The sequence below is a fragment of the Ruegeria haliotis genome (genome assembly GCF_013377785.1).
Classification (GTDB): domain Bacteria; phylum Pseudomonadota; class Alphaproteobacteria; order Rhodobacterales; family Rhodobacteraceae; genus Ruegeria; species Ruegeria haliotis.
Map to the genome: position 1 here is coordinate 621,603 of NZ_JABXWT010000002.1, position 86,419 is coordinate 708,021.

General features: G+C 58.3%; 82 protein-coding genes, 1 tRNA gene, 2 pseudogenes and 1 riboswitch (1 of these 86 running past the window's edge). Of the genes and pseudogenes, 54 read left to right on the top strand and 31 right to left on the bottom strand.

Annotated features, from left to right (window positions below; genetic code table 11):
* The 4 genes from parE to HW561_RS08145 form a co-directional block, all read left to right on the top strand.
* A protein-coding gene (gene parE, locus HW561_RS08130; protein WP_176863473.1) for a DNA topoisomerase IV subunit B crosses the window boundary here: on the top strand, positions 1 to 700 show its final stretch. The gene continues 1,259 nt to the left of window position 1, outside the view; only the last 700 of its 1,959 coding nucleotides appear in the window; its start codon lies beyond the left edge, outside the window; the stop codon is at positions 698 to 700.
* Positions 697 to 1,467: a hypothetical protein gene (locus HW561_RS08135; RefSeq protein ID WP_176863474.1), complete on the top strand. Its 771-nt coding sequence runs from the start codon at positions 697 to 699 to the stop codon at positions 1,465 to 1,467. The genes parE and HW561_RS08135 overlap by 4 nt, the downstream gene beginning before the upstream one ends.
* A 337-nt stretch (positions 1,468 to 1,804) precedes the next feature.
* Entirely contained in the window at positions 1,805 to 2,137 is a 333-nt protein-coding gene (locus HW561_RS08140; protein ID WP_176863476.1) for a hypothetical protein, read from the top strand.
* 214 nt (positions 2,138 to 2,351) lie between these two features.
* Positions 2,352 to 2,633: a hypothetical protein gene (locus HW561_RS08145; protein ID WP_176863478.1), complete on the top strand. Its 282-nt coding sequence runs from the start codon at positions 2,352 to 2,354 to the stop codon at positions 2,631 to 2,633.
* 34 nt (positions 2,634 to 2,667) lie between these two features.
* On the opposite strand, the gene HW561_RS08150 is transcribed toward HW561_RS08145, so the two are convergent.
* The gene (locus tag HW561_RS08150; protein WP_176863480.1) at positions 2,668 to 3,507 is read right to left on the bottom strand and encodes an EamA family transporter; all 840 of its coding nucleotides are present in this window, start codon (positions 3,505 to 3,507) and stop codon (positions 2,668 to 2,670) included.
* A 263-nt stretch (positions 3,508 to 3,770) separates the two neighbouring features.
* Between HW561_RS08150 and HW561_RS24265 the strand changes: the two are divergent.
* A pseudogene (locus tag HW561_RS24265) lies at positions 3,771 to 4,526 on the top strand (hypothetical protein); the annotation flags it as partial.
* A gap of 7 nt (positions 4,527 to 4,533) precedes the next feature.
* On the opposite strand, the gene HW561_RS08160 reads toward HW561_RS24265, so the two are convergent.
* Complete coding sequence (locus HW561_RS08160) at positions 4,534 to 5,208, bottom strand: TIGR04283 family arsenosugar biosynthesis glycosyltransferase (RefSeq protein WP_176863482.1); 675 nt, start codon at positions 5,206 to 5,208, stop codon at positions 4,534 to 4,536.
* A gap of 73 nt (positions 5,209 to 5,281) precedes the next feature.
* On the opposite strand from HW561_RS08160, the gene ygfZ reads away from it, so the two are divergent.
* Positions 5,282 to 6,019 (top strand): CAF17-like 4Fe-4S cluster assembly/insertion protein YgfZ, encoded by a 738-nt coding sequence (gene ygfZ, locus HW561_RS08165; RefSeq protein WP_176863484.1) that lies wholly within the window; start codon positions 5,282 to 5,284, stop codon positions 6,017 to 6,019.
* A 112-nt stretch (positions 6,020 to 6,131) separates the two neighbouring features.
* Positions 6,132 to 7,073 (top strand): ABC transporter transmembrane domain-containing protein, encoded by a 942-nt coding sequence (locus HW561_RS08170; RefSeq protein ID WP_176863486.1) that lies wholly within the window; start codon positions 6,132 to 6,134, stop codon positions 7,071 to 7,073.
* 70 nt (positions 7,074 to 7,143) lie between these two features.
* On the opposite strand, the gene efp is transcribed toward HW561_RS08170, so the two are convergent.
* The gene (efp, locus tag HW561_RS08175; protein ID WP_176863488.1) at positions 7,144 to 7,707 is read right to left on the bottom strand and encodes an elongation factor P; all 564 of its coding nucleotides are present in this window, start codon (positions 7,705 to 7,707) and stop codon (positions 7,144 to 7,146) included.
* A gap of 219 nt (positions 7,708 to 7,926) precedes the next feature.
* Between efp and HW561_RS08180 the strand changes: the two genes are divergently transcribed.
* A complete protein-coding gene (locus tag HW561_RS08180) occupies positions 7,927 to 8,247 on the top strand; it encodes a DUF6280 family protein (protein WP_008757056.1) in 321 nt (106 codons plus the stop codon).
* 72 nt (positions 8,248 to 8,319) lie between these two features.
* Here the strand turns inward: HW561_RS08180 and HW561_RS08185 are convergent, their stop codons facing one another.
* Positions 8,320 to 8,889, bottom strand: coding sequence for a cobalamin biosynthesis protein CobQ (locus HW561_RS08185; protein ID WP_176863490.1), 570 nt, complete (start codon positions 8,887 to 8,889; stop codon positions 8,320 to 8,322).
* 62 nt (positions 8,890 to 8,951) lie between these two features.
* Between HW561_RS08185 and HW561_RS08190 the strand changes: the two genes are divergently transcribed.
* The gene (locus HW561_RS08190; protein WP_176863492.1) at positions 8,952 to 10,409 is read left to right on the top strand and encodes a cobyric acid synthase; all 1,458 of its coding nucleotides are present in this window, start codon (positions 8,952 to 8,954) and stop codon (positions 10,407 to 10,409) included.
* A gap of 2 nt (positions 10,410 to 10,411) precedes the next feature.
* Here the strand turns inward: HW561_RS08190 and HW561_RS08195 are convergent, their stop codons facing one another.
* The 3 genes from HW561_RS08195 to HW561_RS08205 form a co-directional block, all read right to left on the bottom strand.
* Entirely contained in the window at positions 10,412 to 11,230 is an 819-nt protein-coding gene (locus HW561_RS08195; RefSeq protein WP_176863494.1) for a hypothetical protein, read from the bottom strand.
* Positions 11,231 to 11,304: 74 nt separating this feature from the next.
* On the bottom strand, positions 11,305 to 12,723 hold the full coding sequence (locus HW561_RS08200) for a TolC family outer membrane protein (protein WP_176863496.1): 1,419 nt from the start codon (positions 12,721 to 12,723) through the stop codon (positions 11,305 to 11,307).
* Between the two features lie 95 nt (positions 12,724 to 12,818).
* Positions 12,819 to 13,472: a protein-L-isoaspartate O-methyltransferase family protein gene (locus HW561_RS08205; protein WP_176863498.1), complete on the bottom strand. Its 654-nt coding sequence runs from the start codon at positions 13,470 to 13,472 to the stop codon at positions 12,819 to 12,821.
* Between the two features lie 227 nt (positions 13,473 to 13,699).
* Between HW561_RS08205 and HW561_RS08210 the strand changes: the two genes are divergently transcribed.
* Positions 13,700 to 13,773 (top strand) — tRNA-Cys (locus HW561_RS08210).
* Between the two features lie 249 nt (positions 13,774 to 14,022).
* Here the strand turns inward: HW561_RS08210 and HW561_RS08215 are convergent.
* From HW561_RS08215 to HW561_RS08230, 4 genes and pseudogenes are all read right to left on the bottom strand, one after another.
* A complete protein-coding gene (locus HW561_RS08215; RefSeq protein ID WP_328803265.1) occupies positions 14,023 to 15,573 on the bottom strand; it encodes a sensor histidine kinase in 1,551 nt (516 codons plus the stop codon).
* Positions 15,558 to 16,250, bottom strand: a complete 693-nt coding sequence (locus tag HW561_RS08220; RefSeq protein ID WP_176863500.1) for a response regulator transcription factor — start codon at positions 16,248 to 16,250, stop codon at positions 15,558 to 15,560. Before HW561_RS08220 ends, HW561_RS08215 begins: the two co-directional genes overlap by 16 nt.
* A gap of 7 nt (positions 16,251 to 16,257) precedes the next feature.
* The gene (locus HW561_RS08225) at positions 16,258 to 17,799 is read right to left on the bottom strand and encodes a DUF4153 domain-containing protein (protein WP_176863502.1); all 1,542 of its coding nucleotides are present in this window, start codon (positions 17,797 to 17,799) and stop codon (positions 16,258 to 16,260) included.
* 134 nt (positions 17,800 to 17,933) lie between these two features.
* Positions 17,934 to 18,835, bottom strand: a pseudogene (locus HW561_RS08230) (NAD(P)-dependent oxidoreductase).
* A 200-nt stretch (positions 18,836 to 19,035) separates the two neighbouring features.
* Positions 19,036 to 19,242: riboswitch (cobalamin riboswitch) on the top strand.
* Positions 19,243 to 19,326: 84 nt separating this feature from the next.
* On the opposite strand from HW561_RS08230, the gene HW561_RS08235 reads away from it, so the two are divergent.
* From HW561_RS08235 to cobJ, 7 genes are read left to right on the top strand one after another with little or no spacing between them, the layout of a single operon-like run.
* Complete coding sequence (locus HW561_RS08235; RefSeq protein ID WP_176863504.1) at positions 19,327 to 19,710, top strand: DUF1636 family protein; 384 nt, start codon at positions 19,327 to 19,329, stop codon at positions 19,708 to 19,710.
* Between the two features lies 1 nt (position 19,711).
* Entirely contained in the window at positions 19,712 to 20,767 is a 1,056-nt protein-coding gene (cobW, locus tag HW561_RS08240; RefSeq protein WP_176863506.1) for a cobalamin biosynthesis protein CobW, read from the top strand.
* A gap of 11 nt (positions 20,768 to 20,778) precedes the next feature.
* On the top strand, positions 20,779 to 24,072 hold the full coding sequence (cobN, locus tag HW561_RS08245) for a cobaltochelatase subunit CobN (RefSeq protein ID WP_176863508.1): 3,294 nt from the start codon (positions 20,779 to 20,781) through the stop codon (positions 24,070 to 24,072).
* Complete coding sequence (locus tag HW561_RS08250) at positions 24,069 to 25,196, top strand: cobalamin biosynthesis protein CobG (RefSeq protein ID WP_176863510.1); 1,128 nt, start codon at positions 24,069 to 24,071, stop codon at positions 25,194 to 25,196. The genes cobN and HW561_RS08250 overlap by 4 nt, the downstream gene beginning before the upstream one ends.
* Positions 25,196 to 25,825, top strand: a complete 630-nt coding sequence (locus HW561_RS08255; protein ID WP_176863512.1) for a precorrin-8X methylmutase — start codon at positions 25,196 to 25,198, stop codon at positions 25,823 to 25,825. The genes HW561_RS08250 and HW561_RS08255 overlap by 1 nt, the downstream gene beginning before the upstream one ends.
* Positions 25,822 to 26,550, top strand: a complete 729-nt coding sequence (locus HW561_RS08260; RefSeq protein WP_176863514.1) for a precorrin-2 C(20)-methyltransferase — start codon at positions 25,822 to 25,824, stop codon at positions 26,548 to 26,550. The genes HW561_RS08255 and HW561_RS08260 overlap by 4 nt, the downstream gene beginning before the upstream one ends.
* The gene (gene cobJ, locus HW561_RS08265) at positions 26,547 to 27,311 is read left to right on the top strand and encodes a precorrin-3B C(17)-methyltransferase (protein WP_176863516.1); all 765 of its coding nucleotides are present in this window, start codon (positions 26,547 to 26,549) and stop codon (positions 27,309 to 27,311) included. The genes HW561_RS08260 and cobJ overlap by 4 nt, the downstream gene beginning before the upstream one ends.
* Here the strand turns inward: cobJ and HW561_RS08270 are convergent.
* Positions 27,302 to 28,033, bottom strand: a complete 732-nt coding sequence (locus HW561_RS08270; RefSeq protein WP_176863518.1) for a cobalt-precorrin-6A reductase — start codon at positions 28,031 to 28,033, stop codon at positions 27,302 to 27,304. The two genes, cobJ and HW561_RS08270, sit on opposite strands and share 10 nt — an antisense overlap.
* Between HW561_RS08270 and cbiE the strand changes: the two genes are divergently transcribed.
* The 13 genes from cbiE (at position 28,032) to mdoH (ending at position 42,810) form a co-directional block, all read left to right on the top strand.
* Entirely contained in the window at positions 28,032 to 29,231 is a 1,200-nt protein-coding gene (gene cbiE, locus HW561_RS08275; RefSeq protein WP_176863520.1) for a precorrin-6y C5,15-methyltransferase (decarboxylating) subunit CbiE, read from the top strand. The genes HW561_RS08270 and cbiE overlap by 2 nt on opposite strands.
* Complete coding sequence (locus HW561_RS08280) at positions 29,228 to 29,596, top strand: cobalamin biosynthesis protein (RefSeq protein ID WP_176863698.1); 369 nt, start codon at positions 29,228 to 29,230, stop codon at positions 29,594 to 29,596. The genes cbiE and HW561_RS08280 overlap by 4 nt, the downstream gene beginning before the upstream one ends.
* Positions 29,593 to 30,387 carry a precorrin-4 C(11)-methyltransferase gene (cobM, locus tag HW561_RS08285; protein WP_176863522.1) on the top strand — a complete coding sequence of 265 codons (795 nt, stop codon included), beginning with the start codon at positions 29,593 to 29,595 and terminating at the stop codon, positions 30,385 to 30,387. Before HW561_RS08280 ends, cobM begins: the two co-directional genes overlap by 4 nt.
* On the top strand, positions 30,374 to 31,696 hold the full coding sequence (locus HW561_RS08290) for a cobyrinate a,c-diamide synthase (RefSeq protein ID WP_176863524.1): 1,323 nt from the start codon (positions 30,374 to 30,376) through the stop codon (positions 31,694 to 31,696). The genes cobM and HW561_RS08290 overlap by 14 nt, the downstream gene beginning before the upstream one ends.
* Positions 31,693 to 32,421 carry a uroporphyrinogen-III C-methyltransferase gene (gene cobA, locus HW561_RS08295; RefSeq protein ID WP_176863526.1) on the top strand — a complete coding sequence of 243 codons (729 nt, stop codon included), beginning with the start codon at positions 31,693 to 31,695 and terminating at the stop codon, positions 32,419 to 32,421. Before HW561_RS08290 ends, cobA begins: the two co-directional genes overlap by 4 nt.
* On the top strand, positions 32,414 to 33,157 hold the full coding sequence (gene cobF, locus HW561_RS08300; RefSeq protein WP_176863528.1) for a precorrin-6A synthase (deacetylating): 744 nt from the start codon (positions 32,414 to 32,416) through the stop codon (positions 33,155 to 33,157). Before cobA ends, cobF begins: the two co-directional genes overlap by 8 nt.
* Positions 33,158 to 33,317: 160 nt before the next feature.
* Complete coding sequence (locus HW561_RS08305; protein ID WP_176863530.1) at positions 33,318 to 33,776, top strand: DUF302 domain-containing protein; 459 nt, start codon at positions 33,318 to 33,320, stop codon at positions 33,774 to 33,776.
* Positions 33,777 to 33,855: 79 nt separating this feature from the next.
* Entirely contained in the window at positions 33,856 to 35,475 is a 1,620-nt protein-coding gene (locus HW561_RS08310; protein ID WP_176863532.1) for a thiamine pyrophosphate-binding protein, read from the top strand.
* The gene (locus tag HW561_RS08315) at positions 35,462 to 36,646 is read left to right on the top strand and encodes a CaiB/BaiF CoA transferase family protein (protein WP_176863534.1); all 1,185 of its coding nucleotides are present in this window, start codon (positions 35,462 to 35,464) and stop codon (positions 36,644 to 36,646) included. The genes HW561_RS08310 and HW561_RS08315 overlap by 14 nt, the downstream gene beginning before the upstream one ends.
* Positions 36,647 to 36,825: 179 nt before the next feature.
* Positions 36,826 to 38,196, top strand: coding sequence for a tetratricopeptide repeat protein (locus tag HW561_RS08320; protein WP_176863536.1), 1,371 nt, complete (start codon positions 36,826 to 36,828; stop codon positions 38,194 to 38,196).
* Between the two features lie 29 nt (positions 38,197 to 38,225).
* A complete protein-coding gene (locus tag HW561_RS08325) occupies positions 38,226 to 39,446 on the top strand; it encodes an OpgC family protein (RefSeq protein ID WP_176863538.1) in 1,221 nt (406 codons plus the stop codon).
* Complete coding sequence (locus tag HW561_RS08330) at positions 39,443 to 40,942, top strand: glucan biosynthesis protein (RefSeq protein WP_176863540.1); 1,500 nt, start codon at positions 39,443 to 39,445, stop codon at positions 40,940 to 40,942. The genes HW561_RS08325 and HW561_RS08330 overlap by 4 nt, the downstream gene beginning before the upstream one ends.
* Entirely contained in the window at positions 40,939 to 42,810 is a 1,872-nt protein-coding gene (gene mdoH, locus HW561_RS08335; RefSeq protein WP_176863542.1) for a glucans biosynthesis glucosyltransferase MdoH, read from the top strand. Before HW561_RS08330 ends, mdoH begins: the two co-directional genes overlap by 4 nt.
* Here mdoH and HW561_RS08340 read toward each other — a convergent pair whose 3' ends face one another.
* Positions 42,811 to 43,626, bottom strand: coding sequence for an alpha/beta hydrolase family esterase (locus HW561_RS08340; protein ID WP_176863544.1), 816 nt, complete (start codon positions 43,624 to 43,626; stop codon positions 42,811 to 42,813). It lies immediately after the preceding gene.
* Positions 43,626 to 44,096: a rhodanese-like domain-containing protein gene (locus HW561_RS08345; protein ID WP_176863546.1), complete on the bottom strand. Its 471-nt coding sequence runs from the start codon at positions 44,094 to 44,096 to the stop codon at positions 43,626 to 43,628. Before HW561_RS08345 ends, HW561_RS08340 begins: the two co-directional genes overlap by 1 nt.
* Positions 44,097 to 44,317: 221 nt before the next feature.
* Here HW561_RS08345 and HW561_RS08350 point away from each other — a divergent pair, with 221 nt between their 5' ends.
* From HW561_RS08350 to selD, 7 genes are read left to right on the top strand one after another with little or no spacing between them, the layout of a single operon-like run.
* Positions 44,318 to 47,188, top strand: a complete 2,871-nt coding sequence (locus HW561_RS08350; protein WP_176863548.1) for a monovalent cation/H+ antiporter subunit A — start codon at positions 44,318 to 44,320, stop codon at positions 47,186 to 47,188.
* Positions 47,188 to 47,547 (top strand): Na+/H+ antiporter subunit C, encoded by a 360-nt coding sequence (locus HW561_RS08355; protein WP_176863550.1) that lies wholly within the window; start codon positions 47,188 to 47,190, stop codon positions 47,545 to 47,547. Before HW561_RS08350 ends, HW561_RS08355 begins: the two co-directional genes overlap by 1 nt.
* Entirely contained in the window at positions 47,544 to 49,079 is a 1,536-nt protein-coding gene (locus HW561_RS08360) for a monovalent cation/H+ antiporter subunit D (RefSeq protein ID WP_176863552.1), read from the top strand. The genes HW561_RS08355 and HW561_RS08360 overlap by 4 nt, the downstream gene beginning before the upstream one ends.
* Positions 49,079 to 49,576 (top strand): Na+/H+ antiporter subunit E, encoded by a 498-nt coding sequence (locus tag HW561_RS08365; protein WP_176863554.1) that lies wholly within the window; start codon positions 49,079 to 49,081, stop codon positions 49,574 to 49,576. Before HW561_RS08360 ends, HW561_RS08365 begins: the two co-directional genes overlap by 1 nt.
* The gene (locus HW561_RS08370; protein WP_176863556.1) at positions 49,573 to 49,842 is read left to right on the top strand and encodes a K+/H+ antiporter subunit F; all 270 of its coding nucleotides are present in this window, start codon (positions 49,573 to 49,575) and stop codon (positions 49,840 to 49,842) included. Before HW561_RS08365 ends, HW561_RS08370 begins: the two co-directional genes overlap by 4 nt.
* A gap of 7 nt (positions 49,843 to 49,849) precedes the next feature.
* On the top strand, positions 49,850 to 50,236 hold the full coding sequence (locus HW561_RS08375) for a Na+/H+ antiporter subunit G (RefSeq protein WP_176863558.1): 387 nt from the start codon (positions 49,850 to 49,852) through the stop codon (positions 50,234 to 50,236).
* Positions 50,237 to 50,241: 5 nt separating this feature from the next.
* Positions 50,242 to 52,401, top strand: coding sequence for a selenide, water dikinase SelD (gene selD, locus HW561_RS08380; RefSeq protein ID WP_176863560.1), 2,160 nt, complete (start codon positions 50,242 to 50,244; stop codon positions 52,399 to 52,401).
* On the opposite strand, the gene mnmH is transcribed toward selD, so the two are convergent.
* The 3 genes from mnmH to HW561_RS08395 form a co-directional block, all read right to left on the bottom strand.
* On the bottom strand, positions 52,392 to 53,444 hold the full coding sequence (mnmH, locus tag HW561_RS08385; RefSeq protein WP_176863562.1) for a tRNA 2-selenouridine(34) synthase MnmH: 1,053 nt from the start codon (positions 53,442 to 53,444) through the stop codon (positions 52,392 to 52,394). The genes selD and mnmH overlap by 10 nt on opposite strands.
* A 47-nt stretch (positions 53,445 to 53,491) precedes the next feature.
* On the bottom strand, positions 53,492 to 54,157 hold the full coding sequence (locus HW561_RS08390; protein WP_176863564.1) for an SOS response-associated peptidase: 666 nt from the start codon (positions 54,155 to 54,157) through the stop codon (positions 53,492 to 53,494).
* A gap of 111 nt (positions 54,158 to 54,268) precedes the next feature.
* Positions 54,269 to 55,846 (bottom strand): bifunctional metallophosphatase/5'-nucleotidase, encoded by a 1,578-nt coding sequence (locus tag HW561_RS08395; protein ID WP_176863566.1) that lies wholly within the window; start codon positions 55,844 to 55,846, stop codon positions 54,269 to 54,271.
* Between the two features lie 108 nt (positions 55,847 to 55,954).
* Between HW561_RS08395 and HW561_RS08400 the strand changes: the two genes are divergently transcribed.
* The 4 genes from HW561_RS08400 to arsC are packed head-to-tail and all read left to right on the top strand — an operon-like array spanning position 55,955 to position 58,114.
* Entirely contained in the window at positions 55,955 to 56,293 is a 339-nt protein-coding gene (locus tag HW561_RS08400; RefSeq protein WP_176863568.1) for a DUF952 domain-containing protein, read from the top strand.
* Positions 56,290 to 56,721 carry a DUF1330 domain-containing protein gene (locus HW561_RS08405; protein WP_176863570.1) on the top strand — a complete coding sequence of 144 codons (432 nt, stop codon included), beginning with the start codon at positions 56,290 to 56,292 and terminating at the stop codon, positions 56,719 to 56,721. Before HW561_RS08400 ends, HW561_RS08405 begins: the two co-directional genes overlap by 4 nt.
* Positions 56,718 to 57,776 (top strand): quinone-dependent dihydroorotate dehydrogenase, encoded by a 1,059-nt coding sequence (locus HW561_RS08410; RefSeq protein WP_176863573.1) that lies wholly within the window; start codon positions 56,718 to 56,720, stop codon positions 57,774 to 57,776. Before HW561_RS08405 ends, HW561_RS08410 begins: the two co-directional genes overlap by 4 nt.
* Positions 57,773 to 58,114, top strand: coding sequence for an arsenate reductase (glutaredoxin) (gene arsC / locus HW561_RS08415; RefSeq protein WP_176863575.1), 342 nt, complete (start codon positions 57,773 to 57,775; stop codon positions 58,112 to 58,114). Before HW561_RS08410 ends, arsC begins: the two co-directional genes overlap by 4 nt.
* Here arsC and HW561_RS08420 read toward each other — a convergent pair.
* The 3 genes from HW561_RS08420 to HW561_RS08430 are packed head-to-tail and all read right to left on the bottom strand — an operon-like array spanning position 58,111 to position 60,369.
* On the bottom strand, positions 58,111 to 59,427 hold the full coding sequence (locus tag HW561_RS08420) for an MATE family efflux transporter (RefSeq protein WP_176863577.1): 1,317 nt from the start codon (positions 59,425 to 59,427) through the stop codon (positions 58,111 to 58,113). The two genes, arsC and HW561_RS08420, sit on opposite strands and share 4 nt — an antisense overlap.
* A 2-nt stretch (positions 59,428 to 59,429) precedes the next feature.
* Positions 59,430 to 59,948: a PaaI family thioesterase gene (locus tag HW561_RS08425; protein ID WP_176863579.1), complete on the bottom strand. Its 519-nt coding sequence runs from the start codon at positions 59,946 to 59,948 to the stop codon at positions 59,430 to 59,432.
* Position 59,949: 1 nt separating this feature from the next.
* Positions 59,950 to 60,369 carry a PaaI family thioesterase gene (locus HW561_RS08430; RefSeq protein WP_176863581.1) on the bottom strand — a complete coding sequence of 140 codons (420 nt, stop codon included), beginning with the start codon at positions 60,367 to 60,369 and terminating at the stop codon, positions 59,950 to 59,952.
* A 115-nt stretch (positions 60,370 to 60,484) separates the two neighbouring features.
* On the opposite strand from HW561_RS08430, the gene HW561_RS08435 reads away from it, so the two are divergent.
* The 8 genes from HW561_RS08435 to HW561_RS08470 all read left to right on the top strand — a co-directional run bounded on the left by HW561_RS08435 (position 60,485) and on the right by HW561_RS08470 (position 68,437).
* Positions 60,485 to 60,853, top strand: a complete 369-nt coding sequence (locus HW561_RS08435; RefSeq protein ID WP_176863583.1) for a MerR family transcriptional regulator — start codon at positions 60,485 to 60,487, stop codon at positions 60,851 to 60,853.
* Between the two features lie 260 nt (positions 60,854 to 61,113).
* The gene (locus tag HW561_RS08440) at positions 61,114 to 61,515 is read left to right on the top strand and encodes a MerR family transcriptional regulator (RefSeq protein ID WP_176863585.1); all 402 of its coding nucleotides are present in this window, start codon (positions 61,114 to 61,116) and stop codon (positions 61,513 to 61,515) included.
* A gap of 48 nt (positions 61,516 to 61,563) precedes the next feature.
* Positions 61,564 to 63,345: an acyl-CoA dehydrogenase C-terminal domain-containing protein gene (locus HW561_RS08445; RefSeq protein ID WP_176863587.1), complete on the top strand. Its 1,782-nt coding sequence runs from the start codon at positions 61,564 to 61,566 to the stop codon at positions 63,343 to 63,345.
* A 55-nt stretch (positions 63,346 to 63,400) separates the two neighbouring features.
* Positions 63,401 to 63,613 carry a hypothetical protein gene (locus HW561_RS08450; RefSeq protein ID WP_005981899.1) on the top strand — a complete coding sequence of 71 codons (213 nt, stop codon included), beginning with the start codon at positions 63,401 to 63,403 and terminating at the stop codon, positions 63,611 to 63,613.
* 280 nt (positions 63,614 to 63,893) lie between these two features.
* The gene (locus tag HW561_RS08455) at positions 63,894 to 64,532 is read left to right on the top strand and encodes a glutathione S-transferase family protein (protein WP_176863589.1); all 639 of its coding nucleotides are present in this window, start codon (positions 63,894 to 63,896) and stop codon (positions 64,530 to 64,532) included.
* 11 nt (positions 64,533 to 64,543) lie between these two features.
* Positions 64,544 to 65,755, top strand: a complete 1,212-nt coding sequence (locus HW561_RS08460; RefSeq protein ID WP_176863591.1) for an acetyl-CoA C-acetyltransferase — start codon at positions 64,544 to 64,546, stop codon at positions 65,753 to 65,755.
* Positions 65,755 to 66,243, top strand: coding sequence for a cupin domain-containing protein (locus tag HW561_RS08465; protein ID WP_176863593.1), 489 nt, complete (start codon positions 65,755 to 65,757; stop codon positions 66,241 to 66,243). The genes HW561_RS08460 and HW561_RS08465 overlap by 1 nt, the downstream gene beginning before the upstream one ends.
* Positions 66,236 to 68,437, top strand: coding sequence for a 3-hydroxyacyl-CoA dehydrogenase NAD-binding domain-containing protein (locus HW561_RS08470; RefSeq protein WP_176863595.1), 2,202 nt, complete (start codon positions 66,236 to 66,238; stop codon positions 68,435 to 68,437). The genes HW561_RS08465 and HW561_RS08470 overlap by 8 nt, the downstream gene beginning before the upstream one ends.
* Positions 68,438 to 68,492: 55 nt before the next feature.
* Here the strand turns inward: HW561_RS08470 and HW561_RS08475 are convergent, their stop codons facing one another.
* From HW561_RS08475 to HW561_RS08485, 3 genes are all read right to left on the bottom strand, one after another.
* Positions 68,493 to 69,266 (bottom strand): Hint domain-containing protein, encoded by a 774-nt coding sequence (locus tag HW561_RS08475; protein ID WP_328803266.1) that lies wholly within the window; start codon positions 69,264 to 69,266, stop codon positions 68,493 to 68,495.
* 173 nt (positions 69,267 to 69,439) lie between these two features.
* Positions 69,440 to 70,102, bottom strand: coding sequence for a sulfotransferase family 2 domain-containing protein (locus HW561_RS08480; RefSeq protein WP_176863597.1), 663 nt, complete (start codon positions 70,100 to 70,102; stop codon positions 69,440 to 69,442).
* Positions 70,099 to 71,034 (bottom strand): DMT family transporter, encoded by a 936-nt coding sequence (locus tag HW561_RS08485; protein WP_176863599.1) that lies wholly within the window; start codon positions 71,032 to 71,034, stop codon positions 70,099 to 70,101. Before HW561_RS08485 ends, HW561_RS08480 begins: the two co-directional genes overlap by 4 nt.
* Before the next feature lie 154 nt (positions 71,035 to 71,188).
* Here HW561_RS08485 and HW561_RS08490 point away from each other — a divergent pair, with 154 nt between their 5' ends.
* Positions 71,189 to 72,202, top strand: coding sequence for a hypothetical protein (locus tag HW561_RS08490; protein WP_176863601.1), 1,014 nt, complete (start codon positions 71,189 to 71,191; stop codon positions 72,200 to 72,202).
* A gap of 6 nt (positions 72,203 to 72,208) precedes the next feature.
* On the opposite strand, the gene upp is transcribed toward HW561_RS08490, so the two are convergent.
* The 7 genes from upp to HW561_RS08525 all read right to left on the bottom strand — a co-directional run bounded on the left by upp (position 72,209) and on the right by HW561_RS08525 (position 78,592).
* Positions 72,209 to 72,841, bottom strand: coding sequence for a uracil phosphoribosyltransferase (gene upp, locus HW561_RS08495; RefSeq protein WP_176863603.1), 633 nt, complete (start codon positions 72,839 to 72,841; stop codon positions 72,209 to 72,211).
* A complete protein-coding gene (locus HW561_RS08500; RefSeq protein ID WP_176863605.1) occupies positions 72,838 to 73,824 on the bottom strand; it encodes an adenosine deaminase in 987 nt (328 codons plus the stop codon). Before HW561_RS08500 ends, upp begins: the two co-directional genes overlap by 4 nt.
* Positions 73,821 to 75,032: a phosphopentomutase gene (locus HW561_RS08505; RefSeq protein ID WP_176863607.1), complete on the bottom strand. Its 1,212-nt coding sequence runs from the start codon at positions 75,030 to 75,032 to the stop codon at positions 73,821 to 73,823. The genes HW561_RS08500 and HW561_RS08505 overlap by 4 nt, the downstream gene beginning before the upstream one ends.
* Positions 75,029 to 76,336: a thymidine phosphorylase gene (locus HW561_RS08510; protein WP_176863702.1), complete on the bottom strand. Its 1,308-nt coding sequence runs from the start codon at positions 76,334 to 76,336 to the stop codon at positions 75,029 to 75,031. The genes HW561_RS08505 and HW561_RS08510 overlap by 4 nt, the downstream gene beginning before the upstream one ends.
* A 4-nt stretch (positions 76,337 to 76,340) precedes the next feature.
* Positions 76,341 to 76,733, bottom strand: a complete 393-nt coding sequence (locus HW561_RS08515) for a cytidine deaminase (RefSeq protein WP_176863609.1) — start codon at positions 76,731 to 76,733, stop codon at positions 76,341 to 76,343.
* Positions 76,734 to 76,824: 91 nt separating this feature from the next.
* The gene (locus HW561_RS08520; RefSeq protein WP_176863611.1) at positions 76,825 to 77,928 is read right to left on the bottom strand and encodes a cupin domain-containing protein; all 1,104 of its coding nucleotides are present in this window, start codon (positions 77,926 to 77,928) and stop codon (positions 76,825 to 76,827) included.
* Positions 77,891 to 78,592: a hypothetical protein gene (locus HW561_RS08525; RefSeq protein WP_176863614.1), complete on the bottom strand. Its 702-nt coding sequence runs from the start codon at positions 78,590 to 78,592 to the stop codon at positions 77,891 to 77,893. Before HW561_RS08525 ends, HW561_RS08520 begins: the two co-directional genes overlap by 38 nt.
* A gap of 184 nt (positions 78,593 to 78,776) precedes the next feature.
* Between HW561_RS08525 and HW561_RS08530 the strand changes: the two genes are divergently transcribed.
* From HW561_RS08530 to HW561_RS08545, 4 genes are all read left to right on the top strand, one after another.
* Positions 78,777 to 81,050, top strand: coding sequence for an NADP-dependent malic enzyme (locus HW561_RS08530; protein ID WP_176863616.1), 2,274 nt, complete (start codon positions 78,777 to 78,779; stop codon positions 81,048 to 81,050).
* A gap of 43 nt (positions 81,051 to 81,093) precedes the next feature.
* Positions 81,094 to 81,483, top strand: coding sequence for a GFA family protein (locus HW561_RS08535; RefSeq protein WP_176863617.1), 390 nt, complete (start codon positions 81,094 to 81,096; stop codon positions 81,481 to 81,483).
* A gap of 232 nt (positions 81,484 to 81,715) precedes the next feature.
* Positions 81,716 to 83,605, top strand: a complete 1,890-nt coding sequence (gene prpE / locus HW561_RS08540) for a propionate-CoA ligase PrpE (RefSeq protein ID WP_176863619.1) — start codon at positions 81,716 to 81,718, stop codon at positions 83,603 to 83,605.
* A gap of 89 nt (positions 83,606 to 83,694) precedes the next feature.
* A complete protein-coding gene (locus HW561_RS08545) occupies positions 83,695 to 85,134 on the top strand; it encodes an amidase family protein (protein WP_176863621.1) in 1,440 nt (479 codons plus the stop codon).
* A 254-nt stretch (positions 85,135 to 85,388) separates the two neighbouring features.
* On the opposite strand, the gene HW561_RS08550 is transcribed toward HW561_RS08545, so the two are convergent.
* Positions 85,389 to 86,150, bottom strand: a complete 762-nt coding sequence (locus tag HW561_RS08550) for an NAD kinase (protein ID WP_235962834.1) — start codon at positions 86,148 to 86,150, stop codon at positions 85,389 to 85,391.
* Positions 86,151 to 86,419: the final 269 nt, after the last annotated feature.

Below are 86,419 nucleotides of genomic sequence, written 5' to 3' on the forward strand. Positions count from 1 at the left end.
CAAGCTGGTGGACTGCTCTAGTTCAACACGGGACGGTACGGAATTATTCATCGTCGAAGGCGATTCTGCGGGCGGATCGGCAAAAATGGGTCGAAACCGCAAAACACAGGCGCTGCTGCCCCTGCGCGGCAAGATCCTGAACGTGCTGGGCGCGGCCAGTTCCAAACTGGGCACCAACGCCGAGATCAGCGATCTGACGCAGGCCCTGGGGGTTGGGCTCGGCACCCGCTTCAACGTCGATGACCTGCGCTATGACAAGATCATCATCATGACCGACGCGGATGTGGACGGCGCGCATATCGCGGCGCTGCTGATGACGTTCTTCTTCACCCAGATGCGCCCGATGATTGACGCGGGCCACCTGTACCTCGCCTGCCCGCCTTTGTATCGCCTGACCCAAGGCGCGAAACGCGTCTATTGTCTGGACGAGGCCGAGCGCGACGAATGGTTGGAGAAAGGTCTGGGCGGCAAGGGTAAGATCGACGTGTCCCGCTTCAAGGGGCTGGGTGAGATGGACGCCAAGGATCTGAAAGAGACCACGATGGACCCGGCGTCCCGGAAACTGATCCGGGTCACCATCGACGAGGACGAACCCGGCGAGACCGGCGATCTGGTCGAGCGTTTGATGGGCAAAAAGCCCGAACTGCGGTTCCAGTACATTCAGGAGAACGCGCGGTTTGTGGAGGAGTTGGATGTTTGAGCTCCCTAAAAACGATCCTTGGATCGAGGATCGCAACCAGTGCTGACATCAACGGTCTCTTTGTTCCAGCAAACAGCCTGAGCGAACACCTGAAATCGTACTCAGAACCGGCTGTATTTGCGGCGGACGACTGCGGCCGCTACAATATGGGCCTCGGTGGAAGCACAGCTAAAGTCAAGATTGGTGAGAGATACTTCGCCCTACTCTCTATGCACCAAATCAAGAAAGGCCTTTTTGACTTTGAGCAAATAAGTCTCTTCAACTACGAGACTAATAAAATGGCGACGGCGCAAAAAGCCATTTTTCCAATCCAATCGAATGAAATCGCAGACAGTATTGACTGTGTGCTTTGCGAGTTCACTGAGCCGGTATTGAGCGGGAACCTCTCCCGCAACGGCTGGTATGATGTGGAAACCGATCTGACGTTTGACGCAACTAGATCGGCGATTTTGGTATTCGCAATAGGCTATCCTAGTAATCGCAACGAGATTGATTACTATAGTTTCCAGTTTTCGATCAGCCCAAATGCGGTCATTGGCACCGAAACGGTACCATGTGTCAGTGATAGGCTAAGCTTCAAGCCCATAAATTCACTAGAGTATGATCCGAAGGGAATGAGTGGGAGTCCAGTCTTTGGGGTGCATTTGTCTGACGCATATCTAAAGGTATTCATGGCAGGCATCGTTACTGAGGCGTCAAAGGATCAGTTTCACTTTCTGCCCTTGGTCCGCTTGCGTCGTTTTTTTAATCACGCTCTAAAAGAATAAAACTCTCGCTCTCCTCGCCTTCTCTGTGACGCCTCAAAAAAAGCAAACGTAGGATTGGTGATTGCACCCATCTCACATCCCCAACAAGCCCACGCGCCGTGAAGGGTGGATCCCGCGCGCGCATGATGGATGGCATCATGCGCTGAAGGGTACCGTACGGAGCAGTCCGTATCCCGCGCCAACACCCCTGCCTCCTAACTCTGAAATATCCTCTGGCGTGATCGTGAAAGCGGCAACATCAGGTCAGCCTTGAAATCGGCATTTCTGCGGCCTAACAGCAGGCACAGATATCCGGCAGGCATTGTTGCCGGATCAACGGCTTACAAGGACTGTAAATATGAGTTTCAAATTTACCCGCAAACCTCTGATCGTGGCTGCTTTGGCCCTGACGACCGCGCTGGCCGCCTGTGCTGCGCCGCACCCGGCGTATGAGGACGCGGGCTATCTCAACGTTCTGGATCAGGGCAACCGAGAGATCGCGGCAAACCCGAACTATGTGCGGTTGCCGATTGATACCGACGCCCAGACCGACCAGTTCATCGACCTGAGCTATAGCTTGTACAACGGCGAGATCACCAAACAGCAGTTTACCTCTCAGTTGCAGGCCGCGTATCCGGATCCCAAATACAAAGGCAGCATTCGCTGGAACGCGGATAATTTCGCCCAGTAAATATCGGGCGGGTGTCCATACCCATCCAGCAAAAAGGGGCACATTCCCATGTGCCCAAAGCTGCGCCTTTGCCCGTCTTTCACAACATCCCCATTGCTTAACCCGCTGATCTCCATCACACTTACCCTATTCGTCAACCAAGAACGACATTTGAGGCCCTGAGCGTCCAAGACCCAATTTGAACGACAACAGATATTTCGAACGGGAGGACGACATGAAAACACTAACCCTCGGGCTGGCCTTTGCCCTGCTGGCCTCACAAGGCGCGGCGCAGCAGACGCTCAGCCTTGCATCCCCGATCCCAGACGGCGCCGAGATGCGGCTTTGTTATTACCAAGGCATGGCCTATTCCATGGATTCCTTCATCGTGGTGACCGGGGACAACACCGTGACACCGACGATCAGCACGCGTGAGGAACGGCTGATGCGCTGCGTCCAAAGCGAAGCTGGCCCCATGCACTGGAAGCCTCAAAGCACGTTTCAGGTCAGCAAATAGGATGGGTTTCTAACCCATCCCCCCCTGCCCGACGTCACACGGCCATCCCGATCAGCGCAACGCCAACCGCCATCAAAGCCGCCGCGCCTAGGCGTCGAATCCAGTTGCCCTCGTGCAGGAATATGAAGCCGATCAGCGCCGCAAAGATAACGGAGGTTTCCCGCAGCGCCGAAACCGCCCCGAGCGGTGCGAAGTTCTTGGCATAGAGCACCAGTCCATAGGCCGTCATCGACACCAGCCCTCCCAAAATGCCGATCATCCACACTTTGGCGGGCAACTCGGTCAGAACGGCGCGCTTACGAATGCCAATGAAACCGGCGATGAACAGGTGCAAAAACGCCCCCCACGCCCAGTAGCTGAGCGTATTGCCCGACAGCCGCACACCGATCCCGTCCACCACCGAGTAAATCGATATGCAGAACCCGGTGCCCAGAGCGAACCCCAACGCACTGCGCCCGACGCCGGAGCGAAGCGCTCTCCAACTGCTAAGCTGAATGCCCAGCGCGATCAGTGCGATCCCGCCCCAAGCCTGCCACGGCAGAACTTCACCCACCAGCAGCATCGCCCAGAGCGACACCAAGGCAGGAACAATGCCGCGAGCGATAGGGTAAACCACGCTCAGGTCGCCGTGCTGATACGCCTTGCCCAGCATGAAATAATAGCCGAAATGCACGACGGTCGAGAGCAGAATGTATTGAAAGCTTTCAGCGGTGGGCAGTGGCAGCAGCAGCACCATGACCGACGCAGGAATGACGTGGCCCAGCGCCACCAAGCCCAGCATGGTTGTCCGATCCGCCGCCGTTTTGACAATTGCGTTCCACACTGCATGCAACAGCGCTGCCGTCAGAATAATGCCGATGACAAATAGGGTCACGCTTGAACCTTTCGCGCAAAAAACAGGCCCGAGAAGGGCCGAGTGCTCCATTTACATACTGTGAGGGTGATCACAACGCGGATTCTGCACCCATAATCAAACTGATGCCTGCAACACGGCCTGGCAAAGGCCCCGTGAGCCCCAACAATTGCCCTGATCATCAATGCCCCCGCCCGCGCAACCCAAATGTGGCATCCTGAAAGACGGTACAACTGCGCGTGATCGCTGTTGCGTGGCGGATCGGACATCTTAAACTCAGGCTCATGAGCTTTGTGACTGAAAACCAACTGCCTTTGCTGATCCTGTTCTTTGTGATCGGCGCTATCGGTACAGGTTTCCTGTTCCGCAAACCGGCCGGGCACCGGGCGTGGAAACTGGCCGATCTGGTCTGGGTCGTCCTAGGTGGCATCGGTGCCTTGGTGGCGGTGCTGGCAGGGCTTTACACCTCTGACAGTTCGCGGTTGGACCGGCAGATCGACGTGGCCTATGCGGCGACATTGGCCTTTGACCGGGACGCCGCGCGGTTCCGGCTGCGATTCTGCGATCCGGCGTATGACCCGGACACAGCCGTTCTGTGCGACAAAGTCGAGTTCCTGTCAGCCTCAACCGCCAGCAACGCCGATCTGCCTTTGTTCATTGCGGTCACGAATGAGGTGGCTCCGTTGCAGGGGCTGCATTTCCTGTTCGGGCGACAAGACAAGGATAACATGGATGAGATGCGGGGCATGGCAGCCAAAGCCGATGCCTTCAATATCGATCAGTTTCTGGTCTTTACTTCATTGGATGAGGCGACGCAGGTCGCTATCGACAACATGCGCCGCAAGGTTCCCGCAATTGCCGGGGATTACCTGATCCTGGCCCAGAGTTACGATGATCTGATCGACCAGGTCTCCAAGCTGAAGGACGAGTGGGAATACCTGCAGGACAACTCTCACATTCTGGTACTGCAGATCGTTGCCCTGTGTCTGGTGAGTTTTGCTGCGCCCTTCCGGCTCGGGAAGTCCATCGTCGAGCTGCGCTATAGCCTTATCGCCGGTAAACCTGTGCCAGCTTCGCAGGATCTGCCCCAAGAAAATACCGAAGCAGAGTCCACAGGTTCCGCCCACCCCGCCGAATCCACCCCGACCGTTCATAGCGTTCCGCACTCGTGAACGCGCGCACGTCCAGCAGCGTCACACGGGGAAGCACCCGCACCAGGGCGACGTCCTCCATCAGCGGTTGATCCTTGTATCCGCCGACAGTCGAATAGGTCTGACGCATAACCAGCAATCCCTGATCGCCGTAGGGCAGCCCAAACAACCGGCTGCGCAGATTGGCCCAGCCCGCAACCCAACGTGGCGCAAACCCCGTGGCACGAAACGCCAGACGAAACACGGCTGGCTTGCCGGTTCGAAGATGGTCAGCCACGGTTTCACTCCACCCCGGGTCGAGCACAGTGTCGGCGTGCAACACCAAAAGCCAATCTCCATTGGCCTGTGCGCACCCCCGACGCAATTGTCCCCCACGAGAGGGGATGCCCTGAACCACCTCAGCCCCAGCTTCCTCGGCAATCTCAAGCGTCTTGTCGGTCGATCCGCCATCACTGATCACCAGTTCACGGATCAGCCCGGCGTGTACCCCCTCCATCAGCGCTTGCAGACACGCAGGCAGAGATTCTGCCGCGTTCAGAGTCGGTATCACGATGCTGATGGGCGCGGGCACGTCTGATAACCTCTGGTGTTGGATGCGAGAGTTCCTATATCACGGAGCCCAAGGAAATGACGAGGACCAAGCCATGCCCACCCGCCGCATTCTGCGCCTGACCGGCTCGGACACCGATAGTTTCTTGCAGGATCTGATCACCAACGACATTCGCGGGTTAGATGACGGGTTGGTTTATGCTGCGCTGTTGACGCCGCAAGGTAAGTATCTGGCGGATTTCTTTCTGAAACGAGAGGCGGGCGCGGTGTTGCTGGATGTCGCTGAAGATCTGTCAGAGGGGCTGATCAAACGGCTGAACATGTACAAGCTGCGCGCGGATGTTGGGATCGAAATCGCCGATCTTAACCTGCAGCGCGGCACGGGGGCAGCCCCAGAGGGCGCCCTGCCCGACCCACGCCATCCTGATATGGGTTGGCGCCACTACACTCTGGCGCCCGAAAGTGATGACGGTTCGGATTGGGATGCGATCCGGGTGCGCCATTGCATTCCCGAGACCGGCATCGAACTGACTCCGGACAGTTATATTCTGGAATCCGGGTTCGAAATCCTGAACGGCGTGGATTTCAAAAAGGGCTGCTATGTCGGACAGGAAGTAACAGCCCGCATGAAGCACAAAACGGACTTGCGCAAAGGCCTGCGGCGGGTTCTGATTGATGGCAGTGCGCCCGTGGGTACAACGGTCTTATCCAATGGCAAACCTGCCGGGACGCTGTTCACGCAATCGGGCGGTCAAGCAATTGCATATCTGCGATTTGATCGCGCCGGGGGCGAAATGCAGGCTGAAGATGCCAAGGTCCGTTTGGCCGACTAGACCGCTCCTGTTGCCAATCAGGCACGGGTAATCCATCGGCTGGTATCCGAAAGTTTGAACCTGACCACCACCGCTGTCACACTGCGGGTGGTGAAATCACCCGGATACCTGCATGTTACGACTATATTCCGCTATCTGGCGCGCCAGTGCCGGGCGACAAATCATTCTCATACTGTTTTCGCTTGCGGTCGCAGGACTTGCCGCCGTCCCGCTTGAGTTTCAGCGTGACATCATCAATCATCTGACCTCGGATGATGTCGGAACGGAACGTCTGATCTTGCTGGGCGCCGGCATGTTGGCGGTGATCCTTCTGAGTTTGGCGCTGAAATGGGTTCTGGGATATCGCTCGGGAACATTGGGCGAAGATATGATCCGGCTGATCCGCCAGCGATTGCTGTTGCGGTCCGCCGACATCAAAGAGACCGGAGAGGTCATCCGCAAAGGCACCATGACAACCGCCATTTCCGCCGAGGCGGAAGAGCTGGGTAAATTCGCGGGTGGCGCTTTTTCCGACCCGGTGGTGCAGATCGGTACTCTGATCAGCGTGATCGGTTATATCTCGACCACGCAACCGGGGCTTGGGCTGATCGCATTTTCAATGATCGTGCCTCAGATCGTCATTGTTCTGGTTTCGCAACGCAAAGTGAACGTTTTTGTCGCCGAACGTGTTCGCATTCTGCGCAGCGCCACCGATGGCCTGACCATTGAAGACATCGAAGCTGCCACACGAGATATCGAAGCGCAGTTCGATGAGATCTACGAGACCCGACGCCGGATGTTCATCTGGAAACTCTCTGCCAAGTTTTTGCTGAGCGTTATCAACGGCGCAGGAACAGTGGGCATCCTGATGCTGGGCGGCTGGTTGGTACTGAATGGCAAGACCGATGTGGGTACAGTCGTTGCCGCCACAAGCGGGCTGGCCCGGATTCAAGGGCCCACGGCGTTCCTGATTGCCTTTTACCGTCAGGTCAGCGCCAACCGGATCAAATTTGAACTGATGTTAGAGCTGTTTGGCCCAGACCCGTCCCGCTATCGCCGCACCTCCCGCAGATAACGAAAAAGACCGCGCAGCACGGGCTGTCACGGTCCAATTCCAGTACGCCGTTCGCACAGTGACGGAGGTGTCACGCGCGCTCGGAGTAATCCATGGTCTCAGTGTTCACGATGATCATCTCATCCTGCCCAACGAACGGCGGCACCATAACCTTGATGCCGTTGTCCAGAACGGCTGGCTTGAACGAGTTGGCCGCAGTCTGACCTTTGACCACCGGCTCGGTTTCGACGATCTTGCAGGTCACTTTCTGCGGCAGCGATGCGTTTAGCGCCTCGCTCTCATGGAATTCGACAACAATGGTCATACCATCCTGCAGGAACGGACGCCGTTCGCCCAGCAACTCCGCAGGCAGTTCAATCTGCTCATAGGTCTCGGTGTCCATGAACACCAACATTCCATCAGATTCGTACAGAAACTGTTGGTCTTTCTGCTCCAGTCGTACACGCTCGACCTTGTCGGCAGACCGGAAACGCTCATTCAGTTTTGAGCCGTTGCGCAGGTTGCGCAGCTCGACCTGGGCAAAGGCCCCGCCCTTGCCTGGCTTCACATGATCAATTTTGACCGCCGCCCACAGCCCGCCGTTATGCTCAAGCACATTGCCGGGGCGAATTTCGTTCCCATTTATCTTGGGCATGACTTAAATCCTTCACAAACGGTTGATGCGTCAGTTGCGGCCCCTATATCTGGCGGGAGCAATCCTGGCAAGACAACGACACCTTGTGCTGCAGCTGCAGCAAGCCATGCACATGACGCAACGCAACTATGCATATTAGGTGTATCCGAATCGCACTTAATCGGTCATAAGGACCGTCACGCCGAAAATTGCAAGAGCAAGAAAAACAAGGAAGACGAGATGAGAGATTTCGTTGACGGCACTGCCTTTAACAACGAACAAGGCAATCGTGCTCGGAAACTTTTCGCAGCCGTCGTACTGGCTGCACTGGATGACGCCATCGCCGACGATAAGAAGTATGGCAATGGCCCGGAACAAATCGCCCGTTGGGCGCGCTCGCGCGATGGTCGCGAAGTGCTGTCCTGCGCGGGTATTGACCCGAACGAACGGGTTGTTGGCGGACTGATGGAGTTCGTTGGACGCGGTGTGCGGACCTCGGTCGCCCTGTCGCGTGAAGAAAGCGAGCGTCGTAATGCCGCTCAGCAAGCTGAAGCCGCCTGATCTACGGCGACTTCTGATGGAAAAAGCGCGCTCCTGTATCCGGAGCGCGTTTTTCTTTTGCGCATCGCCGCGTCAAAAGAACAGCAGCCATTGACGGGCGACCCAAACCTCGGCTGCCAGCATCACCGCAAAAAACAGTTTGGCCCAAACTGACATGCCGCGATGCCACAGAACAGCGTAGGCCGCCAGACAGGCGACACCGGGAACAGGGGCAACCCAGAGTGCATGGTGCGCGCTGTCCCAATAGCTGATCTGGCTGTGGAAGACCCACGAACTAAAGGGCCAGAATTGGGGGCGACCGTCGCCAGCATGCAGCAGGAAATCCATCGTAAGATGCAATACCCCAGCCGCTGCTCCGATCGCCAAAACGCGCCATTTCAGTAAAAGCGCAACCAGCAGTGCCAGCCCCCAAAGAACAAAAGAATTGTCGATGGCAAACACCGTTTGCCATGCGGGCGAATAGTATAGCTGCCCGAAGACAACCTGCTCGGGGATACCCAAGATAAACAACGAAACGCCGGCCATGGCGTATAGCGACAGGTCTGGCAGCAACGATCCCAGCAGTGCCGCCCATAGGGTGCGTCCTGTGGCTGGGCGGGCAAAGACCGCGGCGCCGATCAAAAGATGCGCGGGCGTGTTCATCCGGGGCTTTCCCTTTGGCTTCAAATCAGGTCATCTGCGCGTCAACGTATAGGAGACAAGCCATGGTTCGCGCCATCATGATTCAGGGCACCGGCAGCAATGTCGGAAAATCGGTTCTGGTGGCCGGGTTGGCACGCGCCTACACTCGACGCGGGTTGAAGGTTGCCCCTTTCAAGCCTCAGAACATGTCGAACAACGCCGCAGTTACTGAAAACGGTGGTGAAATCGGGCGGGCGCAGGCGTTGCAGGCGCGGGCAGCCCAGCGCGAGCCCCACACTGACATGAACCCAATCCTGCTCAAGCCTGAAACCGATACGGGGGCTCAGATCATCGTACAGGGCCAGCGCGCGGGCACAATGCAGGCTGGTGACTATCGCAAGGATAAATCCAAACTTCTGGGCGCTGCTATGGAAAGCTTTGATCGCCTGTGCAGCGATGCAGATCTGGTTTTGATCGAAGGCGCAGGCAGCCCTGCCGAGACAAACCTGCGCAAGGGCGACATCGCCAACATGGGCTTCGCCTGTGCAGCCGGGGTACCGGTTGTGCTGGTGGGTGATATTCACCGGGGCGGCGTGATCGCGCAAATCGTTGGTACGCAGGCGGTGTTGGACGCAGGTGATCTGGCGATGATCCGCGGATTTGCCGTCAACCGTTTCAAGGGCGATGTATCCCTGTTTGACGACGGCCGCGATGACATCGCCACCCGCACCGGATGGCCCTGTTTGGGCGTGGTGCCATGGTTTCACAACGCGTGGAAACTGCCTGCCGAGGATATGATGGACATCCGGTCCCATACCGGGGGGGCGTGCAAGGTCGTGGTTCCTCAGCTGGAGAGGATGGCCAATTTCGACGATTTGGATCCGTTGTCGGCGGAACCCGGTGTCAGTGTCGAAATCATCCCCGCAGGTCGCCCCCTGCCCGGTGACGCTGATCTTGTTTTATTGCCCGGCAGCAAATCCACCATAGGCGACCTGAACTACTTCAGGGCGCAGGGATGGGACATCGATCTGTACGCACATGTGCGCCGGGGCGGTCACGTTCTGGGCCTGTGCGGCGGCTTCCAAATGCTGGGCAAGACGATCTCGGATCCTGATGGGGTCGATGGGCGTCCGGGTACGGTCGAAGGACTGGGCCTTCTGGATGTTGACACCGTTATGGCAGGTCAGAAACAGGTGACATTGACGAAAGCGCACGCACTACCAAACGGAGAACTGGTCAGCGGCTACGAAATCCATATGGGCCAGACCGAAGGGCCGGATTGCAGCCGCGCCTGGTTAGAGATCGAAGGTCGCCCCGAAGGAGCCGCCAGCCCAAATGGACGTATTCTCGGTAGTTACCTGCACGGCATCTTCTCCTCGGATGACTTCCGGGCCAGCTATCTTGCAAAACTGGGTGTTACATCCGATACGGCATATGAAGATGGGGTGGAACAGACATTAGACGATCTGGCCGATCATCTCGAACAACACATGAATCTGGACCTGCTGCTGACGTTGGCACTGCCCCCTCAGCGTGGCTGAACCTATTCCAACTTTTCTGCGGCCAATGCGCGGTAGATTTCACGACGCACCATCTTTCGAACGTTTCGTGTGATCCGTTCGCCCAGGACGCCTTGTAGCTCTTGTCGGACCACATCCGCGATCATGGCACGCAGCGCCTCTTCCTCCATCGTGACGGATTGCGGCCCCTCCGGTTCAATGGTTTCCGGTTCCACTACCGGCGATGCGAGGACCTCGGGACTTCGAACAAAGGTGGCCGTAGATTGCGGTGCCTCGTCATTTTCGCCCTGAGGCTCGGACTCTTCCACTTCGACCTGATCCACAAGATTAGTCTCAGCAAATCCCTTCACCGCATTCCAGGGCAATGCCTGTGTCGGCGTTCCGGAATAGGCATCGTCGCTGTCGCCATCCGGTTCCCATTGATCTTCAGTCCGTGCAATTGCAGCTTCCAGCGCTTCAATCTTGGCACTCAAGCTGCCAGCCAGATCACCGGGGGCATTCGACTCATCAGTCGATGTCGCAGCAGTCCCGGCAACCGAGTTCTGCCCCACCTCGTCCTTGTTTGCCGCATTTCCCGCACGTACGATATCACAGGTGCGCAACAGCATTGGTTTGGCCGAATCTTCGGCGCTGTATTCCGGCTCCAGTTTCAGAGGCTTGGAATCAATCTTAGCCTTAGCGGGTTTGCTGATACGCAAGGCATCCGTCAAAACCAGCCGCCCTGGTTTGCGCGCTGTAGTCTTTTGATCCGAAACCGGAACTTTACGACCTTCTTCGCTTACCAGACGTTTTACCGAGGATAGAACATCCTCGATACCGGCTTTTACGACACTGTCTGTCATTGTTTTCTACCGCTCTTTCCTCAGAATTGAGTGTAGCCAAACAATCCGGACCTCACAACAGGTAGTATTGGTCGTCAGTCACGCCGCAATGCTTTGAGAACGCGATCCAGATCCTTGCTCTGTTTGCTGATCTGTGCCGGCGCTTTTTTCACCAGATTATAATACAGCGTCGGGTCATAAATCTGCACCGCAAGCCCAAGACGTTCTGCCGTCAGTAGCCCCTGCGCCTGCAACACCTGATAGGCCGCCAGCGACCGCTCTGTCCGGGACAGAACCTCGCTCAACTGCGCATCCAGCAGATCCTGCTGGGCGTTCAAGACATCCAGCGTGGTTCGCGCACCCAGTGTAGCCTCTTCGCGAATTCCGTCAAAGGCCACTTGCGAGGCGCGGACCCGCTCGGTCGACGCGGTCAGGCTGGCCGTTGCAGTTTCAAAACGAACATATGCATCCGTTACGCCCTGCGTAATATCCTTTTGCACATTCAACAGATTCGCGCGGGAAGAATCCCGGGTGGCCATTGCGCGACGCACAGTGGCAGCCAATCGGCCACCAGCATAAATCGGCTGATTGAAATTCAATGATAAACCGGCATCGTTTTGATAGTCATCGTCGTCAAAGTTTTCTCTGACGCCCGCGTTTGCGCCTAGGCTGACATTCGGGCCCAGACCGGCCCGCTGTTGCCGAACGATAAGATCAAAGGCCCGCACCTGATGCTGTGCAGACAGGATAGCCGGGTGGTTTCGCTGGGCCAGACCGATCGCATCGGACTGCGACCGCGGCAGGTTTGGTAGGCTGGGCTGACCAGCCGTACGACCCGGCAACTTTCCGACGGCGTTCAAATACTCGGCCTGAGCAGTACTCAGGTCGCCTCGGGCGTCGGCCAAATCCGCACGCGAACTGGCCAATTGAGCTTCGGAAAGGGCAACGTCAGTTCGCGTAACCTCGCCCACTTCGAACCGATCGTTCGATGCGCGCAGTTCCTCGCTCGACAAATCAACGTTGTTCTGTCGGATTTGCACTGTCTCTTCTTGCAGCAACACGCCCAGATAGGCCGTCGTTGCACGAAAGAGGACTTGCTGTTCGATGTCGATCAGCGATTGCCGCGTCGCCAGAACTGTTTCTTGAGCGGATTGCTTGCCCAGAACCGACGCACCACCATCATACAAAAGCTGAGTCAGCGTCAGTCCAGAAAAAAAACGGGCCGGATTCGTGGTCGTGACAACCGATCCCGACCGGGTTTTCGTGTACTCTTGGTTGATGTTCACCGACCAGTTGATGATCGGCCGCAGCGCCGCGAGGGCAATCGCAACATCTTCATCGGCTGCACGCAAAAGGGCCCGGTTCTGTTCCAACAGGCCACTCGTGTTGTATGCACCGATGAAGGCATCGGTCAGATTATCAGCCCACACCGCACGCCCAGGCATAACGCTGAGGGCAATTCCAGCCGTCACTGCAAACGCCTTGACCACCTTATCTGCTGCCATACCACGCATAACCAAATCCTCTCAAATCAAAATTACGCAACCCTGCAGGCAGTTTGCGTCTTTGTTTTCAACTAATCAAGGCGACAGAATAATCTATCGCCTGACTATAGCGAAAATGCACACTCAATGGAAAAACTCTCTAAAACCGGAGCACTGGCATTGAAAGCGTCACGCCAGTTGACTCGTCCAGCGGATTTGCGCCCGATCCGGACGGTTCCCAACTCGCCCTCGACGAACAGGCAGGCGATCCGGCCGTGATCCTTGAGCTGGTCCAGCAGACCGTCAGGTACCTGCTCGACCCCGCCCTGAATCATGATCACATCATAAGGACCATGCTCAACCGCACCTTGATCCAGCGGACCGACATGCACGATCGCATTGTCTGCTTCTGCTTCGGTAAGCAGGATTTGCGCCTCGGATGCGAGCGTTTCGTTCTCTTCCACGCCGACCACCAACTGCGCCATTCGCGCGGCAACTGCCGTCGAATAGCCCAACGCCGGAGCGATATCGAGAACCATCTCATCATTCGAGATATTCAGCGCATCCAGCATCTTGGCCAGCGTCCGCGGCTCCAGGATGCAGCGGTCGTTTCCGAGTTCGATCACCCCTTCGACATAAGCAGCCTCTCGCTGTGCGTCAGGGACAAAACTCTCGCGCGGGACTGTCAGCATGGCATCAATAATTGGGAATTTCGTGACATCGGAGGGCCGAATTTGCGTATCGACCATTGTGCGGCGCCGGGCTGCGAAATCTGTCATTGGATCTCTCGTCTTATTCCCTTGGATGTCTGGCTTGTGCCATATCCCGCATCGACCGGCAACGGCCCAGATGCCGCAACCTACGCCTGTCGGCAAGTTTGTGGTCACCAGACATCTGACAATTCGCAATCAGGCTGCCAAAATTCCATTCAATCCACTGGACGCCCCTGACGAAAGCTGCTAAAACGCCGGTCACACCACGGCAAGTATTTGATTTTACTTGAAAAGGCGAGTTGGCGGAGTGGTGACGCAGCGGATTGCAAATCCGTGTACACCGGTTCGATTCCGGTACTCGCCTCCACTGCTTTTCAATCAGTTAGAATCGCTGGAATTTTTCGGTCGATAGTTTCCGTTGGCCTGATGGCAAAATATTCGTTTCACTTCGATTCTAGCATCCGTAAAAATGTTGCTTACTGCGTCAGGTAGACAGATCGCGCCTGCCAGAACATCCCTTGGTGAACGTAGAGCGGTCTGATCAACAATTCCCAGCCACCAATCGCAGCTTCGACACGCGTTGCACACCTCAATCCACAGATCATTTGCAAGCTTTTCATTCACTCAAGGCTCTAGCGTTGAAACGGATAGTAAATTGAGCACCAGACGTGAGCGAATGAAGGGTGAGTTGGCCTCCAGACGCTTCGACAACCGACTTTACAATGTTCAGGCCCATACCCGTCCCTCCCTGATCACGGCGCGTGGTGAAAAAGGGCATTAGAACCTTATCGCGATTCCCCGCACTTATGCCCCGACCGTCATCCTGAATAACCAGCTGTTGGCCCATGGCATCTTTCGATGCGGTCAGCGAAACGTCGCCAGCCCCGTTTTGCTGCGCATTTTCCAGCATATGCGTCAAGATGATCTTCAGGGCATGAGGGTGCAGCGGCAGAGCAACATTCTCATTGCAAGTCGACACCGTCAGAGCTGGAAACCTCGACCGTATTTCGCGTCCGACCTGTCTCAGTGTGGTCGACCCTTCTTCGGCGTTTTGCTCGGCAAGACTGAATGCGCGCATGCTGGCCAGAAGGTCCTCCATCCGTGCTGTATCGCGTTCGATATTGTCAAGAAAACGATCTCGTTGCGCTGTCGTCATATCTTCGTCGCGCAGCAACTCGGCAGCCCCTTTGACAGCCGTCAGAGGCGATTTCAGCTCATGCGTCACATGCGCTGTGTAGGTTTTCAGCGCGTCCTGTTGATCATGCAGGCGCTCTGTCAGGATTTGAAAACTGTTGCTGAGATTCTCAATTTCCTTTGTCCCGAATTGGCCGGGCGCCTCCCAGCGGGCCCCGACCGATCCGGCAGTTTGGGTTCGCTGGATCAAAGACTGGATCGGACGGGTCACAAAACGCCAGAAGACAAAACCAATCAGAGCGGTTGAGACGATGACAAACAATGCCGCCTTGGCGAGATTGAAACGCTCTCCGTAGAGAAATCGAAAAATGTGATTTGGTGTGCGGCTGAGGTATACCGCACCGACCACGTCACCATCCACAACGACCGGCATCGCGACAAAAACCCGGACTCTCGTTCCCTGACTAACAGAATAGACTGCCGGTTCCGGAGTGTTCCGGACGCGCACGCGCGTGACCGAGACCGTTTCTCCGCCCAGCGCACGGGCGACCTCGTCAACATGGTTCAGAGATAAGCCAAGTTCGGCACTCCCGCCAATGACATTGCCGTGCGGGTCAAGCAGTCGATATCCGGCCAATGTGTTCCTTTGCGACGCGTTTACGATGCGCGAAAGCTCGGGCCCGATTACGCGATAGACGGGCGAAGGCAATGTGGCCATCGGAGTTGCATCAGGACGCGGAGGAAAAATGGTTTCTGACCCCAGAGACAATGACGGGAAGACGGGTGTGAAACCTTGCGGATCGGTCAAACCAACGGCATCAAGGCCGGTTTCTGAGGCATAAGCCTCTGCGTACACCGCAGCCAGTACCGAGGCTTGGGTCAGCAAGCTTTCTTCCGTCTGCTGCACCAGTTGATTGGCGTAGAATCTGAATAGAAACAGCCCGGCAATTGGCAGGCACAAAACCAACCCCAGAACCAGTAACAGCACAGTCCCCAGCCGGGGACGCCATTTGCGGACTACACCGACCGGCACGCACCCATCCTCAGCCCGACACCATGAACCGTTACGATACTGTCGTGGCACCCTGCCTGGGTCAGTTTATTTCTGATATTTCGGATATGGCTGTCAATTGTGCGATCCGAGACGTGAATGTTTGCGCCGTACACAGCATCAATCAGACGCTGGCGCGAAATCACATTCTCTGGACGTTCCATCAGCGTTTCCAGCAACGAAAACTCGGATGCAGTCAGGGCAATGGTTTCCCCCGCCAGCACGCACGCATGCCGGTTCAGATCAATCTCGAGATCCCCGCGGCAAAAGCGTCGATCTGACCGTATGGCAACCGGTTGCGTTCTCTTCAAGATAGCCTTGATGCGCGCGACCAACTCTCGGGGCGAAAACGGTTTGGTCACATAGTCGTCACCGCCGATCTCAAGTCCGACGATCCGATCAATCTCGTCATCCCGCGCGGTCAGAAACAAGATTGGCAGGTCCGAGGTCTTGCGGATTTCCCGACACACTTCCAGCCCATCCATTTCCGGCAGACCGATATCCAGAACCACCAGATCAGGTTTGTCCACGCGCACCGCGGACACTGCAGCCAATCCATCCTCGACAAATGTCGTGGTGAAACCGGATTTCTCGGCCGCAAACCCGATCACTTCGCGGATATGAGGGTCGTCGTCTACGATGAGAATATGACCGGCCATAAACGTCTTACTCCTGTGCTCCCCCATCAAGATAGACCTGAAGCCGCCATCTGCGAAAGCCCCATTCGCGCCAGTTTTCAAGGGGTTGGAAAACGGGTTTTACGGGCATGTACCAGCCGTCACCAAGACACATCGGGTGCCCCGTTTTCGCCTCGTAGGCGTCAATAACGGGCAATGCTTGTTCGCCGAGGCCACAGATATACCCGGTATCCAGATTGCTGAGATCGTAAGATTTTCTGAAATTGAAATCTGCAACTACAAAGGCAAAGTTGACAAAGCAGCACAGAAAAAGCGTAACCGCCAAGGCCGCAAGGTTTGATCGAACCAACCAGGCGATGCTCTTGGTCCGGATAATCTGAACGATGATCAGGATCAGCCCGACAAACACCAGCCCCATCCAGATAAAGGCCGCGACGCGCAGATAAGTCAGTGTATAGGCCTCGACATAAAGGCTCAGCCGGATCACGGCCGTAATCACCAGAAACATGTTCTGCGCCAGCCACACAAGCATGAGGTTTCGCAAAAACCGGCTTTGATCGATCATTCTGTGGGTTGCGATAGCAAACAGGCCCGCCAAAAGTGCTGTTGCAACCAATGGATAGGCCCCACGATGGGCATAGCGCGCGTAGGTCATCCCTTCGGGCAGTGACATCCCACCGGTCAGCACTCCGATATCCAAAACCGTTTGTACGAAGAACAAAAGATTGAACAAAAGTAGCGAGTTCCGCAGTGATTCGGAGGTTACCAAGGCTGCCAACCATGGCACATGCCCAGACCGAAAACTGGGGGCCTTGGCCAGAGGGCCCAGAACGCCGCCGCTCAAGTTCAGATATGGCCAAATCAAGCAGGCCATACCGAACCAAAAGACAACACGCTGCAGATGCTCGGCTGTAAGAAAATCCAGTTCGGAGAACTGTGCCAGAAACCGCTCCAATATCGGGTTGGCTGCGGCCAGAAGGAACAGGAAGACAAGCCCGACAGTCAGGGGCAGGATCATGGACCTGGCGTGTTGTTTCAGGTCGGGGCTGGCCTGAAAGGTTCGTGTTTCCTTCACGACCGTGACGGGCAGCAAGACGACCCCGACCGAAGACAGGTGGATCAGGGCCCAAATGGCTTGCCACCATTCAACCATACGATCGTACCCCACCCATACAACGAGCATGGTGATCCCGCCGACAGTAAACAAAAGAGACAACGCCTGAACCTGCTCGACAATCGGCAGGTTGCAGATGACCTGAACGCCCAGCGCTATCCCCCATTCACGGCGCGTTGCGCCCTTGGGCTTCACGGCCAGCACGCAGGCCGACAGCGTCAGGACAAACAAGGCAATGGAAATCCCCGGGCCGTGATCCCAAAACAACCAATCCGCCAGCCAGACCAAAAGCAACAACACCGGAAGGACAGCTCTGTGACGAATGTCCGGCCTTGACGGATTCGAAGGCCCTGAGGCTTCAAAACTATGGCCTGCCTGCGCATCACTGCACGCCAACCACCATCCGTCGTGCCGAATGCTATCCGGCACGCCATTGATTACAAGTTGTCCGCTCATCTGTCCCTCCAAGCACTTTGGTGCCGTTGAAGGGACTATGCGCGGGCCATGTGCATTTGGCGGCGATAAGCCGTGCAAGCCTCAGGATTCTATTGTGCAGGTTTTGTGCAAAAGGTTTTCCAGAGAAACGTGTATCACCCAGTGTTGCGCCCTTGTGGGACCACATCATAGCCGGGCTCTTCAGGCTCGTCATCCAGCATTTCATCCGGAAAACCCGGCGCGCGAATGTCCAGCCCGGTGGCGTCTTTCAACCGTCTGATGATGTTTGGCGACAATTCACGATCCCCATACCGGGCGATGGCATCGTCGAAGATCTTGATCATCACCGGTTTCATTTCCAACGGCACGCCAGCGCGGTCTGCGACCTTTTGAAATAAGCCGATGTCCTTTTTCACGAGATCCATGGTGAACGAGATATCGCGTGAACCGTTCAGGATCACCTGGCTTTCGGTTTCATGCACAAAAGACGTACCCGATGAAATTTTGATCGCCTCATGAGTCGTGTTCAGGTCCATTCCGGCGGCCTTTGCTATAACCAACGCTTCGGCACATGTGATCAGGTTGGCGGTGGCCAGATAGTTGGTCATCACTTTCAGCACCGAGGCCGAACCCAGTTCGCCAGTATGCAGAACCCGGCGCCCCATCGTGGTCAAAAACGGCAGGTGCGCTCGAACGTCTCGCGATCACAGCCCGCAAAGATCGAGATATTGCCTGTCGCGGCACGGTGACACCCGCCAGAGACCGGGCAATCCACGGCGGCCCCGCCACGTTCAAGGACCAGTTCACCAAGGCGTTTGGCCTCAGCTTCGTCCGTAGTGGACATCTCCATCCAGATTTTCCCCGGCCCGACCTCGGGCAACATCTCTTGCATGACCGCGTCCGACGCTGCGGGTGACGGCAGACAGGTGATGACCGCATCGCAATCCTGCATCAACTGCGCCGGTCCTTCGACCGCCTTTGCCCCTTTGTCCACGCACGCGTCAACGAGTTCCGGGCTCAGGTCATGAACCGTCAGATCAATCCCGTTACGCAGCAATGAACCCGAGAGCTTTCCGCCGACATTCCCAAGACCGACAAAGCCAACTTACATGACGCATTTCCCTCTGCACGCATTTCCCCACTATGCCAACATGGCTGAACATCACGCGTTATGCCGCCCAGCGACGCTGGCAGGTCGCTTTTCACCTCATAGACCATCCAGTACGCGCGACTCGCTTGACAAGCCGCCTGCCCGTGCCGCATGTCCCTTTCGTTGGTGTCTGCGACAGCAGATGAAAAGGGAATGCGTCAACGAGTTGTTCGCCAAACGCAGCCGCCCCCGCGACCGTGACCGGAGAGGGTGCCCAATGCCACTGGCCGAAAGGCCGGGAAGGCGGGACATCCGGCAGAGCTACAGCTCTGACATCCGCAAGCCGGGAGACCTGCCAACACCCGAAGACCAGACCGGACGGGGTGTTCCGGTGTCGGGACCATGGCGAACAGCGTGGCCCGCATGAAACCCCGTCCCCCAATGAACCGATAAGGGGGATGAGAGACGTGACCGAGACCAAACCAGTCGAATTACTGGTCTGCACAACTTGCCGCCGTGGCTTGCCTGTCGAAGACGACGCCCAGCGCCCAGGCGCGTTGCTGCATAAGGCGCTGACCGAGGCCGACCTGCCCCAAGGTGTCGACCTGAAACCCGTCGAATGCTTGTCGAACTGCGATCAGGGATGCTCGATCGTATTGCGCGGCGGGCCGACCCGCTGGACCTTTGTCTATGAGAACCTGAACGAAGCCGACGATGTTGAAATCATCGTGGATGGCGCCACCAAATACCTCGCCGCCGAAGACGGCCTGGTGAAATGGCGCGACCGCCCCGAACATTTCCGCAAAAACTGTGCGGCCCGCATTCCCCCGATTGGAGCCTGATATGCCGAACCTCGAAAAACTTCCCGTCACTGTGATCACCGGCTTTCTGGGCTCGGGTAAAACCACGCTGGTGCGCCACCTGATGCAGAACCCGCAGGGCAAGCGGTTGGCCGTTGTTGTCAACGAATTTGGCGATGTGGGGGTCGATGGCGATATCCTGAAATCCTGCGCTATCCCGGATTGCCCGGCAGAGAACATCATGGAGTTGGCCAATGGTTGTATTTGCTGCACCGTGGCCGATGATTTCATCCCGACCATCGAGGCCCTGATGGCGCTGGAACCGCGCCCCGATCACATCCTGATCGAAACCTCGGGTCTGGCCCTGCCCAAGCCGCTGCTCAAGGCGTTCGACTGGCCCGATATCCGGTCCAAGATCACCGTCGATGGCGTGATTGCCCTTGCCGATGCCGAGGCCGTCGCAGCGGGTCGGTTTGCCCCGAATGTCGCGGCGGTCGATGCCCAGCGCTTGGCGGACGACTCGATTGACCATGAAACGCCTTTGTCCGAAGTGTTCGAGGATCAGATCTCATGCGCCGACATTATTCTTCTGACCAAGCCGGATCTTGCGGGCGCAGAAGGCGTGGCCAAAGCCAAAGAAATCATCGCAGCCGAGGCCCCTCGCCCGCTGCCTGTGGTCGAGGTTGCCGAAGGAGCCGTGGACGTTCGCGTCATACTCGGGCTTGAGGCTGCGGCCGAGGACGATATGGATGCCCGACCCTCGCACCACGACGGGCATGACGATCATGAGCATGACGATTTCGAAAGCATCATTGTCGAGCTGCCGGAACAGAGTGATCCCGCTGCTTTGGTCGCCAATATTGAACGTCTGGCGAATGAACTGAACATCCTGCGCGTCAAAGGTTATGCTGCCGTATCCGGTAAACCCATGCGCCTATTGGTGCAGGCCGTTGGCGCCCGCGTACGCCACCAGTACGACCGCCCTTGGAAAGCGGATGAAGATCGCCGCTCACGTCTGGTAGTCATTGCCGAACATGATGACATCAACGAGGCCGCGATCCGCGACATCCTTGTCGGTGTTGCCCAAGCGGCCGAGTAAGGACCACTTAGATGCACGTCGTCTTTCGCGAAAGCCACGGGTTGGAAGAAACCGATACCCCGACCGATCTGGGCCAGAGCCCGGCGGATCTGGTGGTGTTGTCTTTTTCTGACAGCGATCTCGGTGCTTTCGCGGCAGGCTGGCATCGCGGCGGCGGGCCCGAGGGGCGGATGCCGACCCTGCGGCTGGCCAATCTGACGGCACTGAAACATCCGCTGTCTGTCGACACCTATGTCGAGCAAACGCTTGAGGGCGCGCAAGGTATTCTGATCCGACTGATCGGTGGGGTGCCCTATTGGTCCTACGGCTTGCAGCAGGTTCTGGCGTTGGCGCAAGCAAAAGGCATTGCGCTGGCCGTGCTGCCTGCCGATGGGCGCGAAGATACGCGGCTGGACGAGTATTCCACCCTGCCGGTCTCGACCCTGCGGCGGCTGGCGCATCTGTGTGACACCGGCGGCGAAGTTGCCGCGCAGGCCGCATTGGCGCAGATGGCGCTGGCTGCGGGGCTTTATGCCGGGCCAGTGATGGGGGCCAAAACACTGCCTGAATGCGGTGCATGGTGTCCGGATCGTGGTGTGAATCCGGCTGAGACCGCATTCGACGGCGACGCCCACCGTATCCTCGTGACTTTCTATCGGGCCTATCTGACCTCGGCAGATACAGCTGCCGTCACAGCGCTGATCCACAGTTTGCGCGCACGCGGGTTCAACGCCGTCGGATTATTTGCGCCGTCCCTCAAGGCACCTGCCTCTGCCGAATGGCTGCGCGAACATGTTGTTTCCCTACGCCCATCTGCAATCATCAACGCGACATCCTTCTCTGGCAAAGGGGCATCTGGAACGTCGCCGCTGGACGCCGCCGGGGTACCTGTGTTTCAGGTCGCGCTGGCGACGTCACGCCGCAAGGCATGGGTCGAAGCAGAACGAGGCCTGTCCCCCGCCGACCTCGCGATGCACGTGGTCCTGCCCGAAGTGGACGGGCGCATTTCGGCAGGAATCGCCTCGTTCAAGGAGCCGGGCAGACGCGACCCGCATCTGGAATATTCGCGTTTTGCCCATCGCGCTGAACCAGAGCGGATCGAGGCCATTGTAGACCGCGTATCCGGTTGGCTGAACCTCGGCAACAAGCCCAAGTTCAACCAAGTGCCCGCGCTGGTTTTGTCGACCTATCCCGGCAAAGATTGGCAAATGGCCCACGCAGTCGGGCTGGATGCACTGGCCTCAGCCGAGGCGATGCTGGCCGACCTGCAAAGCGAAGGTTACGACACAGCCCCTGCCGAGCCGCTTGCAGACACATTGCTGGACGCACGAATTTCATGGCCTCTGGAAGATTATCTGGCAGAACTTGCTGACCTTCCAGAGCAGTTGCGAGACGACCTCGAAACCGTCTGGGGCAGGCCAGAGAATGACACCGCTTGCGCCGAATACGCGTTCCATTTCACCGCTGTCAGACGCGGCAAGGCCATAATCGCTCTGCAGCCCGAACGCGGCACGCCCGAGCGTCGCGATGATGAATATCATGACCTGTCCCGCACCCCCCGGCACGGATACGTCGCCTTTTATCTGTGGCTACGGAAGGCACTTGGGGCTGACGCTCTGATCCACATCGGCGCGCATGGCACGTTGGAATGGCTGCCGGGAAAATCAGTTGCGCTATCCGCTGAATGCTGGCCCGAGGCACTGATCCGAGATCTGCCCGTTATCTATCCGTTCATCGTCAATGACCCCGGCGAGGCCGCGCAGGCCAAGCGTCGGATCGGGGCTGTCACGTTGGGCCACATCCCGCCTCCTATGAAGCAAAGCAGCACGCCGGACCGGATGGTCCGACTGGAATCGCTGTTGGATGAATTCTCGAACGCCGACGGGCTCGACCCCCGACGCCGCGATCGGTTGCAGGCAGACATCCGGGACGAGGCTCAGGCCATCGGGCTGGAGAACGATCTGGGCTTGGGTCAGGCCACCAGCACCGCCGAGGCAATCACCCGTATCGATCGCTTTGTCTGTGATATCAAGGAAAGCCAGTTCGGCGACGGATTGCACATCTTTGGCCGCGCGCCCGAAGTTGCAGGTAACTTCGACGCCGCGCCGTCGGCGCATGCCGAGCGGCAAGCGTTACTTGACGCTCTGGCAGGGAAACGGATCGAAGCTGGCCCCTCAGGTTCACCCTATCGCGGTCGGTCGGATGTGCTGCCAACCGGGCGCAACCTTTATACAACCGATCCTCGTTCTGTTCCGACCCGCGCAGCCTACACGCAGGGGGTAAAACTGGCCGAGGAACTGGTCCGGCGCCACCTTCAGGAGGAAGGCGATTACCCAAAGGGGTTGATTGTCGATCTTTGGGGGTCCGCCACAATGCGTACCGCAGGCGAAGAATTCGCAATGGCGCTGTACCTGCTTGGGGTAAAACCTGTCTGGGATGCCGGGTCCGAACGGGTTTCGGGCATCGAGGTTCTGCCGATCACCGATCTGGACCGTCCGCGCCTGGATGTAACCCTGCGCGTGTCGGGTCTGTTCCGGGACGTGTTCCCTACCCTGTCAGCCTTGTACGGTCAGGCGGTCCGAGCCTTGTCGGACCGCGACGAGGCCCCGGATTGGAACCCTTACGCGGGCAAAACTCCTGCCGTTCGGGTCTATGGACCTGCGCCCGGCAGCTATGGCCTGAACATGACCCAGTTGTCCGAGACCTACACGGATGAGGCCCGCGAGCAGGCCGGGCAGGCTTGGCTGGATGCCAGTTCATACGCGCTGGAAGGTGAACATATCGCTCAGGACGTCGAAGGCATCATCCAGCGCGTTTCCGACGCCGACAGCTTTGTTCACCTGCAGGACCTAACCGAAACCGACCTGCTTCTGGCCAATGACTACGCAACACATGAGGCCGGATTCGCGGCAGCCAAGAAAGTCACCGGCGGCACCGCACAGCTGTATCATCTGGACAACACAAATCCGGACACGCCCCGCGCCCGCACCCTGCCGGAGGAAATCAGCCGCGTGGTCCATGCCCGCGCCGCTAATCCTCAGTGGATTGCGGGGATGAGGCGACACGGTTTCCGTGGGGCAGCCGAGATTGCGGCGACACTGGATCACATGGCCTCGTTCGCGCATCTTTCGGGTACAGTCGCACCGCATCTGTTCGACCTCTACCACGATGCAACATTGGGAGACGCAGAGGTGGATGCCTTCCTGCAGGAAGCAAATCCACAGGCCTATCAAGCCATGCAAGACAAGTTCCGGGCTCTGCTGGATGCCGGGCTGTGGACCACGCGCCGAAACTCGATCCGGGCCGATCTGGAGGGTTTGGGATGAGTGACCCCGTCGTTCAGGGCTGGTGCCCCGGTGCGCATCGTCCGATGATGTCGGGTGACGGGTTGGTGGTGCGGGTGCGACCACGGCTGGCGCGCCTGACAGCGGAACAAACTCTGGGGCTTTGTGATCTGGCGGACCGGTTCGGCAATGGCACCATCGACCTGACCAACCGCGCAAACCTGCAATTGCGTGGTGTGGATGAACAGGATCACCAGCCTTTGCTGAAAGAGCTGGCCGCACTGAACCTGCTGGACGCCGAACCCGGGATCGAAGTGCGGCGAAACATTCTGGTCTCACCCATGTATGAGACCGGCGATCTGACAGCGCGGCTGGCTCAGGAATTGACCGACCGGCTGGAAGAATTGCCCGCGTTGCCAGCCAAGTTTGGATTTGCCATCGATACCGGAGTTGATCGTCTACTGTCCGGTGACTCGGCCGATATCCGGTTCGAATGTAATGCGGAAGGGCTGATCCTCCGGGCGGACGGTGCGGAAACCGGGTGTACTGTGACCGAAGGGCAAGCCATTGATCAGTTGATCGCGATGGCGAACTGGTTCTCAAGCAATTTCACCTCGGACACCCGTCGCATGGCACGATTGATCGCGGCCATTGGTCTACCGTCAGAGTGGCAAGGCGAGCAGCCCGGCGCAATTGGTACGCCGCTGCGACCCGGACCTTGCAATACCGGGCCTCTTTATGGCGCACCCTTTGGTCAATTACCCGCAAAAGACCTGTACGATCTTGTTGATTCCTCAGGCGCAATCGCGCTGCGCGTCACTCCGTGGCGGCTGATCCTGCTGGAAGGCGGGGCGGCGATACCTACTGCAACCTTTGTCTCAAATGGCACCGACCCGCTGATGACAACCGACGCCTGCCCAGGCGCCCCCTTCTGCCCGCAGGCGCATGTTGAAACCCGCGAAATTGCGCGGGCCTTAGCCCCACACGTCTGTGGCAGCCTGCATGTTTCAGGCTGCGCCAAAGGATGTGCCCGTATGGGGTCTGCTGATGTCACTTTGGTGGGCAACGCCGGACGATTTGATCTTGTCAAACAAGGCTGCGCAGGGGATGAGCCCTGCCAGCACGGGCTGACCCCCGAAACACTTATGACCATGGACCTGACCTGATGCCCTATGAATACGAAACCAATGGCGCGGCGATCTACAAACAGTCTTTCGCCACGATCCGGTCCGAGGCCGACCTTGCCCGTTTTGAGCCCGACGAAGAACAGGTCGCCGTCCGCATGATCCATGCCGCAGGGATGGTGGGCCTTGAAGAGTTCGTACATTTCTCGCCGGGTTTCGTTCCGGCTGCCCGCACCGCACTGGAAAACGGCGCACCTATCCTGTGCGACGCACGCATGGTCAGCGAAGGTGTGACACGGTTCCGCCTGCCCGTTGACAATGAGGTCGTCTGCACCTTGCACGACGAACGCGTTCGCCCACTAGCTGCCGAGATGAGCAACACCCGCTCCGCTGCCGCGTTAGAACTGTGGCGACCCAAGTTGGAAGGCGCTGTCGTCGCTATCGGAAATGCGCCTACAGCCCTGTTCCATCTGTTGAACATGCTGGAAGACCCCGACTGCCCGCGCCCTGCTGCAATCATTGGTTGCCCTGTTGGTTTCGTCGGCGCGGTCGAATCCAAAGACGCCCTGTGGGAGGCGCAACCGGTTCCCTCGTGCATCGTCAAAGGCCGTCTGGGCGGCAGTGCCATCACCGTGGCCGCAATCAACGCCATCGCGAGCCGGGCAGAATGAGCGTGGGCAAGATATACGGCGTCGGCCTTGGCCCCGGCGATCCCGACCTGATGAGCGTTCGAGCCGACCGCCTGCTGCGTAACGCGCGCCACGTGGCCTTCTTTCGTAAGCCCGGCCGCAGCGGTCAGGCACGCAAGATCGTCAATGGAATGATCCCCGGAGATGCCATCGAATTTCCGATGGAATACCCCGTTACTACCGAAATCCCCGTGACGGATCCGCGCTATAACGAATTGCTTGCCGCCTTCTACAAGGACTGCGCCACCCATCTGAAAACACTGACAGAACAGGGTGAAGACGTCGTCGTATTGTGTGAGGGCGATCCATTTTTCTATGGATCATTCATGCACCTTTATAGTCGCTTGCGAGACGAAGCTAACGTGGAAGTCGTTCCTGCCATCACCGGCATGTCAGGCGCATGGACGGCAACGGGTGATCCGATCACCTGGGGTGACGATGTGCTGACTATTCTCATGGGCACTCTGCCGGAGGACGATCTGGCTCACCGCATGGCGCAGACGGACGCTTTGGTTGTGATGAAGATCGGTCGCAACATCGACAAGGTGAAACGAGCGCTGAAAACTGCGGAACTCTATGATCGCGCATGGATCGTGGAATACGCACAGATGCCCGACCAGACCGTTACGAAACTGTCGGAAGCCTGCGATAAGGTCACACCCTATTTCTCGATCATCATCGTGCATGGTCAGGGACGGCGGCCATGAGTGGCTGGGTCAAGATCGCCGGCCTTGGTCCCGGCAATGAAGATCTGGTGACACCCGAAGTCACGGCGGCGCTGGCAGAGGCCACGGACGTTGTGGGATATATCCCTTATGTTGCGCGCGTGGCGGAACGCGAGGGGCTGACCCTGCATGCCAGCGATAACCGGGTTGAGATCGACCGGTCTCAACATGCCTTGCAGATGGCGGCTGAAGGCAAGCGGGTCGTTGTCGTGTCCTCTGGTGATCCCGGGGTCTTTGCCATGGCTGCCGCGGTCTTTGAAGCCTTGGAAAACGGTCCTTCGAACTGGCGATCGATTCCTATCGACGTCTTGCCCGGAATAACGGCGATGCTGGCAGCTTCTGCGCGCGCCGGGGCGCCCTTGGGTCATGATTTCTGCGCCATAAACCTCAGCGATAACCTCAAGCCATGGTCGCTGGTCGAGAAACGCCTGCGTCTGGCTGCGCAGGCCGATTTCGCCATGGCGTTCTACAATCCCCGCTCGAAATCTCGGCCAGAAGGATTTGTAAAAACACTGGAAATCCTGCGCGAGGAATGTGAACCGGAACGCCTGATCCTGTTCGCACGCGCCGTGTCACGCCCGGACGAGGCTATCCGCATCGCAACACTGGCCGAGGCGACGCCAGATATGGCAGACATGCAAACCGTGGTAATCGTTGGGTCTTCGCTTACCCGGGTGATCGAGCGGGAAGGCGCACCAATTGTCTATACTCCGAGGTTCACCCCAGCCAAGGATCACGAATGAGCCAGCCAGTCCAGCACCTGTGCCACGCTCGACAGCTCGGTCCTCTGCGGCAGGGCCGGACGGTCGATCATCAGCACCGGCACGCCCTGCGCCCGCGCAGCGTCCAGCTTGGCGCGCGCGCCGGCGCCGCCTGCGTTTTTGGACACCACCAATTCAATGTGATGGCGTTGTATCAGCGCCAGATCGTCCTCGACTGTGAACGGTCCACGCGACACGACCACATCGCAATTCGGCAAGGGCAATCCTGCGGGCTCATCAACCAGTCGCAACAGGTAATGATGTTGTGGTTGGGCGGCGAACTCCTCAAGATGCATTCGTCCCACAGCCAAAAAGACGCGCTGTGCAGATCGATCCAACGTTGCAACAGCCGCCGGGATATCAGAGACCCGATACCAACGATCCCCGTCTTGCGGGGTCCAGGCGGGCCGGGTCAACGCCACAAGCGGTGTACTTGTCTCGTGACACGCCGCTACAGCATTCCCGCTCATCCGCGCCGCAAAGGGATGCGTCGCATCAATGACATGGCTGATCCCGTGATCCCGAATATAGCACACCAGCCCGTCAACACCACCAAACCCACCAACGCGCACCGGCAGGGGTTGCGAACGCGGCGTTTCCACACGTCCTGCATAGGAATACGTCGCCGGGATACCACGGTCAGCAATGGCACGGGCCAGAGCATTGGCCTCGGTCGTGCCACCAAGGATCAGGAGATTGGTCATGCATGAGGCTCCGTGGCTGACCGTTTTGGGATTGGGCGAAGATGGACTGGATGGCCTGTCACCCGCAAGCCGTCAAGTGCTGGAGCGGGCCGAGGTTATCATGGGCCCGCCGCGCCACCTGTCACTGATCCCGGACACTGGCGCCGAGCGGATCGCATGGCCGGTTCCGTTTGCCGAAGGCCTGCCGATCCTGACCGGTTTGCGCGGACGGCGCACGGCGGTCCTGGCCTCGGGTGATCCGTTCTGGTTTGGCGCGGGTTCGGTGATCGCACGCAATTTCGACGCCGGAGAATGGACCGCCCTGCCCGGCCAATCGACCTTTTCGTTGGCCGCCGCACAGTTGGGTTGGCCACTTGAAACTACACAGACCTTTGGGCTGCACGCAGCCCCCCTGACCCGTCTGAGGCCCCACCTGTCGCCGGGGTTGCGGGCAATCCTGCTGTTGCGCGACGGGCCAGCGGTAACCGAGCTTGCGACATATCTGTCCGAGACCGGCTTTGCCGATACCATGCTGCATGTCATGGAGGCGCTTGGCGGCCCGCGCGAACGCGCGCGCAGTGTCTCCCTGACCGAGGCCTTACTGGGTTCGTTTGAACATCCCGTTTGTGTTGGGCTGGAAGTCGCAGGTGAAGGGCGCGCCGTTCCCAAGGCATCCGGCAAACCGGACGACATTTTCGAGACCGACGGTCAGATCACCAAACGCCCGATCCGCGCCCTGACTTTGTCGGCGCTGGCGCCGCGTCGGGATGAGCATCTGTGGGATATCGGCGGCGGAACCGGGTCTATCAGCATTGAATGGCTGATGTGTGATCCGACCCTGACAGCCACCTCGATTGAGCCGCGCGAAGATCGGGTCGACCGAATTCGACGCAACGCGGACACGCTGGGGCAGGATCGGCTGGAGGTTGTGCATGGAACTGCGCCAGATGCGTTGGCGGGATTGACCCCGCCAGATGTGGTGTTCATCGGTGGCGGTCTCAGCGCTGCATTGCTGGATTGGCTGCACGTCCACTTGCCCACCGGCACGCGGCTTGTCGCCAATGCGGTGACGTTGGAAAGCGAAGCTTTGCTGGCGCAATGGCACGAGAAGCTGGGCGGAGACCTGCTACGCATCGAACTGGCGCACGCTGGCGCTCTGGGGCCTCGACGCGGCTGGAAATCTGCCTATCCGGTGGTGCAGTGGAGCGTGACCTTATGATCGTCGCAGGCCTCGGTTTTTCGTCTACTGCCACGGCGGACAGCCTGCGCTCGGCGTTCAATGTCGCATCCGTGGGGCATCGCGTGGACGCATTGGCGACGGTCGCTGAAAAAATGGGTAACGCCGCCCTGACAGATTTCGCCGAGGCGATTGCGCTGCCCGTGCATTTCATCGCGCCTGACGACCTGATCGGACAGCGCACACTTACATGCTCGCCCCGCAGTCGCGCCACCCATGGCACCGGCAGCGTGGCAGAGGCATCCGCCCTTGCCGCCGCCGGATTCGGCGCGCGGCTGCTTTCACCCAGACACATCTCGGACGACCGGCTTGCAACCTGCGCCGTCGCCATCGGAGGACAAACATGACCGTACATTTCATCGGTGCCGGACCGGGCGCCGCCGACCTGTTGACCTTGCGTGGACGCGATATCATCGCGTCCTGCCCGGTCTGCCTGTACGCGGGGTCGCTGGTACCAGACGAGATTTTGGGCCATTGCCCGGAGGGCGCGCGAATTGTGAACACCGCATCGATGGATCTGGATCAGATCATGGCCGAGATCAAAACCGCCCATGAGGCCGGTCATGACATAGCCCGGCTGCATTCGGGCGACCTGTCCGTCTGGTCCGCTATGGGTGAACAAATTCGACGGTTGAAGGACATGGGCATTCCAGTCAGCGTGACCCCCGGTGTGCCGTCCTTTGCGGCGGCGGCTGCTGCGTTGGGTACCGAATTGACCCTGCCCGGACTGGCGCAATCAGTGGTTCTGACACGGACACCGGGGCGCGCGTCATCCATGCCCGAAGGCGAGACGCTGGCGAACTTTGCCCGTACCGGGGCGACGCTGGCTATTCATCTGTCGATCGGCAATCTGGACAAGGTGATCGCCGATCTGACCCCGGCCTATGGTGCGGACTGTCCGGTGGCCGTCGTGTACCGGGTCAGTTGGCCGGATGAGCGCATCATCCGCGCAACACTCGAGACGTTGAAGGGCGCTCTGGACGCAAGTATTTCGCGCACCGCCCTAATCATGGTCGGCCCCGCGCTGGCAGGCGAAGGGTTCGACGAAAGCTGCCTTTATTCCAAAACCTATGACCGCAGGTATCGCCCGCAAAGCGCCGACAGCCCTTGGTCAAGCTGGAGCCATGGCGATGATTAATCCCCCCGGCCTTTTAATTTCTGCCCCCTCTTCGGGCACCGGCAAAACCACCGTGATGCTGGGCCTTTTGCGGGCTCTGGCCGAAGATGGAATGACAGTTCAGCCGTTCAAAAGCGGACCGGATTATATCGACCCGGCCTTTCATCGGGCAGCAGCGGGCCGGGCCTCGTTCAATCTGGACAGTTGGGCGATGGGTGAGCCGTTGTTGAACGCAATCTCTGCTCAGGCCGAGGGCGCGGATATCGTCGTTGCCGAGGGCTCGATGGGCTTGTTCGACGGCGTCGCCAAGCCCGGAGAGTTGGGCCATGGGTCCAGCGCCGAAACTGCCCTACGCATGGGCTGGCCGGTGGTTTTGGTGTTGGATGTCGGCGGACAAGCGCAGTCGGCAGCAGCCACAGCGCTGGGGTTTCGGATGTACAACCCCGATTTACCTTTTGCAGGCGTGATCTTGAATCGGTGCGCCAGTCCGAGGCACGAACGCCTGACCCGACTGGGAATGGAACGCGCGGGCCTGCCGGTTCTGGGCGTATTGCCACGTCGTGGGGATCTGACCCTGCCGGAACGGCATCTGGGCCTGATCCAAGCCGTCGAGCATCCGGATCTGGAAACCGCCATTGCCGGGTATGCGACGTTTCTGCGCGAGCATGTGGATCTTGAGGCGATCAAGCGGGCGGCTTCCTCGAGCCCCAAGGGGCCGTCGTCAGCCGCGCTGCCGCGACCTCCGGCGCAGCGGATCGCGCTGGCACAGGATGCGGCGTTTTCCTTTACTTATCCGCATCTTCTTGAAGGGTGGCGGGCTGCCGGGGCTGAGGTTCTGCCATTTTCTCCGCTGGCCAATGAAGCCCCCGCGAAGGAAGCTGACCTTGTTTGGCTACCCGGCGGATATCCGGAACTTCACGCAGGTTCGCTGGCCGCCGCAGAGACATTTCTGACCGGGCTGCGGAACCATGCTGAAGCCAAGCCGGTCCACGGCGAATGCGGTGGCTACATGACATTGGGCGAAGGCCTGATCGACAAGGATGGAATCCAGCACCGGATGGCCGGCCTTCTGGGTCTTGTGACCTCATATGAAAAACGCAAATTCAATCTGGGCTATCGCAAGGCAGAATTGCTGGCGCCGATGCCGGGGCTCGCCACAGGTTCGGCCCTGCGGGGGCATGAGTTCCATTATTCGTCAATCGTCGAGCAACCTGACACCCCGTTGGCTCGGGTGTTTGACGCCGAAGGGACAGAAGGACCCCAGACTGGTTCCGTACGCGGCAACGTGACCGGTACGTTCTTTCACCTGATCGCGGAAGCATCGGCATGAGCGGCTTTGTTTCGTTCATCGGCTCAGGCCCCGGTGATCCAGAGCTGTTGACCCTAAAGGCTGTGGATCGGATGCAAAAGGCCGATGCGGTTCTGTTCGACGACCTGAGCAGCGGGCCAATCCTGACCCATGCACGCGAAGGGGCCGATTTGGTCGGGGTCGGCAAACGCGCTGGACGCCCCTCACCCAAGCAGGACCACGTAAGCCGGCTGCTGGTGGATTACGCCGAGACCGGTGCACATGTCGTGCGCCTGAAATCCGGTGATGGCGGGATGTTCGGTCGGTTGGAAGAAGAACTGGTCGCTTTGAAAGCCGCCGGGATCGAGTACGAGATCATTCCGGGCATCCCTTCGGCCATCGCCGCCGCCGCCGCGGCCGGTATTCCATTGACCCGACGGCTTACGGCGCGGCGGGTTCAGTTCGTGACCGGCCATGATGTCAGCGGCAAACTGCCTGAAGACCTGAACCTGACCGCGTTGGCCGACGCGGGGGCGACCACGGTTGTTTTCATGGGCAAGCGGACGTTCCCGTTACTGGTGGATGCGCTGCATGAACATGGGCTGCCTTTGGATACACCCGCGCTTATGGCGGAATCGGTCTCGACGCCGGATCAGGCTTTGCACCGGTCGACGATCGGCGATCTTTCGACCAAGCTGCAATCCGAAATCGGAACGGCTCCGGCACTGATCCTGTACGGTCCGCTGGCGGAGTTCGACAATGTATGAGCTGACCCTGATTGGCATTGGCACCGGCAACCCCGATCACGTGACCTATCAGGGCGCGCAGGCCATACGCGCGGCGGACCTGATCCTGATCCCCCGCAAGGGCGAGAACAAGGCTGATCTGGCGGGCGTTCGCGAAGACATCATCTCGCACGTGACTGAGACGCCACCAAAGATCGCCTATTTCGACATCCCAAAACGTCGTGCGGATGACGGTTATCTGCGGGGCGTAGATGAGTGGCACGATGCTATCGCCTTATGTTGGCAGGAAGCGATCGCCGACTATCCTGACGCCCAACGGGTCGCCTTGCTGATCTGGGGCGATCCGTCGCTTTACGACAGCTCGCTGCGAATTGCTGCGCGGTTGGACCCGCAGCCGCGTAAAAAGGTGATTCCCGGCATCACCGCCCTGCAAGCGCTGACTGCGTCACACGCAATACCGATCAACGACATTGGCGCGCCCTATATCGTCACAACCGGCCGCCGCTTGCGCGACGAAGGCTGGCCCGATGTCGCATCAACCGTCGCCGTGATGCTGGACGGCGAATGCTCATTCCAAAGCCTACCGATGGCGGATTACGAGATCTGGTGGGGGGCTTATGTAGGGATGAAAGAAGAAATCCTGATCCGTGGACCTCTGGCCGACGTCGCGCAGGATATCATTCAGACCCGCGCCCTTGCTCGTTCTGATCACGGCTGGATCATGGACATCTATTTGCTGAAAAAGCGCGGGAACTGATCCAACACATCGCCCGGCAAAGGAGGTTTCTTTTCACCGTTTCCAAGGTGTTCACAGCCGCGACGCGAGCCAGATTCAATCGAACCCGGACGAGAATTTGAGTGCGCCCATACGTGATTTCTGGCATCAAACCCACAACCGAACTTGCGGAGGCACCCCGATGAAAGCTCTCTGGGCAATTGCATGTCTGCTGGTCACCCCTGCATGGGCCGACGAGCCCCTGTCGGGATGGGCTGTCTTTCAGACTGACAAAAGCTATGAAGAACTGGTGACGGACACCAAAGCTGCGGTCAAGGATAACGGGTTGATCGTTGTCACTCAGGCCGGGCCAACCAAGGCCGCCGCCGCGCGGGGGATCACCATTCCGGGCAATCTTGTGATCGGTGCCTTCAACAACGACTATGCCGTGCGGGTTCTTGAAACCTCGACTGCTGCCATGATTGAGGCACCTATCCGGTTCTATGTGACGGAAAACAACGACGGCACGGCGACACTGTCTTACAAAACGCCCAGCTTTGTATTCGCACCCTATGTTTATGAAGGGGGCAAAACGCTGACGGATATCGCCTCGGAACTGGACACAAAGTTTCAGGATGTGGCGGAAACCGCAGTCAAATAGTCACACTGACGTGATCCGTCTTGCGTCCGGGGGCTTCCTCCGCAATCTGCTTCGCAATGACCAATTCGGAGCATAACTGATGCAGGACCTCTCGCCCCGCGCCGCGGATCTTTTAGCTGAACGCCTTTATGAGGCAGGATGCCGCCACGCTTTTGGCATGCCAGGTGGCGAGGTTCTAACGCTGGTCGATGCGCTGGAAAAAGCCGGGATCACCTTTCATCTGGCCAAGCACGAAAATGCCGCCGGTTTCATGGCCGAGGCCGTGCATCATCGCGATGGTGCGCCTGCGATCCTGTTAGCTACACTTGGCCCCGGCGCGATGAACGGAATCAATGTGGTGGCCAACGCGCTGCAGGATCGGGTGCCGATGATCGTGCTGACCGGTTGTGTCGATACGGATGAGGCTCTGACCTACACCCATCAGGTCATGGACCACAGCCAAGTCTATCGTTCAATCACCAAGGGCACGTTCCTGATGACTGCCGAGGGTGCCGATATTATCGCGGACAAGGCCGTGTCGCTGGCCCTGCAGCCACGCCCCGGGCCGGTGCATATCGACGTGCCGATCTCGGTCGCCGATACCCGCGTTACGAATCCAAAACGGCGCAGACTGGCAAAACCCGCCGCCGTCGCCCCCAAAGGCAATTGTCTGGAGAAAGCGCGCCGCTGGGTGGCCGAGGCCGAGCGTCCGCTGGCAATCATCGGACTGGATGTTCTCAATGATGACTCGCGCTGCATCGTGCGGGCTTTTCTGGAACATTTCAGCATTCCCTTCGTGACCACCTACAAGGCAAAGGGAGTCGTGCCCGAGGATCACCCTTTATGCCTGGGCGGAGCCGGGCTGTCGCCACTGGCCGATAAACATCTGGTGCCCTTGGTGGAACAGGCCGATCTGATCCTGTGTCTGGGCTATGACCCAATCGAAATGCGCCCCGGCTGGCGCGAGATATGGGACCCGGAAGAAAAGCGCGCCATCGATATCTCGGCCGTGGTCAATGATCACTACATGCATCAGGCCGGGCTGAACCTGGTGGCCGATACCGGCACCACGCTGGAGGCCATGGCCAAAGGCAACCCCGCACGCGAGACATGGCCCGGTGATGAGCCTGCGCAGGTCAAGGCCGCGCTGGCGCGCGCCTTCCCGATGGATGATGACTGGGGACCGGCAGCGGTGATCGCCGAAACCCGCGCCGCCCTGCCGCCAGAAACGCTGGCCACCGCCGACAGCGGCGCCCATCGCATCCTGCTCAGCCAGATGTGGGAGTGTTCCGAGGCGCGTGGGCTGATCCAATCTTCGGCGCTGTGCACGATGGGCTGCGCGGTACCAATGGCCATTGGTCTGAAACTGGCCGAACCGGACCGCCCGGTGATCAGCTTTTCCGGCGATGCCGGGTTCCTGATGGTCGCCGGAGAGTTGTCGACCGCCGCCGAGATGGGTGGCAATCCGATCTTTCTGGTTTTTGTCGATGCCAGCCTTGCGCTGATCGAACTGAAACAGCGTCAGCGTCAGATGGGCAACCGGGGCGTGGATTTCGACCGCCACGACTATGCCGCCATAGGGCGTGCCTTTGGTGGCAATGGCCACACGGTACGCAATCGGGCGGAATTGCGCGCGGCGCTGGAACAGGCTGTACATTCCGAACAATTTACTGTTATTGCGGCCGAAATTGACCGCGGAGACTATGATGGCCGACTCTAATGGATCGCTAAAGGGTGTCAAGGTCCTGGACCTTTCTCGCATTCTGGCCGGGCCGACCTGCACCCAATTGCTGGGCGATCTGGGCGCCAGCGTCATCAAGATCGAAAATCCGGGCACAGGCGGTGATGACACGCGCCAATGGGGCCCTCCTTATGTTGCGGACGCCGAAGGCAACACAACGGACCTGAGTGCTTATTTCATGTCCGCCAACCGCAATAAGAAGTCCGTAGCCATTGATATCACCACGTCCGAGGGGCAATCTGAAATCAAAAGGCTGGCCGCGCACGCGGATATCCTGATCGAGAATTTCAAACCCGGCGGCCTGGCCAAATACGGCCTGGACTACAAAAGCCTGGCGCAGGAGCTTCCGGGCCTCGTGTATTGCTCCATCTCGGGTTACGGGCAGACCGGGCCGAATTCCAGCAAACCCGGCTATGACCTGATGGCGCAGGGGTATGGCGGGATCATGTCGCTGACCGGCGATCCGGACGGTGCGCCGATGAAAGTGGGCGTCGGCATCGCGGATGTAATGTGCGGCATGTACGCGGCGGTCGGCATTCTGGCCGCCCTGCGCCACCGGGATCTGACTGGCGAAGGTCAGCAGATCGACCTGGCCTTGGTCGATGCACAGATTGCGTGGCTGATCAATGAAGGCGTGAATTACCTGACCTCGGGCAATGTCCCCCAAAGGCGTGGCAACGGGCATCCCAACATCGTACCTTACGACGTCTATGAAACCGCCGATGGCCACGTCATTCTGGCGGTTGGAAACGACAGTCAGTTCAAACGCTTCTGCGATTTCATCGGACAGTCCGAACTTGCGGACGATCCGCGATTTGCGACCAACCCCGCGCGTCTGGAACACAGGGACGCACTAAACGCGGTTCTTCGCCCAGCATTGAAGAAACATGAGACGACCACAGTGATTGCCGAGCTTGAGACGCGGAAAGTTCCCGTCGGTCCGGTCCAGTCGCTCGATCAGGTGTTTGCAACAGATCAGGTTGCGGCTCGGCAGATGCAAATCTCGATGCAGGCCCAGCCTGGCGAGGTGCAATTGATCGGGAATCCTCTGAACCTGTCGCGCACACCCGTCACGTATCGAAACGCGCCACCGGTCTTTGGGGCCGACACCGAGGCCGTTCTGAACGTTGAAAATCCATTCGAGGATTGAAACACTTGCCCATTTCGGCGGCAACTTGCTGAAACATGCCCTTGAATCGGCGGTTTTTTTCGTTTTTTACGCACACAGGTTTTCACCAATTCGAGAGCAGGGTCGATACTGTTACGACCCGCCAGCACACTCTGCTAAATCGAACAGTGTGAAATATCGCAATCAGATTGGACCCGAGCATGAAGCAAGATATTTTTGGACAAATGAACACCCTGACCCAGCCGGCAAGTGTCGACGCCTGGAACGGTGTTCTGCTTGGGTTCATGGCACATTCGGCAGTCACTCCGCAACATCTGGGTAAAGTGCTCGAACTGGAACCCGACTTCGCCTTGGCTCATGCAGTCAAAGGTATGTTCATGGTTCTGCTGGGTCGGCGCGAAATGCTGCCGGTCGCGACCGAGGCGTTGGCGACTGCGAATGCCGCGATGAAGAAGCAACCTGTCTCGGCTCGGGAACGGCTGTATGTTGATGCGCTGGGATTGTGGTTGGCTGGTTACCCAACGAAAGCGACGCAGAAATTCGAAGAGGTTCTGCGCGATCACCCCCAAGACTCGCTGGCAATGAAGCTCAGCCACGCGACCCGTTTCGTGCTGGGCGATGCAGAAGGTATGCGACGGTCGATCGAACGTGTGATGCCTGCCTACGCTCCGGATCACCCCGGTCGTGGTTACCTGCTGGGCTGCCACTCATTTGCGCTGGAAGAGACTGGTGCGTATGAAAAGGCCGAAATCGCAGGACGTCAGGCGCTGTGGATGGTGTCTGATGATGCGTGGGGTCTGCATGCGGTTGCCCACGTGCACGAAATGACCGGAAACGCACAGCTGGGTCTGGACTGGCTGGCCGGGCGCGAGGACGCTTGGGCGCATTGCAACAACTTCCGCTATCACGTCTGGTGGCACAAGGCGCTGATGCATCTGGATTTGGGTCACGTCGATCATGTCATGGAACTTTATGACCAAAACATCCGACAGGACAAAACTGACGATTATCGGGATATCTCGAATGCCACTTCTTTGCTGTCGCGACTGGAGCTTGAGGGCGTCAATGTCGGCAATCGCTGGGAAGAACTGGCCGATCTCAGCGCTACGCGCACCGAGGATGGTTGCCTGATCTTTGCCGATCTGCACTATCTGTTGGCGCTGACCGGCGACAACCGCCCGGATGCCACCGCAAGAATGCTGAGCCGCATCCACAAGGACGCCAAGCAAGCCAACGATGACACTACGCAGCGCATGGCTGATCCAGGTCTTGCCGCAGCATTGGGGCTTGAGGCGTTCGGCGACGGGCAATACGGCACCGCCTTTGATCATCTTTCCACCGCGCGCGGTTCGATGCAGCTGGCTGGCGGCAGCCATGCCCAGCGCGATGTGTTCGAACGCATCACCATCGATTCCGGCTTGCGCGCCGGGCGTTTGGACGCAGTCGAGCGCATTCTGGACGACCGTCGCGCCAAACGCGCCGGAGGCGAAGATAACTACGCCCTTGCGCGCCGCACCCTGATCGCAGCGGCCCGCGACAGCGGCGACGCACAAAGCGTCCCCGCCGAATAACAAAAAAGACCAAGAAGGACAGAGAACGTATGGCGACTATATCGCCCGCTTCTGATTTTGCTCCGGTTGCGGCTTCGGCCGCAGCCCCTGCTGTTCGCACGCGTGATCCGCGTCTGGATTTTTATCGCGGTATCGCGATGTTCATCATCCTGATCGCTCATATTCCCAACGACCCATGGGCCAAGTGGATTCCGGCCCGGTTCGGATTTTCGGATGCCACTGAAATCTTTGTGTTTTGCTCGGGCATGGCCTCGGCCATCGCCTTTGGCGGGGCCTTCATGCGCAAAGGGTGGTTACTGGGCACGGCACGTGTCTCGTTTCGCATCTGGCAGGTTTACTGGGCCCATATCTGTCTGTTCTTCTTTGTTGCGATGACAATGGCAGCGCTGGACAACTCGGGCCTGTTCCAGAAAAGCTATGTCTCGTCCCTCAATCTACAGCATTTCTTCAATGATCCGCTGCCGCAGATGGTGGGCATCTTCACCCTGACCTATGTGCCGAACTACTTTGACATCCTGCCGATGTATCTGGTGGTTCTGGCGATGATGCCGCTGTTCATGGCCTTGTTTCGCATCGGATTCTGGGCCGCCGCCACGGCATCGGTGGCCATCTGGGTGGTTGCACAGACCGGCGTACTGGCTCTTCCCGCCGAGCCGTGGTCGGAGCGTCAATGGTTCTTCAACCCATTTGGCTGGCAATTGTTGTTTTTCACCGGGTTCGCGTTCATGCGGGGCTGGATTCCTGCCCCGCCCGTGTCAAAAACTCTGATGTGGGCCGCAGCGCTGTTTTTGATCCTGTCTGCTCCGTTTGGGTCCTGGAAGGTCTTTTTGTGGGTGCAATCCGGCTGGCCCGATCTGGCCGACGAAATCCGCAAAGTCTGGCCCCTGACCAAAGAATTCCGCGACAAAACCGATTTTGGCTTGTTCCGATACATGCATTTCCTGTCGCTGGCCTATCTGGGCTGGGTTGTTGCGGGCGAGCATGGCCACCGTCTGATCGCCTCTGGCGACAGTCTTGGCGCACGTGTTTGGCAGGTCGCGCTGACACTGATCAGCAAGGTTGGGCAGCAATCGCTTGCCGTGTTCGTCTTCTCGATGGCGGCTGCTCGGCTGATTGGCGTCGTTCTGGACCAGACTGGGCGGGATGTTGCCAGTGTGCTTGTCGCCAATCTGATTGGCTTTGCCATGATCATCGCAGTGGCCTATCTGGCCGCGTGGTTTAAGTCACATCCTTGGAAATCAAAGAAATGAATTTTACACGCCGCGCATTTCTGGCCTCGACTTCGGCGCTGTTCTTCGCGCCAGCGACCTTCGCCTCTGGGGGCGAGGTGCCGTTTGACCGAAACAATGTTATCGCACTGGCCCGCGATCTGGCCAGCCGCCCCTTTGCAGAACGTGCGATGGTGCCGCAAGAATGGCAGGACCTGACGTATCAGCAATACCGTTCGATCCGGTTCCGATTAGATCACGCCTTGTGGTATGAAACTGAAACTCCGTTCAACGTCGATTTCTTTACACCGGGTTTGTATTTCCCGCGCACCGTTCAGGTGTCGACCGTCGAGAACGGGATGACCACGCCGGTCGCCTTCGATCTTGCGATGTTCGACAAATCCGAAGACGTTCCGCAACTGCCGGTGGATGAAACCCTCGGCTTTTCAGGTCTGCGCCTGCGGACGGAAATGCACCGCCCGGGCAAGACTGATGAGTTCTGCGTCTGGCAAGGTGCCAGTTACTTCCGCGCCATTGGTCTGCACGAAGTCTACGGCCTGTCCGCCCGCGGCCTGGCACTGAAAACCGGCGATCCGGATGGTGAGGAGTTTCCTGAATTCATCCGCTTCTGGTTGGAGCGCCCAGCGCCCGGACAACGCGACATGGTTGTTCATGCGCTGATGGACAGCCCCAGCGTAACCGGGGCTTACCGTTTCAACGTGACCGCTGGCGCCGATTGCATAATGGATGTCGAAGCCACCCTGTTTCCACGCACGGAACTGGATCATGTCGGCATCGCACCGGGCACCTCGATGTTCCTGTTCGATCAGACCAATCACAGCCGGTTTGACGATTTCCGCCCTGCCGTACATGACAGCGATGGGTTGATGATCCGCAATGGCGCGGGTGAGGTCATTTGGCGCCCGCTCGCCAACCCGACCCGCCTGCAATTTTCTTCCTTTGTGGACACCAATCCACAGGGATTCGGGTTGATGCAGCGCAAGCGCGAGTTTTCGGATTATGCCGATCTTGAGGCCCTGTATCACAAACGTCCCAGCCTGTGGGTCGAGCCCAAAAGCGACTGGGGTAAAGGCACAGTGACACTGGTCGAAATCCCGGCGGATCAGGAAGTCTATGACAATATCGTCGCTTACTGGCGCCCGGCCGAATCCTATGTGCCCGGTCAACAAGTTGACATGTCTTACCGCCTGATCTGGGGCGAAGAACCGCAGCGCACGTCGATGCCGCGCGTGATCAACACTGCCATGGGTGAAAATACCTTTGGCGATGGGCGTCTCGCTGTCATCGATTTCGAGGCCAGCGAGCTGTACGAGGATCTCGAGGCAATCACGATCTTCGTGGATTCCCCCCACGCCGAAACATCCGACGGCGTGTTGCAGCACAACCCCGACACTGGCGGGTTGCGGTTGGCGTTTTCGTTCGAACCCGGTGAGAGAAACCATGTCGAACTGCGCGCTCAGTTATTGGTAGGGCAACAACCGGCCTCCGAGGTCTGGCTGTACAGATGGACCACATGAGCCGCGATCTGCATATCATGCCGCCAGAGACGCCTCTGGCCATGCCCGCGCAGGATTTCGGCGCCGGGTTCCGCGACGCCGAGGTCCCCTCGTCCGTGCAAGGGCCTTCCGCTGGATTCTGGCGCGCTTTGGCCTTTTCACCAGCCATGGCTGCAACGCTTGGCATGTTGTGGGTTATGACGGATTGGTTCGGGGCTGAAGGGATCAACCTGATCGAAGCCATTCTGCTGGCGCTGATTTCCTTCAATTTTTTCTGGATCTCGTTCACGGTCTGCACTGTGCTGTTGGGTATGTTTTCGCTGTCCCGTCAGGAACATCCGGTTCGTCAGGGCCGCCCGCAACCTTTGCGCGTTGCACTGCTGATGCCGGTGTATAACGAGGTTCCGTGGTTTGTGTTGGGTAATGCTAGAACCATGCTAGAGGACCTGCGCGCGCGCGGCGGGCAACATCACTATGCCATGTTCATCCTGTCGGACACGCGCGACCCAGACATTGCGGCACAAGAACAAGCCAGTATCGAAGCGCTGCGGACGACGCTGGCACCGGGGCTGGAGCTTTACTATCGTCGGCGCGAACAGAATACGGACCGCAAGGTCGGCAACATTGCCGATTGGGTCAGCCGCTGGGGCGCGGACTGGGATGCGATGTTGGTGCTGGACGCCGACAGTCTGATGACCGGCCGCGCCATCACCCGCCTGACCGGCTCACTGGCCCGTGATCCGGGTGCTGGCCTGATCCAGAGCTATCCACAACTGATCGGTGCGCAGTCGGTCTTTGCCCGAATGCAGCAATTCGCAAACGGCGTCTATGGCATCGCCTTTGCCGAAGGTCTGGCGCGCTGGTGCGGTCAAGAAGGGAATTACTGGGGCCATAACGCCATTATCCGCACCAAAGCCTTTGCCGCGTGTGCGGGCTTGCCCAAGCTGCGTTCGTTCAACGGCCAGGAAAAGCTGATCATGAGCCACGACTTTGTCGAGGCCGGTTTGCTGCGCCGCGCAGGTTGGGGCGTTCGGTTCCTGCCGCGCATCCGCGGCTCGTACGAAGAAACACCACCCACCCTGATTGACCACGCCATGCGCGACCGTCGTTGGTGCCAAGGTAACTTGCAACACCTGAAACTGCTGGGATCACGCGGCTTCCGCTCGGTTTCGCGGTTTCACATGTTCCATGGGGCGGTCGGGTATCTGATGTCTCCTTTGTGGTTTGCCCTGTTGGTCATGTGGGCACTGATAGGTCAGGGCGAGGACGCCTCGGTCTTGCATTACTTCAGCCCCGACAATCCGCTGTTCCCGCAATGGCCCGAAATGAGCGAAACCCGACACGTTCTGATCATTCTGGTCATGTACGCGATGCTGCTGGCCCCTAAGGTACTGGGCGTTGCGGCCCTACCCCTCAGCGGAGTGCGGTATTCGGACTTTGGCGGTGGGCGTCGGTTCTTCACGTCGTTTCTGGCCGAAGTGGTTCTGTCGATCCTGTATGCACCGATCCTGATGGTGCAGCAGATGATTGCCGTTTTCCGCACGGCGCTGGGTATCCAAAAGGGTTGGTCACCTCAGGCACGTGATGGTGGCAGCTATGGCCTGCGCACTCTGATCCTGTGTCATGCGCTTGAAACAGTCAGCGGTATTGCATTGAGCATCGGGATTCTGGCTGGTCTGGTATCATTCTGGCTGGCCCCGATTGCGATCAGCCTGGCCTTGGCCATTCCGCTGTCTGCCCTCAGCGGCGTATCCGCAGGGGCCGCACGACGCATGGTTGGGATGAAAGAAGATTTTGTCGAGCCAGCCATCACACGCTCGGCACGGCGTCACCGGAACGAGTTGAAGCGCCTGATCGAAGGCAAGGCCACGATGACCCCGGCGGAATGATCAGCCGCCAGGCAGACCTTCATACCAATCCAGCATCATGTCAGCCCAGCCGTTGGGCACAGTGTGACCACCGGGGAACAGCGCGAATTCCAGCGCGCTGCCATCGGCGCAACGGTTCCATTTACGGCGCATGAACTGGTCCGTGGTTGAAAAACCGCTGGGCTTGGTGTCAGCGCATTCGTTGGCCTCTCGCCAAATCTCGAGACCAGCAAAGATGTCACCCTGATGAAACCGCCCGCCGCCCAGAAGGCGCCCTTCCAGCGGTACGACATTATCTGTCCAACCATGCGTGTGAAACAGCCGGACTGGCCCCTCGCAGGATTCGGGATGCGGACGCCAAAACCCGCCCGAAACCGGTACATAGGCCGAGAACGTGTCCGGTGCATCGCAAGCCAGATAGTTCACCATGAACCCGCCTGCAGAAAACCCGCCCAGAACCACCCGGTCACTGTCGACACCAAACCGGTCAGCAGCGTCTTCGACCACTTCAGTCAGAAACGCGGTCTCGTCCCGCCCGTCCCAACCGGGGTAGAAGTTCCAGCTTTTGCGCCCGTTGCGTACCGCGCCGTCAGGTGCCATCACGGCATAGCCCCGATCCAACAGCGGGTCGACCATGCCTCGGTTTTTCATCGTTCCAGCGCCGCTGCCGCCATAGCCGTGCAGGAACACGACCAAGGGCGGGTTTTCTTTTTCCGGCAATTCGATGAAATATCCGCCAGTGTCGATTTCGCATATCTCATCGGCACCGCCACAAGCCGCCGCTGCCGATTGTCCGGCAACCGCCAGACCCAAGGCCAACCAGAATTTCGCCCGCATCACGTGTCCTCTTTGTAAGTCTCGACCGGAAGACCGGCACGCACCCATCCCGGGCCCGCTGCCGAACCTAACATGCCTTCGGGCACATCGATAATATTGGTAAATCCTGCCGTGGTTAACTGGTTGCTCAGCCGTGCGGACCGAACGCCACGCGCGCAGATCAGTGCAACAGGTTCACTTTGATCGCCGTTCACAAGCTGTTGCAACGCCTGCACAAAATCCTCACGGCGCATATCGAGTGGATGCGCTCCTTCGCCAACTCCAGTCGCCCGCCATTCCCGCGGCGTTCGAATATCCACCAATAAAATGTCACCGGATACGGCCTGTTGATATGCTGCGGTGGCACCAATTTGACCACCCGCGTAATCCTGCGGAATCAGGCGATATTCCCGGATCGCAAAACCGGCAGCAATAGCCGCTCCGCCACCCAGCAAAACCCATCTTCGGGTTCTGTTTCGCTTGTCCGTCAAGTCAAATCCTCCTGCGCCATCGCACTGGTTTTATCACAGCCCATTCAGCTTTGCCGCGCTGAATTCAGACCAACGGATCAAGTTCGCGTCATTATCACGCAGGGTATCGGCGATCCTCAGATCGCACTAGAACTCAGTGAAAAACTTGCAATAGCTGGACAGTCAATAAATTATCCTTAGAAATTGCTTACACTTTGACCGCCCAGACCGGAGTACCGCACTTGTCCCTTTTCCTTATCGCGGCCCTTCCCTTCCTCGGAGCTGTCTTTCCGGCCCTCCTGATCCGGGCGGGACGTAACGCAGCAGCCTCGGCGGCGGGGCTGACCACTTTTCTGGCGCTGGCTGGTCTGCTGATCCACATCCCGGCGGTTATGCGGGGTGAGGTTGTCACCGCCCGCTTTGATTGGATACCGGGACTGGGGCTGAACGCGAATTTCATGCTGGACGGGCTGGGGTTCCTGTTCGCGCTGCTGATCCTTGGCATCGGGCTGCTGATCATTCTCTATGCCCGGTTCTATTTATCACGCGAAGACCCAATGGGGCAGTTCTATACTTATCTGCTGCTGTTTCAGGGCGCGATGGTAGGGATCGTTCTGTCCGACAACATCCTGCTTTTGCTGATTTTCTGGGAACTGACATCACTCAGTTCATTCCTGCTGATCGGGTATTGGCGGCACCTGCCGGAGGGGCGGCAAGGTGCACGGATGGCGCTGGCCGTGACTGGCGGGGGCGGATTGGCGATGATCGCCGGGATGCTGATCCTCGGCAATATCGTTGGGTCCTATGACCTGAGCGTCATTTTGCAGAACAAAGAGCTGATTCAGGCGTCGCCCTATTACATGCCTGCGTTGATCCTGATCCTGCTGGGCTGTTTCACCAAATCGGCACAGTTCCCGTTCCACTTCTGGCTGCCGCATGCCATGGCTGCGCCAACGCCGGTTTCGGCCTACCTGCACTCGGCCACGATGGTAAAGGCCGGGCTGTTCCTGATGGCACGCATGTGGCCGGTACTTGCTGGGACAGATGCATGGTTTTACATCGTCGCAACAACCGGATTGATTACGATGCTGCTGGGCGCGGTCATTGCGCTGTTCAAGGACGACCTCAAGGCGCTGTTAGCGTTTTCCACTGTTTCGCATCTTGGTCTGGTGACCATGCTGCTGGGCTTTGGCACCAAAATCGCAGTTGTCGCAGCCATGTTCCACATCATAAACCACGCGACCTTCAAGGCCGCACTGTTCATGACCGCCGGGATTGTCGACCACGAAACCCATACGCGCGATGTCAAACGGCTGGGAGGGTTGCGACACCTGATGCCGATCACCTTCACCATCGGCACCCTCGCAGCCCTGTCGATGGCGGGCTTGCCGCCATTGAACGGCTTCCTGTCCAAAGAGATGATGCTGGAGGAAACGGTCCACACCACCTGGCTGCATTCGCATTATCTGGTGCCGGGACTGGCACTTCTGGCGGCGCTGTTCTCCGCAGCCTACTCCTTCCGTTTTGTGGGTCATGTTTTCCTCGGGCCACAGCGCGACGATTATCCCGCGCACCCCCATGACCCGCCGGTCGGATTGTGGCTGGCACCTGCCTTCCTCGTTGTATTGGTTGTTCTGATTGGCCTGTACTCTGCAGCCGTCGTCGGCCCTTTGGTCGCAGTTGTGTCCGGTGCGGTAATCGGCGGCGAAAAGTTACCTTATTATTCGCTGAAATTGTGGCACGGCTTTACGCCCGCCCTGTACATGTCCGCAGTGGCAACACTGGGCGGCCTGTTCCTTTTGTCGCAGCACAAGCGTGGCGAGCAAGTATGGAATGCCCTGCCCCGTCCAGAGGCCAAGGTGATCTTCGATGCCATTGTCAATGCGGGCACCAAACTCAGCCGTTGGGTTACCGACGAGCTTCATAACGGTGTCCTCAGCCGCTATGCGATCATCTTCGTCGCCTTCACGGTCGGGCTGGGGTACTACGCCTATACAACCGGCACGATTGGCGTTGTAACCCGCGTGCCACTGCCCGCGCAGACCATTCCGATCATCGGCTGGATCTGTCTGGTTGGCGCGACGCTGGGCATCATGTGGTTCCACCGCAACCGTCTTTTGTCACTGGTGCTGATCGGCGTCGTTGGCCTGATCGTTTCCATTGCGTTTAACTACCTGTCGGCTCCGGATTTGGCACTGACGCAAATCTCGGTCGAGGTGGTGACGATGATCCTGCTGTTGTTGTCGCTGAACTTTCTGCCGACCGAGACCCCTTGGGACAGTTCAGCTGGACGACGCTGGCGGGATGCTGCGATTTCCGTTGTGGCGGGTCTTGGAACGGGTGCGCTGATTTATGCGATCATGCTGCGTGATTTTGCTTTTCCAACGATCTCTGACTTCCATCTCGCGAACTCGTACAAAGGGGGTGGTGGCACCAACGTGGTCAACGTGATCCTGGTTGATTTCCGGGGCTTTGATACCTTTGGTGAGATCATCGTTCTGGGCATCGCCGCACTGATCATCTTTGCCCTGACCGAGGCGGTGCTGAGCAGCAATGTCCGCAGCTACCTGCTGAACCGTAAGCCACATTGGCCACAGTCGGGCGACTCACACCCGCTGATGATGGTGGTTGTCACCCGTGTCATGATGCCGATTGCTTTGATGGTCGGGGCCTATATCTTCTTCCGTGGCCATAATCAGCCCGGAGGCGGCTTCATCGCCGGCCTGATCGTCGCCATCGCCTATCTGATGCAATACATGGCCAGCGGTTACACATGGGCCATCGAACGCCAGCGGTTCTATTACCACGGTACAATCGGCTGGGGCGTCCTGATTGCCGCCGCGACCGGCTTGGGCGCCTGGTTCAATGACCGCCCGTTCCTGACCAGCGATTTTGGTTACCTCAACTGGCCACCGCTGGAAGAGTTCGAATGGGCCACCGCCATGCTGTTCGACACGGGCGTATTCCTTGCGGTTCTGGGTGCGGTCATGCTGGCGCTCGACAGCCTGTCGCGGTTTGCTTGGCAGCCCGGCATGGCGCAAGAGTTCCCGATGGATATCAACCCGCTGCGGGACGACCCTCCTGAAGAAGAACAAGAGAAGGAGCAGGTCTGATGGAAGCACTCGTCGCCACTGCCGTTGGGGTTATGACCGCCGCCGGGATTTTCCTGATCCTGCGCCGCAGGACCTTCCCGGTCATTCTGGGCCTGTCCTTGATCACCTACGCGGTAAACGTGTTCCTGTTCGCAACCGGACGGCTGGCCCTGAATGCGCCTGCGGTTCTGAACAAGTACGAAGACGTACCCTATACCGACCCGTTGCCGCAAGCGCTGGTGCTGACGGCTATCGTGATCTCTTTCGGGATGACAGCGGTGATCGTGATGATCTCGCTCAGCGCCTATTTGTCCTCAAAGGATGACCATATCGACATGACCGCGCAAGACTGCGTGGACGCGCCGGGAGAAGACGCATGAACCACTGGATCGTTGCGCCGATCGTTCTTCCTGCGATCCTGGCTCCGTTCATCATCATGGTCCTGCGCTATCACCTTGATCTGCAGCGTATCTTCTCGGTCGCGGGCGTTGTCGCGTTGCTGGGCATTGCACTGACAATCACGGCGCAGGCTGCGGGCGGAGATATTCAGGTCTATGAACTCGGCGATTGGCCTGCCCCGTTTGGCATCGTCATGGTGCTGGACAGACTGTCCGCCATGATGGTTTTACTGACGGCCCTGCTGGCCTTGCCCATCGTCCTTTATGCGATTGCAACCGGATGGGACAACCGTGGCAAACACTTCCACGCGTTGTTTCATTTTCAGTTGATGGGCGTGTGTGGTGCGTTTCTGACCGGCGACGCCTTCAACCTATTTGTTTTCTTCGAGGTTTTGCTGATCGCTTCATACGGTCTGATGACCCATGGCGGGGGCGCGGTCCGGTTGAAGGCCGGTGTGCAATACGTTGCTTACAACCTGCTCGGCTCGACCTTGTTTCTGTTTGCGCTGGGTACGCTCTATGGCGTGACCGGGACGCTGAACATGGCCGATATCGCCGTGCGGGTTGCAGAGCTGCCGCCGGAAGATACCGCTCTGCTAAGGGTGGGCGCTGTGCTGTTGCTGCTGGTCTTCTGTATCAAGGCCGCCGTTCTGCCGCTGCATTTCTGGCTGCCTGCCAGCTACGCCAATGCACCTCTGCCAGTGGCGGCGCTGTTTGCGATCATGACCAAAGTCGGCGCTTATTCGATTCTGCGGATGTACACGCTGGCTTTCGGTCCTGAGGTCGAAGCAACGCAGGGGCTGGTGGGCGACTGGTTGCAACCTGCCGCGCTACTGACGCTTGCAGTTGGGGCAATCGGTATCCTTGGTTCACAGCACATCGCGCGAATGGTGGCATTCTGTGCAATCGCTTCGATGGGGACTTTGCTGATCGCCATCTCACTGTTCACGCCCGAGGCCACAGCAGCCGCGCTTTATTACGTCTTCCATTCGACATTGGCGACCGCTCTACTGTTCCTCGTGGCCGATCTGGTTATGGAACGACGAAGCGGTGCGATCACACCCAAACCGCCTATGCCGCAAGGTGGGCTCATCTCTGCCCTGTTCTTTGTGGGGGCAATCGCGATGGCCGGGATGCCACCATTGTCAGGCTTCGTCGGCAAGCTTCTGGTTCTGGATGCCGCCCGCGATGCACCCAACGCCAACGCAGCCTGGGCGGTGATCCTGATTGGATCCTTTATCACCATCATCGGGTTGGCGCGCGCCGGGTCACTGATCTTTTGGAAAAGCCATGATGTTCAGTTCCTTTCCGAAGGCGATCCGGAAGACAGGGAAGTCGCACCAGCCCCAGAGCCGCAACCCGGCTTAGCCTTCACAGCCGTATTCGGGGTTGTGGCCGGCCTGATCGCGCTGACCCTGTTTGCCGGACCCGCATTGGAATACACAAGCAAGACCGCAGAGCAATTGTTCACGCCCGAACACTACATCTCTGCCGTATTGGGAGGTGAAGAGTGATGAAACTGCTACGCCGTATTTTCCCGCACCCCCATCTGACCTTTCTGCTGACGCTGGTCTGGATTTTGTTGGCGAACAAACTTTCGCTGAACTCACTGGTCTTTGGTTTGATCCTGGGAATCATCATTCCCTTCATCACCCAACCCTATTGGCCGGACCGCCCCAAGCTGCGTAACTGGCCGATGATCGTGGAATATATGCTGGTGGTGCTGTGGGACATCGTGATGGCCAACATCACCGTTGCCCGGATCATCCTGTTCAAACGCGACGCAGACCGCCAGCCCAACTGGGTCTGCATCCCGCTGGAATTGCGCACGCCCGAGGCGATCACTGTACTGGCAGGCACCATCACGATGACCCCGGGCACTGTCAGCTGCGATCTGTCCGCGCAAGGCCACAATCTGCTGGTCCATTGCCTGGATGCCCCAGATCCAGACGCCGTACGAGACGAGATCAAGCAGCGCTATGAACGACGTCTGAAGGAGATTTTCGAATGATCATGTATGCGATTTGGTTTGCATTCGCCTGTTTCGGTGCGGCGATCATGATGTGCCTGTGGCGGATCATCACCGCCGACGGCGTCGGCACTCGTGTTCTTGCGCTGGATACGATGGTCATCAACACCATCGCCCTGATGATCCTCTACGGATTGGATCAGGGGACCGAGATCTTTTTCGAAGCCGCCATGATCATCGCCATGCTGGGCTTTGTCTCAACCGTTGCCTATGCGCGCTTTATGCTGCGCGGCAACATCATCGAGTGAGGGCGGTATGACATCCATCTTCGAATTTTTGATCGCGTTTTTCCTGATTGTCTCGGGCATTTTCGGCTTTGTCGGCTCTTTCGGGATGATCAAGCTGAAGGACCCGATGTCACGCCTGCACGCGCCGACCAAGGCGACGACTCTGGGTGTGGGCGGCGTGTTGCTGGCCTCGATCTTCCATTCGGTCATGATCGAGCATCACCTGTCCCTGCACGAGCTGCTGATCACCCTGTTCTTGTTCCTGACCGCGCCGATCACGGCCCTGTTCATTGCCAAATGGCACATTCACCGTCATGAACTGCCCAGCGATCTGCCCGACGCAGGCGAGGATGAGCTTTGGGCCACCCATGCGATCGAGCAGGTCGAAGACGTCCCTGACCACAGCACGAACTGAACCCTATGCATACACCTCCGTTGCCCCTGACCCGTGATCTGGTTTTGATTGGCGGGGGTCACACCCACGCATTGCTATTGCGAAAATGGGGTATGAACCCGCTGCCCGGCGCACGTGTGACGGTGATCAACCCCGGCCCGACCGCGCCGTATTCCGGGATGTTGCCGGGATTTGTAGCCGGACATTATAAGCGTCAAGAGCTGGACATCGATCTGGTGAAACTGGCGCGTTTTGCTGGTGCCCGGGTTATTCTTGGTTCCGTTGAAGGGATCGACACGACCCAGCGCGAAGTTCTTGTGCCCGGGCGACCGCCTGTGGCGTTCGATGTGGCCTCGGTCAATGTTGGGATTACTTCGGACATGCCGTCCATGCCCGGTTTTGCCGAGCATGCCGTTCCCGCCAAACCGCTGGGCCCATTCGCCGCACGGTGGGCTGCACATCTGGAGGGCAGTGACCCAACTTCGGTCATTGTGATCGGAGGCGGGGTTGCGGGTGTTGAGCTGGTCATGGCGATGGCGCATGCGTTGAAGGCCAAAGGACGTGCGGCGCAGGTTACTTTGATTGACAATGGCCCTGCCCTCACCGCGACCAAACCCAAGGCTGCCGCAACAATCCGGCGCGCGATGTCCGATCTGGGGATCGATGTCATCGAGCAAATCGCAATAACACGAATAGCCCAAGACCATGTTGAGCTGGAAGATGGTCGCCAGATTCCGGCGGCCTTTGTGACCGGAGCAGCCGGCGCGCGCGCCTACGACTGGGTCGCGGCAACCCGGCTGGACCTTCACGATGGCTATGTCCGGGTGAACGAGTATCTGCAATCCAGTGATCCGGCGATCTTTGCTGCCGGGGATTGCGCACATCTGACGGAAAACCCCCGCCCCAAGGCCGGTGTCTACGCCGTACGCGAGGCCCCGATCCTATTTGACAATCTCCGTGCGGCTTTGGGTGCCGGAAAAATGCGACGGTATGTGCCGCAGAAAGATTACCTCAAGCTGATCTCGTTAGGTGGTAAATCTGCACTGGCCGAGCGTTTGGGCACGTCACTCAGCGGCCCGTTGATGTGGAACTGGAAAAACCACATCGACCAGAAATTCATGAACAAGTTCCGTGACCTGCCGAAAATGCGCCCGGCGGCGCTGCCGCGCGAGCATGCGGCAGGCCTGCAAGAGGCGTTGGGTGACAAACCCATGTGCGGCGGCTGCGGTGCCAAGGTTGGGCGCAGCGCATTACAATCTGCGTTACGCACCTTACCTGCACCCATGCGGGCGGATGTCACCGCCCTGCCCGGAGATGACGCCGCCTTATTGAAAACAGGTAACGCACGGCAGGTCATTACATCGGATCATCTGCGCAGTTTCACCACCGATCCAGCGCTGATGACCCGTATCGCAGCCGTGCATGCGTTGGGGGATATCTGGGCCATGGGGGCTGCACCTCAGGCCGCGACCGCAACAATCATTCTGCCCCGAATGTCCGCCGAGCTGCAGCACCGCACCATGACCGAAATCATGAAGACCGCGAACGAGGTCATTCGTGAGGCAGGCGCTGAAATCGTCGGCGGGCACAGTTCGCTGGGCGACGAAATGACCATCGGATTTACTCTGACAGGCCTGTGCGAGGATGATCCGATCACGCTTGCCGGTGGGCATGCGGGCGACGTTCTGCTTCTGACCAAGCCTTTGGGCAGCGGTGTGCTGATGGCGGCCGAAATGGCCGGTCAGGCGGATGGGGCTAGTGTCGCGACTGCATTCCGGCAAATGATCCAGCCACAACACGCAGCGGCCCGTAGTCTACGCGGGGCTCATGCGATGACAGACGTCACCGGGTTCGGCCTGGCTGGCCACCTGCAAGGTATGTGCGAGGCATCAAGCTGCGGAGCCACCCTGGATCTGGAAGCTGTCCCCGTGATGAACGGCGCGCTGGAGCTAAGTAGGCAGGGGGTCCGATCCACGATTTACAACGACAACAGAGCCATTGCGCCGGATCTCCCTTCGGGGGGTAGAGCCGATCTTCTGTTTGATCCGCAGACTGCGGGTGGCCTTCTGGCAGCCGTCGATGCGAACGAGGCTGACGCATTGCTACGGGAACTCAACCAAGCGGGTTATCCTGCGGCGATTATCGGCCATCTTACCAACAAGCCGGGATTACGCCTTCAGAACTGATCGAGCAGTTTTTCGATCTGCGCTGCCGCCTGCTCTAACCCGGAACGATCCAATGTCGCGACGTCTATCTTTGCAAGCACGTCTGCACACTGCGCCCGGCGGGATTTGCTATAGGCCAGGTCATAATGCTGTTCCATCAAGGCTTGCGTAAGGGCTTGTTTTTCACCTGCGTCGATCAACTGCAACCATCCATCCACAACCTCATGCCCACGATGAGCCCGCAGGGGCGACAAACGCTCGCGCAGGCGATCTCCGTCGGACAGAATGTCGTCATAGGCCTGAACCAAATAGGCCGTACGGGCCGCAATCGAAGCGGTGATCTGAACTCGGGGGGCTGTGCGCAGTGCACTCCAAAGGCTGGGAGGCAGGATCAAATTGCCGATTTTGGATGATTCCGCCTCGACCACCACGGGGCGAGATGTATCCAGAGTACAAAGTTCAGCAGACAGCGCGGATTCGAATGCTTTTTGACTGGGTTGACCTCCTGGCCTCTCTCCCAGCAACGACCCACGGTGATTGGCCAACCCTTCTAGGTCCAGAACCTGAACACCACGCGCCTGCAGATGGGCCAGCAGATCGGTCTTGGCCGTCCCGGTATACCCATCCAACGCGATCAACTGATGCGGCAAAGGATCGTCATAAAGGTAGGCTTTCACCAACCGCCGGTAGGTGCGATAGCCGCCCTCGGCCACCTCGGCCCGCCAACCAATCTGTTGCAACATCCACGTGAAAGACCCCGATCGTTGTCCACCGCGCCAACAATAAACCAATGGTCTCCAGCCGCCTTCATGATGGCTCAGGCTGTTTTCGATGTGATTGGCCGCATTTCGAAACACCAGCGCCGCACCCAGCTTGCGCGCCAGAAACGAGCTTTCCTGCACGTATATCGTGCCAACCTGCGCCCGTTCTTCGTTGTCGAGAACGGCAAGGTTGATCGCGCCGGGCAAGTGATCTTCGGCAAATTCCGCCGGGCTGCGCACGTCGATCACCATATCGAAGTCATGGGCATACAAATCAGGCAGATTGTTGAATTTTAAAGCCATACCAGTGATCTAGCCTGCGCCACCGAAGAAGGAAAGTCTGTCAGTATTTAAGATACCAATGCCTCAATCAGATCCGGCCCACTGGCCCGATTGGAATTCACGGCACGGCCAGTCCGATGGAAAGCCAATACATCCTCGGCCCCGGGTGTCATCAAACGCGCAGCCCCCCGTCCCGCCTCACCAAGCCAAAGAGGCCAATCTGCGGGTTCGAGGATCAGGGGCATCCGATGATGAATTGCGCTCAGCCGCTGGTTTGCCGCTGTGGTGACGATTGCACATGTGCCTTGCCGCTCGGATTCGAGCCCCCAATCCTGCCAGACACCGGCAAAGGCGATGGGGGCGTTATCCTGCCGGTGAATATACCATGGCAGCCGTGCACCTTGGTCTGACGTGGTCCATTCATAGAACCCGGTTGCTACAACAAGGCAGCGACGCGCGCGACAGGCTGCCTGAAAGGCGGGTTTGTCCGCAAGCGTCTCCGCCCGCGCGTTGATCAGTAGCGGCCCTGATTTTTCCGACTTGTACCAATGGGGCAGGAATCCCCATCGCAGCGCATCCAACTTGCGCCCATTCTCACCTGACCGCACCACATGCACCTGATTTGTCGGGCAGACATTGTAATTCGGCACCATTGGCAAGGCATTTGCCGGCCGGGCCTCAAACATCTGCGCCAAAGGATCATTCTGAAGGGTTATTGCAAAGCGCCCGCACATTGTCCCTGAATCACCTGGTGATCGCCATCTCAGGCGCATGTCTCCACGGCCCGTTCGTCGACACAAAAGGCCGCATCGTTGATGCGGCCTCTATTGTATCCGCTGCACGGATTACTTCTGCTTGATGCGCCCATCCAGATAAGGCTGATAGGGTGCATTTTCAGCAAGATATTCGGCGGTCACATCCGCCAGATCAGGGCCGAAATCATAGGCATTCTTATCGTCGCCTTCGAACATTTTATATCCGTCTCCACCGTTGCGGACATAGTTGTTGGTGACGACAAGGTAAGTTGCCGCTGGGTCGATCGGCACGAAGCCATCCCCTTCGGCAACCATCACGTCGCTGACACGGCCTTCATTCGGTGCAACCGCAGCGTCCCATGCGAAAGTCAGACCTGCCACTTGCGGAAAGCGACCTTTGACCTCTTCCACCTGACTGACACCGTTCTCAAGAGCGTCAATGACGCCCTGCCCGCTGATCTCGAACGTTGACAGGGTATTCTGGAACGGCAGGACGGTCAGCACCTCGCCCATAGTGATTTCACCCGGGTCAATCGAGGCCCGCAGACCGCCCGAATTCGCAATCGCGATCTGAGCACCCTGATCAGCGACCCGCGCCAGCATGGCGTCGGCGACAAGGTTACCCATTGCGCATTCTTGCACGCGGCAAACAGAACGGTCGCCTTCTATCGCGTCGGCTGAATTGGCCACAACCTTGTTGCGGATTTCGTCCAGCGGAACCGCCAGTTCTGCGATCCGATCCAGTGATGCCTGATCTTCGGTCACGGCGTTGTCCATGATCAGCGGTTCACCTGACGCTTCAACGACATTGCCATCGTCATCGAACGTCACGTTCAGCTCACCCAAGAACTTGCCATACGCATAGGCCTGCACGATCTGAACACCGTTGACGACTGTCGGGTACGGCCCCGCCGCCTTATCGGAAACATTGGACAGGTAAGTGTTCGAGTGCCCACCGACGATGACATCCACACCTGTCGTTTCCTGTGCCACACGCTGATCAACCCCATAGCCCGAGTGGCTGAGCACAATGATCTTGTTGACGCCCTCGCCAGTCAGCTTGTCCACCTCGGCCTGAACGGCGGGAACCGGGTCCGAAAAGGTGACGTTGGGACCGGGCGAGGCCAGCTCGTGCGTATCAATGGGTGTCAGGCCAATCAGGCCAATTTGTTCGCCACCAACTTCAATAACCGCCGATTTCTTGATCTTGTCTGTCAGCAGCTCTTCGTCAGCAACATCTGCGTTGGACATCAGCACCGGGAAATCGACAGAATCGATAAAGCCACGCAGAACTTCGGGACCATCGTCAAACTCGTGGTTGCCCACGGTCATGGCGTCATAGCCCAGCTTGTTCATGAATTCGGCAGCAACCTTGCCTTTGTAATACGTGTAGAACAACGATCCCTGGAACTGGTCGCCCCCGTCCACGAGGATTGAGTTCTCGGCCCGGCTGCGCGCCTCTTCTACCGCGGTCACCAGACGCGCGGACCCTCCGAAACATTTGCCTTCGGCATTGTCCTCGGCACCACAACCGCTGTCGTATTTGTTGATCGGCTCAAAGCGCGCATGGAAGTCGTTGGTGTGCAGAACGGTCAGTTTGTAGTCGGCAGCCGCGATACCTGCGGTCAGGCCCAATACGGCGACCGAGGCTAGAAATCGGGTCAGCATTATGGAACTCCCTGTAGTTGTTTGCCCAGATCGTGCGCCGATGGCAGGAAAGAGTCAAAGGGGGAAATCCGGCTTGATTCCTACCGCTGCGCGGGGCATCACGAGCGCATGCTGATCTACAAGATTTTTCGGGCCGACGAATGGGCCAGGCTCCAGTCCGAGGGTGCCTCGGACGGTGCACCGATCGATGTAACCGACGGGTTCGTTCATTTCTCGACTGCCGAACAAGCCGCTGAGACCGCCGCCAAGCACTTTGCCGGGGCCGAGGGGCTAACTCTGCTGGCCTGCGCGGCGGATACCATGGGCGATGCTTTGAAATGGGAAGTCTCGCGCGGGGGCGCATTATTCCCGCACCTTTATCGTCAGATCCGTGTGACTGATGTGATCTGGTCTCGTCCCCTGCCCTTTGACGGTCAAAGGCACCAATTCCCCGAGGAGATGGTATGACAGCCTATATCGACCCGGACCGCGCCCAGTTCGAGACCTTCAAAACGCTGGATCGGGATCAGCCCATTGAAATGCTCAATTTGGTGAAGTTCCGCGATCAGGCCGCATACCTAGCGGATCATGATCTGGCGAACGCCAATCTGACCGGGGCGCAGGCCTATCGCAACTATGGCGTTGAAACCGCGCCGATCATTGCTCGGTTGGGGGCATCGATCTTGTGGCGCGGTGCATTTCAAACGACGCTGATCGGACCAGCAGATGAGACATGGGATCAGGTTTTCATAGCCCGCTATCCCGACGCACACGCATTTCTGGAAATGGTGACGGACCCGGCCTATCGCGCCGCAGTTGTGCATCGTCAGGCTGCTGTTGAAACATCGCGCCTGATCCGCTGTGGCGCCGCCCAAGGTGGGGGAACATTCGGATGAACCTGATCGAGAAGCTTGGGCTTGCAGCATTGCACCGCTTAGACCCGGAAACCGCGCACGGGATGTCAATCAAGGCTTTGAAAGCCGGCTTGGCGCCTGCGCCGGGACCAGTGACATCGCCGCGCCTGCGCACCCGTGTCGCGGGTCTGGATCTGCCGAATCCCGTCGGTCTGGCGGCCGGGTTCGACAAAAACGGTGAGGTTTTGACCCCTCTGTCTCGCGCTGGGTTCGGATTTATCGAGGTGGGTGCGGTCACTCCGCGTCCCCAACCGGGCAATCCCAAACCGCGCCTCTTTCGGCTGACCGAGGACAGCGCGGCAATCAATCGCTTTGGCTTCAACAATGAAGGCATGGACGTGATGGCCCGACGGTTGGCGGATCGCCCCAAGGACGCAGTTATCGGTCTGAATCTGGGTGCAAACAAAGACAGCGACGACCGACCGGGTGATTTCGCCAAGGTGCTGGCTCATTGTGCGGCGTATCTGGATTTTGCAACGGTCAACGTGTCCTCGCCCAACACCGAGAAACTGCGCGACCTGCAAGGTAAAGCTGCATTGAGCGCCTTGTTGGACGGGGTTACCGAAACCCGTGACGCGTTGCCTCGACCTCTGCCGATTTTCCTCAAAATCGCGCCGGATCTGTCCGAAACCGAGTTGGAAGATATCGCCGCAGTCGCGCGCGAGACCAAGGTGGACGCGGTAATCGCCACCAACACCACCCTGTCGCGCGACGGGCTCCGCAGCGCACACAAGGACGAGGCAGGCGGCCTGTCCGGCGCGCCGCTGTTCGAAAAATCCACCCGTGTTTTAGCCCAGTTGAGTCAACTGATGGACGAAGATGTCCCGTTGATCGGCGTCGGAGGCATCAGCAGCGCCGAGCAAGCCTATGCCAAGATCTGCGCTGGCGCGTCGGCTGTGCAGTTCTATACCGCGATGGTTTATGGCGGACTTTCCCTGGCTGCTGAAATCGCGCAAGGTCTGGATCGCCTGCTGGCCCGGGATGGGTTCGACACTGTGACACAAGCTGTGGGCAGTAAAAGAGAGGACTGGCTTTGATTGAATACTGGCATAATCCACGTTGTTCGAAATCACGGGCTGGTTTGGCGTTGCTGGAAAAGGCTGGCACCGAACTCAAGCTGCGCAAATATCTTGAAGATTCCCCATCCAAGGATGAGCTTCGCGCGGTACAATCTTTGCTGGGCGTCACCGCAATCGAGATGATGCGCACGGGCGAAAAGCGATTCAAGGAACTGGGCCTGACCAAAGCAACACCAGACAAAGATCTGATCCGTGCCATGGCCGACAATCCGATCCTGATCGAACGACCTTTGGCACGTTCCGGCGACAAAGCCGCTATCGGACGTCCGCCGGAAAACCTGCTGGCGTTGGTTTAAGCCACCTGTGCCTCAAGCTTTGGGTAGCGCCATCCCAACGTGACGCCGCGCGCAATGTTCAGAACCATCAACGCGGCCCACAGTCCGTGATTGCCGAAGGCGGGCACCAGGACAAACAAGGCAACGACGTATATGGCAACCGACTGGACCATCGCGTTTCGCATGGCGCGGGTCCAGGTCGCGCCGATGTAGATACCGTCGAACATCCAGCTTGCCACGCCGACCACTGGCGCAAGAGCCGCCCAGAACAGGAACTCTCGCCCCGCTTCACGCACCTCCGGCGAGGTTGACATAAGATCAATCAGTGCAGGCCCTGCGATGAAAAACATCGCGCCCAGTAACACGGAACCGCCAACACCCCATTGCGACGCCATAATGGACGCGCGCCGCAGTTGATAGCGATCCCGCGCGCCCACGGCACTCCCCACCAATGCCTCGGCGGAAAAGGCAAACCCGTCGAGCGCGAACGCCGTGATTTCAAGAAACTGAAGCAGCACCTGATTGGCTGCCAGATTGATGTCGCCCAAATCGGACCCAACGAACAAAAAAGTCGTGAACGATCCGGTCAGCAATACCGAACGGACCATGATATCGCCGTTGACCTGCACCATCCGGCGCAACCGAGCCGCGTCAAAAATGCGCGCCCAGTCACACCACAGCCTGCCTTCGAAGGCGTCGCGACACAGCCACACCCCAAGGGCCAATCCGGTCCATTCAGCCATCAATGTGGCAACAGCGACACCTTCGACACCCCAGCCCAGACCCAACACGAACCACAAGTCCAGCAGGATGTTCAGGCCGTTCATCCATATCTGCAGAACAAAAACACCGCGCGTGCGTTCGACCGCGATCAACCACCCGGTGACCGCATAGAGCGCGATGGTGGCAGGTGCGCCCCAAATCCGGATTTCCAGATAGGTGCGGGTCAGCGCCTCGACTTCGGGGCTGGCTGGAGACAATGCAAAAGCACCGGCAAAGACCGCCACTTGGGTAAGGATAAAGAACAGCCCTGCCGCACCACCCAACAACAGTCCGCGCATCAACAAGGCACGGGTTTCGACCGTGTCCCCTGCCCCACGCGCCTGCGCGGCCATGCCCGTGGTCCCCATGCGCAGGAACCCGAATATCCAATAGATCGTGGACAGGATTACAGCGCCAATGCCGACCGCTCCGATCGGGGCGGCCTGACCCAACTGGCCGACGACGCCCGTGTCCACAGCCCCAAGTATAGGCACTGTGGCATTGGACAGCACGATCGGAACAGCGATCTTCAGCACCCGTCTGTGCGTGATGGGCGCCGAGGCGTCCTGCATGATCAGCCCTTGGCCGACGGGGATTGCGGCATCAGGAAATGACCGGTCGCTTGGGCAAACAGTTTGGCGTGATTGTCCTGCCAGGCCTCGACCCGGACCGAGGCATAGCGGCGCCCGGCCCGGCTGATGAAGGCCCGCGCATAAGCATCGCGCGGCAGGCCTGAACGCAGGTAATCCACGGTAAAGTCGATGGTCTTCGGAAAGCGGATGCTGTCGTCTGTCACGATAGCATCTGCATCGATCTCACCGCCTTCGATGCGGGGAAACAAGTGTTCCCAGCTCAGAGTGATGACGGCCGTAACCTCAAGGAACGCAGCCGTTACGCCACCATGGATAGCGGGCAACAACGGGTTGCCAATCAGCTTGTCATCAAAGTTTAGAACGCTGGTCAGTTCATCCCCGCGCCGATCAAAGCTGATGTTGAGAAACCGAATATAGGGTACGCCGCCGACCAAAGCGTGCAGCGCAGCATCGCGCCGTTGCTTGACCACCTGCATCGGTTCAGGACGAGGTCGCGCCATGTTATTTCCCCTCAACCGTGAATGACCCCGAGGCGGTTGCCACTGGACGATCGTGATCATCATCCATAGCCGTCGCGCGCACAAACGCTACGTTGCGCGTGATGTGATAGCAACTGGCCCGCGCTGTGATTGTCTGACCTGGTGTCGCCGCACGCATATAGTCGATGCGCAGGTCGATGGTGGCCGTTCCGCCGGGGGCCGAAGGATGGCTCATCACCGCCGCACCGCAACATGTGTCCAGAATCGTCGACACCGCGCCGCCATGGATCACGCCGGTACGCGGGTCGCCGATCAGATCTTCGTTGTAAGGCATGGTGATCTCGGCCTCACCTGCGCCAATTTGCTTCAGCTTCAGGCCCAGCGCCCTTGCGTGCGGGATCGCCTCAATGAACTGCCGGGCGAGTACTGTCTTGTCGACCATGGAAGTGTGTCCTGTTGTCGTGCCCCCCTTTATGAGCCGCGGTCCAAGCAAAGGGCAAGCCCGGCTGTTGCGCTTGCCGTCACGACGCCCTAGGTTGCGGTCGAGGAGACCAGGAATGTCCGACAATCGTTTGTCATTCAAAGAGATGTGCGCAGAGTTCGACGTAACTCCGCGCACCCTGCGATACTACGAGTATATCGAGTTATTGCAGCCCGACCGTGAGGGTCGTTCGCGGTTTTATGGCGCGCGGGATTGCGCGCGCATGAAGCTGATCATGCGCGGCCGTAAATTCGGCTTTCCGCTCGAAGAGATACGTCAGTGGCTGTTGATCTACGAAGATCAGGGCAATCAGGCCCAGATGGCGACGTTTATCGAAATGGCAGATCGCCAAATGGAAGAGCTTCGTCAACAGCGACAGCAACTGGATGAAGCAATGGGTGAACTGAAACACCTGCGCGACCAGACGGTAAAACTACTGAACTGACCCCGCCCTTTCAAACTGAATTTCAGTCAGACCCAACAGGCTGAAGCACTAAAAATCCGTTTTGATACGCAAATCGGACGTTATTCTTCGCCTTACCTTACGGAAATAAAATTGCGCCTTGCGCCCCTTACGCGTTCGGATGTTACGTCAACTTTGAAATGACGTAGCGTCTGAGTTACGTAAACGTCACTCTCATGTTGTAAAACGCGTACCAACTGCGCAACTCATATCTCATGACGCCAGTGACGAAGGTATGACGAATGACCGAAGACCTGATGACCATCCGCGAGATGTGCGAGACCTATGATGTCACGCCCCGAACTTTGCGGTTCTACGAGGCCAAGGAACTTTTGTTTCCGATCCGTGAGGGTCAGAAGCGACTGTTCACCAAAAGTGATCGCGCCCGGCTCAAACTGATCCTGCGCGGCAAGCGGTTCGGCTTCAGCCTTGAAGAAATTCGCCAACTTCTGGACCTGTACCATGTGGGGGACCAGCAACTGACCCAGATGTCGCGCACTTACGAGATCGCGTGCGACCGTCTGGCAGACATGGAATCGCGCCGCGAAGAGCTGACACAGGCCATCGACGATCTGAAAGAACAGTTGCGCTGGGGCGAAAAGGTCATCGCCTCAATGAAACAGGAAAAGAAGGCAGCCGAGTAAGAAACTCACCCGCCTGACATCCGGACATATGAATTAAGGGAGCTTCACATGCCCGTTTATAACGCGCCAATCAAAGATACGCAGTTCATTCTGCATGACGTTCTGAAAATCTCGGAATCGGATATTCCGGGGTATAGTGATCTGGAGGCCGAGTTTACCGGCGCTGTTCTGGAAGAAGCAGGCAAGGTTGCCACCAATGTTCTGCACCCGCTGAACGTGGTGGGCGACACCGAAGGCTGCCGTTTGGAAAACGGCGTGGTCTACACTCCCACCGGATTCAAAGATGCCTTCGAACAGATGAAGGAAGGTGGCTGGACCGGTCTGGACATGCCCGAAGAATACGGCGGTCAGAACATGCCGTATGTGCTGGGCACGGCCGTGGGCGAGATGTTCTCAGGCGCGAACCAGGCTTTCGTGATGTATCAGGGCCTGACCCATGGCGCTGCCTCAGCTATTCTGGCGCACGGGACTGATGAACAGAAAGACAAGTATCTGCCGAATATGGTCAGCTGTGAATGGACCGGCACCATGAACCTGACCGAACCGCATTGCGGGACCGATCTGGGCCTGATGCGCACCAAGGCAGACCCGCAGGGCGATGGCAGCTACAAGATTTCCGGGCAAAAGATCTTTATCTCATCCGGCGATCACGACATGGCCGACAACATCATCCATCTGGTATTGGCCAAGATCCCAGGCGGCCCTGACGGCATCAAGGGCGTGTCGCTGTTCATCGTACCCAAATTCCTTGTGAAAGAAGACGGTTCGCTAGGCGAACGCAATGGCGTTTCAGTCGGCAATATCGAAGAAAAGATGGGTATCCACGGTAATTCGACCTGTGTCATGAATTATGACGAAGCCACTGGATGGCTGCTGGGAGAAGAGCACAAAGGCATGCGCGCCATGTTCACCATGATGAACGAAGCTCGCTTGGGCGTGGGCATGCAGGGCCTCAGCCAGGCTGAGGCGGCGTATCAGAATGCTGTGGAATACGCCAAGGACCGCCTGCAGGGCCGTGATGTGACCGGCGTAAAGAATCCCGATGGCCCTGCCGATCCACTGATCGTGCACCCAGACATCCGCCGCAACCTGATGGACCAGAAAAGCTTCACCGAGGGCGCACGCGCGTTCATCCTGTGGGGCGCATCCATGATCGACAAGGCACACCGCTCGGGCGACAAGGATGCGGATGGGCTTATCTCTCTGCTGACTCCGGTCATCAAAGGCTTCCTGACCGATCAGGGCTATGACATGACCGTTCAGGCGCAGCAGGTCTATGGCGGCCATGGCTACATCGAAGAGTGGGGCATGTCACAATACACCCGCGACGCCCGGATCGCGATGATCTATGAAGGTGCCAATGGTGTGCAGGCTCTGGATCTGGTCGGTCGCAAGCTGGCGCAGGACGGCGGCAAGCACGTCATGGCGTTTTTCGACATGGTCAAAACTTTCAGCAAGGAAAACGCGGGCCAGGACGAAGCCTATGACAAGGCCTTCATCGAACCGCTGAAAGTGGCGTCCAAAGACCTGCAAGCGGCGGGCATGTACTTCATGCAAGAAGGCATGAAGAACCCGAACAACGCGCTGTCAGGATCGTATGACTTCATGCACATGTTCGGCCACGTTTGTCTCGGCCTGATGTGGGCGCAAATGGCGAAAGCCGCGCAGCAGGCTTTGGACGGTGACGCATCGGACAAGGACTTCTACGAGACCAAAATCAACACTGGTCGTTTCTACATGGCCCGCCGCCTGCCTGCTACTGGCATGCATTTGGCGCGCATTCAGACCGGCGCTGATACAGTCATGGCTCTGGACGCCGCGAGCTTCTGATCTCAGTCTGGGTCCGGGCAATATTGCCCGGACCCAGTTTCCCGGAGGACAAGATATGCCAAAACGCTTTCGACTGACCCGGCGTTTTCCCGTCGCGATGACCGAGGACGGCTACCGTAAACTCAAAGGGTTCGCCCGCGAGGCGGGGCTGGATGAAGGTGAAGCCCTGTCTTTCCTGTTCGAGAATTTCAACAGCGTGATTGATGAGGAGAACCTGACCCACCGCCTACGCATCTTCAATTCCGAGCTTGAGGCGCGCAAGCGGTAAGCAATGAACGCCGCTCTTAAGACGGGACCCAATTTTGCAGCCGGGGGCCTCCGGCGGGAGTATTTGTGAAAAGATGAAGGCATGATGCGCCCCTGCCACCGGGCGCACTCGCCATCAGGACAGGGACGACTTCACCTTTTGCGGTCATCGGCTCTCCAGCCTGTACCGCAAAGCCATAGAAACAGAGGATGGTTAAGTAAAAGTAACCGTGATCACTTCATCTTTTTCCAAATACTCAAATTCCTGACCGAACCACATGCGCCTTGGGAGGGGCAATCGCATGACCATAAAACTTCATTGTTTCGGCGAAAGCGGCAACTGCTACAAAGCAGCACTGGCATTGGAATTGGCCGGGCTGGAATGGGAACCAGTCTTTGTCGATTTCTTCAAAGGTGTAACGCGCACGCCCGAGTTCCGCTCTGAAGTCAATGAAATGGGCGAAGCGCCTGTCATGATCGACGGCGATTTCCGCACCACCCAATCCGGCGCCATTCAAGCTTATATTACTGAAAAGACCGGAAGGTTTGGCGGCAAGGATCGCGAAGAGAATTATGACATCTTCCGTTGGGTATTGTGGGATAACCACAAGCTCAGCTCAACGGCCGGATTGACGCGATTCCTGATCAACTTCTTGCCCGAAGAACATCGCAACCCGGATGTTATTGCCTTTAATCAGGGACGTTTAAAGACGGCTTACGCGGTGCTGAACACCCATTTGGAAGGCCGCGACTGGATCGTAGGTGACGGCGTGACCAACGCCGATCTCAGCTGTTGCGGCTATCTGTATTATCCCGAACCTTTCGGCTTTGACCGCGCCGACTGGCCTCATATCGACGCCTGGCTAACTCGTCTTTCCGAGCAGCCCGGCTGGAAACACCCCTATGACCTGATGCCCGGCAACCCGTCGGATCGTGCTTAAGGAGAGACCCCATGACCGAAGCATATATCTATGATGCCCTGCGCACCCCGCGCGGCAAGGGCCGCAAGGATGGCAGCCTGCACGAGGTAACCTCGGTGCGTCTGTCGGCCCTGACCCTGAACGCGATGAAAGAGCGTAACAATCTGGAAGGCCACGCCGTCGAGGATGTGATCTGGGGCAATGTCACCCAGGTAATGGAACAGGGCGGCTGTCTGGCGCGCTCGGCTGTTCTGGCATCTGATCTCGACCAGTCGATCCCCGGCCTGGCGATTAACCGGTTTTGCGCGTCCGGCATGGAGGCCGTGAACCTGGCCGCAAACCAGGTCAAAGGTGGCGCGGGTCAGGCCTATATTGCTGGCGGTGTCGAGATGATGGGTCGCGTGGCGATGGGCAGCGACGGTGCCGCAATTGCCGTTGATCCCACTCTGGCGATGGACACCTATTTCGTGCCACAGGGCATCTCGGCCGACATCATCGCGACCGAGTATGGCTTCACCCGCGACGATGCTGACGGGCTGGCGGTTGAATCGCAAAAACGTGCCGCAGCGGCTTGGGAAGCCAACCGCTTCGAAAAATCTGTCATCACTGTCAAAGACCAAAATGGTTTAACCATTCTTGACCGCGACGAGTACATGCGCCCCGGCACTGACATGCAAAGCCTTGGTGCGCTGAATCCGTCGTTTGCGATGATGGGCGAACAGATGCCGGGCTTTGATAAAGTGGCCATGCTGAAATACCCGCATCTAGAGAGGGTCAATCACATCCACCATGCAGGCAACAGTTCGGGCATCGTGGATGGTGCTGCGGCTGTTCTGATCGGCAATAAAGAGTTTGGCGAGAAATACGGCCTGAAACCGCGCGCGCGCATCAAGGCAACTGCCAAGATTGGCACCGATCCGACCATCATGCTGACCGGCCCGGTTCCGGTCACCGAGAAAATTCTCGCCGACAATGGCATGAAGATCAGCGATCTGGATCTGTTCGAAGTGAACGAAGCCTTCGCCTCGGTCGTGCTGCGGTTTCAACAGGCGTTTGATGTCGACCCCGGTCTGGTGAACGTCAATGGCGGCTCGATCGCGATGGGTCACCCGCTGGGTGCCACCGGCGCAATGATCATCGGCACCTTGCTGGATGAGCTGGAGCGTCAGGACAAGGAAACCGGTCTGGCCACACTCTGCATCGCGTCCGGCATGGGTGCGGCAACCATTATCGAGCGCGTCTGATGCCTAAGCTGGACCTTTCTCAGATTCCGTTTCGGGGCGGTTCGGGCTATCCCGGCAAGCTGGCCAAAGCAGGCGATGGCCGCTTTGTTCAGCCCGTTGGGGACGCAGGCGGACTGACCCAATATGGGGTCAACATCGTGCGACTGGAGCCGCAGGGCCTGTCCTCGCTGCGCCATTACCACATGGAACAGGATGAATTCGCCATCATGCTCAGCGGCACCTGCACGCTGATCGACGATGATGGCGAGCATCAGATGCAGCCCGGAGATTGTGCCACTTGGCCTGCTGGTGAGGCCAATGGTCATCATCTTGTGAACAAGACTGATGCGCCCGCGACTTTTCTAGTGGTGGGCACACGGACCCCGACCGAGACCGGCTATTACAGCGACTTAGACATGATGGTGAAGTTTGATGCCGACGGCTTTCGCTTTACCCGCAAGGACGGCAGCCCGCTGACGGCTGACCAAGTTGGAGATGACAATGACTGATTTCACTCTGAGCAAAGACGCGGACGGCGTCGCCACTATCACCTGGGACGTCCCGGGCAAGACTATGAACGTGATGTCCTTTGACGGGCTGGCACAGCTGAGCGACTGCATCGATCAGGCGCTGGCCGATGATGAGGTCAAAGGCATTGTCGTGACCTCGGGCAAGGACGGCTCGTTTGCCGGTGGCATGGACCTGAACCTACTGGCCGTTATGAAGGAACAAGCTGGCGATAACCCAGCAAAAGGCCTGTTCGAGGGCACGATGCAAATGCATGCCCTGCTGCGCAAGATCGAGATGGCGGGTATGGACCCGAAGACCAAGAAGGGCGGCAAACCGATTGCAACCGCCCTGCCCGGCACCGCCGCAGGCATTGGTATGGAGCTGCCGCTGTCGACGCACCGCATCTTTGCCGCCGAGAATCCGAAGGCGAAGTACGGCCTGCCCGAGATCATGGTCGGTATCTTCCCCGGCGCAGGCGGCACCACCCGCATGGTCCGCAAGGTTGGCGCGATTGCCGCGGCTCCGCTGTTGCTCGAAGGCAAGATGCTGGACGTCAAAAAGGCGAAAGGCGCAGGCTACATTGATGAGATCGCAGCCGATCCGGTTGCAGCCGCCAAGGAATGGGTGCTGAACGCCAAGGACGCCGACATCGTCAAACCTTGGGATGCCAAAGGCTATAAGATGCCCGGCGGCGCGCCCTACCATCCTGCTGGTTTCATGAACTTCGTCGGCGCCTCGGCTATGGTCAACGGCAAGACCCAAGGCGCCTTCCCGGCGGCCAAGGCTCTGTTGAGCGCAGTTTACGAAGGTGCGCTGGTCGATTTTGACACGGCCCTGAAGATCGAGGCGCGCTGGTTCACTTCGGTTCTGATGAACCCGTCTTCGGGCGCAATGATCCGGTCACTGTTCCTGAACAAGGAAGCGTTGGAAAAAGGTGCTGTACGTCCGCAGGGCGTGCCGGATCAGTCAGTCAAAAAGATCGGCGTTCTGGGTGCGGGCATGATGGGCGCGGGGATCGCGTTGGTGTCCGCTCAGGCTGGTATGGAAGTGGTTCTGGTCGATCGCGATCAGGAAGCGGCCGACAAGGGTAAAGCCTATACAGAAACCTATCTGGACAAAGGCATGAAGCGCGGCAAAGTCACCGCCGAGAAGAAAGAGGCCATGCTGGGCCACATCACCGCCACACCCGATCTGGAACACCTCAAAGGGTGTGATCTGATCATCGAAGCGGTCTTTGAAGACATGGGCGTCAAGGCCGAGATGACCAAGAAGGTCGAGGCGATCATTCCAGACGATTGCATCTTTGCGTCGAACACCTCGACCCTGCCGATCTCGGATCTGGCCAAGGCCTCGGTGCGTTCAGACCAGTTCATCGGCATCCACTTCTTCTCACCTGTTGAAAAGATGTTCCTGGTCGAGATTATCAAAGGCAAGGAAACCGGTGATCGCGCGGTGGCCAAGGCGCTGGATTATGTGCGCCAGATCCGCAAGACGCCGATCGTGGTCAATGACGCGCGGTTCTTCTACGCCAACCGCTGCATCATTCCCTACATTAACGAAGGTGTGCGGATGATTGCCGAGGGCGTCAGCCCTGTGCTAATCGACAACGCCGCGCGTCAGTTGGGCTTCCCGGTTGGGCCGATCCAGCTGACCGATGAAACCTCGATTGATCTGGGCGCCAAGATCGCTCGTGCCACCAAAGCGGCGATGGGGAATGCTTACCCCGAAAGCCCCTCGGATGATCTGATCTTCTGGATGGAAGAACAGGGCCGTCTGGGGCGCAAAGCCAACGCGGGATTCTTTGACTATGACGAAAAGGGCAAACGCACCGAGTACTGGAAAGGCCTGCAGGACCAGTATCCGCTGGCCGAAGATCAGCCTGACCTGATCGAGGTGCAGGAACGTCTGATGTTCGCTCAGGTTCTGGAAGCCGTGCGCGCGCTGGAAGAAGGCGTTCTGGAAGACATCCGCGAAGGCGATGTTGGCGCCATTCTGGGTTGGGGCTTTGCGCCCTGGTCCGGGGGCCCGCTCAGCTGGCTGGACATCATCGGCACGCCTTACGCAGCCGAACGCTGTGACCAGCTGACCGACGCCTATGGCGAGCGTTTTGCCTGCCCGCCGTTACTGCGTGAGATGGCTGAGAAAGGTCAAAGCTTCTACGGTCGCTTCGATCCTGAGGCAAAAGCCGCTTAATAAAGTGATGCAGGCGCGTGAAATCGCGCGCCTGCATCGTTGTTATGGTGTTTGGTTAGGTCTGCCATTCAGACCGCAGAAACAAGGCAGGCGCTTCTGGCCTGCCCGGACGCCCCGGTCGCCTGATCCCTGCGGGTGGGCGAATGGGGAATATCGGTTCCTGCGGGATGGGTGCAGGCAGTGCACCCAATGGGTTTGCAAGGGCGGACATATCGCCCCTGTTTGCAATTGATTCAATCAACGTCACTGCGGCATCTTCCTCAGCAACCTGATAGCTTGGATGATTGGGCTCGGTACGCATACTGAAGCGGCCTGACGGGCAATAAGCCTGAAGCCCGCCCTCGACAAAGATTACCTCATCCTTGTCAAAAAACAGCGTACTAACCTCCAGGGACGGTCCCGGCGCCTGTGAGGTCAGACGGCATCTGCCGCTGAGCATTCTTGCAGGCACTATCGAAAACCCATCGGTCTCTGGATCAGTTTTGCTGAGGTCCAGCGCAAGGCCCTGTTCCGGCATCAGCCAGACAGGTCGCCCATTGTACGCCGCCCGCGCCGGTACAAAAATCGGCAGGTATTCAGCGCGGGTTTCGCCATCCGAGATGGAGACCCAACTGGTTGAAACCCGACGCACCTCTTTGAACCCATGGTCCAGCGTGCGGACAAGATCACCGACGATAATCCGTTCCACCAGTTTCCAGCCGCTGGTTGTGGCAACTTTTGTTCCATGTACAAATCCACCACGACGCGCGTTTACCGCATCGCCTGCATTCGTCTGATCAACGTTACCAGATTGATCCGAGAAACCCGAAAAACTCACTACTTCCAACACGTGCCTCACCCCCTTTTGGCACCAACTAACAGTCTCAGATTGCTAGCATGGAACAGTAAGGTGAGACTTATTTTTGCCATATTTACGCCCAGATTGAGCCTTTAACAGCCCTTTTGACGCCAACAACACGAACAAAGCGGTCATCGTAACTGTATTAAGATCAATATTGGAAACTATACTTCGCTGGTCGGATTAAACTGATATCCGAATCTCTGGATATCTTCCGCACAGACATTTGCCACAGCGTCCGTTGTCGCCGAGGTATAGTACCGGCGGTAATCCCCGTCCCGATCAGACCGGTTGAGATGCGGTAAAGGCACGTCGAACCCAAGATGCTTGAAAAGCGGCGTGGCGTCTTCGTCAAAATGCTCAAGCCGGATGTATGCCCGACAGTGTTCTGTCCCGCCTGCTGTGATCATGTAGGATCGGGCCGGGTGTTGCCGAAACGATTTCTGAATCATGGGATGCAAAACGAAGCCGCCAAAATCCAGTTCTTTTGACAGAGTCACAGCCTGATGTTCAAAGCCCTGTACGCGCAGCCAATGATAATAGCTGACGATCCGATCCCACGGGTTACGGACCAGCGTGAAGGCGAACAATGACTGTAACTGGCCTTCAGGCAGTACCCCGTCGATATCCGCGAGCGTCGAGTGTTTCCACAATCGCCCTTTGGCCTGAAGCGATTTCGTGCGTTGGCGGCGTTTGAGCGCTTTGGGCGTATCCCCCAGCAGGATGTCGTCCTTCATCGCCCGCTGTTCCAAAGCCAGCGACAGCGATGTGCCGCCCGTTTTGGGGATGTGAACGAAGACATAGCCGCGCCCTGCCGAGATGATCACGTGACCTCCTGTCCCTCGGGTACATGACCGGCACGCCAGCCCAGCAAAGCTCCGGCAACGGCGATCAGCCCAATTCCGGCAATCTGAATTCCGCCCAATTCCTGCCCCAGTGCAATCCAGGCGAACACTGGACCGAAAATCATCACCGAATATTCGAAGACCGCGACATAGGACGGCTCACCCACTTGATACGCTTTGATCATCATAAAAACGGCAAAGGTTGAACCAACAGCCTGAATAGCGATCCAGAGCAGCGCCGGTTGCATCTGCCAGACCACACCACGGGTCACAAACCCTTCCGGACCCTCAAGCGCAGCAGAGGGGAGAACGGAAAACACTATCAGCCCCACGGCCCCGGCCAACCCCAACGTCAACACCATGGCCGCCAACAGGGCAACGGTACTTTCCTCGGCGCAATGACTGCGGGTGATGATCGCACTGAACGCATAGAACAGCCCACCTGCTACCGGCAGCAATGTTCCGAAATCGAAATCCGCCGGATTAGGTTGCAGCACGCACAGAATACCCGTGAACCCGACCAGAACGGCAAATATGCGCCAGGGCCCTATTCTCTGACGGAGTATGAGCGCGGAGATCAGCAAAACAAAAATTGGTGATGTGAACAGCCCCGCCAAGGCCTGCGCAATTGGCATCAGGGCCAGCGAAGCAAAATAGAACAACATAGCCAACGTGATCAGCACGCTACGCAACACAACAGGTCCCGGGCGTTTCGGGCGCAATCCGCCCAACCCCAGCAACGACAGCCCAATGACCATGGGCAGCATCAGGAGCGCGCGGCTCAGGTGGAATTGCCACAGGCCAATGGTCTCGGCCAGAAGGATCACGACATTATCGATCACTCCGATGATGGCCATCGCGCAGATCATCAGGCCCGAAGCCAACATAGGTGAGGACTGGTTGTTTGCCGGCATAATCCACCCTGATCTGATTCTTGTGACTGGCTGCTGCGCAGATTCGCGTATCGGGGCATCCGGCACGAATGTCAAAGACGATGCAACAGGTTTGCGCCGGGTGAATTTGCCATGCTAAGCTGACGCAAAACGAGAACGAGCACATTTCACCCCGATGACGGCATTGAAACAGTACCAGCGGATCGAAGCGACCGGTCTGTGGCGCCCGTCGCCCGACGAGCAACGGCGCGAGGTCGTAGTGTCGATTGGTGAGGCCACGCTGACGATTTCCGATTTCAACGACCGGGCACTGACCCATTGGTCGCTGGCGGCGCTCGAGCGGCAGAACCCGGGGGCCTATCCGGCGATTTTCAATCCCGATGGTGACCCGGATGAAACGCTGGAGCTTGCGGAATCTGAGACAACGATGATCGAGGCCATTGACCGCTTGCAGCGTGCCATCGACCGGTCGCGCCCGCATCCCGGACGCTTGCGTTGGCTAAGCGTCGGCGGCGTTGTTGTCGCCGTCCTCGCTGTCTTGCTTTTGTGGTTGCCCGGCGCCTTGCAAAGCCATGTTGTATCCGTGGTCCCCGCGGTCAAACGTCAAGAGATCGGAGACACCGTACTGCGCCGGATCGAGCGGGTTTCAGGGCAGGCGTGTTCTTCCCGGGACGCGCAGGCGTCATTGGATCGTCTGGCCAAACGAACCGGTGTGCGCCAGATCATTATCCTGCCCGCCGGAGTGCAGGCCAGCCTCAGTTTGCCGGGCGGTACGGTGCTGCTCAACCGCTCCTTGGTCGAAGATCATGAAGACCCAGCTGTCGCCGCTGGCTTTGTCATTGCAGAGCGTGCCCGGGCTGAACAAGAAGATCCGTTAGTGGATTTGCTGGACCGCACCGGTCCGGCCACCGCCTTCCGACTACTGACAACCGGTGGCCTGACGTCGGACATCGTGGATTCTTATACCGAGCAGGTCTTGTCCGATCCCCGCCCGTCGGTGTCAGACAGCGAATTGCTGGCCGTGTTCGCACAGGCCGCTCTGCCCTCGACCCCTTATGCCTATGCGCGTGATATCACCGGGGAAACAGTGCTTGGCCTGATCGAGGCCGACCCGATGGCAGGGCGTACCCTTGAACAAGTGCTGCCGGACCGCGATTGGGTCCGACTGCAAAACATCTGCGGCGAGTAGGCCGGATTACTTGGTTCCGAACATCCGGTCTCCGGCATCGCCCAGCCCTGGCATGATATAACCCTTGGAATTCAACTCGCGATCCAGTGCAGCCGTCACGATATGCACGTCCGGATGCGCCTCTTTCATGCGTGCAACTCCTTCGGGGGCAGCCAGCAGGCACAGGAAACGGATATCCGTCGCCCCAGCCTCTTTCAGCAGATCGATAGCGGCGGCCGAGCTGTTGCCAGTGGCCAGCATCGGATCAACGGCGATGACCAAACGGTCTTTTAGTCCCTCGGGTGCCTTGAAGTAGTACTGGACCGGCTTCAAAGTCTCTTCATCCCGGTAAAGACCGACAAATCCCACACGTGCGGAAGGGATCAGCTCAAGCACGCCGTCCAGCATCCCGTTCCCGGCTCGCAGGATCGAGACCAGAGCCAGTTTCTTGCCGGCCAGAATGGGCGCGTCCATTTCCTCCATCGGCGTTTCGATGTGGCGGGTGGTGAGCTTGAGTTCACGTGTGACCTCATAAGCCAGCAGCAGCGTGATCTCGCGTAGCAACTGACGGAACACGGCGGTTGACGTGCCCTTGTCCCGCATGAGCGTCAGTTTGTGCTGTACCAGCGGATGATCGACGACAGTCAGATGTTCGCTCATGTTATCTCCAGTCTTTTCTTGACCCGCGCGCGGGTCTCTTCATCACAAAAGGCCGCGTTCAAGGCAGTCTCATTCAGTGTAGCAAAGTCCGCGGCATCCCAGCCAAAGGCTGCGTTCAACATCTCATACTCGCGGCGCATCGTCGTATGGAAAAACGGCGGGTCGTCAGTTGAGACCGTAACCTTCACCCCCGCATCGCGCAGGCGCGCAATCGGATGGGCCGCAAAATCAGGGAAGAGACCCAGAACCACGTTCGAGCCCGGGCACACTTCAAGTGTCACGCCCCGGTCCGCCAATTCGCGTACCAGATCAGGATCTTCGATGGCGCGGACACCGTGACCGATCCGTTCGACACCCAGATCACGGATCGCATCGCGCACGCTCTGCGGTCCGCCGAATTCACCGGCATGGGTGGTCAGGCGCAGCCCAGCCTCACGCGCACAGTCGAAGGCCCACTTGAAATCACCCTGCGTGCCGATAGATTCGTTGCCTCCCATGCCAAAACCGGTAATCCAGTCGCCTGCGGTTTCAGCCGCACAATTGGCACTGTGCCTCGCCTGCTCGGGGCCGAAATGACGAACGCAGGTGACGACGCCACGAAGGGTGATGTCGAATTTGCGCTCTGCCTCATCCGCCGCATCGCGAATGGCGTTCAGATAGTCCTGCCATGCATGCAGATCACCGCCACCACAGAAATCAGGACTGAGGAAGGTTTCGGAATACACCACACCGTTTGCAGCGCTGTCTTCAAGAATGGCGAGGGTCAAGCGGCGAAAATCCTCGGGCGATTTGAGGACTTCGCACGCAGCCTCATAGACGCTCAGAAAATGCGCGAAATCGCGGAAATCATACGAGCCATCAGGATTGAAAATTCCGCTCAGGTCGATCCGCTTCTCATGGGCCAGCTGGCGGATGAACGCGGGCGGCGCGGCGCCTTCGTGGTGCAAGTGCAGTTCGATCTTGGGCAGGTCGGCGACGGTCATAGAAAGGTCCTTCCCGGCTCTTGCGCCGGAATTTTCAGATGATGGGCGATGCTGGCGGCAACGTCGGCAAAATCGATCTGCCCGATCTGCCCGGTGCCACACCCCGCGACCAGGACAGGCACCTGTTCCCGCGTGTGATCTGTGCCCGTCCAGCTTGGATCATTGCCATGGTCCGCCGTTAGCAGCATCAGATCACCCGGGCGCATCTTTTGCAGGATTAGTCCGATCTGTTCATCAAACCATTCCAGCGCTTTGGCATAGCCGCTGATATCGCGGCGGTGGCCATAAAGGCTGTCAAATTCAACAAAATTGGCAAAGGTCAGGCTTCCGTCCTCGGCGTCATCCACCAGATCCGAGAGGTGCCGCATCAAGTCAGCGTCCGAGCCTTTTCGCAGTGTATCGATACCCTGCATCGAAAAGATGTCACCAATCTTTCCAACCGCGTGAACCCGGCGACCTGCGTCCTGCACCCAATTAGTCAAAACCGGAGCGGGCGGCAAAATTGCAAAATCCTTGCGATTGGTGGTGCGCCTGAAACCTTCTTCAAGTGTGCCAACAAATGGACGTGCAATGACACGGCCCACCTTCATCTCATGCAGGCGGGGCGCCAATACCCGACACATGTCCAGCAGCCGGTCGAGGCCAAAGCTGTCTTCGTGTGCAGCGATCTGGAACACGCTGTCGGCAGAGGTGTAGCAGATCGGCCAGCCGGTGCGCATATGTTCCGCGCCCAGATCGGCGATGATCGCGGTGCCGGACGCATGGCAATCGCCCAAAATACCATCCGTGCCAACAGCATCAGCAGTCGCTCGGCTTAAATCGGTGGGAAATGCGGGGACTGTATCGGGAAAGTAATGCCAATCCCACGGCACCGGCAATCCGGCCAGCTCCCAATGACCAGAAGGCGTGTCCTTGCCGGCCGAGTGTTCCCGTGCGCACCCCCACAAACCAGTGGGTTCAGCATCTAATCCGGGTGTGGTGTCACCGGACGCCAGACGCACAGACGCCCCAAGGCCCAGCGTGTCCAGATTTGGCAGGTGCAGGGGGCCAGACCGGCCGTCTTCAGCGCGCCCCTCGGCGCAAGCTTGCGCGATGTGGGCCAGCGTATTGGCCCCGGTGTCGGGAATCTCACCGTTGAAGAACTGGTCCGCGTCCGGTGCGCCCCCGATCCCTACGGAATCCATAACCACAAGAAAGGCACGTCTCATACGGTGATCCTTTCGTGGATCAGATCCGGAACCTGTACAGGCGTGTCCGAAATCACAACTGCGGCCAACACGGTGTCTGCAGCGCAATGCGCCGCGTCCTCGCGTGCGGCGTGGACCCTGGCCAAGGGAGTGCCCTTGGAAACCCGATCCCCCAGCCGCACGATATCTGACAGCCCAACGGCAGGATCAATCACATCACTTTCGACCTGACGGCCACCGCCCAGCGCAACAACGGCAAGGCCCAGCGCCTCTCCATCAATGGCGGTGATATAGCCATCTTTTGGTGCGGGGACTTCCTGAATCACATTGGCCTCGGGCAAGAACCGCGCCCATGAATCGATGAATTGCACCGGGCCGCCGACAGCGGCCATCATGCGACCGAACCGGTCCGCGGCGTGACCATCCTGGATCACGTCAGCGATTTTAACCCGACCTTCCTCGACCGTGCCAATTATACCAGCATCAGCTAGCAGAACACCGCCCAACTCAGTCGCGATATCCGCCAGAGGCGAGCCACGCGTACCGGTCAGGACCTTCATGACCTCAACCACTTCCAGCGCATTGCCCAGCGCAGGAGCTAAAGGCTGGTTCATGTCGGTGATCACCGCAGAAGTCCGACACCCAGCCGTATTCGCGGTCTCGGTCAGCGCTGCCGCTAGCTTGCGGGCATCCTCGATGGTTTTCATGAAGGCACCGCTGCCGACCTTGACATCCAACACCAAAGCGTCCGGGCTTGCGGCAAGCTTTTTAGACAGGATCGACGCGGTGATCAGGTCAAGGCTCTCGACCGTTGCCGTGACATCGCGCACCGCATAAAGCCGCTTGTCCGCTGGTGCGATCTGCCCCGTTGCGCCAACGATGGCTGCGCCGGTGTCGCACAATATCTGTGCCAGACGCTCCTGGCTGATCTGTGTGCTGACGCCGGGGATCGCCTCGAGCTTATCCAAGGTCCCGCCTGTGTGACCGAGACCGCGACCCGAGATCATCGGGACGTATGCCCCACATTCCGCCAAAGCCGGAGCCAACAGCAGACTGACGCAATCCCCGACGCCGCCAGTCGAATGCTTGTCGATCACCGGACCATCCAGATCCCAGCTGAGAACCTCGCCACTGTCACGCATGGCAACCGTCAGATCAGCCCGCCCCTGCGCGCCAAGACCGCCCATGCAAACGGCCATGGCAAAGGCCCCGGCCTGTGCGTCGCTGATGCCGCCATCGGCCAGACCCTGCGCGAACCAGATCAGCTCTTCACGATCAGGCACCTCTTGTCGGCGCAGCTTTGCAATGATCGAGCGGGCGTCCATGAGGTCAGACATCCTCCATGTGTGAGGCATCGAAGGCACCGGGCAAAAGCTGCCCGATGGTTGTTTCAAACTCGGCCCCGTCCACGGTCGCCAGTGTCACTTTGACGTCGCGCTTACCGAACTCGGCCAGCTTTTGACGGCACCCACCACAAGGTGGAACCGGTTGCGGGCTTGAGGCGACAACGTAAACTTCGTCCAATTCCTGTTCACCCGCCGCCACCATGGCGGCTATCGCGCCAGCCTCGGCGCAGGTGCCTTCGGGATAGGCCACATTTTCGACGTTGCAGCCAGAAAAGACCTCACCAGAGGCTGATCGGATTGCCGCGCCAACTTTGAAATTCGAATAGGGCGCATAGGCTTTTTCCCGGACGAATAAGGCTGCGTCTTTGAGCGACATGGCGATTCCCCAATTTTTGATCATCTGGTCAGAAAATCTACTTTAGATGAAAGCGCCGGGGGAGTTGAAGCCCCAACGCCGCGTTTTTTGGTCAGTCCAACGTTGTGTTGAAAACGCCCGGCAAAGTGACTTCCAACAGTTCGACGTCATCGGACGGATCATCAAGGCGTGTGCGCATTCCGGGCGGGATGACGAAAGCGTCACCCTGTTCCAGCCGGTAAGGATCACGGCCTTCACCTTGCAATGTAACTGCGCCATTCATCACGAAGGTAAAGTGGATATCGGTGTCATGGCTGGCCCAGACCGGATCGCCCTGCCCCCGGCGCACAACCTGCACCCCCGCGACCCCCTTGGTATTCTCCGCAATCGTTGTGTCGCGGCAGACAAACCCCGGCAGCCGAAAAGGAACCCAATCGGCGTTCTTCGCCTGATTATAGACAAAGCGCTGCCCCTGCCATTCCCGCTCGGGTCGCATATGCGGGGTGGGCAGACGCATCTGGTGGTCAATCTCTGTGACGTGTTCGGCAGGTACACCGATCTCGATCACTTGCACATTGTCCGACGCTTCCAGCACGCGGTGGCGGATCTCTGGCGGTTGAATAAAGCAATCTCCGGCAGTCAGGCGCATCTTGTCGCCCTGATCTTCGTAAACCACATCCACCCAGCCATGGATGCAAAAGATCAGCTGAAAGCCCACTTTGTGGAAATGCACCATGTCCGGCACCGGACCACCGTCGGGAATGCGGATATGACTGGCAATGATCGAACCACCCAAACGGTCAGGTACCAGATCACGGTAGTGCATCCCGGCCCGCCCGATAACCCACGGGGCTTGATCCTTGAGTCGGCGCACCACAAAAGAATGCGCCGTTTCCGGCATCACTAGCGGTGGGTCCCTTTCTTCGATCTCGATGCGGGTTCCATTCGGGGCCACAAGAACACGTTGCCCGTCTGCAAAACCCTCGGGGTCATCGGTCAGAATACGCAGCGTGCCCGGCCCTTCGGGCGCATCCTTTTCGATGCGCAACCGCAATCCATGGCCGGAAAAAACCGCGGTGCGGGGATCATCGGCAGGATAGATCATGTCCATCTGCATCCCAAGCACCTTGGTGTAAAACGGGATGTCGTTGCGGAGTTCCTGCGTTGGCAGGCGAAACTCAGCGCGTGTCTGCGATGGGCGCGATGTCTGGGTCATGAACGGTCTCTTTGATCTGCGATTTTGGCCATCCGATCAGAACGGCGGCCAAAATGCCAATCGAAAAGAACAGCTCCAGCGTTTCCTCCAACACGAACAGTCGTGTCACCATCGTCGCCGACAATTCCGCATCGTACATACCGCTGACCTCTTCCAGAAGCTGGGCAATGACCGCAGAAGTTCCAGCCAACACGAAAACCGCAAGAAACGGTGCGCGGAGTTTGAGCGCGCGCCACCCGTTGGGCACCCCGTGCCAAAAGACGCCACCAAGCACAAGCACCGCCAGTACAATCCGCACAACGGTCATATCCAAAAGAATATCCAGGCTATCGAGCACTACAAAGGGCGCGCTGCCTTCGACATATATACTTGCTTCCAACTCTCTCTCGGCCAAAAGCAAGCACACCAAACCAATATACAATCGGCTCACACCGGGATACCGAACCAAGGCAACCAAACCCGCAGCAAAAAGACCGGCGGCTGAGATCGTTTCGATCGGTCCACCTTCTTGATTGAAGGCTGCAGCCTGCAGCGGCCAGAGTATCACGGCGCACAGTATCAGGACGGCCAACAGCAACACAGCGCGAACTGCATTCTGGTAAGAGCCGAAGCCATGCCGAGAGTCAGGGAGAATCTCCTCTGTCGGAACTTTTTTGTAAGTCATGCCTGTTTCGTACTGCTCGTTGGACACAAGGTGTTTTTCAAGTCATGACTACTTAGAAGATTTGCGGCAAAAATCAACTAAGCACCAAGCAAAACCGAAAAGGTGTTGCGAAGTGATGCAGCGTAGCCAACTTAAGAAAAATAGTTTAGCACTAAATCAAATTGCGAAGGGAGCTGAATCGCCGATGTCCGACACCCCCAGCCTGCGTCAGGCCGCGCTTGATTATCACGCCCACCCAAAGCCCGGAAAGCTTGAGATCAAGGCCACCAAACCGATGGCCAATGGTCGCGATCTGGCACGGGCCTATTCGCCCGGCGTGGCCGAGGCAAGCCTTGAGATCAAGGCCAATCCGGACAATGCCGAACGCTATACCTCGCGCGGCAACCTGGTTGCGGTGGTGTCCAACGGGACGGCGGTACTGGGCTTGGGAAACATCGGCGCGCTGGCGTCGAAACCGGTGATGGAAGGCAAGGCGGTCCTGTTCAAGAAATTCGCAGGCATCGACTGCTTCGACATCGAGGTCGATCAGCCCAACCCGGAAAAGCTGGCCGATATCGTTTGCGCACTGGAGCCGACTTTCGGTGCCATCAACCTTGAAGACATCAAGGCCCCGGATTGCTTCACCGTTGAAAAGCTGTGCCGTGAGCGCATGAACATTCCCGTCTTTCACGATGACCAACACGGTACGGCCATCGTTGTTGGCGCGGCGGCCAAGAACGCGCTGCATGTGGCTGGAAAGTCCTTTGAAGAGATCAAGATCGTTTCGACCGGAGGCGGCGCCGCCGGGATTGCCTGCCTGAACATGCTGGTCAAGCTGGGCGTCAAACGCGAAAACATCTGGCTGTGCGATATAAATGGGTTGGTCTACGAAGGGCGGTCCGAGGACATGAACCCGCACAAAGATCAGTTCGCGCAGAAAACGGATTTGCGGACACTGGACGACGTGATCGGGGATGCTGATCTGTTCCTGGGTCTCAGCGGACCCAACGTGCTGAAGCCCGAGATGGTCGCCAAAATGGCCACCCGTCCGATCATCTTTGCGCTGGCGAATCCCTCGCCCGAAATCCTGCCTCAGGCCGCGCGCGAAGTAGCACCAGACGCGATCATCGCCACCGGCCGCAGCGATTTTCCCAATCAGGTCAATAACGTACTGTGTTTCCCCTTCATCTTTCGGGGCGCACTGGACGTGGGCGCGACAGAAATCAATGATGAGATGCAAATCGCCTGCGTGGACGGTATTGCCGAAATGGCGCGGGCAACAACCAGTGCCGAGGCCGCAGCCGCCTACAAGGGCGAGCAGCTGACATTCGGGCCGGATTACCTGATCCCCAAGCCCTTTGATCCACGTCTCGTCGGCGTGGTGTCATCCTCCGTTGCAAAGGCCGCGATGGAAAGCGGAGTGGCGAAACGGCCAATCACGGATATGGAAGCCTATAAGGAAAAACTGAACCAGACGGTGTTCAAGTCTGCCCTGCTGATGCGTCCCGTGTTCGAGGCTGCCGCAGTCGCCTCGCGCCGTATCGTGTTTGCCGAGGGCGAAGACGAGCGTGTACTCCGCGCCGCTCAGGCCATTCTGGAAGAGACCACCGAAACGCCAATCCTGATCGGGCGGCCAGACGTGATTGAATCGCGCTGCGAAAAGCTCGGCCTGACAATCCGGCCCGGCAAAGACTGCCAGATCGTGAACCCGGAAAACGACCCTCGGTATTATGATTACTGGAATTCCTATCATCAGGTCATGCAGCGTCGTGGGGTTACGCCAGATCTGGCCAAAGCAATCATGCGTACCAACACAACTGCCATCGGCGCAATCATGGTTCACCGGGGTGAGGCCGACAGCATGATCTGCGGCACTTTTGGCGAATTCCGCTGGCACCTGAATTATGTCGAGCAGGTTCTGGACGACGGCGACCTGCGTCCTCATGGGGCGCTGTCATTGATGATTCTGGAAGACGGCCCTCTGTTCATTGCCGACACACATGTGCGCCAATTGCCAACGCCCGAGGAGCTGGCCGAAATCACAATCGGCGCAGCCCGCCATGCGCGCCGGTTCGGCCTTGAACCCAAAATCGCATTCTGTTCCCAGTCCCAGTTTGGCAACCAGGCCGAGGGGTCCGGAAAACGTCTGCGGGCGGCACTGGAAATTCTGGACCAGAAGCCGCGCGACTTCATCTATGAGGGTGAGATGAACCTGGATACCGCCCTGGACCCGGACCTTCGGGCCCGCATCTTTCCGGCCTCGCGCCTTGAAGGGTCGGCAAATGTACTGATCTTCGCCCATGCGGATGCAGCCAGTGGTGTGCGCAACATTCTCAAGATGAAGGCGGACGGAATCGAGGTTGGCCCAATTCTGATGGGAATGGGCAACAAGGCACATATCGTGACGCCTTCGATCACTGCACGCGGCCTGTTGAACATGGCCGCCATTGCCGGAACTCCCGTCGCACATTACGGTTAAGTCGGGCGGCCCTTCTGGCTGGCCGCCATTCAGGGAGGTCTGCATGAAGGGGCACTGTCACTGCAAAGCGGTGCGTTGGGAAAGCGATGGCGACGTGGCGTGGAGCTGCTATTGTCATTGCGCCGATTGCCGCCGCAATTGCGCGGCACCAGTCACCGCGTTTTTCGGTTTGCCACACGGTTCGGTCAAGTGGCTGGGCGACGCGCCACAGATCTATCGTTCTTCTGACGATGTGGAACGGTTGTTTTGTGGCACTTGTGGTACCCAAATGGCCTATCGCACTGCGCGCGATACCAGAAATATTCACCTCTACACCGCCACTCTGGACGATCCCGATACATTGCCACCCCGGTTCCATGTTTTTCACTCGGACCATCTGCGCTGGTTGAGTATTCAGGACAGTCTGCCGCGTTACGCAAAGACTGCGGGTTGAGTTGATTCTGTGTTGACCTGGATTTTTTGCACATACAAGTTAGCAAGTTTGCAAAAACTCAACGGAAACGCATCCAAATCGCAGTAAGGAAAGAAGTTTGCAAAAATTTGCAGGTGAAAATGGGCGTTCCTGCAAATAATTCGCGATAAACTGACGCGCCGTCATCCGTGCCGCTTGTTCATGGCATCCCGGATACCTAACAACATGCGCAAGACTTTGGGAGGAGGACGAAATGACATATCAGGACGTTTACGAAAGCTGGAAAACCAACCCCGAGGCGTTCTGGATGGACGCCGCAAAAGGGATCGATTGGGTCAAGGCCCCCAGCAAGGCGCTGTTTGATGACAATGCCCCACTCTATGAATGGTTCAGTGACGCTCAGGTTAACACCTGCTGGAATGCCGTAGATCGTCACGTGGAAAACGGGCGCGGTGAACAGACCGCCATTATTTATGACAGCCCGATCACCCACACCAAACGCGAGATTTCTTATGTCGAGCTGCGCAACCGTGTGGCGACACTGGCCGGAGCACTCCGCGCCAAGGGCATCGAAAAAGGTGATCGTGTCATCATCTACATGCCCATGATCCCCGAAGCGCTTGAGGCGATGCTGGCCTGCACCCGTCTGGGTGCCGTCCACTCGGTGGTGTTTGGCGGCTTTGCCAGCAACGAATTGGCCGTCCGGATCGACGACGCCAAACCCAAAGCGATCATCGCCGCCTCGTGCGGGATGGAGCCGGGCCGCGTGGTTCATTATAAACCCCTGCTGGACGGCGCCATCGAGATGGCAGAACACAAGCCCGAATTCTGCGTCATTTTCCAGCGTGAACAAGAGGTCGCCCAACTGATCGAAGGCCGTGACTTCAACTGGCACGGATTTCAGTATGGCGTCGAACCGGCAGACTGTGTGCCGGTGGCCGGCAATGATCCGGCCTATATCCTCTACACCTCCGGCACCACGGGAGCACCCAAGGGTGTCGTCCGGCCAACTGCGGGCCATCTGGTGGCGCTGAACTGGTCGATGAAGAACATCTATAACGTCGATCCGGGCGATGTGTTTTGGGCCGCGTCTGACGTGGGTTGGGTCGTTGGACACTCGTACATCTGCTACGCGCCACTTATTCACGGCAACACAACCATCGTGTTCGAGGGCAAGCCCGTCGGCACCCCAGACGCCGGCACCTTCTGGCGTGTGATTTCCGAACACAATGTGCGCAGTTTCTTCACCGCCCCTACCGCCATCCGCGCCGTCAAACGCGAGGATCCAAAGGGCGAGATGCTGGCAAAATTTGACCTGTCCGGATTGCGGGCCCTGTATCTGGCAGGTGAGCGTGCGGATCCCGACACAATTGTGTGGGCACAGAATGCGCTGAAGGTTCCCGTGATCGACCACTGGTGGCAGACCGAAACCGGCTGGGCCATCGCTGGCAACCCGCTGGGGATCGAGGAACTGCCGATCAAGCTGGGCTCGCCCGCGAAACCGATGCCCGGATATGATGTGCAGATTCTGGACGAAGCCGGCCATCCTATGAAACCCGGCGAACTGGGCGCAATTGCGGTCAAGCTGCCGCTGCCACCCGGCACATTGCCGAATCTGTGGAATGCCGAGGCACGGTTCAAGAAGTCCTATCTGGAACACTTCCCCGGATATTATGAGACCGGCGATGCGGGCATGATCGATGAGGACGGGTACCTCTATATTATGGCGCGCACCGATGATGTCATCAACGTCGCTGGCCACCGCTTGTCGACAGGTGGTATGGAAGAAGTTCTGGCCGCGCATCCCGATGTGGCTGAATGCGCCGTGATCGGTGTGTCGGATCAGCTCAAGGGTCAGATGCCGGTTGGTTTCCTGTGTCTGAACACAGGGGCCGGACGCGATCATGGTGAGGTTTCGCAAGAAGTGGTCAAGATGGTCCGCGACAAGATCGGCCCTGTTGCCGCCTTCAAGCTGGCGGTTGTGGTGGACCGGTTGCCGAAAACGCGATCCGGTAAAATCCTGCGTGGCACGATGGTGTCGATTGCGGATGGTCAAGACTACAAGATGCCAGCGACGATCGACGATCCGGTCATTCTGGATGAGATCAAAATTGCCCTACAAACCATCGGTTACGCACAATAACATAAGGGCGGCATCAACCGCCCAGTGCACCGCTTTCCCTTGCAACCTGAAATAGGCCCCCTACTGTCGCTACCAGACAGAGAGGGCCCATGACACAAAGCGAAATCTGGCGTCTCAGCGCCACAGACCTGACCGCCCTGACACACAAGGGTGATCTGAGCGCAGAAAACGCCGCCCAAGCTGCGATCAACCGCATGGAACAGGTAAACCCGGATCTGAATGCGGTTGTCGAGAATCTGAGTGATGAAGCTCTGCGCCGCGCGCGCGCGCTGGATCAGGCGCGCGCGAAAGGGGAAACCCCCGGCCCTCTGCACGGTGTACCCGTGACGATCAAGGTGAATGTCGATCAAAAGGGCCATGCCACCACCAACGGGGTGGTCGCCCTGAAAGATGTCATCGCCCCCGAGGACGCACCCGTCGTGTCCAATTTGCAAAACGCTGGTGCCATCGTGATCGGACGCACAAACACGCCCGAGTTCTCATTCCGGGCCGATACTGACAACCCGCTTTATGGCCGCACGTATAATCCATGGGGTCGGCATATCTCACCTGGTGGGTCCTCTGGCGGTGCAGGCGCGGCGGTAATGGCTGGGATTGGCGCGCTGGCGCACGGCAATGACATCGGCGGCAGCCTGCGGTTTCCGGCCGCGGCAAACGGGGCGGTGACGGTCAAACCCGGCCTCGGGCGCGTGCCCGCCTGGAATCCCAGCCAAAAGACCGAGCGCGGCCTGCTGGCGCAATCCATGTCCGTTCAGGGTTTGATCACCCGATCTGCAGCGGATTTGCATCTGTCGATGCCTAGCCTCATCGCTGGTGATCCACGTGATCCGTTTCACGTACCGATGCCTTGGCGGAACGAGGTTTTGGACGGCCCCATCAAGGTTGCCTTTACCAAGAACACCTTCGGCTATGCGCTTCATCCCGAAGTCGAAAAGGCGCTCGACACCGCTCGGGATGCCTTGATCGACGCCGGTTATCTGGTTGAAGAAATGGAACCACCAGATGTCTTTGAATGCGGCCGCATCGGGTATCGCACGCTGATGGGCGAAGTGCTGACACTGATGAAATCAGATATCGAGGCCGCCGGGTCGCAAACCATTCAAGATATCTTTGACGTCTATTTTCAGGAATTCCCGCCTATTGTTGAGACGGAAATGATCCGCATGCTGGCCAAACGCAGTCACTATGCGCGGGAATGGTCGCTGTTTTTGCAGGATTATCCTCTTGTGCTCTCCCCGTTCCTGCCGCGGCCGTTTTTCAAACCCGACCGGGACACCGAGGGCGCCGAAGGCGTGCACGAGGTTCTGGGCTGCGCCGTTTATGCCTATGCGATGAACTTTCTCGGCCTGCCCGCCGCCTGCGTCCCTGCCCGGCTGGCAGAACTTCCGTCAGGCCCGCAACCGATCAATGTACAGATCGCCGCTAGACGCTGGCGCGAGGATTTGGCCGTGGACGCCGCCGCCGCCATCGAAGCTCGGGTCGGACAAATGTACATTCCATTGTGGGAGCGTATGGGGACAGGCAACTAACCCCAAAAGAAAATAGGCCCCGGGTTATTGTGCCCGAGGCCCGCTTACTAAAATATGCCCGGATGTCTAATGACGAGCGTAGCACCACCCACCCTCGCCAGCGCGAAAACTGCGCAATCATTCGAATACGCCTTTGGTGGCCACTCACTCCCACCTTGGCGTGTTCTCCGGGCAAGTTCAGGTTAGCCAATCATTAATAGGCAGCCTGTGAACTGGTTCACACAGCGGGCAAAAAACTGCCCGAAACTGAATATTCATGTGAATTGTTCAGATATTAGACGTTCTTCCAGCCCATGCCCCGGATCGAACAAAATGCGATGAGAAATTGCCGGCTCGGACCGAATCTCGACCCAGTCAATGTCGGGGAAGGATATGGAATCTGCGGCGACGATGACAGGTCGCTTATCCGCGTCCAGCACGTCAAAGCGCACCTTTGCAATCTTGGGCAACAACGCGCCACGCCACCGTCGCGGACGAAAGGCTGCAATTGGCGTCAGTGCCAGTACATCAGATCCAATTGGCAGAATTGGACCGTGCGCCGAGTAATTATAGGCTGTTGATCCTGCCGCAGTGGACAACAGTGCTCCATCACAGACAAGCTCGTCCATGCGCTCTCGACCATCAACACTGATCTTCAACCGCGCGGCTTGTGGACCAGCACGCAACAGCGATACCTCATTGATCGCCAGCGCCTCGTGTAGCTTGCCGGACTGGTCCATGGCGCGCATGGCCAAAGGGTTGATCACCTCTTCTTCGGCATCGGCCAGCCGGGCCATCAGGTCATCCTCGTGATATTCGTTCATCAAAAACCCGATGGTTCCACGGTTCATCCCATAGACCGGTGAATCAAGGTGTTGCATGTTATGAAGGGTCTGCAACATGAACCCGTCGCCCCCTAAGGCCACAACAACGTCCGCGTCCCGCGGGGCGGCATTGCCATACTTGGCCACCAGACTGTCGCGTGCGGATTGCGCCACTTTGACATCGCTGGCGAGAAAGGCGATTCTCTTTTTCATCTTTTCCGGTTTCCGGTGCTGCACATTTGGTTCCGAAACAAACATACCTTTCCCGAATAGACCAGACTTGACGCCTCAGCGGGCCAAATCGTCGCTTTACACCTTTTGCAAATGTGACGTTTCCGATAGGAAATCCGCAAGTTTAATACCCAGCCATGTGGAGCGCCCATGAACGCCAACCTTCGTGATACCGGTTTTTTCACCCAGTCCCTCTCTGATCGTGACCCTGAGCTATTTGGCTCGATCACGTCCGAGCTGGGCCGTCAGCG

What these genes read in the sequence shown, in the direction of transcription:
- HW561_RS08140 (WP_176863476.1), top strand. Translation starts at nt 1,805, where the DNA reads ATGAGTTTCAAATTTACCCGCAAACCTCTGATCGTGGCTGCTTTGGCC.
- HW561_RS08145 (WP_176863478.1), top strand. Translation starts at nt 2,352, where the DNA reads ATGAAAACACTAACCCTCGGGCTGGCCTTTGCCCTGCTGGCCTCACAA.
- ygfZ (WP_176863484.1), top strand. Translation starts at nt 5,282, where the DNA reads ATGCCCACCCGCCGCATTCTGCGCCTGACCGGCTCGGACACCGATAGT.
- HW561_RS08170 (WP_176863486.1), top strand. Translation starts at nt 6,132, where the DNA reads ATGTTACGACTATATTCCGCTATCTGGCGCGCCAGTGCCGGGCGACAA.
- efp (WP_176863488.1), bottom strand. Translation starts at nt 7,707, where the DNA reads ATGCCCAAGATAAATGGGAACGAAATTCGCCCCGGCAATGTGCTTGAG.
- HW561_RS08180 (WP_008757056.1), top strand. Translation starts at nt 7,927, where the DNA reads ATGAGAGATTTCGTTGACGGCACTGCCTTTAACAACGAACAAGGCAAT.
- HW561_RS08185 (WP_176863490.1), bottom strand. Translation starts at nt 8,889, where the DNA reads ATGAACACGCCCGCGCATCTTTTGATCGGCGCCGCGGTCTTTGCCCGC.
- HW561_RS08190 (WP_176863492.1), top strand. Translation starts at nt 8,952, where the DNA reads ATGGTTCGCGCCATCATGATTCAGGGCACCGGCAGCAATGTCGGAAAA.
- HW561_RS08195 (WP_176863494.1), bottom strand. Translation starts at nt 11,230, where the DNA reads ATGACAGACAGTGTCGTAAAAGCCGGTATCGAGGATGTTCTATCCTCG.
- HW561_RS08200 (WP_176863496.1), bottom strand. Translation starts at nt 12,723, where the DNA reads ATGCGTGGTATGGCAGCAGATAAGGTGGTCAAGGCGTTTGCAGTGACG.
- HW561_RS08205 (WP_176863498.1), bottom strand. Translation starts at nt 13,472, where the DNA reads ATGACAGATTTCGCAGCCCGGCGCCGCACAATGGTCGATACGCAAATT.
- HW561_RS08220 (WP_176863500.1), bottom strand. Translation starts at nt 16,250, where the DNA reads ATGGCCGGTCATATTCTCATCGTAGACGACGACCCTCATATCCGCGAA.
- HW561_RS08225 (WP_176863502.1), bottom strand. Translation starts at nt 17,799, where the DNA reads ATGAGCGGACAACTTGTAATCAATGGCGTGCCGGATAGCATTCGGCAC.
- HW561_RS08235 (WP_176863504.1), top strand. Translation starts at nt 19,327, where the DNA reads ATGAGAGACGTGACCGAGACCAAACCAGTCGAATTACTGGTCTGCACA.
- cobW (WP_176863506.1), top strand. Translation starts at nt 19,712, where the DNA reads ATGCCGAACCTCGAAAAACTTCCCGTCACTGTGATCACCGGCTTTCTG.
- cobN (WP_176863508.1), top strand. Translation starts at nt 20,779, where the DNA reads ATGCACGTCGTCTTTCGCGAAAGCCACGGGTTGGAAGAAACCGATACC.
- HW561_RS08250 (WP_176863510.1), top strand. Translation starts at nt 24,069, where the DNA reads ATGAGTGACCCCGTCGTTCAGGGCTGGTGCCCCGGTGCGCATCGTCCG.
- HW561_RS08255 (WP_176863512.1), top strand. Translation starts at nt 25,196, where the DNA reads ATGCCCTATGAATACGAAACCAATGGCGCGGCGATCTACAAACAGTCT.
- HW561_RS08260 (WP_176863514.1), top strand. Translation starts at nt 25,822, where the DNA reads ATGAGCGTGGGCAAGATATACGGCGTCGGCCTTGGCCCCGGCGATCCC.
- cobJ (WP_176863516.1), top strand. Translation starts at nt 26,547, where the DNA reads ATGAGTGGCTGGGTCAAGATCGCCGGCCTTGGTCCCGGCAATGAAGAT.
- cbiE (WP_176863520.1), top strand. Translation starts at nt 28,032, where the DNA reads ATGCATGAGGCTCCGTGGCTGACCGTTTTGGGATTGGGCGAAGATGGA.
- HW561_RS08270 (WP_176863518.1), bottom strand. Translation starts at nt 28,033, where the DNA reads ATGACCAATCTCCTGATCCTTGGTGGCACGACCGAGGCCAATGCTCTG.
- HW561_RS08280 (WP_176863698.1), top strand. Translation starts at nt 29,228, where the DNA reads ATGATCGTCGCAGGCCTCGGTTTTTCGTCTACTGCCACGGCGGACAGC.
- cobM (WP_176863522.1), top strand. Translation starts at nt 29,593, where the DNA reads ATGACCGTACATTTCATCGGTGCCGGACCGGGCGCCGCCGACCTGTTG.
- HW561_RS08290 (WP_176863524.1), top strand. Translation starts at nt 30,374, where the DNA reads ATGGCGATGATTAATCCCCCCGGCCTTTTAATTTCTGCCCCCTCTTCG.
- cobA (WP_176863526.1), top strand. Translation starts at nt 31,693, where the DNA reads ATGAGCGGCTTTGTTTCGTTCATCGGCTCAGGCCCCGGTGATCCAGAG.
- cobF (WP_176863528.1), top strand. Translation starts at nt 32,414, where the DNA reads ATGTATGAGCTGACCCTGATTGGCATTGGCACCGGCAACCCCGATCAC.
- HW561_RS08305 (WP_176863530.1), top strand. Translation starts at nt 33,318, where the DNA reads ATGAAAGCTCTCTGGGCAATTGCATGTCTGCTGGTCACCCCTGCATGG.
- HW561_RS08310 (WP_176863532.1), top strand. Translation starts at nt 33,856, where the DNA reads ATGCAGGACCTCTCGCCCCGCGCCGCGGATCTTTTAGCTGAACGCCTT.
- HW561_RS08315 (WP_176863534.1), top strand. Translation starts at nt 35,462, where the DNA reads ATGGCCGACTCTAATGGATCGCTAAAGGGTGTCAAGGTCCTGGACCTT.
- HW561_RS08320 (WP_176863536.1), top strand. Translation starts at nt 36,826, where the DNA reads ATGAAGCAAGATATTTTTGGACAAATGAACACCCTGACCCAGCCGGCA.
- HW561_RS08325 (WP_176863538.1), top strand. Translation starts at nt 38,226, where the DNA reads ATGGCGACTATATCGCCCGCTTCTGATTTTGCTCCGGTTGCGGCTTCG.
- HW561_RS08330 (WP_176863540.1), top strand. Translation starts at nt 39,443, where the DNA reads ATGAATTTTACACGCCGCGCATTTCTGGCCTCGACTTCGGCGCTGTTC.
- mdoH (WP_176863542.1), top strand. Translation starts at nt 40,939, where the DNA reads ATGAGCCGCGATCTGCATATCATGCCGCCAGAGACGCCTCTGGCCATG.
- HW561_RS08340 (WP_176863544.1), bottom strand. Translation starts at nt 43,626, where the DNA reads ATGCGGGCGAAATTCTGGTTGGCCTTGGGTCTGGCGGTTGCCGGACAA.
- HW561_RS08355 (WP_176863550.1), top strand. Translation starts at nt 47,188, where the DNA reads ATGGAAGCACTCGTCGCCACTGCCGTTGGGGTTATGACCGCCGCCGGG.
- HW561_RS08360 (WP_176863552.1), top strand. Translation starts at nt 47,544, where the DNA reads ATGAACCACTGGATCGTTGCGCCGATCGTTCTTCCTGCGATCCTGGCT.
- HW561_RS08365 (WP_176863554.1), top strand. Translation starts at nt 49,079, where the DNA reads ATGAAACTGCTACGCCGTATTTTCCCGCACCCCCATCTGACCTTTCTG.
- HW561_RS08370 (WP_176863556.1), top strand. Translation starts at nt 49,573, where the DNA reads ATGATCATGTATGCGATTTGGTTTGCATTCGCCTGTTTCGGTGCGGCG.
- HW561_RS08375 (WP_176863558.1), top strand. Translation starts at nt 49,850, where the DNA reads ATGACATCCATCTTCGAATTTTTGATCGCGTTTTTCCTGATTGTCTCG.
- selD (WP_176863560.1), top strand. Translation starts at nt 50,242, where the DNA reads ATGCATACACCTCCGTTGCCCCTGACCCGTGATCTGGTTTTGATTGGC.
- mnmH (WP_176863562.1), bottom strand. Translation starts at nt 53,444, where the DNA reads ATGGCTTTAAAATTCAACAATCTGCCTGATTTGTATGCCCATGACTTC.
- HW561_RS08390 (WP_176863564.1), bottom strand. Translation starts at nt 54,157, where the DNA reads ATGTGCGGGCGCTTTGCAATAACCCTTCAGAATGATCCTTTGGCGCAG.
- HW561_RS08395 (WP_176863566.1), bottom strand. Translation starts at nt 55,846, where the DNA reads ATGCTGACCCGATTTCTAGCCTCGGTCGCCGTATTGGGCCTGACCGCA.
- HW561_RS08400 (WP_176863568.1), top strand. Translation starts at nt 55,955, where the DNA reads ATGCTGATCTACAAGATTTTTCGGGCCGACGAATGGGCCAGGCTCCAG.
- HW561_RS08405 (WP_176863570.1), top strand. Translation starts at nt 56,290, where the DNA reads ATGACAGCCTATATCGACCCGGACCGCGCCCAGTTCGAGACCTTCAAA.
- HW561_RS08410 (WP_176863573.1), top strand. Translation starts at nt 56,718, where the DNA reads ATGAACCTGATCGAGAAGCTTGGGCTTGCAGCATTGCACCGCTTAGAC.
- HW561_RS08420 (WP_176863577.1), bottom strand. Translation starts at nt 59,427, where the DNA reads ATGCAGGACGCCTCGGCGCCCATCACGCACAGACGGGTGCTGAAGATC.
- HW561_RS08425 (WP_176863579.1), bottom strand. Translation starts at nt 59,948, where the DNA reads ATGGCGCGACCTCGTCCTGAACCGATGCAGGTGGTCAAGCAACGGCGC.
- HW561_RS08430 (WP_176863581.1), bottom strand. Translation starts at nt 60,369, where the DNA reads ATGGTCGACAAGACAGTACTCGCCCGGCAGTTCATTGAGGCGATCCCG.
- HW561_RS08435 (WP_176863583.1), top strand. Translation starts at nt 60,485, where the DNA reads ATGTCCGACAATCGTTTGTCATTCAAAGAGATGTGCGCAGAGTTCGAC.
- HW561_RS08440 (WP_176863585.1), top strand. Translation starts at nt 61,114, where the DNA reads ATGACCGAAGACCTGATGACCATCCGCGAGATGTGCGAGACCTATGAT.
- HW561_RS08445 (WP_176863587.1), top strand. Translation starts at nt 61,564, where the DNA reads ATGCCCGTTTATAACGCGCCAATCAAAGATACGCAGTTCATTCTGCAT.
- HW561_RS08450 (WP_005981899.1), top strand. Translation starts at nt 63,401, where the DNA reads ATGCCAAAACGCTTTCGACTGACCCGGCGTTTTCCCGTCGCGATGACC.
- HW561_RS08455 (WP_176863589.1), top strand. Translation starts at nt 63,894, where the DNA reads ATGACCATAAAACTTCATTGTTTCGGCGAAAGCGGCAACTGCTACAAA.
- HW561_RS08460 (WP_176863591.1), top strand. Translation starts at nt 64,544, where the DNA reads ATGACCGAAGCATATATCTATGATGCCCTGCGCACCCCGCGCGGCAAG.
- HW561_RS08465 (WP_176863593.1), top strand. Translation starts at nt 65,755, where the DNA reads ATGCCTAAGCTGGACCTTTCTCAGATTCCGTTTCGGGGCGGTTCGGGC.
- HW561_RS08470 (WP_176863595.1), top strand. Translation starts at nt 66,236, where the DNA reads ATGACTGATTTCACTCTGAGCAAAGACGCGGACGGCGTCGCCACTATC.
- HW561_RS08485 (WP_176863599.1), bottom strand. Translation starts at nt 71,034, where the DNA reads ATGCCGGCAAACAACCAGTCCTCACCTATGTTGGCTTCGGGCCTGATG.
- HW561_RS08490 (WP_176863601.1), top strand. Translation starts at nt 71,189, where the DNA reads ATGACGGCATTGAAACAGTACCAGCGGATCGAAGCGACCGGTCTGTGG.
- upp (WP_176863603.1), bottom strand. Translation starts at nt 72,841, where the DNA reads ATGAGCGAACATCTGACTGTCGTCGATCATCCGCTGGTACAGCACAAA.
- HW561_RS08500 (WP_176863605.1), bottom strand. Translation starts at nt 73,824, where the DNA reads ATGACCGTCGCCGACCTGCCCAAGATCGAACTGCACTTGCACCACGAA.
- HW561_RS08505 (WP_176863607.1), bottom strand. Translation starts at nt 75,032, where the DNA reads ATGAGACGTGCCTTTCTTGTGGTTATGGATTCCGTAGGGATCGGGGGC.
- HW561_RS08510 (WP_176863702.1), bottom strand. Translation starts at nt 76,336, where the DNA reads ATGGACGCCCGCTCGATCATTGCAAAGCTGCGCCGACAAGAGGTGCCT.
- HW561_RS08515 (WP_176863609.1), bottom strand. Translation starts at nt 76,733, where the DNA reads ATGTCGCTCAAAGACGCAGCCTTATTCGTCCGGGAAAAAGCCTATGCG.
- HW561_RS08520 (WP_176863611.1), bottom strand. Translation starts at nt 77,928, where the DNA reads ATGACCCAGACATCGCGCCCATCGCAGACACGCGCTGAGTTTCGCCTG.
- HW561_RS08525 (WP_176863614.1), bottom strand. Translation starts at nt 78,592, where the DNA reads ATGACTTACAAAAAAGTTCCGACAGAGGAGATTCTCCCTGACTCTCGG.
- HW561_RS08530 (WP_176863616.1), top strand. Translation starts at nt 78,777, where the DNA reads ATGTCCGACACCCCCAGCCTGCGTCAGGCCGCGCTTGATTATCACGCC.
- HW561_RS08535 (WP_176863617.1), top strand. Translation starts at nt 81,094, where the DNA reads ATGAAGGGGCACTGTCACTGCAAAGCGGTGCGTTGGGAAAGCGATGGC.
- prpE (WP_176863619.1), top strand. Translation starts at nt 81,716, where the DNA reads ATGACATATCAGGACGTTTACGAAAGCTGGAAAACCAACCCCGAGGCG.
- HW561_RS08545 (WP_176863621.1), top strand. Translation starts at nt 83,695, where the DNA reads ATGACACAAAGCGAAATCTGGCGTCTCAGCGCCACAGACCTGACCGCC.
- HW561_RS08550 (WP_235962834.1), bottom strand. Translation starts at nt 86,150, where the DNA reads ATGAAAAAGAGAATCGCCTTTCTCGCCAGCGATGTCAAAGTGGCGCAA.